We start from the raw sequence: 112,826 nt of genomic DNA on the forward strand, positions 1-112,826 counted from the left end.
CGCAGCGCCGGTCGACCGAGGTGCTGGCCGACGCGCTGGGGCTGGCGGGCGCGGAGCGGGCCGGCTTCCTCGCCGCGGCGCGGGAAGGCAGGCGGCGCGGCACCGAGCGCGCGCCCGCGCCCGCCGCGGGCACCGTGCTGGGCACGCTGCCGCCCGCCGTCGCGGACCTCGTGGGCCGCACGGCCGAGCTGGACCGGCTCCGGGAAGCCGCGGACGCCGCGGCGGACACGCCCGGCGGCGTCGTGGTCTCCGTGGTCGGCCAGCCGGGCGTGGGCAAGACGGCATTGGTCCAGTCCGCCGCCCACACGCTGCGCGAGAGGTTCCCGCACGGCTTCCTGTCGCTCGACCTGCGTGGTATGGACGACCAGCCGGTGAGCCCGCGCGCCGCGCTGGACACCCTGCTGCGGGCGCTCGGCGTGCCCCCGGCGCGGATCCCCGCCACCGTCGAGGGGCAGTCCGCGCTGTACCGCTCGCTGCTGGCCGGGCGCCGGCTGCTCGTCGTGCTCGACAACGCCGCCGACGAGGCGCAGGTGCGGCCCCTCCTGCCGGGCACCGCGGGCTGCCTGACCCTGATCACGTGCCGCCGCGCGCTCGCCGGGCTGGAGTCGGCGCGGTGGCTGCGGCTGAGCCCGCTCGGCCCCGCGGACGCCTCGGCGCTCGTCGCGTCGATCATCGGCCCCGACCGCGTGGCCGCCGAACCCGGCGCCGCCGCGGAGCTGGTCGAGCTGTGCGGGCACCTGCCGCTCGCGGTGCGCATCGCGGGCAACCGGCTGGCGAGCAGGCCCGACTGGTCGCTGGCGTACCTCGTGACGCAGCTGCGTGACGAGCACACGCGGCTCGCCGCGCTCGCGGCGGGCGACCTGCGGGTGCGCCCGGCGTTCGAGATCTCGCACCGGCGGCTCTCGCCCGCGGCGCGGCTCGTGTTCCGCCGCGCCGCGGTGGTGCCCGGTCCCGACTTCGGTGCCGAGCTCGCGGCGGTGGCCACCGGGTTGCCCGAGGCGGAGGTCCAGGCGCACCTCGACGAGCTCGTCGACGCCAACATCCTGCTCGCCGCGCGGGTCGCCGGCCGGTACGCCTACCACGACCTCATCCGCCTCTACGCGGGCGAGCGGCTCGCCGCGGAGGAGGACCAGGCCGCCGCGGAGCAGGCACGGGCGCGGGTGTGGGACCACCTGCTCACGACAGCGGTCGAGGCGGGCAGGCTGTTCCTGCCGAACGCGCTCGCCCAGGGCGAGCCGGAACCCGCCGGCCGGTTCACGAGCCGGGCCGGGGCGGGCGCGTGGCTCGACGCGGAGGCGGGCAACTGGCTGGCCGCCCAGCGCGCGGCCGCGCGTGCCGGGCAGCACCGGCCGGTGCTCGACCTCGCCAAGGCGCTGCACTGGTTCTCCGACGGCCGCATGCAGCAGCTGCCGTGGGACGAGGTCGCCGAGCTCGGGCTCGCCGCCGCCCGCGCGCTGGGCAGCCGCGCCGAGGAGGCGGCGATGCTCAACTCGCTGGGCTGGGCGCGCTACTACTGCCTCGGCGACAACGAGGCCGGCCGCGAAGTGCTCGAACAGGCGCTCGCGCTGTCCACCGCGATCGGGGACCGGGCGCAGCAGACGTGGGCGCTGGCCTACCTCGGCGCGGTGCTGATGCGCCTCGGCCGCTCGGAGGAGGGGCTCGACCGCATCCGCCGCGCGGTGGCGATGTCCGGGGAGCTGGGGTTCTGGCTCGGGCAGGGCACGATCCGCAACGCGCTGGGCCAGATCCTGTGTGCCGTCGGCAGGCCGGACGAGGGGCTCGCGGTGCACCGGGCGGTGCTCGCGGACGCCGAGTTCTCCCGCGAGCAGGCCAATCCCGAGACCTACCGGATGCTGCGGTCGTTCACGCTGCTGCTGGTCGGGCGGGCGCTGGAGGCGCTGGAGGACTGGCCGCTGGCGGCGGAGACGCATCAGCGGGCCCGCGCGTTGTTCGCCACGGTCGCGCTGCCGTTGCTGGAGGCCGATTCCGCGCTGCACGAGGGCATGGCGTGGCGCCGGGCGGGACGCCAGCCCGCCGCGCTGGCACCGCTGCGGTTCGCGCTGTCGGTGTTCACCGGCGTCCCGAACCGCTGGGAACGCGCGCAGGCGCTGGCCGAGCTCGCCGCCGTGCTGGAGCACCAGGGCGACACCACCGGCGCCGCCAAGCACCGGCGGGAGGCGGTGGCGCTGTGCGAGGACCTCGGCACGCCGCAGGCGCGGCAGCTCGCGGAGCGGCTGGCCGACCCGAAACCGCGGCCCGCCCGGCTGTCCGACCGGTTGCAGGCCGCCCGCAACCAGGCCTTCACCGGCCGCGCCGAAGAGCTGGCGTTCCTGCGCACGGCGCGGCAGGCGGACCCGCCGCCGTTCTCCGTGCTGTGGCTGCACGGGCCGGGTGGCGTCGGCAAGACCACGCTGCTGCAGCGGTTCGTCGACGACGCGGTCGCCGACGGCGAGTCCTGCGTGCTGCTCGACGCGCGGATGTTCGAGCCGACCCCGCAGGCCTTCGCCGACGCGCTGGGTTCGGCGGAGTGGCCGGCCGGGGTGCGGCTGCTCGTGCTCGACACCGCCGAGCTGCTGGCCCCGCTCGAACCGTGGCTGCGGGAGTCGTTCCTGCTGACCGCACCCGAGGGGAGCCTGCTCGTGGTGGCGGGCCGGGACGAGCCGGGCGCGGACTGGCGGGCCGACGGCGGCTGGTGGCAGCGGCTGCGCACGATGCCGGTGCGGGACCTGCCGCCCGCCGAGGCCGCCGAGCTGCTGCGGCGCCGCGGCATCCCCGAGCACGAGATCCCGGCGGTGCTGCGGTTCACCTCCGGCCACCCGCTCGCGCTGGCCCTCGCCGCCGACGTGGCCGCGCACCGCACAGGCGACGAGCGGACGTGGGACATCGAGGAGTCGCCCGACGTCGTCGCCGTGCTGCTGCGGCGCCTGATGCGCGAGGTGCCCTCGGACCGGCACCGCGAGGCGCTGGAGGTGCTCGCACTTGCCCGGGTCACGACGGGCGACTTCCTGCGGCACTGCCTGTCCGAGCCGCCCCGCGACGTCGAGGCGCTGTTCGAATGGCTGCGCGGGCTGTCGTTCGTCGAGACCACCGCCGAGGGCCTGGTACCCCATCCCACCGCGCGGCAGGCGCTGCTCGCCGGCCTGCGCGACCGGCCGCACTACGAGCAGGTGTTCCGCCGGGTGCACCGCCACGTGGCCGAGCGCGTGCTCAGCCGCGTTGGGGACGGGCAGCGCAACGCGCTGGACTACCTGTACCTGAACCGGTACGGCGCCCTGCGCGAGTACTTCCTGTTCGAGGCCGTCCCGGACACGCGCGCCGTGCCGGCGGCGCCCGCCGACCGGGACGCCGTGCTCAAGCTCATCGACCACAACGAGGGCCCGCAGGCGGCCCGGCTGGCCGAGGCGTGGTGGCGGGCGCAGCCGGACGCCTTCACCGTGTTCCGGCGCCGGGGCGGCGGGATCGACGGGCTGCTCGTGCAGCCGCGGCTGGTGCCGGACGCGCTGCCGGTGCCCGACGACCCGGTGGCGCGGGCGGCGCTGGCGTGGGCGGAGCGGACCGCGCCGCTGCGGCCGGGGCAGCACCTGCTGCTGGGCCGCTGGATCATGGGCCAGGAAAGCTACCGGGAGCTGCGCGGCAGCGGCATGCTGCCGACCGCGTGCACGCTCACGCTGCGCTGGACCACCACGCCCGGGACCGCGCTGAGCTACACCAGCGTCGCGGAGGGCGCGTTCTGGGCGCCGGTGTTCGAGTTCATCGGGCACCGGCGGCTGCCCGAGATCACCGACGCCGACGGCCGCCGCTGCACGCCGTTCGTGTTCGACTGGCGCAAGACCCCGCCGCGTGAGTGGTTCGCCACGATGGAGGACCGCCAGCTGGCGAGCCAGGTTCCTCCCGGTTGGTCCACTTCGGACGCCGATGACCGGAACGTCACCGGCTAGGGTCGGACCGTGGGTGTTTCGGTGCTGGACGTGGTGCGGGCGCGGGCGGCGGAGGGGAGTGTGCCGGGCGCGCGGCGGGACCCCTACCGGCTCGGCCTGGCGATCGAAGGGGGCGGCAGCCGCGGCACGTACTCCAGCGGGATGGCCGTCGAACTGGAGCGGCGCGGGCTGACCGCGGTGTTCGACGACGTGTACGGCTCCTCGATGGGGGCGATCACCGGCGCGTGGCTGTTGTCGGGCAAGGCCGAGCACGGTGCCTCGTTCTGGTGGCACCCCGACGTGCTGCCCAACGTGATCCGGCCGCGGGCCGCGTTGCGCCGCAAACCGGTGGTGGACCTGGAGTTCCTGATGAACGAGGTGTACCAGCGGTGGGCCGGGCTGGACTTCGACGGCGTGCTGGCGAACCCGGTGCGGCTGCACCCCATCGGCACGGACGCCGACACCGGCGCCGCCGTCGACCTCGCGCCGGACCTGCGGGACGCCGAGACGCTGAAGCTCGCCCTGCGGGGTTCGGCCGGGCTGCCGCTGCTCGCGGGCCCGCTGGTGCGGCTGGGCGGGCGACGGCTCCTCGACGGCGGGCTCACCGAGCCGATCCCGTTCCACTCCGCGCTCCGCGACGGCTGCACGCACGTGCTCGTCCTGCGCACCCGCCGCGCCGACGAGCGCCCGCAGCAGCCGCCGCGCGTGGAGAACCTCGCGGTCACCGCGTTCCTGCGCCGGACGGCCCCGGCCACCCTGCCCGCCTGGCGCGGGCGGCCGGAGCGCCGCCGCACCGACGACGAGCAGCTGACGGGATCCGAGGCGCTCACGCAGGTGCTGGTGCCACCCGGCGCGCCGGACGTGTCACGGCTCGCCGTGGACCCGGCGTTGTTGCGCCGCGCGTTCGACCTCGGCGCCTCGGCGATGGCGACGGCGTTCGAAGCGGGGCGGTAGTTCGCCTGGTGTTCAGGCGCTCGTGTGCCGGCGCCAGTAGGTTGTGCGCCGTGCACACTTCGCTCTGCCGCGCCGCCGCCGTGGTTTCCGCCCTCAGCCTCGCCGTGCTCGGCGCCGCGCCCGCCGAAGCCGCGCCGCCGCCCTTGCGGGTCGCCACCTACAACATCCACGCCGGGGCGGGGGAGGACGGCGTGTTCGACCTGGACCGCACGGCCGCCGCGCTGCGGGACCTGCACGCCGACGTGATCGGCCTGGAGGAGGTCGACGTGCACTGGGGCGAGCGCAGCGAGTTCGCCGACGAGGCGCACGCACTCGCCGCGAAGCTGCGCATGCGGGTGTTCTTCGCGCCGATCTACGACCTCGACCCCGCCGCGCCCGGGCAGCCGCGGCGCCGGTTCGGCGTCGCGATCCTGAGCCGGTTTCCCGTGCTGGCCACGGAAAACCACGAGATCACGCGGCTGTCGACCCAGGACCCCGACCCGGTGCCCGCGCCGGCACCCGGCTTCGCGGAAGCGGTCGTCGCCGTCCGCGGCACGTTCGTCCACTTCTACGCCACGCACCTGGACTACCGGCCCGATCCGGCGGTGCGGGCCCGGCAGGTCGCCGACATGCTCGCCGTGCTCGGCCAGGACCGCGGCCCGAAGATCCTCGTCGGGGACTTCAACGCCGACGCGGCCGCGCCCGAACTCGGTCCACTGTGGACGAACCTGCGGGACGCCGCGGCCGGGGCGGGGGCGACCTATCCGGCGGCGGACCCGGCCAGCCGCATCGACCTGGTGACCGTCTCACCGGACGTGCGCGTGCTCGGTGCGCGCACGGTGGCGACGCTCGCCTCCGACCACCGGCCGGTCGTCGCGGACGTCGTCGTGCGCTGACGCGTCAGCCCCGCAACCCCAGCCGCGCCAGTTCCCACCCGGCCAGGCGCGCCAGCACCTCGGGGTCGCGGTCCCGCCAGCCCGACGTGACGTCGCCCGCCGCCGCCAGCCGCGGCAGGCCCTGCCCGGTCAGCGCCCGCAGCGCCAGCAGGTCCCGTCCCTCGTCGCCGAGCGCGCGCAGCCGCACGCCCGCGGTGGCCCGGCGCGCGAAGCGCCAGCGCAACGGCAGCCACGTGACCAGCAGGAACAGCACCGGCACGGAGATCAGCGCCGCGGCGAGCCAGAACGCGAGCTGCCCCACCGCGTCGATCTGCCACTGCCCGGGGTCGGCCAGCTTGGTCCCCGCGGCCGAGCCGCTGTGCAGCGCCCCCGCCAGCGCCCCGCCGACGAGCGGCACGTCGTCGGCGTGGTCTGCGGCGGAGTCGAAGGTGCGGGCCAGGCTCGACCCCGCGTCGACCAGCCCCGTGCCCGGTGCCTGGAGCCGGAGCACCTCGTCGTGCACGGTCAGCCCCAGCCACACCGCGAGGACGGTGAGCAGGACGGCGACGAGGTCGCTGACGGCCTGGGTGGTCCGGCGGACGGGGAGTTCGGCGTAGAGCTTCATCGGCGGCACCTTCCGGCGGGCTGCGGGGACGCGGGGAACCTACCGCCGGGCGGCCGGGCACGGTGGTGCAGTATGGGAGCGGTGACCAGCGAACAGGAATGGGTCGCGGACCGGGCCCGGTTCGCGACGGACGACGGGGACTGGGCCGGCCCGCTCGCCGAGCAGTTCGCCGAGGTCGGGCGCCTGCTGCTGGCGGGGAGCACGGTCGCCGAGGTGCTGGAGCGGGTGGTGACCGCGGCGAAGGCCGTCGTGCCCGACGCGGACTTCGTGAGCGTGACGCTGCGGGCGCCGTCGGGGATCTACACGACCCCGGTGCGCACCGACGCGCTCGCCGACGAGCTGGACCAGTTGCAGTACACCCACCGCGAAGGCCCGTGCGTCGAGGCGACGCGCACCCCCGGTGCCGGCCTGGTCGGGGTCGACGACCTGACCCAGGGCTCCCCGTGGCCGCGCTGGGGGCCGGCCGCCGCCAGGGCCGGGGTGCACAGCGTGTTCTCCGTCGGGCTGTTCCCCGCCGCCCCGCCGAGGCTGGGCGCGCTCAACTTCTACTCGCGGCGCCCGTACGGGCTGGCCGGGCTCGACCGGCAGCTGGCGATCGTCCTGGGCGGGTACGCGGCCACCGCGCTCGCCGCCACCGAAGCGGTCACACCCGCGCAGCTGGAAGCCGCGCAGCTGCGCGAGGCCTTGCAGAGCAGGGACGTCATCGGCCAGGCGAAGGGCATCCTCATGCAGCGGCAGGGGATCGGCGCGGAGGAGGCGTTCGACATCCTGCGCCGCACTTCACAGGATCTGAACATCAAGCTCGTCCAGGTGGCGACGCTCCTGGTGAACCGGCGCGGAGAACTGTAGCGCCCTACCAGAAAATCCGCGTCCTGTCAGGTTTGTTGTCCGGTTGTCCGGCACTTTCGTACGAAAGTTCAGCGGCGTCGCCGTAACGCGCGGACGAACGGAAATTGACGCGGTACAACCGGTTCCCTTGGGGCGGCGGGGTTTATATCATCGGCCGGGCCGGGTGACGGACACCGGCGACGAACCTATGCGGGGGAGCGGGAAAATGGGACGTGCGGAACGCCGGGACGCCGAGCGGCGGAGCGGCAGAGCGCAGGCGCCCAGGGCGAAGGCCGGTGCGCTCGCCGCGGCCTCCCTCGCGCTCGTGCCGTTCCTCGGGGGCGGCGGCGTTCCACTCGCGATCCAGTCCACTGTGGACGCTCCCGTGCTCGACGCGGACGGTCAGGTGCCGCAGCAGCCCGCGCTGAGCCCGGAGGTCCTGGCCGCGGCCGGTGACCCCGCGATGCTCGCGCAGCAGCTGCCGTCGTTCGCCGACGTGCCGCTGAGCACCCTCGACGCGCCGGTCGTGGGCGCGCTGGGCATCCCGGAGTCGGCCCTGCGCGCCTACCAGCGCGCGGAGCAGGAGCTGGCCAGGCTCGCGCCGGACTGCCACGTGAGCTGGTCGCTGCTGGCCGCCATCGGCCGCGTGGAGTCCAACCACGCGAGGGGCGGCCGCGTCGACGGCCGGGGCACCACCGTCAACCCGATACTGGGCCCGATCCTCAACGGGGTCGGCTTCGCGGCCGTCCCGGACACCGACGGCGGCGTGTACGACGGGGACACCCGGTGGGACAGGGCCGTCGGGCCCATGCAGTTCATCCCGGGCACGTGGCGGAACTACGCCTCCGACGGCAACGGTGACGGGGTCGCCGACCCGGGCAACCTGTACGACGCCGCGCTCGCGGCCGGGAAGTACCTGTGCGCCGGAGGCGGCGACCTGCGTGACCCGCAGCAGCGGGCGCAGGCGGTGTTCCAGTACAACCACTCGGACTCCTACGTCCGCACGGTGCTGCTGTGGGCCGACGCGTACGCCCGCGGCGCCAGTTCCGTCCCGGACGGGCAGCTGCCCGCCGGGCCGGTCGCGGGCTCCGCCGCGCTGCCCGGTCCCGTCGTGGAGGCCCCGCCGGCACCGGTGACCCCGCAGGCCCCGCCGTCCGCACCGGTGACCACGCCGCCGCCGCCGAGCACCCCGCCGGCGACGACGTCCAGCACCACGAGCACCACGTCGTCCTCGTCCTCTTCGAGGACCACCACGACCACGAGCTCGTCGAGCAGCACCACCACGACGACGACCACGACCACCACGAGCAGCAGTGGCGGCTCGACCACGCCGCCGCCGACCTGCCCGCCGCCGTCGTCCACTTCGGACAGTGCGACGTCGACCACCAGCACCACGCCGACGAGCACGACGGCACCGTCCACAACGAACACCCCGCCGCCCTGCTGAGGTCAGGGCGCGCCGAGGCCCTTCCAGAGCCGCGAGAACCGCTCGTGCAGCCGGTGCCCGCGGTCGAGTTCCCGTTGGTAGAGCACACCGAAGGTGAACGCGCCCTCGTCGTCGGCCAGGTCGCGCAGCGCCTCGCGCGCGACCACGGAGTCGTGGTGCTCGCCGAGCACCTTGGTGAGCGCTTTCACCTCGCGCTGCCAACGCTGTAAGCGCTTTCCGGCGACCGGCACGACGACCTCGGCCGCGTAGCGCGCCCGCTTCGCCTTCTTCCGCACCTCGTGCAGCCCCGCGTCGAGCTCGGGCCCGGGGGCCAGTTCGGTGAGCCGGGCGACGTGGTCGGCGAGCCTGCCGTGTGCGCGCTTCAGCGCCTGCTCCAGCGCGGCGCGCGCGGGTGCGTTCGCGCGCTCGGTCAGCGGCGGCTCGGCCAGCAGGCGGTCGAGCGACTCGAACAGCGCGGCGTAGCGCCCGCTGCGGAGTGCGGTGCGCACCCGCTCCCGCGCCTCCGTCGTCCGCTGCTCGAACCGGGACCGCAGGCGCGCGGGCGCGTTCGCGACCACCGCGGCGCCGGGCAGGCGCGTGAGCTGCCCGGAAAGGTGTTCGTACAGCACTTCGGTGTCCCGCGCGGGGGAGAGCTCCCCGGCCGCCCACTTCAGCTCGGCGGAGAGTGCACGGGTGGCGTCGCGATCGAGCACCCGCCGGAACACGGTGAGCGCGGACCGCGTGCGGCGGATGGCCACCCGGAGCTGGTGCACGGCGTCCCCGGCGTCCCGCCGGACCCGCTGGTCGTGCTCGCGGATCGCCGCGACCTGCGCACGCAGGTAGGCGAGCACCACCTCTCCCGCCGTGGCGCGGCGACCCGGTGCCGGTGGCTTGTCGGGCAGGCGGGGCGCGATCACGCGCCGGAGCTTCGACGGCCAGTACGCCGGGCGGGCCCCGGCGGCGATCAACGCGTGCGCGAGGGTGCCCAGCAGCTCGGGCGGCGCACCTGGGGCCAGCTCGACCTCCAGTTCACGCCAGCCGTCGAGGTGCAGGACGTCCCCGGCCAGCTCACCCGCCACCTGGTCGTCGGCGAGGGTGGCGAGCACGGTGCCGTCGGCGTCGACGAGGTCGTGGCTGTGCCGCACGGTTTTGAGGCGCACCACCGCGGACAGCTCCCCGTCGCCCAGCTGCGGCCGCACGAGTTCGGCGAGCTGCGCGGGCACGGCGGTGCCCTCGTCCAGCGGGAGGTGCAGCTCCTCGCGGGCCCCGTCCGGCCGCGGCAGCTTGAGGTGCCAGCCCTCGTCCGTGCCGCCGGTCCGGCGCCGCAACGTGATGCGGGCGCGGGTGAGCCGCAGATCAGGGGTGTCGAAGTAGGTGGCTTCGAGGGTCGTCTCGACGGGGTCGCGCTGGTCCGCGACCGGCCCGGTCCCGGCCAGCCGGGGTACCGGCTGGTCCGGGTCGAGGTCGAACTTGCGCTCCCGTTCCACCACGCTCACCGGTGCCGTCATGGTCCCGGCTTCCCGGCGCGCACGGTGCGGAAACTCCTTACGCCCGTGATCCCTTGACGGTGTTGATGTACTCGTTCGACCCGCCGATGTAGGAGAAGACCAGCCCCACGGCGGCGGCGAGCACGCTGAGGTACCCGACGATGGTGCCGTGGCCCGCGGTCAGCGAGATCACCTGCAGCACCGTGAACACGGTCAGCGTGATGCGGGCCCAGTTGCGGCCGGCGCGGAGCTTGAACGCGAGCCACAGGTAGATCAGGGCGATCACGATCGCGATGACGACGAACGCGGTGACGGTGATCTGGGCGGTGGTGGAGATCTGGTCCTCCGTCAGCCGCGCCGTGTTGTTGCGCCGCAGCTGGTCGGCGACCTCGTCCTTGCTGCCGAGCAGCAGCAGCGCGGACACGAGGCTGATCACCGTGGAGAGGAGGAACGCCCAGAACGCGATGTTGATCGACGACGGCGGCTGGGGCCTGGCGGGCGGAGCGGTGCTCTCCCCACCGGAGGGATAGGCCTCGTAAGGGCCCGGTGACTCGGTCATGCCGGGAAACTTAGAGTACCGCCAGGGGGACCGCAGTCCCTTTCCGCCGCCGGCCGGAATCGTTATGTTCGGCCTGAGCTACCACGAGGAGCACCGATGGCCGACTGGCCCGATGACAACGATGACGACGTCTTCGAGCAACTCGACGGCGACGACACACTGGAAAGCGGACGCCCCGCCGACCCGCTCGACGAGGGCTACACCGTGGCCGAGCGGCCGTGGGCGGCGCGCGACTGGGGCACGACGCCGCGCGAGGAGGAGACCGGCGAGGGGCTGGACCGGCGGCTGGCCCGCGAACTGCCCGAGAACGCCGACTACGACGGCGACGATCTGGGCGACGCGGGGGACACCGACGGCGAACTGCTCGACGACGAGGTCGGCACCTCGCGGGCCGGGCGGCTGCTGGCGTCCGACGGCGGCGACACCGAGCTGTGGGCCACCGACGTGGGCGTCGACGGTGCCGGGGCCTCAGCGGAAGAAGCCGCCGTGCACCTGGTGGACGAACGCGAAACCTCCTGACCGCGCCCCGTCCACCGTGGACGGTGCGCGGCCGGTCCGCAGGACGGGATGGCCTCCGGGGGCGCCGCCGGGCATGATGTGGCGCATGGCCAGCGATCCGGTGTTCTCCGGCGAGTCCCAGCGGGACGACGACGGCGCGGACGGCGTGGTGACCCTCGAGCGGGAGGGCGACGCCGTCGTGCTGCGGGTCACCGGTGAGCTCGACCTCGCCACCGCCCCGAAGGTCCAGCAGAAGACCGACGCGGCGCTCCGCGAGCGGCCACCGGTGCTCGTGATCGACCTGACCGCGGTCACCTTCCTGGCCTCGGCCGGGATGGCGGTGCTGGTGGCCGCCCACCGGCAGGCGGCTCCCGGCACGGCGGTCCGCGTCGTCGCCGCCAGCCGCGTCACGTTGCGGCCGCTGCAGCTGACGAAGCTCACCGCAGAGCTGGCCGTGTTCCCGACCACGGAGCAGGCGCTGGCGGGCTGACCGCCGGCGCCGCGGCGAAAGGGGACGAGGCCCATCGACTCCGGAAGGCACCGGGCGTCCTCCGCGGCCCCGGAGCTGCGCGCCGTGTTGCCGGCGCTCGCGGAGAACGCGAGCGCGCTCCGCCGCGCCCTCGACGACTGGGCGCGGGCCGTGCGGCTGCCGCCGGAGCTGGTCGAGGCGGTGAGCCTCGCGGTGTACGAGGCGATGGCCAACGCCGTCGAGCACGCCTACCGCGGGCGCGAACCGGGGGCGCTGCGGGTGCACGCGGTGATCACCGGCCCGGCGGGGGACGCGGGGACCCTCGTGGTGCGGATCGAGGACGACGGCGAGTGGCTGCGGCCGGGCTCGGCGGACGGGCTGCGGGGCCGTGGCATCCCCTTGATGGAGGCGCTGGCGGGGGCAGTGGAAATCGCCACCACCCCGGACGGTACGACCGTGACCCTTTCCTGGCCCGTCGACGGTTTCGTGGGGTAGGGGGACGCGTTCCGGTACCGGTGGTGACCCCGCGTGGGGCAGGGCCACCGATTAGGCTGAGGGCGCCGGAGGAAGGAGTCGTCAGGTGGCCGACCACCTCGCGTCGTTGGGGCTGTCGGCCGCACTGCGGCTCGCCGCCGCGCTCCGGCGGCTCGACCCCGCCGCGCTCCGGCGGCTCGACCCTGCCGCCGCAAGGCCCGCGGCCGCCGTCGCGGCCACGCTGCGGGACGGTTTCGGCGACGGCGTGACCGGCGTGCGGGTGTTCGTGGGCGACCGGTGCGAAGGTTTCGCGGGCTCGGCGGAGGGACCTGTCGCCGATGAGTTCTCCGGTGCACTGCGCGACGGGCAGCGCTTCCGCGTCGAACTGCTGGCGCCGCGCCCGGCGCCCGGATCCGCGCGGGCGGAGTTCCCGCTGCTCGCCGAGGCCGTCCGCGGCGTGCTGGACGGGGACGACAACGCGACGCTCGGGGACGCCGCCGCGGCCCGCGTCGCCGAACTCGAGACGACGGTGCGCCGGCTGCGCAACGAGGCGGCGGTCGTGGACTCCCTGCACACGGTCGGCCGCAGGCTCACCGCCCAGCTGGAGGTGGACGCGCTGGTGCAGGACGCCACGGACGCGGCGACCACGGCCACCGGCGCCGCCTTCGGGGCGTTCTTCTACAACCTGATCGACGAGTACGGCGAGTCCTACACCCTGTACACGCTTTCCGGCGCGCCCCGCGAGGCCTTCGCGAACTTCCCGATGCCGCGCAACACCAAGGTGTTCGGCCCGACCTTCGACGGGGTCGGCACGGTCCGCAGCGACGACATCACCCGGGATCCGCGCTACGGCCACAACGAGCCCTACCACGGGATGCCGGAGGGGCACCTGCCCGTGCGCAGCTACCTCGCCGTGCCCGTGATCGCCCCGTCGACGGGGGAGGTGCTGGGCGGGTTGTTCTTCGGGCACGACCAGCCGGGCCGGTTCGACGAGCGCGGCGAGTACCTGGCGGAGGGCATCGCGGGCTACACCGCCATCGCGCTGGAGAACGCCCGGTTCTTCGCCAGGGAGCGCACCATGGCGAGCGAGCTGGCGCGCAGCATGCTGCCCGTGCTGCCGGAACCGGCGGGACTGCGGATCGTGTCGCGGTACCAGCCGGCCGCGACGGGCTCGAAGGTCGGCGGCGACTGGTTCGACGTGATCGAGCTCGGCGGGCACCGCACCGCGTTCGTCATCGGCGACGTCGTGGGCCGGGGCGTGACCGCCGCGGCGATCATGGGCCAGGTCCGCACGGCGATCCGGTCCTGCGCACTGCTCGACCTCACGCCCTCGGAGGTCCTGCGCACCGTGTCACAGCTGGTCGGGACCACGCCCGGCGCGTCGTTCGTGACGTGCTTCTACGCCGTGCTCGACCCGGGGGCGGGCACGCTCACCTTCGCCAACGCCGGGCACCTGCCCGCCGTGCTGCTGCACCCGGACGGGGCCGTCGAGCAGCTGGGCGAGGCGCTCGCGATGCCGCTGGGCGTCGGCGCGGACTTCCCGCAGCTGAAGTGCGCTTTCCCGCGGGACACGCGGCTGGTGCTCTACACCGACGGGCTCATCGAAAGCCACACGCGGGACCTCACCGAGGGGATCGAGGTCCTGCTGGGCAAGCTCGGCAACCTGGCCGTGAGCGCCGACGTCGAGGCGGCCTGCGACGAGGTGATCGAGAGCCTCACCGGCGGCCGCCACGACGACGACGTGGCGCTGCTGTACGTGCACTACGAATAGCGGCGCGCTCAGGGGGCGGCGGCGACCTTCTCCAGCCGGGCCTTGGCGTCGGCCAGTGGCTGCACGGGGGTGCCGTCGGCGGGCGGCTCGGTCGTCCCGGTTTCGGCCTCGGCCTTGGTTTCGGTCTTGGTTTCGGCAGGCTCGGCCTCCGGCTGCCGCGGCTTCGGCGCGGTCTCCTCCAGCCGGTCGGTCACGCGGTCGACGGTCTCGCCGATCTTGAGCAGCTGCGCCATCAGGTCCTTGCGGGTCTCGCGCAGGCGCGTGACCTCCTCCTCGGCCCGCTGGATCATCCGGCGGGACTCGTCGGCCGCGGCCTTGGCCGCCTGCTCGCGGAAGCGGCGGGCCTGGTCGGCCTCGTGCTCGACCGCGGCGCGGATCCTCGCGGCGTCGAGCTCGGCCTGCTCCCGCAGCTCCTCCGCCTCCGATTCGGCCAGCGCGATGATGCGCTCGACCCTGGCGCCGATGGTGCCGGAGCCCGCGTGCTCGATCGGCACGCCGGGGTCGGCGCCCAGCTCGGCCAGCCGCTGCTCGGCTTCCCGCAGCGCGGCCGCCTGGCGCTCGAAGCGGACCCGCACGGCCCGGACCCACTCGTCGACGTCCTGCCGCCGGTAGCCGCGGAAGGAGCCGGGGAACTCGGGCCGGAGGTCGAACTCGTCCGAAGCGGTGGTTTCAGCCATGCCCCGATCCTCAGCCGAGGACCGGCGCCCTGCAATCCGGTGCCGCCGGTTACCGCCCGTTCGATGGAAAACGCGCGTTCCGGTTTGCGGGACCCAGCGTCGCGGTGTCCACTGCGGACTCCTCGTGGTACCACAGCGCGGCGTCGACCAGCGCGTCGATCAGCCGCGGGTAGCTCAGCCCGGTCGCGTCCCACATCGCCGGGTACTGGGAGTGGCTGGTGAACCCGGGGAAGGTGTTGACCTCGTTGACGACGAGGCCGCCGTCCTCCCCGACGAAGAAGTCCACGCGCAGCAGGCCACGGCAGTCGAGCGCGCGGAAGGCCCGCAGCGCCTGCTCGCCCATCGCGGCCTCGATCGCCGGGTCGATCGACGCCGGCACGTCCAGCACCGTGGAGGCGTCCGCGTATTTGGCCTGGTAGTCGAAGAAGACCTCGCCGGTGAGGATCTCCAGCGGCGGGCTGACCCGCAGGCCGCCACCCGGCACCTCCAGCACGCCGATGTCGACCTCGCGGCCGGGGACCGCGGCCTCGACGAGCACCTTGCCGTCGCTGAGCCGGGCGGTCGCGAGCGCGGCGGGCAGCTCGTCCCAGGACGCGACCTTGGAGACACCGAGGCTGGAACCGGCGCGGGCGGGTTTGACGAACACGGGCAGGCCGAGCCGTTCGCGGTCGGCCTCGCTCAGCTCGTCGCCGGGCCGCAGCACCGCACCCGGCGCGACGGTGAGGCCCGCGCCGGTGAGCACCTTCTTGGTGAACTCCTTGTCCATGCCCAGCGCGCTCGCGAGCACCCCGTTGCCCAGGTAGGGCAGGCCGGCGAGGCTCAGCAGCGACTGGACGGTGCCGTCCTCGCCGTAGGGGCCGTGCAGAGCGGGGAAGACCAGGTCGGCGGCCGACATCGCGGTGAGCGCGGCGGCGATGCTCGCCGCGGGGGTGGCGGTGGTGTCCTCCGGGAACGTGGTGCGCAGCCAGTCGAGTGCGTCCTCCGAACCCCGGCCGGCGAGCGCGGGCTCGTCCTGCCCGACCGTCCAGCGGCCACTGGGCTGGATCTTGACCGGCAGCACGTCGTAACGCCCGCGGTCCAGGTTGACGAAGATGCTCGCGGCGGACTGGCACGAGATCTCGTGCTCGCCGCTGCGCCCGCCGAACAACACGGCGAGGGTGATCCGGTCAGCCACTGCGCAACTCCTCGGTCGATGTCGCCGGCACCGGCAGGCCGACGTGCCGGCGCGGCACCCGGGCGCCGATCCCGGTGAAGATCTCGTGGGGGATCGTGCCGGCCCACTCCGCCCACTCCGTCACGGTCGGCTCGCCCTGCCCGCCAGGCCCGAACACCAGGACCTCGTCGCCGGGACGCGGGCTGAACTCGCCGAAGTCGACGACGAACTGGTCCATCGCGATCCGCCCTGCGACGGGAAAGCGCCTTCCACGGCACCACACCTGGGCCCGTGGCCCGGCCGAGCGGGGCACGCCGTCGGCGAACCCGAGCGGGACGAGGCCGAGCGTACTGGGGCAGGACGTGCGGTAGTCGTGCTCGTAGGACACACCGCTCCCGGCGGGCACCTGTTTCACCAGCACGAGCCGCGCCCGCAGGGTCATGGCGGGACGCAGCCCGTAGGTGCGGTTGACGTCGGGCTCGATGCCGTACAGGCCGATACCGGGCCGGACGAGGTCGTAGTGCGTCTCCGGCGCGCCGAGCGCGGCGACCGAATTGGCCAGGTGCCGCACGCTGGGCCGCAGCCCGGCGCCGGTGGCGACGGCGAGCGCGTCCCGGAACCGCGCGACCTGGGCGGACAGCCCGGGCGCGGTCGAGTCCTCGCCGTGGATGAGGTGCGACCAGACGCCGCGGACGCGGACGCGGCCCTGCCGTTCGAGCTCGGCGGCCCGGCGGACGAGGGCGGGCCAGTCCTCGGCGACGGCGCCGTTGCGGTGCAGCCCGGTGTCCGCCTTGAGGTGCAGGGTCGGGACGAGGCCGTCGGCGAGCACGGCGTGGAGGTGCTCGAGCGAGGACACCGACAGGTCTACCTGGGCGGCGATGGCCTCACGCAGGCCCGCGTCGTGGGCGTGCAGCCAGCTCAGCAGCGGCGCGTCGACGCCGGCCGCGCGCAACTGGAGGGCTTCCTCGCAGGTGGCCACGCCCAGCCAGGTCGCTCCGGCGGTCAGCGCGGCACGGGCGGTGGCGAGCGCGCCGTGGCCGAACCCGTCGGCCTTGACGACCGCCATCACCTCGGCGTTCGTGGTGGCGGCGAAGACACGCGTGTTGTGCGCGATGGCGCCGAGGTCCACGGTGGCCTCGGTCATGACGTCGCCTCGCACTCGGGTGAGGGTGGCCCCGGGGCAGGGGAGCGGCAAGGAAAACCCGGCGATCTTGCCTGTCCGGGACACGTGGCGAAGCGAACGGGCACCCTTGCCGCCAGGTGCTGTCCCCCGCGCGGGCGAGCGCGGGAGTTGCCCGGCCCGCCGCGCTGGCGGCCGCCCTCCTGACTGCGCCCCGCGCGGGCGAGTGACGAGGTTGCCCGGCCCGCGCCGCCGTAGTTGATCACCAATGGGCGCCTGGATCGGGGGAGAGCGTGACCGCGAGTCGCTCCGCTCGTGAGCGCGGGCGGCGCGGTGGCCGCTCGCTGTTGGTCCGCATCGCGCTGCGCGGCCACCTGCGGAGGTGCTCGCCGCGCCGCCGCGGGTCACGCTGACGGTCACCCCGCCGCGCCACTCGCCGGTCGCATCGGGGGCCGCCCTCTCCGGGCGCGCGCCGGTCCGTACCTCGAGCACCCCGCGCCGTGAAGCACGAGGTCGTGCCTGCGGCCTTACGCTGGCGTCCATGACCCGCACGCGCGCGTACCGCAACGGGGTCCTCGAAGCCGAGGACTTCCCGCCGGAGGAGCTTTCGACGTACCTGCGGGACACGGGCGTGACCGTCTGGCTGGACCTGTGCGCGCCCGGCGAGGCCGACCTCGCGGTGGTGAGCGAGGAGCTGGGCCTGCACCGCCTGGCCGTGGAGGACGCGGTGTCCGAGCACCAGCGGTCCAAACTGGACCGTTACGACACGCACTCGTTCCTCACCGTGTGGGGCGTGCGGCTCGAGAACGGGGTGCTGGCGGCCGACGAGGTGGACGCGTTCATCACCGAGCGCGCGCTCGTGACGGTCCGCAAGTCCGAGGACTTCGACATCGAGGCCGTCGTGGCCCGCTGGGACTCGGCGGCGGAGCTCGCGAAGAGCGGGGTCGGGTTCCTCGTGCACGGCCTGCTCGACTACGTCGTCGACGGCTACTTCGAGGCCGTGCAGTCGCTCGACGACCAGATCGAGGGGCTGGAGGACTCGGTCTTCGCCGACAAGGTCGACCACCGGGACATGCAGCGCCGGTCGCTGCACCTGCGCAAGAGCCTGGTCAAGCTGCGGCGGGTGGTGCTGCCGATGCGGGAGGTGGTGAACTCCCTGATGCGGCGGGACGTCGGGCTCGCGGACGAGACGATGACCCCGTACTTCCAGGACGTCTACGACCACGTGCTCCGCGCGTCGGAGTGGACCGAGTCGCTGCGGGACCTCGTCACCACCATCCGCGAGACCCAGCTGGCGATCCAGGGCAACCGGCTCAACATCATCATGAAGAAGCTGACGGGCTGGGCCGCGATCATCGCCGTGCCGACCGCGATCACCGGCTTCTACGGGCAGAACGTGCCCTACCCCGGCTACGACCAGTGGTGGGGCTTCATCGTGTCCACGGCGGCGATCGTGGTGATCGCCGGTGCGTTGTACGTGCTGTTCAAACGCCGCGACTGGCTTTGAGCCCGCCACAGCCAGTGCACGTCGCGCCCGAACGACCAGGTCAGCAGCGCGAGCGCGGCCGCGACCACGGCCGTCCCGGCGAGCGTGGGCAGCACGCCGGAGCACACGACGACGAGCAGGATCCCCTGCAGCGCCGCGACGGTCTTGCGGGCGCGGCTCGGCGGCAGGGCCGCCCGCAGCCACGGCAGCACCCACGCGGCCGCGACGAAGCCGTAGCGCATCGCGCCGATCACCAGCACCCACGCGCCGTGCGTGAACGCGGCCTGCACGCTCAGCACGAGGATCAGGAACGCGTCGACCTCCATGTCGAACCGGGCGCCGAGCGCGGAGACCGTGTTGGTGCGCCGGGCGACCTGGCCGTCCACGGCGTCGAGCAGCAACGCGACCGAAGCGAGCGCGGTGAACACCGCCACCGGCTGCGCGCCGCCGAGGCGGTCGGCTACCAGCGCCGTCACCCCGCCGACGAGCACCGCGCGGGCGAGGGTGACCAGGTCGGCCGGCCCGAGCGCGGTGACGCGGGCGCGGCGCTGCGCGGACGTGAGCAGCGCCGGCAGGACGACCGCGAACGCGGCACCGGTGAGCCAGCCCGCCGGGCCCAGCCCGACGGCCGCGGCGAGCCCGGCGAGCAGCAGCAGCTGCGCCCCCGCCGCCGCGGTCTGCTCGGATGCCGCGACGGCCGTGCTGTACTGAGCCCGAGTGATCATCGTGCCCCTTCCTGGGAGGTCTTCCATGACACGAAGCGCACGGGCGTTCTGGTTCAACCCGCCGGGACGCGGGGAGATCCGGACCGCCCAGGTGGGCGAGCCGGGCCCCGGTGAGGTGCTGGTGCGCACGCGCTACACGGGCGTGAGCCGCGGGACCGAGTCGCTGGTGCTGCGGGGCGGGGTGCCGGAGAACCAGTACGAGGTGATGCGCGCGCCGTTCCAGGAGGGCGAGTTCCCCGGCCCGGTGAAGTACGGCTACCTCAACGTCGGCGTGGTCGAGGCGGGGGAGCCGGAGCTGCTGGGGCGCACGGTGTTCTGCCTGTACCCGCACCAGACGCACTACGTCGTCCCCGCCGCCTCGGTCACCGTCGTGCCCGACACCGTGCCGCCGGAACGCGCGATCCTCGCGGGCACGGTGGAGACGGCGGTGAACGCGTTGTGGGACGCCGCCCCGCTCGTCGGCGACCGCATCGCGGTGGTGGGCGCGGGCATGGTCGGGTCGAGCGTGGCCGGGATCCTGGCGCGGTTTCCCGGGGTGCGGCTGCAGCTCGTGGACCCCGATCCGGCGCGGGCGGAGATCGCCGAAGCCTTCGGCATCCCCTTTGTCCGGCCCGAGGACGCGGCGGGGGAGTGCGATCTCGTGGTGCACGCCAGCGCCACCGAGGCGGGGCTCGTCCGGTCGCTGGAGCTGCTCGCGCCGGAAGGGGAGGTGATCGAACTCAGCTGGTACGGCGACCGGCGGGTCAGCGTGCCGCTGGGGGAGTTCTTCCACTCGCGGCGGCTGGCGGTGCGGGCCAGCCAGGTCGGGGCGGTGTCCCCGGCGCGCCGGTCCCGGCGGAGGTTCGGCGACCGGCTGGCGCTCGCGCTCGACCTGCTCGCCGAGCCCGCCTTCGACGTGCTGATCACCGGGGAAAGCGGTTTCGACGAGCTGCCCTCGGTGCTGCCGCGGCTCGCCGACGGTGAGCTTCCCGCGCTGTGCCACCGGATTCGCTACGGTTCGTGAAATGTTCGCCATCACCGTCCGCGACCACGTCATGGTCGCCCACAGCTTCCGCGGCGAGGTCTTCGGCCCCGCGCAGCGCCTGCACGGCGCCACGTTCGTCGTGGACGCGACCTTCCGCCGCGCCGAACTGGACCAGGACAACATCGTCGTCGACATCGGACTCGCCACCACCGAGCTGAAGGCGGTGCTCGCCGACCTCAACTACCGCAACCTCGACGACGAACCGGACTTCCGCGGGATCAACACCTCCACCGAGTTCCTGGCGAAGGTGATCGCGGACCGGCTGGCCGAGCGGGTGCACGCCGGGGCGCTGGGGGAGGGCGCCCGCGGGCTGTCCGGGATCGCGGTGACACTGCACGAATCCCACGTGGCCTGGGCGAGTTACGAGCGGACGCTGTGACCGCCGTGCACGTCGTGCTGCCCGGTGACGTCGACGACGCGACGGTGCCCAGCGGCGGCAACCGGTACGACCGGCGCCTCTGCGAGGGCCTGCCCGGCGTGCACGAGACAGCGCTTCCCGGTTCGTGGCCGAGGCCCGCGTCCACCGCGGGCCTCGCCGCCACCCTCGCCGCGGTGCCCGACGGCGGGGTCGTGCTGCTGGATGGCATCGTCGCATGTGGACTGCCGGAAGTCGTGGTACCGCAAGCACAACGGCTCCGGCTCGCGGTGCTCGTGCACCTGCCGCTCGCCGAGGAGACCGGGCTGGAGCCCGGCGTCGCGGCGGACTTGGACAGGCGCGAGCGCGAGACGCTGCACGCGGTCGCGGCCGTGGTCGTGACGAGCCGGTGGACGGCGCGGCACCTCACGGAGAAACACGGCCTGTCGCCGGAAAAGGTTCACGTCGTCGAGCCGGGCGTGGACCCGGCGCCGCTCGCGCGGGGCACCGACGGCGTCTCACAGTTGCTGTGCGTCGCGTCGGTGACACCTCGCAAGGGACAGGACCTGCTGGTGGAGGCGCTGGCGAGCGTCGAAGGCAGCTGGCGGTGCGTGTTCGCCGGACCGTTCCGGCGCGATCCGGTGTACGTGGCGCGGGTGCGGGAGCTGATCGCGGCACACGGGCTCGGCGAACAGTGCGTCTTCGCCGGGCCCCTGACCGGGCAGGCGCTTGAGGATGCCTACGACGCGGCGGATCTCGTCGTGCTGCCTTCGCGCGCGGAAACCTACGGCATGGTCGTGACCGAAGCGCTCGCCCGGGGCGTGCCCGTGCTCGCGACCGACGTCGCGGGTATCGCGGAAACCCTGGCGGGAGCGGGAATCGTGGTACCGCCGGGTGACGCCGGGGCGCTCGCGGACGGCCTCCGAACGTGGTTCGGTGACGCGGGGAAGCGCCAGTCGCTTCGCGACGCCGCCCGCGTCCGCCGTGGCATGCTGGCGCCGTGGACCGAGACCTCGCGCCGCATGGCGGCGGTGCTGGCCCGGCTGTGACGCCGGGTTTCAGCCCGGACTGGCTGGCACTGCGGGAAAAGGCGGACGCGGCGGCGCGGGCGGCCGAACTCGTCGAACCCCTGCTGGCGGTGCTGCCGCCGGGCCCGCTGGTGATCCACGACCTCGGCTGCGGCACGGGGTCGATGGCACGCTGGCTCGCCCCGCTGCTGCCGCGCGCGCAGCGGTGGGTGCTGCACGACCGCGATCCCGTGCTGCTCGCGCACGCGGCGAAGAGCGTCCCGGTGCCGGTGGAAACGCGCGCCGGTGACCTCACCCGGCTCCGCGCGGCGGATCTGGCGGGCGCCTCTCTCGTCACCGCGTCGGCGCTGCTGGACCTGCTCACGGCCGACGAGGTGGAGGCGCTCGCGGACGCCTGCACGGGCGCGGGCTGCCCGGCGTTGCTGACGTTGTCGGTGGCCGGTGAGGTCGAGCTGAGCCCCGCCGAGCCGCTGGACCTGCGCTTCGCCGCCGCCTTCGACGACCACCAGCGGCGGACGGTGGACGGCAGGACGCTGCTCGGGCCCGACGCGGTGCGGGTCGCGACCGAGGCGTTCGTGCGCCGTGGCGCGGTCGTGCACAGCAGGCGCAGCCCGTGGCGGCTCGGCCCCGGTGAACTTTTCCGCGAGTGGCTCCGTGGATGGGTTGAAGCGGCGTGCGAACAGCAGCCCCAGCTGCGACCGTACGCCGCGGGATACCTGAGTCGCCGGCTCGGCAGCGAGGCCGTGGTCGGCCACGTCGACCTGCTCGCGATCGGTGGTGCGCCTTGTTCCCCAGACTCTGGCCCTGGCTCCGGCTGATACTGGCCGCCGGCATCCTCGGGGTGCTGGCCTGGCGGCTGGGCACGGCCGCCTTCCTCGACGGGATCAGGGCCGTCGACGGCACCGCCGTCCTCACCGCGCTGGGACTGGGCGTGCTGACGACGGTGTGCAGCGCGGCGCGGTGGTGCCTCGTCTCGCGCCGCCTCGGGCTGCCGTTGGGTTTGGGCACGGCCGTGTCGGACTACTACCGCGCCCTGCTGCTCAACGCGGTGCTGCCTGCCGGGGTGCTGGGCGACGTGCACCGTGCGGTGAGCCACGGCCAGGCGACCGGGCAGGTCGGGCGCGGGGTGCGGGCGGTGTTCCTGGAACGGTTCGCCGGGCAGGCGGTGCTCCTCGTCGCGGCCCTGGCGGTGCTCCCGGCGGTACCGGGCGGGCTCGTGTCGGTCCAGGCATTGGGGTTCGCGGGGGCCGCGGTCGCGGTGCTGGTCGCGGCACTGGTGTGCTGGGTCCGGTTCGGGCGCGGTACCTCCCGCGTCCGCAAGGCCGTGGCCGACACGCTGACCGACGCGCGGGCGGCGTTGCGCGGACCCGGAGTGGCGTTGCTGTCGGCGGTGACGCTCGCCGGCCACGTCACGATGTACCTCGTCGCTGCGCGGGCGGCGGGGGTAACCGCGCCCGTCGCCCAGCTCGTGCCGCTGGTCGTGCTGGCGCTCCTGGTGATGGCTGTTCCGGTGAACATCGGCGGGTATGGACCGCGGGAAGCGTTTTCCGCGGTCGCCTTCGGCGCGGCCGGTGTCGGCGCGGCGGCGGGGGTGACGACCGCCGTGGTCTACGGCGTGCTCACCCTCGTCGCCGCGTTGCCGGGCGTGGTCGTGTTGTTCACCCGCAGGTCAGGCGAACAGCGCCAGGTGGTCGCCGAAGGCGTCGGCGAGCGCCGCGAGCGCGTCCCGGCCCTTCTCCGCGGACGCCAGGGACGGGTAGCCGATCACCCCGGACCGCGTGTACGCCGCGACGCCGAGCGTCAGCAGGTGGCGGCGGTCGGGGGCCGGTGAGTCGGCCGTCTCGAAGCCGGGGCGGACGGCCTCGGGGAAGGCGTGCAGCAGGATCGACGTCTCCAGCTCCCCGGCGTGCATGTCGGTGTCCGCGGTGGTGCTCAGCCCGGCCGCGGCCCGCGCCGCCTCCCACTCCGGCAGCCCGGGGAACAGGCCGAGCCTGCCGCGGCTTTCCTGCACCACGTTCGCGAGCACGTAGTTGCCGCCGTGCCCGTTGACCAGCACCAGGTGCGGAACCCCGCTGTCCCGCAAGGAATCGGCGATGTCGGTGACCACCGCGTACAGCGTTTTCGCCGAGATGCTCACGGTCCCCGGCCAGGCCGCGTGCTCGTGGGAGCAGGAGATCGTGAGGGGCGGCAACAACCGCACGGGGTGTGCCGCGGCGATTTCCGCGGCCAGCGCGCACGCGATCAGCGTGTCCGTGGCCAACGGCAGGAAGTCGCCGTGCTGTTCGAAACTCCCCACCGGCAGCACGGCCACCCCGCTCGCCCGGTCGCGGAACTCCGCGCTCGTCGTGAACGGCAACAGGTCCATCAGTCGTGTATACCGGGAAAAGCTGCCCGGACACAGGGAACAGGGGGAAGCAATGCCCGACCCGATCATCGCCCGCGAGGACGTCGCGGAGTCCGAACTGGTGACGCGGCGCGGCCGGTTCTCCGCGGTCGCCTTCCGCCACGGCGGCCACGAGCACATGGCCCTCGTGCACGGCCGCGTGCGGTCCCGTGAGGACGTGCTCGTGCGTGTCCACTCCGAATGCCTCACCGGGGACATCTTCGGCGCGCTGCGGTGCGAGTGCGGCGGACGGGGCGTGGTGGGTGCTGGACCCGGTGGACGGCACCGCGAACTTCGCCCGAGGCATCCCGTTGTGCGGCGTCTCGCTGGGGCTCGTCGACGGACGGCGTGCGGTGCTCGCCGCGATCGACCTGCCGTACCTGGGCGAGACGTACTCCGCTGTGGAGGGCTCCGGCGCGTACGCGGGGGAGGAGCGGATCTCCGCGTCCCAGGCGGCCCAGCTCTCCGACGCGATGATCGCCGTCGGGGACTTCGCGGTCGGGGAAGGGGCCGAGGTCAAGAACCAGGCGCGCCTGCGGCTGCTGGAGCACCTCGGCCGCCGTGCCCAGCGGATCCGGATGCTGGGCACGGCGGCGGTCGACCTGGCGTGGGTGGCTTCGGGGCGGCTGGAGGCCGCGGTGATCCTGGCGAACCTGCCGTGGGACACGCTGGCCGGCGTGCTGCTGGTCCGCGAGGCGGGCGGGTTCGTCCTGGACGGCGACGGCACCGAGCACACGGTGGAGTCGAGCGCGACGATCGCCGTCTGCCCGGCTCTGCGCGAAGACCTGATGAAGTGTATAACGCCATATACCGCACGGGTTTGACGCGACTCATCGTGGCTGGGCACCCCGGCATCCGGCTTCCAGTTCAAAACTCGCGACGACGCAGACCGAAGCCTGCGGCCGGGACACGCGGTCGAACTTCCGGTGCGGGTTGGCCCGCAGTAGTGCGGCGGCGCCCGGCGGGTGGTCGATCCCGTCGCCTTCGGAGCTGATGGAGGTGCCGACGAACTCGGTGGCCACCACGGGCGAGGTGGGATCGTCGAAGTCGGCGTGCACGTCGGCGACGAAGTTGCCGTGGGCGTTGTGGAACAGCCAGTCCTTCTGCGGGGCACCGAGCATCGTGTGTGCCGGGCTGCGGTACTGGCGGGTGTCCAGGACGTGGAAGTCCACGAGGTCCCCGAGCACCAGCCTCCGGTGGATCCGGATGTCCGGCCCGGTGGGGCGCTGGGCGCGGCGCAACGGCAGGTGCTCGTAGTACGCCTGGAAGGCCGCCGCCCGGCGTGCACGGAACTCGCCGCGCGGTATGCCGGTGTCGGAGTGGTCGCCGGCCCAGTTGTTCTGCACCTCGTGGTCGTCGAACACCGCGATCCACGGGAGGGCCGCGTGGGCCGCCTGGAGGTTCGTGTCGGACTTGTACTGGGCGAAACGCACCCGGTAGTCGGCCAGTGTCCGCAGTTCGCGCGGGGGAGGTGCCCGCGCCCGATGCCGCCCTGCGAACCGCCTTCGTAGATGTAGTCGCCGAGGAACACCACCAGGTCCAGCTCCTCCTCGGCGAGGTGGGCGTGGGCGGTGTAGTTCTCCGAGGCGCGGATCGCGGCGATGACGTCCTCGCGCCAGCAGATGGCCCAGCGCGGGCAGTTGTTGCAGGGCCTGGCGTGCCGACAGCGGGCAGCCGCAGGTTGGCGACCCTGGCCTGCTCGGACGGCGCGGCGGACACGGGCGGCAGCCCGGTCGGGCCGCCCGGCCCCGGATCAGGGGGGATCAGGACGCGGGGAGGCGATAGACGTCGGTGCGCCACAGCTGCGCGGTCTCGTCCAGCTGCGTCCAGTCGTCAGCGCGGCGGAATCCCCGTTCGGCCAGCGCCGCGTCGACCTCGGCGGCGGTGGCAGCCGCAGGGACAACGAGGTCGCCACCGCGCGGCTGGCCCTCGACGACCACGGCCTCGCCGTGGCGGCGATTCCAGTGCGTGGCGAACCGGTCCGGTTCGACGACGGGCCCGGCCGGCATGTCGGCGATCGCGGTCAGCCACGATACGCCGAGTTCCTTCAGGCGGACGTCGTCGGGCTTGCCGTCCAGCTCCAGCACCTGGTTCTGGGTGAACAGCGGATCGCCGTCGGCGTCGCAGCCCACGGTGAACAGCCCGAGGTCGGCGACGTAGGTGCAGCTCGTGCCGATCCACTCGTAGGCAGGTTCCTCGTAGACGGTGAACCCGACCGCGGGGGCTTTCTCGATCAGCGCGTGCGCCAGGACGATGGCGCTGCCGCACGGGAAGCTGGCGGCGGTGTACCGCTCGGCCAGGTGCAGGGTCGTGTTGTCCGCGGCCTCGTCGTAGGCCAGGTCGTACTCGGCGAGGGTGTCGAGCACGGTGCGCACGCGGTGCGGCGGCACCGGAGGTCCAGTCGCCCATTTCGGATCCGCTGGGCGGCACACGACCGTTCAGCGCGGCCCGCGGCACACCGGCTGCCGAATCCCTGGGCTTCCTCGCCAGCTGGACCAGTGAGCAGACCGGCAGTCAGCGGCGCCCGTAACGCCCGGCCCGGCCCCCAGCGCGCCGTAGTAGCGGTGGCTCGCCGCGAGGCCGGCGAGCAGCAAGCAGGGTCCTCATCGGACCGACGCGCGGCCTGGCGTCCTACGGACACGCCCGCACCGGCAGCGTTCTGAACGCTCCTCCGGTGCGGGCCGGAAAAGGACTGGGCGGCTTCCAGCAGCCGGTGCTACGGTCGCGGCTCCCCGAGCCACGAAGGCCGATCCGGAGGTACTGCATGCTGCGAGGACTCCTGCCCGGTACGGCACCGCTGCGGAGTTCCCGGGATTTCCGGTTGCTGTGGTGCTCCGGGTTCGTCACCTCGTTCGGGACCGTGCTCACGTTGCTCGCCATCCCGGTGCAGATCAAGGAGATCACCGGCTCTCCGCTCGCGGTCGGCCTGCTGGGCACGGTCGAGCTCGTGCCGATGGTCGTCTTCGGGCTGTACGGCGGGGTGCTCGCCGACGCCCTCGACCGGCGGCTGATGGCGGTGGTCACCGAGCTGGTCCTCGGGGTGCTCTCGGCCGGGTTGCTGGTGAACGCGTTGCTGGACCGGCCCCTGCTCTGGCCGTTGTACGCGGCCGTCAGCGCAGCGGCCGTGGTGCAGGGGCTCCAGGGACCGGCGCTGACCGCGATGGTGCCGCGGCTGGTGCCCGCCGACCTGATGGCCGAGGCGATGGCGCTGAACTCACTGCGCGCCAACATCTCCGCGATCGGCGGCTCCGCTGTCGCCGGCGTGCTGATCTCCCTGCTCGGTCTGCCGACCGCGTACCTCGTCGACGTCGTCACGTTCGCGTGTTCGGTGCTGCTGATGCTCCGGGTGCGGCCGCAGCCGGTCACCGGTCACTCGTCGGCGCCGTCGCTGAGCCCGCTGGCCGCGGGAGTCCGGTACGCGCTGGCCCGGCCCGTGCTGGTGGGCAGTTACTTGGTGGATCTGGTGGCCACCGCGCTGGCCCTGCCGTTCGCGCTGTTCGCGTTCCTCGCCGCGGATCTCGGCGCGCCGTGGACGCTGGGCCTGATGTTCTCCGCGACCGCCGCCGGTGGTGTGCTCGCGGCCGCCACCAGCGGATGGGCGGCGCGGATCCGGCGGCACGGCGTGGCGACGCTGCTCGTCTCCGCCGCCTGGGGGGTGGCGGTGGCCGGTGCCGGGCTCAGCCCGTGGTGGCCGCTGACACTCGGCGCGCTCGCGCTCGGTGGTGCGGCCCACTTCGTCGCCGACCTCTTCCGCGGTGTGCTGTGGACCCACCTCGTCCCGGACCGCTTGCGCGGTCGCCTGGCGGGCATCGAACTGCTGGTCGGCTCCGCGGGCCCGCAGCTGGGCGACTTGCGGGCGGGCGTGTTCGGCGGTTTTCTCGGCATCCGGCGCGCGGTGTGGACCGGCGGGCTGGCGTGCGTCGCCGGAATCGGCATGGTCGCCGCGGGGGCCCGGGCGCTGGTGCGATACGAGTACGAACCGGCCGAATGCGAGGCCGGGCGGCTTTGTTCCCCGGTGCCGGATTGAGCCATTTCCGGCTCCCGGCGTCAGGTTGTCCCGCTCAACCGAGGCCGGTCGGGACCAGGCTCGCGGTGAGGGTGGGATCCCAGTAGTCCCGCCAGGTGATGCCCTTGCCGTCGCGGATCCGGACGACGTCGGCGTAGCGCACCTCGTAGGGCTGCTGGGTGGGTGTGACGGCGCCGTCCACCACGAACTCGGCGATGATCACCTTCCGGTCCGTGGTCTCCAGGATCGCCAGGTCGCGCACCTCGTGGAAGTCGGGGTAGTTGTGGATGTGGCTCCAGATTTCGTCGCGGCCTTCGAGGCGCTTCGGCCAGCCGTCGGGGGCGAACGGGTGCTCCATCACGGCATTCTCGGCGGACACGTCGAGGAAGGCCGTCATGTCCTTGCTGAGCAGGATGTCGAGTGCGCGACGGAAAGACGTCGGCGGGGCCGTCGGCCATGGTGCGGCCCCTTTCCTTGTGGCGAAACTACTCGGTTTCTCTGCCGATGAGCAGGGACTCGCAGAGCTCCGTGAGCCAGGTGAGGTCGGTGGTTCCCCGTAGCCGCGGATCGTCGCGCCACCGCCGGACGATCTCCGTCCACATCTGCTCGTGGCGCGCGGGGATGTGCCGTCGGCTCTCCGCGAGCAGCAACGGGTCGTGCCGGGCCGCCTCGGCGAGTGACTGCAAAAGCATGCCGTTCGCGTCGATCGCCGAGGCGGCGAGCCGCAGACCGGACAGGACGTCCTCGCGCAAGGAGCCGTGCGCCGGCACGCTCCATTCCCGGGAAACGTTCCGCCGGACCGCGGCGACGAACAATTCCTGCTTGCTCGACCAATGCCGGTAGAGGGTGGCCTTCGAAGCACCGGTCACGACGGCGACGGCACGTCCCAAACCCTAGTTGTGCCACCGACCCTCATCGTCCACAGGTTGCGCCGTGGCAGGCGGGGCGGCTCGGCCTTACCTCCGCCGCGCGGGGCAGACAGCGCTGAGGTCGGCGATGAACGTCGTGCTCGGCGCACCCAGGCCGGTGGCGTCGTCGTAGCCGGCCGTCGCCTGCAGCACGCCGTCCTCCCCTTCGGTGAACAGCATCGGGTCGGTCTGGGCCGGTGACTCGAAGCCGTACTCGATCGGCGGGTGGGCCGGATCAACCGGCAGGATGTCGCGGTACGCCCCGGTGGCCCGCGCGCGGTACAGCAGCGGGTTGACGAAACCCAGCGGGTGCCCGACCGCCTGGATCACGTCGGCCTCCATCCCGGCCAGCAGCGGAGACGAAAGGCTCGTGCCGCTGCCCTGGGCCGCCTCGTCGTACTGCCCCTCGACGAGCGCCCCGGTGTAGCCGATGAGCGTGGGAATACCGGCGTCCAGCGCAATGTCCGGTCCGGCGCGGCCGGGCCGCTGGCTGCCGTCCAGCGTGCTCAGCTCGGTCGGCACGACCGGTTTCTGGTAGTCCGGCTGCGGGTAGTAGGGGCTGACCCCGCCACCGGTGCCGCCATCGAAATCGCCCGGCGGAGCAGGCTGGTACCCGGTTCCGTCGGCGTTCGGCTGGGTGACGTGCCGCCCCCACGGGTAATCCCCGATCACCGAGCCGTCCGCGCCGAGGGCCAGGCTGGTCCCGCCGACGTCGGTGGACCAGGGGTCGTCGGCCGGGAAGGCCACGTAGACCGGTTTTCCGGAGAGCGTGTTACCGCTGTCGCCCGCGGAGAAGTCGAACCCGATACCCTCCAGGGCGCCCTGTTCCAGGATTTCGTCCCAGGGCAGCAGGTCGGCGGGCCCGTAGGTCTGCTCACCCCGTGCCCACGAGCCGGTGGCGACGTCCGCGAGCCGCTCGTCCACGACCTTGGTCACCGCGTCGAGGCCGTGGCGAAAATAGTCAGACCCGGCCCCGGAAAAGGTCGTGCAGTCCATGCCGACGTAGACCAGTTTCGCGTCCGGCGCCGCCAGGTGCACCGCCTCGATGTCGATGGCCGACTCGATCCATTGCCCGGCCAGGCCGCCAGGCGCGTTCGAGTGGGACGCGGCGGCGGCCGAATCGCTGGTGCAGTGGGATGACGACGGGGGGCTGACGTCGTCCTCGACGTACTGCCCTGGCGCGAAACCGGGCAGGTCGTGGTCGGCAAAGAACCGGTCGGCGTCCGCGGGCATGTCGGGATTGCGGTCGTCCAGGACGACGGCGACCGTGGCGCCCTTGCCGCTCTGCGGGCTGGTGTCCAGCCCGTAGGCATGCCGCATCTGCTGCGGGGTGTACCCGCAGATCGGGGTGGGTGCGGTGGTCTGGCCGAAGGCCTCGGGAATCGGCGTGGTGTGCTCGGCCCAGTAGTGCGAGCAGGGGATGTCCGTCGCGCTCGCGGTCCGGGTGGTGCGGGCCGCCGGGACGGTGGGGGAGTCGTTGGGCGAGCCGGTTGTCCTGGGCAGCGCCGTTTCGTCGAAGCCGGTGATGCTGAGGATGTCCGGCCCCAGTTCGGCCGGGACCGTGAGATCACCGGTCACGCCGACCTGCCGGAAGGTGGAGCTGCCGATGGGGGCCGGGCTGTCGTACTCGTCGACCCGGGTGGCGAAGGCCGTGTCGAAGGTGGCGGCCGTGGTGGTGATGCCGAGGTAGTGGTCGGTGGTCGCGGTGATCGTGATGCCCTGGCCGGTCAGCCAGTCGCGCACCGCGGCGACCTGGTCGGCCGTCGGGCCGAACGTCCGCTGGAACTGCGCCGGGGTCAGGAAATGGCCGTACTGCGGCGAATCCGGATCGGACACGCCCGTCGCGGCGGCCGCGACACCCGGCCGGTCGGCCAGGTACACCCGCAGGTTGAGCACCTGGGCCGGGTCGAGCGGTTTGCTGGTGCCGGACAGGTTCGTCGGATCGGGGCTGGGCAGCACGACCCTGGACGGGACCGAGGCCGCGCCGGCGGGCGGCGAAGGAGCCATCAGCGCCCCCGCGGCGACCAGCGTCAGCGCCGCCCCGCCCCAGCGTCGGGCCCGCCGCCGGGCCGCCGCGTACACATGCACAGACATGCTGCTCCGTTCCTGAGAAAGCTGGCGAGGACATCCCGTAAGACGCGGCGCGACACCGGCTTCGTTGAGGAGACTGGAACAGGTCTTCGACCCGCCGCCGCAGGGTGCCCGTTAGGGCAGGCTGGCCACAACGATCATCCGCCTGTGATCGGCCGTCAGCGGTCGTCCGTCCTCGCCGTGTCCGGTCACCGCGGCGAACCCCGCTGCGAGCAGCCAGTCGCGGAGCTCGGGGAACCCGAACAACCGCTTGACGAAGGACGTCCGGCGGGATCGCCCATCGCGAAGGACCGTTCGCTCAGCCTCGAACCGCCCGGTCAACGCGTCGAGGCGGTAGCGGTCGACGAGCATGTCACCGTCGTCTCGCGCTGCCACGACCCGCGAGGGCGTGTACGCAGCGAGAAACGACGTGAGGTTGTCCAAGTCCATCACCAGCCGGCCGCCCGGCCGCAGGGCGCCGACGATGGCCCGCAGGACGACGCGGTTGGTGGTGTCGTCGAAATAGCCGAACGCCGTGGACCAGTTGATCACCCGGTCGAACCGTGCCGTCCACGGAATCCGGCGCATGTCGCCGGCCACGTACTCGACGCTGACGCCGATGGCAGCCGCGTCGGCGCGGGCCCGCTCCAGGAAAACGGCCGAGGAGTCGAGACCGGTGACCCGGCAGCCGCGCGCGGCGAGACGATTGGCCAGATCCCCGTGCCCGCAGGCGAGGTCCAGCACGCTCAGGTTCGGTCGCAGATCCAGCAACCGCCACGCCAACTCCGCGACCGTCTCGCCCGACAACCCAGTGGCGGGAAGGGCCGGTCCTCGCCCGGGGAATCCGGTTCCGCCATCGGGAGCAGCGAAGAAATGCAAGTAGTCTTCGTCGTACATCGCCGCCGCGTCGAACAGGTCGCTCATGCCGCGGAGATTAGAGAGGATCACTAACCCGGGCAACACCATTACCGGCTGCGATGCCGATCGCGCCGCAGCCGGTGCGGTGGAGGTCCCCGGCGTGCGCGGGCACGGTTTCCAGCTTGCTCGGTTACGGCCGCAGCAGGACCTTGGTCCAGCCGTTCTCGCGGTGGTCGAACTTGTCGTAGCCTTCGGCGGCGTCGTCGAGGCGGAGTTCGTGGGAGACGAGGAACGACGGGTTCGCGCGGCCCGCGACGATCAGGTCGCGCAGCTGCCGGTTGTAGCGCTTGACCGGGTACTGCCCGGTGCCCATGTGCTGACCCTTGCTGAACAAAGTGCCGTACTGGAAGGGAATCCGGGCCCTGCTGGGCCTGTTCGGTCGCGGCCCCGGGGTCTTGGGGCAGGTACACGCCGACGACGCCGATCCCGCCCGTCGACCGCACCGACTCGACGAGCTTGTCCAGCACGAGTTCCGGATGCTCCTGTCCTGAGGGGTCGTGTGCCTGGTAGCCCACGGCTTCGACGCCGCAGTCGGCGCCCTTCCCGCCGGTCGCGTCGAGGATCTGCTGGGCCGGGTCGGCCTGGGAGAAGTCGACCGGCTGCGCGCCGATCTTCTCGGCGAGCGCGAGCCGTCCGGGTTCCTTATCCACCACGAAAACCTTGGCGGCGCCCCGGATGATCGCGCTGTGCGCGGCCATCAGCCCGACGGGCCCCGCGCCGAACACCACCACCGACTCGCCGGGACGCAACCCGGCGAGTTCGGCGCCGTGCCAGCCGGTGGGGAAGATGTCGGAGAGCATGGTGAAGTCGTTCTCGTGGTCGTTGCCAGGCGGCAGCCGGAGCAGGTTGAAGTCCGCGTGGGGCACGCGGAGGTATTCGGCCTGCCCGCCGTCGTAAGGGCCCATGTTGGCGTAGCCGTAGGCCGCGCCGTCCATGCCTTCGGTGGGGTTGGTGCGCAGGCAGAACGACGCCCAGCCAGCCTCGCAGTTGCGGCAGGACCCGCAGGCGATGTTGAACGGCACCGAGACGCGGCCACCGGCCTCGATGCGGCCGACGGCGCTGCCCGCCTCCGCCACGACGCCCATGTTCTCGTGGCCGAGGATCTTGCCTTCCTCCACCGAAGTGCGGCCTTCGTACATGTGCAGATCGGATCCGCAGATGTTGGTGGTGGTGATGTGCACGATCGCATCACCCGGCGACGAGCGGTCCAGGCGGCCTACCCGAGCCTGCGGCGGGTAAACGTCGCCGCGCGCTCAGGGCAGGACGAGCAACCCGGTCGGCATTGCGGCACCGGATGACCGGAATGGAAGCGGTGGAGACCGCCGGCACCAGCCTGAGCACGCGAAGGGGACTGGCACACGTCCGGCGTGAGTCGCGAGCAGGGCGACCAACACCGCGCGCGGTCGGACGAACCGGAGGCCACGCGGTTTCCGGCGCCGTGTGGCCCGACGCGGCGTACGGCGTCCCCGGGGTTTGCCCTGCCCGGTGGTGGACGGGGGAAGGCCGGCAGGGGCGAGCGCGAACAGCGGCCCGGTTGAGCTCACGGTGACGCGCCCGGCTGTGCAGCTCGAACCGGTCGACGCTGCGGTAGTACTCGGGCAGCGTCACGGCGACCAGGACCAGCGCGCCGTTGACCGTGCTCCACACCGCTCGCGCGCCGGCACGGGGTTCAGCCGTTACGGTTGCGCAGCGCGTCGCGCAGGCGGTCGATGAGCCCGGCGCCGGGGTCGAGGATCAGGTTGGCCGGGGGCTTGTCGGGTGCGGCAGGGTGCGGTCGGGTGGGGGCGATCTTCTTGGCCTTGACCACCTTCTCGCCGAGTTCGCGCAGTTCCTCGGCGCTGCAGGCCTGCTGCAGTTTGGGCAGGAGGTCTTCTTCTTCGTCCTTGATGTGGTGGCGGATGTCCTTCATCAGATCGCCGAGCAGCTGGTCGAAGCGGGGGTCGTCGGCGGGAACGTTCTCTAGCTGCTTCATCACCTGTTCTGCTTCCGCGTGTTCCTCGAGTTCGTGGTCGGCGAGCTCGTCGCCGTTGTCGAGGTAGCGGCGGGCCGCGGGGTACATGAGCTGTTCCTCGGCCACGGAGTGTCGCACCAGTTCGGTGATGACGTGGTCGGCGAGCCGCCGGCGGTGGTCAGGGGTGCCCTCGCCGGTTTCCAGCTCCTGGAAGATCTGCTCGACCTCGCGGTGGTCGGTGGTGATGACGGAGATCAGGTCGGTCTTGTCAGTGGCGGTCATCTCGACGCTCCGTTCGGGAAGGAATCGGACGGGCTCTGGCGTACCCTCTCCGTCGCGGATGAACCGCGTCAGCAGAGTGTGCCTGGTTCGGCTCGGCGCAGCTTCCCGAGCATTTCTTCGGCGTCGGCCAGCTGAGGCGCCCATTTCGGACGGGCCATGCCGGCCCCTCTCCACAATGGAGTGTCCGCGGGACCAGCGCGGCTTCGTTCTGTGGGCCGTACCGCGGTTCCGCGAGCACCTGTCGCACGATGCCGTGTGGCGTCAGTGCGATGTCCGCCGGTACGCGTGACCGGGTCCGTGCCGGCCCACCGTCAAGAAATGGAACACGTCACGGCGACGGCCCGCTCGTAGCGTCCGTTGCGACGCGGACGCACCCGCACCAGCAACGAGAACGGAATGAAGATGACACAGTCGGGTACTTCGTACGACGCAGTCGTGGTGGGCGCCGGATTCAGCGGCCTGTACGCGCTCCACAAGCTCCGCGACCACTTGGGGCTCTCGGTCCGGCTCTTCGAGAAGGGCACGAGCGTCGGCGGCACATGGCACTGGAACCGTTACCCGGGAGCGCTTTCGGACAGCGAGACCTACGTCTACGCCTACTCCTTCGACGACGACCTGCTGCAGCAGCAGGATCTGTCCACCCGGTATGCCACCCAGCCCCAGGTACTGCGCTATCTGGAGAGCGTCGTCGAGAGGAAGGACCTCGCGCGCGACATCCAGCTGGACACGACGGTCAACGCCGCCCGCTTCGACGAGACCGCGAACCAGTGGGTGATCTCGACGAGCACGGGGCAGACCGTCACCTCGCGCTACCTGGTGACGGGGCTGGGACCGCTGTCGGCCGCGAACGTCCCCGAGATCGACGGGATCGACACCTTCGACGGACAGGTCATCCATACCAGCAAGTGGCCCGAGACCCACGACTTCACCGGCAAACGCGTCGGAGTGGTCGGCACCGGCTCCACCGGTGTCCAGCTGATCACCGCCATCGCGAGTGAGGTGGGGGAGCTCACCGTCTTCCAGCGCACACCGCAGTACTGCGTGCCACTGCGGAACCGGCCGCTGGAGCCGCAGGAGATCGCCGACATCCGGAGCAACTACAAGGAGATCTGGAACTCGGTTTACAACTCGGGGCTGGGGTTCGGCTTCGTGGAGTCGGAGATCCCGGCGATGAGCGTGTCTCCTGAGCAGCGCCGCGCGATCTTCGAGGAAGCCTGGCAGAAGGGTGGCGGCTTCTACTTCATGTTCGGGACCTTCAGCGACATCGGCACCAACCCGGAGGCGAACGAGGAGGCCGCGGCCTTCATCCGCACCAAGATCGCCGAGATCGTCGACGACCCCGAAACAGCCCGGAAGCTCACCCCCACCGACTACTACGCGCGGCGCCCCGTCTGTGACTCCGGCTACTACGCGACCTTCAACCGCGACAACGTCTCGCTGGTCGACGTCCGGGAGACGCCGATCGTGAAGGTGACGCCGCGAGGAGTGGTTCTTTCCGACGGTGCCGAGATCGGCCTGGACGTGCTGATCTTCGCCACCGGTTTCGACGCCGTCGAAGGCAGCTACCGCTCCATCGACATCCGCGGCCGTGGTGGCGTGAAACTGGCCGACCACTGGTCGGAGGCGCCGAGGGGGTACCTGGGAATGACCGTGGCCGGGTTTCCCAACCTGTTCACGATCTTCGGGCCCAACAGCAGCTTCTGCAACAACCCGCCCATGATCTCCTCGCAGGTCGACTGGATCGGGCGGACCGTCGGCTTCCTGGAGCGCAGTGAGCACACGCTGATCGAGCCGACCGGCGCGGCCGAGGACCGGTGGATGCGGCAGTGCGAGGACATCGCGAACCAGACGCTCTTCCCCAAGGTCGAGTCGTGGATTTTCGGCCACAACGTCAAGGGCAAACCCACCACCGCCCGCTTCTACATGGGTGGCCTGTCGACGTACCGGGGAATCCTGGACGAGGTCACCGAGAACGGCTACGACGGCTTCGTGCTCAGCAGCTGATCGTCGACCATTGACACCGACTGCACGAATCCGGCAGCCAGGAGGCGAGTTTGAGCGGCCCCGATCCTGACCTCGACATCCGGACCATCGAGGCCTTCCCGATCTCCCTGCCACTGGTGGACGGCCCGAGGCTGGCGTTGGGGCGGGCCGTCAAGCGCGACGCCGTGATCGTGAAGGTCACAACGGCCGGCGGCCTCGTGGGGTACGGCGAAGCGCATCACGGACGGGCGGCGGGTGTGGTCGCGAGGATCGTCGATTCCGTTCTTCCGGACCTCGTGCTTCCCGCCTCGGCGCTGGACGTCGTCGGCATCTGGCGACGGGTGTACGACGGCCAGCTGCGCAGCCACGGTCTCGGCGCGGCGACGGTGCTGGCGATGAGCGGCCTCGACATGGCGTTGTGGGACATCAGGGGCAAAGCGGCCCGCTGGCCTCTCTACCGCATGCTCGGAGGCACACGGCGCGACCTCCCGGCTTATGCCGGGGGCGTCGCGCTGGGCTGGCAACCCGTGCCGCGACTGGTCGAGGAGGTCGCTGCCGCCACGGCACGGGGATACCGCGCGGTCAAGCTCCGCGTGGGTGAACGGCCCGACCTGGATGCGGCACGCGTCTCGGCCGTGCGAGCGGCCGACGAGCGGCTCACGATCATGGTTGACGCCAATACGGCCTACTCGCCGGGTGAGCTGGTCCGGGCATTGCCGTCCTTCGAGGAGACAGGCGTCGAGTGGATCGAGGAGCCGTTCGCGCCACAGGCCGTAGACAGCTACCGGCGGGCGGCCGGTCTCACCCGGATCCGGCTCGCCGCGGGCGAGAACCTGTACACACGTTACGAGTTCGCGCCGGTTCTCCGGTCTGGCTTCCTCGGGGAGGTCCAGCCCGACGTCGCGAAGACCGGTGGCGTCACCGAGTTCATGAGGATCGCCGCGCTGGCATCGGCGGCCGGAGTGCGGGTCAGCCCGCACAGCTCCGTGACCGGGCTCAGCCAGGCCGCGACCGTCCACGTGCTGTCCGCGATCGACAACCCCGGCTTCTACGAGTCGGACGTCACCCCCGAGCACGCCTTTCGTGAGCGGTTGACCTCGACGCCGCACGACACGAGCTCGCCCGGTACTGTCCGGGCGCTTGATGCCCCGGGGCTCGGGGTGCGCGTCGACGAGGACTTCATCGCCGCGCATCCCTTCGTCCCGGGGCCCAACTTCGTCCCGTGAACATCAGCTCCGCCGGAAACGACGTGGCGGACATCCGAGCTAGCCGACCTCCACGTGGGTCGTGGGCACCGAAATTCGGTACGCCCGGATCTTGGCGTACAGCGTGGGACGGGAAACGCCCAGTTCGCGCGCGGCGACGGTCTTGTTCCCGTTGGCGCGGGTGAGCACCCTGGTGATCACCTCCGCCTCGGCTCGCTCGATGAGCGAGAGATGACGATTGGTCCAGGTCTCCAGCCGCACGCTGTCGGGCAGGTGGGCCGGATTCACCACGGTGCCGTCCGAGCTCACGACCGCGGTGCGCACGGCTTGGCGCAACTCCGCGACGTTGCCGGGCCAGGTGTAGCGCTGGAGCACCTCCCGGGTCTCCGGCGCCAGCGGCACATCGCCGGCGAAGGTGTCGGCGAGCGGCTGGATCTCGTCCTGGCGGTTCCGGAGCGGCCCCAGGTCGATGACGGTGGCGCCGAGGGCGTCCACGATCGAGAGCAGCCACGCGGGCTGCTCCCCGCGCCCCACCGTGACGGTCGCGCCGAGCCGTGGGGGTTCGGCCGCCGCGGACAGGATGCTCGCGACCGCCCGGGCGGTGCGCTGGTCCAGGCTGTCCAGATGGGTGACGACCAAGGGCGTCGTGCGGTTCAGGGACCGGCGAAGCATACCCAGCCAGGCCTCCGGGCCGTCGGCCGCGATGTCGGAGGCGTCGAGGACCTCGGCCCCGGCTCCCAGGGCGTCGACGACCACGTGCTTCTTGCCCACCCCGGGTTCGCCACGCAGGACGACGGCACCACCGTCGCGCACCACGCGACCGACGGTCTCGCGGACCCGGGCGTGCGCCGAAGCCGTGGCGCCGTGCGGCGGCCCCGCGCTCACGGTGGGCACCGGCGTCTCGTGCTGGGGAGTGTCGAAGACCAGGAGCGCACCGAGGAGGCTCTTGCCGTCGAAGATGGCGCGGACGGTCGCGCTCCACCCCGGCGCCACCTCTATCGTGAGGTCAGGGCCGTCGACCGTGTCGAGAACGCGACCCCAGAGCACCTCGTGCCGGAAGTTCGGGACCGGGGCGAGATGGTTGCCGATGATCAACTCGCTGTTCAGGGCGACGACCGGGTGGGCGCTGCGCGCGCGAGCGTCGAGGAACGCATCGAGCAGCCGGCGCTCGCGCGCCCCGGCCGCATCCTTCAGCGCGGTCTGGACCTCGCGTGCCATCTTCTGCACCAGCGGCGCGACGGCCGATTCCTGGTAGTTCGGCGACCAGGTCAGGTTGATGGTGCCCAGGATCCGGTGCGTTATCGGGTCGACGACCGGGGTCGCCACGCAGTTGAACCGGTGGAACGCCTCCCGGTAGTGCTCCTCGGACCGGACCGCGGCCGTCCGGCCGACCTCCAGCGAGGTGCCGACCGCGTTGGTCCCGATGAGCTCCTCGTTGAACGAGTGCCCGACCAGCAGGCCGGCCAGGTCGAGCTGGTGGCGCAGGCGCGAATCGGGAGCCCAGCGCCACAGGACGTGGGCGGCCCCATTCGCCATGGCCAGGCAGGTCTCGGAGTCCGCCAGCAGCTCGGCCATCTCGGTCATGAGGGGGATGGCGACCCGGGCGAAGCGGCTCTCGATGTCGATCTCGATGCGCTCGAAGTCCTGCGCCAGCGGGCTGACGCCGCTGAGTCGCGAGCGCCGCCACGAGGTCAGGATCTCTTCGCGCAGGTCAGGAGGCTCATCGCCGTGCTGGAAGGCCTCCCATGCGAGTCGGCTGGACATGCTCACCTCTCTCATCGCCACGTGTGTCTCCCAGCATGGAGCCCAGTGGCAGGAGTCACATTGTAAGAAACTTGAACGGGGAACGGGGGGCATCCACCGGCGAGACTTCCGGACGCAGGGCCGCCGCCGATCGTGCCGGCGCGGCCAGGACCCGGAGTCAGGAAGAGGTGGACCCGAGCATGTCGACCAGGCCTCCCGCTCGGTTCGAAGACATCGCGTTCGCGGAGCTGCGGGTCGGAAAGCCGTACCGCACCAGCTACGAGCTCGGCCTCGATCTGGTGGCGGCTTTCCGGGCGGCCGCCGCACCTGGGCGCAACCAGATCCCGCACGTGGGCGAGCTCGTGCCGCCGGCGGTGTACTCCACCTTCCGGCCGATGTTCGAGGCACTGGGCGGACGGATGGAGCAGGGGACCATCCACACCCACCAGTCGGTCACCGTGGCCACCCCGCCGGCACGGGCCGGGGATGTGCTCGACGTCGAGGTGACCGTCGTCCGGGCCGAGGAGACCGCGGACCGCCGCCGCCTCGTCGAGGTGGCCACCGAGTACCGGCACGAGGGGCGCCGCGTGTGCAGCACCCGCAGCCGCTACCTGTGGGGGTTCTCGGCCGCGCGTGAGGACGAGCGATGACCACGGTCCTGCGTATGACGTTCGGCCAGGACGACGTGGACCGGTTCGGCCGGTTCAGCGGCGGTGACGGCCGAATCCACACCGACCCCGGCTACGCGCGTTCGACGCCGTTCGGCCGGACCCTGGTCCAGGGCATGCTGCTGGTCGCCCTCGTCGAGCGTGCGGTGGAGCTCGTGGAGTCCCCGGCGCGGGCTGACTCGCGGCTCGACGTCACCTTCGTCGCGCCCGTCGGGGTTGGCGACGAAGTCGCGATCACGCACACCCGCAAGGGCACGAGTGCGCGGTTCGAAGCGACCACCAGCGCCGGGACCGTACTGGTCGCCGTCCTGCACCCGACCGAGGAGACCCAGTGGCCCTGAGCGAGCTCGACCGCGGCCGCACCACGCCGCCCGCTTCGAACCTCGACGCCCTGTTCCGGCCGGCTTCGGTCGTGGTGGTCGGGGCGTCGAACGAGCGCACGAAGATCGGGGGCCGCCTGCTGAGCCACCTGCTGCGCTACGGGTACACGGGACGGCTGTACGTCGTCCACCCGTCCGACCCGGCAGTGCAGGGCGTCGCCGCGTACCGTTCGGTCGACGAGCTGCCCGCGGACAGCGCCCTGGACCTGGCGATCGTGGCAGTGCCCGCCGTGCGGGTGCCGGAGACGATCCGGTCGCTGGCCCACCGCGGTGTCCGCGTCGCCGTCATCGTCAGCTCCGGCTTCGGCGAGACGGGAGACGCGGGCCGCGCGCTCGAGGACGAGGTCCGCGACTGCGCGCGGCGCAGCGGCATGCGGGTCCTCGGGCCCAACTGTCAGGGTGTGGCGAACACGTCGGTGGGACTCGCGGCCTCTTTCTCCTCCGTGTTCGGGCGCACGGAGGAGGTGCCGGACGGGACCACAGCGGTCATCAGCCAGAGCGGGGCCATGGCCGCGGTGCTCACCGAGCTGTCCTCCGGGCACGTCGACGGTGTTCGCTACTGGGCGGCCACCGGCAACGAGCTCGACCTGACCGTGGCCGACCTCGTCGCTGAGGTCGCGACCGACCCCGGCGTCCGCGTGGTGCAGGTCTACCTGGAGAACATGCGCGCCGCCGATCGCCTGGTCCAGGCAGCACGGACCGCGCACGAGCGGGGAGCGGCTGTCCTCGTGCTGAAGGCGGGAGCGTCGGAGGAGGGCGCCCGGGCCGCCTCCTCCCACACCGGCGCCCTGGCCCAGGAGGACAAGGTGGTCGATGCGTTCCTGTCCCGCCATGGTCTGGTGCGTGCTCGGGACGCTCGCCAGATGAGCGAGCTGGCCCGCCTGTTCGCGGGGCGGAAGAAGCCGCGGGGCAACCGCGTCGGCATCGTCACCAACTCCGGCGGCCTCGGCGTGCTGCTGGCCGACGAGGCCGCGGTCAACGGGCTCGCGATGGCCGAATTCGGCCCGGACACCCGCACCAGGCTCACCGAGACCCTGCCACCCTTCGCGGCGACGGCCAACCCGATCGACGTGACCGCTCAATTGCTCAGCCGCCCGGAGCTGCTCGGCGCGGCGATCCGGGCGGTGGAGGCCGAGCCCGGCGTGGACGTGGTCGTCGTCGCTCTCGGCATCCTCGGCGACTACTACGATCTCGACCGGATCCTCGCCGACGTGGTCGAGCTGGACCGCCGGACCGAGAAGCTCGTCGTGGTGTGCTGGGTCGCCGGTGACGCCGCGATGCCCGGGCGGCTGGCCGGCGCCGGGATTCCGACGTACGACGACACCGCCGCGACCATGAGGGCGCTCGGCGCCTTCGTCGCCCATGCGCGGCACGTCGAGCGCGAGCGCCGCGCCGACCCGCAGACGTCCGTGCCGACCGCCCGGCTGACCGGCCCGCTGCCGCGCGCGGCGGGCGGCCCCCTGTCCGAGGCCGCGGGCAAGCGGTTGCTCCGCTCGTGGGGCCTGCCCGTCGTCGACGGCCGGCTGGCCGTGTCGGCCGACGAGGCCGCGGCGGCCGCTCGCGAGCTGGGTTTCCCGGTCGTGCTGAAGGTTTCCGCCGCCGGGCTCGCGCACAAGACAGAGCTGGGGCTGGTCGACGTCGGCATCGGCGACGAGGCCGAACTGCGGGCGGCGGCCGCGCGGATGCTGGCGGCCACCGAGGCGAACGTCCACGGAGACGGCCAGGTCGACGGGCTCCTGGTCGAGCCTTGCCTCGACGGCGGGCTCGAGATGAGCGTGGGGCTGCTGCGGGATCCGTCAGTCGGGAACGTGGTGGTCGTCGGTGCGGGCGGCACGGCGGCCGAGGTGCTCGCCGACGTGCAGCTGCTCATCCCGCCGCTCACCACTGAGCTGGTGCGCGAGGCCATCCATCGCCTCCGCGTAGCCCCTCTGCTCCACGGCTTCCGTGGCGCACCGGCGCGTGACGTCGACAGCCTCGTGCGGTTGGTGCTCGACCTGGCAACCACCCCGGCGGTCCTGGCCGGCCAGGTGGCGTCCCTCGACCTCAATCCCGTGCTCGTGATGCCGTCCGGTCAAGGGTCGGTCGCCGTCGACGTCGCGCTCACGCCCGGACATCCCACCTCTGACATCAAGGAAGGCAGATGACCACGCAAGCACCCAGCACACTCCAGCACTACCGGATGATCATCGGCGGCGAGCGGGTCGACAGCCGGGGCGGCGCCACGTTCGCCTCCCGGAACCCCTACACCGGACTCGACTGGGCGCAGGCGCCCGACGGAACGGCCGAGGACGTCGATCACGCCGTGCGCTGTGCCCGGGCGGCGATCGAGGGGCCCTGGGGACGGATGACCGCCACCCAGCGCGGCCGGATCATGCGCCGTGCCGCCGATCTCCTCGAGGAGAACGCGGACCGGCTCGCGGAGATTGAGACGCGCGACTCCGGCCGCGTCATCCGGGAAACCCGGAGCCTGGCCCGCTACATGCCGGAGTGGTTCCACTACTTCGCGGGCCTGGCCGACAAGATCGAAGGGGCCACGATCCCCAGCGACAAGCCGGGCTTCGCCCTCTACACCCGCCCCAAGCCGGTGGGGGTGGTGGGCGCGATCGTGCCGTGGAACTCGGCACTCCTGATGCTCGCGTTCAAGCTCGCGCCCGCACTGGCCGCCGGTTGCACGATAGTGGTCAAGCCGAGCGACTTCACGCCCGCCACCGCACTGGAAGTCGCGGACCTGCTCGAGCAGGCAGGACTGCCGGGCGGGGTGGTCAATGTGGTCACGGGTGTGGGACCGACCGTGGGCCAGGCGCTCGTCGCGCACCCAGGCGTGGACAAGGTCGCGTTCACCGGCTCGACCACCACGGGCATCGCGGTGGCACGAGCGGCCGCGGACAACCTGACGCGCGTCAGTCTCGAACTCGGGGGCAAGTCTCCACAGGTGATCTTCCCCGACGCCGACCTCGACGCCGCGGTCAACGGCGTGCTGGCCGGGATCTTCTCGGCCAGCGGGCAGAACTGCATGGCCGGCTCCCGCGTGATCGCTCACCACGAAATCCACGACGAGCTGGTGAAGCGCGTTGCCGAGCGCGCCGCGACGCTCGTGGTCGGTGATCCGATGGACCCGGAAACGGATATGGGCCCGCTGATCAACGACGCGCAACTCCGCAGGGTCCTCGACTTCTGCGACTCGGCACGCGCCGAGGGGGCCTCCATCCGCCACGGCGGGAACCGGCACCGCGACGGCGGACTGCTCGTCGAGCCGACGGTCATCGCCGACGCCGGCCGGGAGATGCGGGTGTTCCGCGAGGAGATCTTCGGGCCGGTCGTGACCGCGCTGACCTTCGAAACCGAGGCCGAGGCGATCGAACTGGCCAACGACACGCCGTACGGTCTGGCCGGCGCGGTGTGGACCAAGGACATCCAGCGTGCACACCGGGTGGCCGACGCCATCAACGCCGGCACGGTGTGGATCAACGCCTACCGGGCGATCGCCCCCGGTGCGCCGTTCGGAGGCATGAAGCACAGCGGCATCGGGCGGGAGAACGGCATCGAGGCGGTGCGTGACTTCCTGGAGACGAAGACGATCTGGATCGAGCTGACGGGGGAGAGCCGTGATCCCTTCGCACGCTGACCCCGGCCTGGCCGAGCTCCTCGATTCCCTGCCCGCGGACCGGGTGATCACGGACCCGGACCGGATGGCCGGTTACCGGTGGGACCGGGCCCGTGCCCCGGAGGTGGGCACGCCACTCGCGGTAGTTCGGGCCACCAGCACGGAGGACGTGCAGGCCGCGGTGAGGTTCGCGGCACGGCACGCGATCCCGGTCGTGCCGCGGGGTGCCGGTTCCGGCCTCTCCGGCGGCTCGTCGGCCGTCGACGGGTGTCTGGTCGTCTCGACCGAGCGCATGTGCGACATCGAGGTGGACCCGGTCACCCGGACGCTGGTCACCGGTCCCGGAGCGCTGAACGCACAGGTCAAGGCGGCTGCCGCCGCGCATGGTCTGTGGTACCCGCCCGACCCGTCGTCGTACGAGTTCTGCAGCATCGGAGGCAACGTCGCCACCAACGCCGGCGGGCTGTGCTGTGTGAAGTACGGGGTCACCACCGACTACGTGCTCGGCCTGACCGTCGTGCTTGCGGACGGCACGGCGGTGGAGCTGGGAGGCCCGCGGCTGAAGGATGTCGCGGGCCTCTCCCTCACGAAGCTCTTCGTCGGCAGCGAGGGCACCCTCGGGATCGTCACCCGGATCGTCCTGCGGCTGATCCCGGCGCAACGCATCCCGTCGACACTGGTGGCGACGTTCGCCGCCCTCGATGCGGCGGCCGAGGCGGTCTTGGCCATCACCCGGAGGATGCGGCCCTCGATGCTCGAATTCATGGACAAGGTGTCGATCAACGCCGTCGAGGACGTGACACGGATGGGGCTCGACCGCGGCGCCGAGGCCATGCTGGTCATCCAGACCGACGAGCCTGCCGGGCACGCCGCCGTCGAGATCGCGGACATGTCCCGGCTGTGTGAGGAACACGGCGCCACCGAGGTCTTCTCGACCGATGAGGCGGAGACCGGCGAGATGTTCGTGACGGCCCGCCGCATGGCGATCCCCGCCGTCGAGCAGAAGGGCTCCCTGCTGCTCGAGGACGTGGGCGTGCCGCTACCGCGGCTGGGTGCCCTGGTCCGGGGCATCGAGGAGATCTCACGCGCCCGGGACATCGTCGTCGCCGTGATCGCCCACGCCGGCGACGGGAACACCCACCCCCTCGTGGTCTTCGACCCCACCGACCCGGGGCAGACCGCACGTGCCCAGGCCGCTTACGGCGAGATCATGGACCTGGCCATCGCGCTCGACGGCACGATCACCGGTGAACACGGGGTGGGGCGCCTCAAGAAGCCCTGGCTCGGCTCCTATCTCGGCGACGACGCGCTGGCTCTGAACCACAGGGTGAAGCAGGCCTTGGATCCGCAGGGAATCCTCAACCCCGGAGCCGTTTTCTGACGACGCCGCAGCGGGTGGCTCGCGGCCATACGGCGAGCCACCCGCTTCCGTGCTTCAGGAGCCGGGGACCGCGGTCCACGACCCCGCGCGGCGTCACTTGATGAGGACTCCGGCGTCGATCGGGAGGGTGATGCCGGTGACGTAGCGAGCGGCATCACTGGCCAGGTAGACCACGGCCTCGGAGACGTCCGAAGCTTCGACCCACGGGATCGGCATGACGTGGAAGTCGTGGTACGGCGAGCTCGGGTCGAGCGCGTCCTCGCGCGTGGGGTGCTCGAGGTGGGCGAGGAAGATCTTCCGTATCACGTCGTTGTCGATCATGTCTGTGTCCACATTGGTCGGACAGACCACGTTGACGCGGATCCGCTCCTGGCCGAGCTCGACCGCCAGGGTCCTGGCGAGGCCGACCACGCCGTGCTTGGCCGAGGTGTAATGGCCGAGCTGCGGCACCGCCTTGAGCCCGGAGACCGAGCTGGTGACGATGATCGAGCCGCCCTCGCCCTGCTCCCGGACGATCGGCAGGGACGCCTTGAGGGTGTGCCACACACCGGTGAGGTTGATGTCGATCATCTGCTGCCACATGAGCGGCTCGATCTCCAGCGCCGGGGCGATGGTGCAGATACCGGCGTTGGCGACCACCACGTCGAGGCGGCCGAGCTCGGCCACTCCGGCCTGAACGGCTTGCTCGAGCCGGGCGAGGTCACGCACGTCGGCCTTGGTGGCGAAGATGCGCCGGCCGAGCGCCTCGACGGCCCGTACGGTCTCGTCCAGGTCCGCCTTGGTGGCCAGGGCGTAAGGCACCGACTCCACGTCCTCGCAGATGTCCACCGCGATGATGTCCGCGCCCTCGCGCGCCAGGTGCAGGGCGTGGCTCCGTCCCTGTCCGCGGGCGGCACCGGTCACGAAAGCCACCTTTCCGTCCAGTCTCCCCATCACGTCTCTCCCGTCTTTGGTCGATCGGATCGATCACGACGCTAGGTGTGCGGGTCGCTGACGGCACTGTTGCGATTTCTTACGTCTGAAGCTCTTTCGCCGCTGCGATTCTTCCGGTGTCCGCCGCCACGGCGCAACGAGGCACGTAGCAGAAGGGACCAGGAACGTGGGACGACTTGCTGGAAAGGTCGCACTGATCACCGGAGCCGCACGCGGCCAGGGACGCGCACACGCCGTCCGGCTCGCCGAGGAGGGCGCGACGATCATCGCGACCGACCTGTGCGAGCAGCTGGACAACGTCGGCTACCCGCTCGCGACTCCGGCCGACCTCGAGGAGACGGCTCGTTTGGTCGAGAAGCAGGACCAGGCCTGCCTCGCCGTCAAGGCCGACGCTCGCGACGCGCAGCAGATGGCCGCCGTCGTGGCCCAGGCCATCGCGGAGTTCGGGAAGATCGACATCCTGGCCGTCAACCACGGGATTCTCATCGCGGAGCCGTGGGACCAGTGGACGGAACACGACTGGAACACGGTCATCGACACGAACCTGAACGGCGTCTGGAACGCCACCCGGCCGGTGTTGCCGCACATGGTCGAACAGGGGTCCGGGTCGGTCATCTTCACCGCGTCGGTCTCCGGGCTGCTGGCCCAGGTCGGCATGCTGCCTTACAACGCCTCCAAACACGGAGTGGTCGGCCTGATGCGCTCGCTGGCCGCCACCATGGGGCCGCACAACGTGCGGGTGAACACCGTCTGTCCCGGCAACGTCGGATCGCCGATGCTGCTCAACGACATGATCGCCAAGATGTTTTCCGGCGGTGCAGCGGACGCCACGATCGACGACATCCGGTTCCCGGCGCAGGCCATGAACCTCCTCCCCGTGCCGTGGGTCGAACCGGTCGACGTCTCGAACGCGGTGCTGTTCCTCGCCTCGGACGAGGCCCGCTACATCACCGGCACCAATCTCACCGTCGACGCGGGCTTTTTCACCACCCCTCGTGGCGTCCCGGCGATCGCCGCCGAGCGTCTGGCCGCACTGGACTGACCGCCGGATCTCTTCCCGGTGCCCACAACCTCAGGGAATCACCATGAAATTCTCCTACCGGGTGGCAGCCGTCGGCGCGTCACTCCTGCTGGCCTCCGCGTGTGCCGCCACGGCCGGCTCGAACAAGAAGGACGGCGACTACGTCATCGGCGTGACCACCCTGTTCTCGTCGCCGATCATCAACGAGTACACCCGCGGCATGCAGGAGGCCGTGCAGGGGACCGGCGTCACCCTCAAGATCAACACCTCCGACAGCGACGTTTCCAAGGAAGCCTCGCTCATCGACACCTACATCACCCAGCACGTCGACGCCATCCTGGTCGACCCGATCTCCGCCAACGGCTCCGTCCCGGCGATCCGGCGGGCGGTGAACGCCGGCATAACGGTCCTGTGTTACGACACCTGCATCGAGGACAGTGCCCGGCAGCAACTGATCAAGGGCTACCTGACCTCCGACCAGGAGGGGCTGGGACGCACCGCCGGTGAGGCCGCGGCGAAATACATCACCGAGAAGCTCGGCGGTCATGCCAAGATCGGGATTCTCAGCTGCGACGCGAGCTACGCCATCTGTGGCCAGCGTCAGAAGGGTTTCGAGTCCGCGCTGGCGCCCGGCTCGTACGACATCGTGGCCAAACAGGAGGGTTACGTCGTCGACAAGGCCAAGCCACTGGCCTCCGACATGCTCACGGCACACCCCGAGCTCAACCTCATTTTCGGGCAGAACGAGGGCAGCGCGATCGGCGCCGCGCTGACCGTCAAGTCCGACCAGCGCGCCGGCGTGCACGTCTTCGGAATCGACATCACCACGGTCATCGCCGATTTGATGCTGCAGCCCGACCCGGCGCTGCTGTTCACCGCCGGACAGGACGCGGGCAAGCTCGGCGCCGACGCCGTCCGCGCCACCGTCGCCGTGCTGAACGGGACGCCGCCGGTCAAGGAGACCCAGCTCATCGCCGCGGTTCCCTATTCCGCCGACCACCCGGAGACCCTCCGTGCCTACATCGATGAGCGCAAGTAGCGCCCCGGGCACGCTCCCGGCCATCTCGGTCCGGGGGGCGAGCAAGGCCTACGGTTCACTCCAGGCGCTGCGTGATGTCGACCTCGAGGTGGCGCCCGGTGAGGTCCGGGCTCTCCTCGGGCTCAACGGGGCGGGCAAATCGACACTGGTGAAGATGCTCAGCGGTGTGGTCGTCCCGGATGCCGGGGTGATCCGCGTTGCCGGGGCCGAAACCGTTTTCCGTTCCCCGCACCACGCTATGGGCTGCGGGGTCGCCACCGTCCATCAGGAGCTGAGTCTGGTACCGGGGCTCAGCGTGGCCGACAACGTTTTCCTGGGACGGTGGCCGACGCGGCCCGGGTCCGTCGTCGACCGCCGCGCCCTGCAGGATGCGGCGAAGCAGGTGCTCGAACGCGTGCACTGCTCGGTGGCTCCGGCCACGCGGACCGGGAAGCTGTCCATCGGTCAGCAGCAGCTCGTGGAGATCGCGCGGGCCGTGGGGCGGGAGTCACGGGTCCTGATCCTCGACGAGCCGACCAGCTCCCTGTCTGCGCAGGAGGCGGACGACTTGATCGCGCTCGTGAAGCGGCTTGCGGCGACGGGCGTGGCGGTCATCTACATCTCGCACCGCATGGACGAGATCCACTGTGTCGCGGATTCGGCGACCGTGCTGCGGGACGGTCAGCTGGTCGGCACGGTGGCGATGGCGGAGACCACCTCGAGAGCGCTGTTCGGGATGATGACCGGACACCGGCAGCTCGAACCCGGCGAGGCGCCCGCTCGTCCGGTGGACTCGCCGGTGGTGCTGAAGGTGCGCGGCCTGCGCAGCGACGCACTCCGCGGAATCTCCTTCGACCTCCGCGAAGGGGAGCTGCTGGGCGTGGCCGGGGTACTCGGCTCCGGCCGCACTAGCCTGCTCGAGGCGCTGGCCGGCGCGCGGCCGAGCACGGGTGCGGTCACGGTGAACGGCGTCTCCGCCGAGCGCCGCACCGTGGGCCGGATGAGGCGCCACGGAGTCGGGCTCGCGCCGGAGAACCGCCGTACGCACGGACTGGCGATGTCCCTGCCGATCCGGAGCAACATCCTGATGGGATGTCTGCCCCTCGTGAGCCGGGCGGGCGTGGTCTCGTCGGGCTCCGGGGGGCGCCTGCTGCGGCAGACGATGGAGCGTCTCAGGGTGCACTGGCGGCTCAACGATCCGCCGTCGACCCTCAGCGGTGGCAACCAGCAGCGGGTGGTGCTCGGGCGCTGGCTCGCGAACGGGGCCACCGTGCTCCTCCTGGACGAGCCGACGCGTGGCGTCGACATCCGGGGCAAGCGCGAGATCTACGACCTGCTGCTGGAGCTGTCCGCTTCCGGCGTCAGCACCATCTTCGCCACGTCCGAGTTCGAGGAGCTGTACCGGCTCGCCACGCGTTCGCTGGTGCTCCGGCACGGAGAACTCGTCGGGGACGTCGACTTGCGCGACACCGGCGAGGAGCAGCTGATGATGCTCGCGATGGGCGAGGAAGGACTCTCACTACCGACGAGGACGGGGACCGACAATGAAGACTGACCTGGCCGAGCCCGCCGCCACCGAACTTGTGCGGCCTGCACGCCCGAGCTTGCTCGCGCGCATCAAGCATCTGGATCACATCGGGCTGCTGACGGCGACGGTCCTGCTCTTCGTGGTCCTGTCGCTCTGCGCGCCGTACTTCATGACGACCAAGAACCTGCTCAACGTGCTGCAGCAGTCCGCGTTCGTCGGTGTGATCGCGCTGGCGATGACCTTCGTGATCGTCGCCGGAGAGATCGACATCAGCGTGGGGTCGGCGATGGCGTTCGCCTCCTCCTTGTTCGGGGTTCTGGTCACCGACCACGGGTGGTCGCTGCCGCTGGCCGCACTCGCGGTGCTGCTCGTGGGTGCGGTCACCGGGCTGCTCGCGGGGCTGGTACGTGTCTGGTTCGACGTGCCGTCCTTCATCGTCACGCTGGCGCTCTTCAGCATTTTGCGCGGTCTCGCCCAGATGCTGACCGACGCCGTGCCCGTGCAGATCTCCAGCGCGGGGTTCAGCCAGTGGGGCAACGGCGACGTGTTCGGCGTACCGGTGCCGGCCGTCATCATGTTCCTGTTCCTCGCCGTGAGCTGGTTCGTGCTGACCCGCACGACCTTCGGCCGCTCGGTCTTCGCGGTCGGCGGGAACCCGGACGCGGCCCGGCTCTCCGGCATCAGCGTTGGCCGCATCCGCGCGCTGGTGTTCGGCCTCACCGGAGCGGCCGCGGGGCTGGCCGGCGTCCTGCAGTCCGCGCAACTGAGCTCAGGGGACTCCACCATCGGGGTGGGCGCTGAGTTCACGGCGATCTCCGCGGTCATCATCGGCGGTGCGAGCCTGTTCGGTGGCCGGGGTTCGGTGGTCGGAACCTTCCTGGGGGTCATTTTTCTCGGACTCCTCAACAACGGGATGGTGCTGCTGGACCTCAGTTCGTATGCGCAGGGTGTGGCCCGCGGTGTCATCGTCCTGCTGGCTGTCGTCATCAGCACCCGGCGGGAGGGCGTGCGCCTGCGCACTCTGCTCGGGTTCGTGTTCCGGCGCGCCCGATCCTGAAGCACCGGCGGTCGGCTTCGGAGCGCGACGTGCGCATCCGCGCTGAGCAGCCCGCTCGGCGTGCTGCTCAGCGCGGATCGGCGAAATCCTCCGGCTCGATGGCGGACGTGCGCGTTTCGGGTTTTCCGGTTCGCAGGATCAGGCCGCAGGCCACGGCACCGGCGGCGAAGATCGCGCACGAACACCAGAACGCCACGGCATAACCGTGGATCGCGGCGTCCGCCTGGACGATCCGGCTGGTGCCGTCCTTGCCGGCGAGGTACCGGGTCAGCGCGGCGGCGGCGATTGAGTTGAGCAGTGCGATGCCGACCGAGCCGCCGATCTGCTGGGCGACGTTGACGGTGGCCGAGGCGACGCCGGCGTCCTGGGACTGGACGCCGGTGGTGCCGGCGTTCATCGCGGGGGCGATGGTGGCGCCGACACCGAGGCCGAAGAGCATCAGTGGGCCGAGGATGTTTCCGGTGTAGGAGCCGGCCGGGCCGATGCGGGTGAGCCAGGCCATCGCGCCTGCCGCGATGAGCATGCCGGCCGCCACCGGGAACCTCGCGCCGAAGCGGGGGTAGAGCTGCGTGGTGCACGCTCCTCCGGCGATCACGAGGGTGGCGACCATCGGCAGGAACGCGACGCCGGTCATGGCCGGTGAGTAGCGCAGGCTCTGCTGCATGTAGTAGTTCAGGAACAGGAACTCGCCGAACAGGCCGATGCCGCCGATGAAGATGGCGAGGTGCAAGCCGCCGCGGGTGCGGTCGAGAACGACGCAGCGGCAGCAGCGGGTGCACGGCGCGGGTCTGCCACCAGGCGAACACCGCGAGCAGGGCCACGCCTCTGGCAAGGAAACCCCAGGTGCCCGGAGCGGACCAGGGGTGTGATTCCGCGCCGGCGAACCCGTAGACGACACCGAACAGGCCCACGCAGCCGATGAGCGTGCCGGGGACGTCCAGTCGCGGCCCCCGGCTGGTCTTGGCCTGGCGAGGGAGAGAACAGCGGCACCGATGACGGCCATGAGGCTGATGGCGACGTTGACGTAGAGCGTGAACCGCCAGTTGAGGAATTCGGTGAGTATGCCGCCGAGGAGCATGCCGACCGCGGCACCCGGGCCGGAGACACCGCCGAACCTCGACGTGCACCGCGTGTGCGTCCTCCGGTGTGGCGAGCACGGTGCCGCTCCGCTCGACGCGGGAAAACCGCTCGTCGGCCGCGACCTGCCACTCCACGGGTACCGGTGCGCCAGGCATGCCGCCGAGCCCGGCGAGCGCGGTCGCACCGAGTGCGGCCGCGCTCGCCGGGCAGCACGCGGCGGTTCGGTCTCATACCCCGGACACGGGCGGGACGGCGACGCGGCTCAGTCGCCGAGCGCCTTGCGCACGCGCGGCAGGACTTCGGTGCCGAGCAGTTCGATCGCCGTCATGACCTTCTCGTGCGGTACGCCGGACCAGTCCATCTGCATCGCGTACCGGTCGGCGCCGGTCAGCTTGCCCACGCTGATGATGCGGTCGGCGACCTCCTCGGGCGTGCCGACGAACAGGGCCTGCGCGTTGTGGGTGTAGGCGTCGTACTCGGCACGGGTGGGGATCGGCCAGCCGCGGGCCTTCGCCCCGTACTTCATGGTTTCCAGCCAGTACGGGTAGAAGGTGTCCTTGGCCTCCTGCGCAGTCCTCGCGATGAAGCCGATCGCACCCATCGTGACGTGCAGGTCCTCCTTCGCGTGCCCCACTGACTCGCCCGCGCGGCGGTAGAGGTCGACCAGCGGGGCGAAGCGCTCGGGGCGCCCGCCGATCACCGCGTAGACCACGGGCAGGCCGAGCAGGCCGGCGCGGGCGGAGGACTCCGGGTTGCCGCCGGTGCCGATGGAGATGCGCAGGTGGTCGCGGTACGGGCGCGGGTAGATCTGGGCGTTTTCCAGCGGCGGGCGGAACCGGCCGGACCACGTGAGCGGGCGCTCGCGGTCGATGCGCAGCAGCAGGGCAAGCTTCTCGTCGAACAGGTCGTCGTACTCGGCCAGGTCGGCGCCGAACAGCGGGAAGGACTCGGTGAAGGAGCCGCGCCCGGCGAGCAGTTCGGCGCGGCCGCGGCTGAGCTGGTCGAGCGTGGTGAACTGCTGGTACAGCCGGACCGGGTCTTCGGTGGAGAGCACGGTGACGGCGCTGCTGAGGGTGATCTGCCGGGTCACGCTCGCGGCGGCCGCGAGGACGGTGCCGGGGTTGGAGATCGCGTAGTCCTCCAGGTGGTGCTCGCCCAGCCCGTAGAACGACAGGCCCAGTTCGTCGGCGAGCTTGATGCGCTCGAGCGTCTGCGCGAGCTTGTCCGCCACGGAGTCCTGCTCGCCGGTGAGGGGGTCGCGGTGGCGGTCGCCGAAGCTGTAGATGCCGAGTTCCATGGTCCCTGCCTTTGGTTGACGTGTCATCGACACTAACAGGACGAGCCGCGCTTTTAGTCCGCGCGGGAGTGGACCGGACCAGTGCCGAATGCGACTTTCGGACCCTTCCCTCCCGCCGGGTTGTGGAATATGTTGTGACGCGCAACATTGCTCGATCGAGCGGCTCCACCCACCCCGACGGGCCGGCGCACTTCTGGCGCGGCCCGACCCGGTCCTGCACGCACCCTGCAACGGAGGAGGATTCGTGTGAGAACGCTTTCCCGCAGACGCAGTTCCCGCTTCGCGGGGGCGGTGCTCGCGGCCGCCGCGCTGACCGCGACCGCGGTACCCGCCGCGAGCGCGGCGCCGGTCACCGCCGAGCGCACCCCGGCCTACCTCAACGCCCGGCTCCCGGTCGCCCAGCGGGTCGCGGACCTGCTCGGCCGGATGACGCTGGCGGAGAAGGTCGGCCAGATGACCCAGGCCGAGCGCGGCGCCATCGACTCCAGCCAGCAGCAGATCACGGACCTCGCCCTCGGGTCCGTGCTCTCCGGCGGCGGTTCGACGCCCGCGGACAACACCCCGGCCGGCTGGGCGGACATGGTCGACGGCTACCAGTCGCGAGCGCTGGCCACGCGGCTGCACATCCCGCTGCTGTACGGCGTGGACTCGGTGCACGGCCACAACAACCTGGTCGGTGCCACGATCTTCCCGCACAACATCGGTCTCGGCGCCACGCGTGATCCGCGGCTGGTGCGCGAGGTCGAGCACATCACCGCCACCGAGACCAGGGCGACGGGCCCGCAGTGGGCGTTCGCGCCGTGCGTGTGCGTCGCGCGGGACGACCGGTGGGGCCGCACCTACGAGTCGTTCGGCGAGGACCCGAGGCTGGTCCAGCAGATGACGACGGCGATCGACGGGTTCCAGGGCACCAGCCCGAAGGACCTCGCGAAGCCGGACCACGTGCTGGCGACCGCGAAGCACTTCGCCGGTGACGGCGACACCACCTACGGCACGTCGACGAGCGGTACGTACACGACCGACCAGGGTGTGACGATCACCGACTGGCAGCACTTCGCGCAGGTCGACCTCGCGCCCTACGTCACGGCGGTCCAGCAGCACGACGTCGGCAGCATCATGCCGTCGTTCTCCAGCGTGCAGTGGACCGACCGGCCGGGCAGCACGCCGGTGAAGATGACGGCGAACAAGGAGCTGCTCACCGACGTCCTGAAGCGCAAGATCGGCTTCGACGGCTTCCTGATCAGCGACTGGGAAGCCATCCACCAGCTGCCGGGCGACTACGCCACGCAGGTCCGCACCGCGGTCAACGCGGGCGTGGACATGTTCATGGAGCCCTACAGCGCGCCGCAGTTCGTGTCGACGCTGACCGCCGAGGTGCAGGCGGGCCGGGTGCCGGTGTCCCGCATCGACGACGCCGTGAGCCGGATCCTCAAGGCGAAGTTCGAGCTGGGCCTGTTCGAGCACCCCTACACCGACCGCTCGAACGCCGGTACGATCGGTTCGCCGCAGCACCGGGCCGTGGCGCGGCAGGCGGTCGCCGAGTCGCAGGTGCTGCTGAAGAACTCGGGTGGCGCGCTGCCGCTCAAGCCGTCGCAGAAGATCTACGTGGCCGGCGTGAACGCCGACGACCTCGGCAACCAGGCCGGTGGCTGGACGGTGACGTGGCAGGGGCAGTCCGGGAACACGAGCTTCCCGGGCACCACGATCCTGCAGGGCATCCAGCAGGTGGCGCGGAACGTCACCTACAGCGCGGACGCGTCGGCGCCGACCGCCGGTGCGGACGTGGGTGTCGTCGTGATCGGTGAGACCCCTTACGCGGAGGGCGTCGGCGACGTGGGCAACGGCCACACGCTGAACATCTCGGCCGCCGATCGGGCGAACATCGACAAGGTGTGCGGCGCGATCAAGACGTGCGTCGTGCTCGACGTCGCGGGCCGGCCGCAGATCGTGACCGACGAGCTGGGCAAGATGGACGCCTTCGTGATGTCCTGGCTGCCCGGCAGCGAGGGCGCGGGCGTGGCCGACGTGCTGTTCGGCAAGAAGCCGTTCACCGGGAAGCTCTCGGTGAGCTGGCCGCGCAGCGAGGCGCAGGAGCCGATCAACATCGGTGACCGGAACTACGACCCGCTGTTCCCCTACGGCTACGGGCTCACCACCCGCCGGTAGCCCCGCCGGACCCGGTGCCCGCCTCGTTCCCGCGGCGCGGTGGGCACCGGGTCATCCCCCTTCGGCTTGACGCCGGGCGCGAGCCCGGCGTTTTCCTTCGTGCATGGCCTGGACGCGGGCGATGGGGATGGCCCTGCCCTCCTCGACGAGGTCCTCCGGCAGCGGCTGGGGCTCGGGCATCAGCTCGGCCCACGGGTCGGCGTCGCCGAGGCGTTCCAGCGCGGTGCGGATCGTGAAGTCGCCCGGGGTCCCGGAGTCCAGCTCCGCCCAGTCGAGGGGGAAGGACACCGGCAGCCCCGGGCGCACGCGGGGGCTGTACACCGAGACCACGGTCGCGCCGCCGGCGCGGGTGGAGTCGAGGAACACCTTGCCGTGCCGGTCCTCCCTGATGAACGCGGTGGTCGCGAGCGCGGGGTCGAGCCGCTCGGCCCGCGCGCCCAGCGCCCGGCCGGCCGCGGCGGCCTGCTCGGCGTCCACGCCCGGGGCCAGCGGGACGAAGACGTGCACCCCCTTGGCGCCGCTGGTCTTCACCGCTCCGGCGAGCCCGCTGTCGGCGAGGGCCTGGCGCACGAGGTGCGCCGCCTGGACCGCGAGTGCGAACGAGTCGTCCTGCTCGGGCGGGTCGAGGTCGAGCACGAGGTGGGTGGGGTGCTGCGGCTCGTCCGCGGCGGCGAGGCCGGGGTGGTACTCGATGGCGCGCTGGTTGGCGAACCACAGCAGGGTGCGCCGGTCGTCGCAGAGCGCGTAGGTGACCTGGCGGCGGGAGCTCTCGGCCCACAGGGTCGTGCGCGGTACCCAGTCCGGCGTGTACTTCGGCAGGTTCTTCTGCATGAACGCGTCCTGCCCGCGCAGCACGCGGATGACCGACAGGGGGCGGCCGCGCAGGGCGGGCAGCATCCGGTCCGCGACGGCGTCGAGGTAGTCGACGAGGTCGCGTTTGACGGCTCCCGCGCCGTCGAACAACGGCTGCTCCAGGTGGGTCAGCGCGACGCCGTCGCGTTCGTCGTTCCCGCTCATCCGGACAGCCAACCAGGCGCGGCCCCGGTCGGCAACTGTCTATTGTGGACTCGACCGTCTGGTACACTGAGGACGACGGCGGGAACGAGAGGGGTGGCATGCGGGGTACCGGGGAGCGGATTTCCCGGCACCGGTCCGTGTTCCTGCTGCTCGCCGTCGCCACCTTGCTGCTGTCGCTCGCGACGCCGACCTGGCCCGGTGCCGCTCCCCGGCACACCGACCGCGTCGCCGTGCTCGCGCAGCAGCCGTTGCCGCACTGCGCGGTCGCGTCCGTGCCCGTCGTGCTGCCGCCCGGCTGCCCCGAACCGCCGCCGTTGCGCCCCGCGCTGGACGCGCCGAGGGTCGCGTCGTGGGTGACCCGGCCCGGCGTGCCGTCTCACGTCTCCGCACGGGATCCCCCGGTCTCCTAGGCACCGAATCCCGTCCACGCCACCACTCCCGACCGGGGTGGTGTGCTTCCGCCTGCCTTTCGGAGACCCCTCATGACGACCGGACACGCCCTGCTCGCCGTCGGCGGTGCCTTCCTGGCCGCCGGCCTGCTCGCCCGAGCCGGCCGCCGCATCGGCCTTCCCACCATCGCCCTGTTCATGCTCGCCGGATTCCTGTTCGGCCCCAACACCCCTGGACTGTCGCTTGTGGATGATCCGGCCGAGCTCGGTGTGCTGGCCGGGCTCGGGCTGGTGTTCCTGCTGTTCTCGCTCGGGCTGGAGTTCTCGCTCGGCGACCTGGTCGCCGGCGGGCGCAGGCTCGCCGCCGCGGGCGCGATCTACCTCGTGCTCAACATCGGCGGCGGGCTCGCCTTCGGGTTCGCGCTGGGCTGGGGGAGCAGGGAGGCGCTCGTGCTCGCCGGGGCCGTGGGCATCTCGTCCTCGGCGATCGTGACGAAGCTGCTGCTGGAGACCGGGCGGATGCGCCACCCGGAATCACGGCTGGTGCTGGGCATCGTCGTGCTGGAGGACGTCTTCCTCGCGCTGTACCTGGCGATGTTGCAGCCGGTGCTGGGAGCCGCCGACGGCCTGGGCGCGGCGCTGGCCGAGTTCGGCAAGGCGTTCGGGTTCCTGGTGGTGCTCGCGGCGCTCGCGCGGTGGGGCGGGCGCGCGGTGTCGCGTCTGCTCGGTTCGGCCGACGACGAACTGCTCACCGTGTGTTTCGTCGGGATGGCGGTGCTCGGGGCCGCGGTGGCCGAGGAGCTGGGGGTGTCGGACGCCATCGGCGCGTTCATGGTGGGTGTGCTGCTGGGCGGCTCCTCGGCCGCGCCGCGCATCCACCGGCTGGTCCAGCCGCTGCGGGACGCGTTCGGCGCGTTGTTCTTCTTCATCTTCGGCCTGAGCATCGACCCGCGTGCGGTGGGCCCGGTCGTGGTGCCGGTGCTCGTGGCGGTGGTGCTGACGGTCGTGCTGAACCTCGCCGCCGGCGCGGCCGCGGCGAAGCTGCACTCCTACGACCGGCAGGCCGCGGTGAACGTGGGTCTGACGGTGCTCACGCGGGGTGAGCTGTCGCTCGTGCTGGCGGCGCTGGCCGGTGCCGCGGGGCTGGATCCGCGGATCTCTCCCTTCGTCGCGGGGTACGTGCTGCTGCTCGCGGTCGTCGGGCCGCTGGCGGTGCTGCGCTCGGACCGCCTCACGCGCCTCCTGCCCGCCCGGCTGTTCCGCGTGGAGGCGGGCAGGCCGGGCGGGTGAGGCGTCAGGACTGCGGGACCATGAGCGGCTCGTTGCGCAGGTACAGCACCGGTCCCACGCAGTGCCACTGGCCGGGCAGCCAGCGGCCGGCGAGCTGCCCGGCCATGCCGGCGGCCTCGCAGAAGTAGCTGCTGCCGAAGTCCTGCACCTTGGTCCAGTCGCCGTCGTCGGACGTCACGGCCGACGCCGGGAGCGGGGCCAGCACCAGTGCGGTGCCGGCCGCGGCGGCGGTGGCGAGGCGGCGGACGGTCCTACGGTTCATGTCTCCTCCACGGGGTTTCCAACGGGTCCCACCACCAGGCGATGGCGGGGATGGGCAACGGGTCCTGCCGGGTGTCGGAGGGCGTGCCGGCCCAGCCCGGCCCGGCGGACACCGGCTGGGCGCCGTAGCCGCGGTAGCGCGGCACGCGCAGCGCCCAGTCGGTGTTGCCGCGGATCGCGTGCCCGAGGCAGTCCAGGTACGCGCGGAGCGCGGGGCTCGCGTCCGGTCCGGACGCGACCCGCTCCCGCACGGTCAGGAACCGCGCCATGACGCGGTCCCTGAGGCGGTAGGCCTCGGCGAGGGCCTCCTCGGGGGAAAGTCCCTCGGCGGCACGCAACACGGTGATCAGGTTCTGGTCGGTGTGGTCCTCGGTGGTCTCCTTCCGGTGGGAGTGCAGGTCGTTGTCCCACGACGCGATGAGGTTGGCCATTTCGGTCAGTGCGCGCACGGCCGGGGAGTCCAGCTCCGCGGCCGGTACCTCGGCCCCCATCGCGATCTCCAGCAGGGCGAGGGTGGGCGGGCCACCCGAGCTGCCCAGCCGCATCGCGGTGTAGTCGTCCAGGGTGGGCACGCGGCCCGCGGCCCGGTTCGCCACCTGCCAGGCGACGCCGAACAGCCAGGCGCGGTGGGCGTCGGCGAACCGGCGGGCCTGCACCGGGGTGCCGCAGGCGGCGATGGCGCGGCCGATGTCCTGCAACGCCAGGACGAACGGGTCGCCGGAGGACGGGTCGTGCCACGGGTTCTCCAGCGCCCGCTGCAGCGGGCCGACCATGGCCAGGAACCGGGCAGGGTCCGCGCTCAGCTCGCCGGCGTCGCACCGCACGTCGTCGAACGCGAATCCCCAGTAGACCCAGTGCACCGCGGCCTGGAGCCCGTCCCGGCACCCGTGCGGGGCGAACCGGGCGTAGAACTCGGCGCTGTTCGTGCCGAGCACGCGGGCGCGCCCGCGTGCGTCCCCGTAGAACCGGAACCGGTCGAGCCAGGTGACCGCCGTGCGCTCGATCTCGTCGACGTCCGGGTGGATCGCCGGCTCGATGGGGCAGTAGAACGGGCGCAGCTCGAGCGTGGTCATGGGCGGCTCCTGGCAGGACGTGCGGGCACGACGGCGGAAAAAGCCGTGCGCGAAAAGGGATTTCGGATTTTCCGGCGAGCGCCGGTGAGATCACTATGACCGCCCCCGCCGCCCGGCAGCAACAGCAGTCACGCGAACGAGTAGCGGATTGCCTTGGTGCGCAAGGGGTTTACGCAGCGGTGCGGGTTTCGCCCATCCGGTCGGTGCGGGCGGCCCGGACGAGTGGTGGGGATCGCCCCCTGGTTTTGCCCGTGGTGCCGGTGTTATCTAGCGCGACGGGCGCCGGCACGCCCGGAACCGTCGTTTCGCGAGGAGGCACCATGTCAGCTCGGCTCGTCGACGTGTCACCGGCCCCCGAGCCACGGGCACCGGTGGAAGGGGACTTCGGCTGGTTGCGGCGCCGCGTCGACGCGGTGCTCGACGAGTTCCTGGAGGCGCAGGCGCGGCACCCGGTGGACGCGTGCCTGCCGCCGCTCGTCGACGTCGTGCGGGAGTTCGTGCGCGGCGGGAAACGGCTGCGGCCGCTGTTCTGCTACTGCGGCTGGCTGGCCGCGGGGGGTGCGCCGGAGGGCGGCCCGGTGGTGAAGGTGGGAGCGGCGCTGGAGCTGTTCCACACGTTCGCGCTCATCCACGACGACCTGATGGACTCCTCGCGGCTGCGGCGCGGCCGCCCGACCGTGCACCGGGTGCTCGCGGACCGGTACTCCGGCAAGGACTCCGAAGCGGCGGCCCGGTTCGGGCTCAACGCGGCCATCCTGGTCGGCGACCTGTGCCACGCCTGGTCGGACGAGCTGCTGTGCGCGGCGGGCGAGCGGTGGCGCCGGCGCGCGGAGCCGGTGCTGCACGCGATGCGCACGCAGGTGATGGCGGGCCAGTACCTCGACCTGGCGGGGGAGCGGACGGACGACGCGCTCGACCGCAGCTGGCGCGCGCTGCGGCACAAGACCGCCGGGTACACGGTGGAGCGTCCGCTGCAGGTCGGGGTGATGCTCGCCGACGGCGGCCCGGAGGTGCTGCGGCTGTGCACCGCCTACGGCAGGCCGCTCGGTGAGGCGTTCCAGTTGCGTGACGACCTGCTCGGGGTGTTCGGCTCGCCCGAGGTGACCGGCAAACCGGTGCTCGACGACCTGCGCGAGGGCAAGCCGACCGTGCTGATGAACCTGACGTGGCAGCGGGCGGGTGCCCGGCAGCGGGCGGTGATCAAGGAGCTGCACGGGAACCGGGAGCTCGACGACGCCGGTGCCGAGCGGCTGCGGGAGATCATCCGCCGGACGGGGGCGGACTCCGCCGTCACCGAGCTGATCGAGCTGAAGACCGCGCAGGCGCTCGCCGCGCTCGACGCCGCACCCGTCCCGGCGCGGGCGCGCACCGCCGCCACCCAGCTCGCCGACGCCGTCGCGCGGCGCACCCGATGACCGCCGAGGAAGGAGACCGAGTGTCCACGAAGGACCCAGTTCTGCACGCGATCGACCTGCACAAGTCCTACGGGCACCGCAGTGTGCTGTCCGGGGTGGAGTTCGAGCTGCGCCCCGGTGAGCTGCTGGGGATCATCGGCGAGAACGGTGCGGGCAAGAGCACCCTGCTGCAGATCCTCGCCGGCGTGCTGCGGGCCGACCGCGGCGAGGTCCTGCACCGGGGCAGCCTCGGCTACTGCCCCCAGCGCATCGTCGTGAACGACGAGCTGACCGTGGGCCAGCACCTGCGGTACTTCCAGAGCGCGTACCACATCGCGAGCCTGGCGCGCGCCGAGCAGCTGCTGGAACGGCTCGGGCTGGCGCCCTACCGCACGATCCGCGCCGGTTCGCTCAGCGGCGGCACCCGGCAGAAGCTCAACCTCACGCTCGCGCTGATGCACGACCCGGACGTGGTGCTGATGGACGAGCCGTACCAGGGTTTCGACTGGGAGAACTACCTGACGTTCTGGCAGCTGGCCACGGAGCTGCGCGACACCGGGCGGTCGGTGCTGGTGATCTCCCACATCGCGCACGACACCGAACGGTTCGACCGGCTGTTCCACCTGGAGTCGGGCCGGGTCGTGGCGGCCGAGCGGGTGGCGTCATGACCACGGTGCAGACACTGGTCACCGGCGCGCGACGGTGGCGGGCGGACGTGCTGGGCGGCACCACGTGGCAGGCGGCGCTGCTGCGGGCCGTCGGGTTCGAGACGGCGCAGCACCTGCGCAACCGGCTGGCGCTGACGCTCGTGGTGTTTTTCATCCCGGTGTGGCTGGCGATCGTGCGCACGATCATCCCCGCGCGGCCGGTCGCCTACCTGTCGCGCATCACCGACGCGCCGATCACGGTCGACGCGGGGCGGCTGGCGCTGATCTCGGCCGTGCTCAACGCGACCACGCTGATCATCGGGTTCATGTTGTTCGCGACGGTGCGGCGGGCGCGCGAGTTCGACCAGCGGCTGGTGCTGGCGGGGTACCCGCGCCCGTGCCTGCTGCTGGCGAAGCTGATCGGGCTGGGGCTGGTCGCGCTGACGGTGGGCGGCTACGCCACGATCGTGCTGTCGCTGTACACCGACGTGCGCCAGCCGGGGCTGCTGTTCCTGAGCCTGGTCGCGGGCGGGCTCGTCTACGGCGGGCTGGGGATCGCGCTCGGGGTCGCGGTGAGCACCGAGCTCGCCGGGATGTTCGTGATCATCATGGTCAGCCTCGTCGACGTGATGGTGCAGAACCCGGTGATCAACCCCGGCCGCAACCAGACGGTGCTGCAGTTCCTGCCGACCTACGGGCCGATGCAGAGCGCGGTGGCGGCGACGTTCACCGACACGGGGTCGTTCGGGTACCTGATGCTGGGACCGTTGTGGCTGCTGGTGTTCGCGTTGTTCGGACTGTCGGCGTTCTACCTCCGGACGAAGGACCACACGCGCAGCGAGGCCGATGCCCCCACGGCCGCGGTGACGGTGCGCCTGCTGCCGGACGGCACCTTCGAGATCGAGTCGCGCCGGGGTCCCGTCGTCGTTCAGGAGGTCGAGCGGCGCTGAGCCGCGCTATCGTGAACCATGCGCTTCCGGTGGCGCAGTTCCCCCGCGCACCGCGGTGGCCAGGGCGATGTGGCCCTCGATCCGGCCGCCGCGCGGTCACTGCGGCCGGTGACGCTCCTGGAACTGGTCCGGCGAGCGATCGCGTTGCAGGCGGAGGCGCACGAGGTGATCGTCGCGTGCGGGCGCCCGGGGGAGACCCCGTGGGCGGTGGCGCGGCGCGGCCGCCGGGTCGCGGGTGAGTACGCGCGGCTGCAGGGCTGGGCGCAGGACCTGTGCGAGGACGAGGCACCGGGGTCGCTGCCCCGGCGGGTGGCGGAGCTGCTCACCTACCACACCGAGATGCTCGACCTGAGCCTCAAACTGGCGTTCCCCCGGTACCGCTCGGAGCGGCTCGAGGCGCGGCGCCGGGCGCTGACGGGGCTGGGCGAGCCCGCGCGGGTGCTGCGCGAAACCGAGGTGGAGCTGCGGTTGTGGGCCGGGGACCCGGGGTCGTCGTGATGTCCTAGACTGGGCGCGGCGGTGGGGCCCGCCGCATCCCGCACGGGGGAAACCGCGAGACGTTCGCCAACGGTCCCTGCCAGTGACTCGACGCTGCTGGTGGAGGCAGACCGCATGCACGACCCCGTGGACCCCGACGTGTCGCTCGCCGTGCCGCAGCAGCGGCGGGAACTGCGTGACCGGCCCGGCACCGTACTCGGCGTGATCGCCCTCGGTGGCGCGAGCGGGGCGCTCGCGCGGTACACCGTCGGCGCGCTGCTGCCGCACCAGGCCGGGCAGTGGGCGTGGTCCACGCTGCTGATCAACGTGAGCGGCTGCCTCGCGATCGGGGTGCTGATGGCGCTCATCGAGCACGTCTGGCCGCGACAGCGGCTGCTCCGCCCGTTCCTCGGCGTCGGTGTGCTGGGCGGCTACACGACGTTCTCCACGGCGACGCTCGACGTCGTGCAGCTGGTCGACGCCCACCGGCCGGCGCCGGCGTTGCTCTACCTCGGCGGCACCGCGCTCGCCGCGCTGGCAGCGGTCGCGCTCGGTTCGCTGGCGACCACCGCGTTGCTCACCCGGCCCGCTGCTGAGGGAGAGCTGTCGTGACGGTGCTGCTCGTCGCGCTCGGCGCCGCGGTCGGTGCGCCGGCGCGGTACCTGCTCGACCGCGCGGTGCAGGCGCGGCACGGCTCCCGGTTCCCCTGGGGCACGCTGACCGTCAACGTGCTCGGCTGTTTCCTGCTGGGACTGCTGACGGCGCTGCCCGCCCCGTCGCTGCTCGCGTCCTTGCTGGGCACGGGTTTCTGCGGCGCGCTGACGACGTATTCGACGTTCAGCTACGAGACGTGGAAACTGGTGCGCTCCGGTTCCTGGCTGCCCGCGGTCTCCAACATGGTGGTGTCGCTGGTCGCCGGGCTCGGCGCGGCATACGTGGGCATCGTGTTCGCTGGCGCCTGGTTATTCCGTTGACGGCCTGCCGGACCATTCCTTTGTGGACGGCCGGCCGAGCGGTCGCCGATCCGTCACATCTTGTCGAGAACCGGTCACAAAACCCGGGCAGCACCGGCACCCCGGCGGCCGATCGTCGGAGGCATGACCGAACCGACCACACCGCGTGCCGCCGGGTACCGGGAACCGGTCCTGCGCGTGGCCACGTTCGTCCTGGCCGTGTTGTTGCTCCCGGTCGCGGCGCTGCGAGCACCCCGCCGGGCACGGCACGTGGCCTGCCAATGGGCGCTGGGCCTGCGGTTCCCCGGGGAGACCTTGGCGGGGCTGTCCCCGGAAACCCGGGCGGCGTTCACCCGCGCCCGTACGGTGGCGTTCTGGCGGGACGGCCAGCTGATCGGCCTCACCTCGGGACATCGCGACACCGGCGAGCAGTTGCGGCTGTACGCGGCCGAAGTCCGGCGCACCGGGTCCGACGAGGCGGCGCGGCGGCGCGTCCTGCCGCCGGAGGAATCCGCCCACGTGCGCGGGACGGCGCTGGACGTCCGCCCGCGCGAAGGCGCGCGGTGGCTGGAACACCACGGCGCGCGGTACGGCCTCCACCGGACCTACGACAACGAGTGGTGGCATTTCGAGTACTTCCCCGCGGACGCCGGCCCCCCGCCGCGCCGCGCGCACCCCGGAACGGTGGCATCGCCCCGTCCGGCCCGCGCGGCGCGATAGGTTACCGGAGGAGGGGAGGTGCCGGTGTCCCGGTTGCTGTTGGTCGAGGACGACGCCGTGCTGGCGGAGGTGCTGTCCCGCGCGCTGCGCGACCTCGGCCACGCGGTCACCGTCGCGGGCAGCGGTGAACAGGCGCTGGAATCGTTGTACGAGCACGGAAACCCCGTCGATCTCGTCCTGCTGGACGTGATGCTGCCCGGTGTCGACGGCTTCGAGGTGTGCCGGAGGATCCGCGCCCGCGACACCACGCCGGTGATCCTGCTGACCGCGCGCGGCGACCCGATCGACGTCGTCGCCGGGCTGGAGGGCGGCGCCGACGACTACGTGGTGAAACCGGTCCAGCCGCGGGTGCTGGACGCCAGGGTGAAGACCGTCCTGCGCCGCGCCACGCCCGCGGCGCCGCCCGATGCGGCGCCGCCGGTGCTCACCCTCGGTGAGCTCGCCGTCGACCGGGCCGCTTGGCTGGTGACGCGCGGCGGCGAGGAGGTCCACCTCACGCCGACGGAGCTGCGCCTGCTGTTCGAGTTCGTCGACCACCTCGGCCAGGCGCTCAGCAGGCGCACCCTGCTGCAGCGGGTGTGGGACTACGGCTACAGCGGGGACGCGAGGCTCGTGGATGCGGCCGTGGCCAGGCTGCGGGCGAAGATCGAGCCGGACCCGGCCAACCCCTCGTTGCTGCGCACCGTGCGGGGAGTCGGCTACCGGCTGGTCAAGCCGTGAAGCGTCGCCTCGGGCTGGGCGCGCGGATCGCGATCACCGTGGTGCTGACCACCGTGGGGGCGTCCGCCGCGCTCGCCGTCGCGGTCTACACCACCCAGTCCGCCTCGGCGAGGGACCGCTTCGTCACCTCGGCGACCCTCGGGTTCCGGTCGGACGTGCAGCAGGCCGTGGAGCACCGCGCGCCCTGCCGGGCCGCGGTCCCCGACTGCACGGTGGACGCCGCCGCGGAGTACATGGGCGGGCGGCTCGGGCTGACCTGGGCGCTGGTCGACCTGCGGCAGGAGGCGCCCGGTCCGCGGGAGCGCGGGTTCGTCCCCGTCCAGGGGAACACCGGCTGGCGGGACGGTCAGCTCCCGGTCGACCGGGTCGAGCAGGCACGGGCCGCGGGCGGCGAGCCGGTGACCTACGACTACACCGGGCCCGACGGCTCGTTCTTCGTGGTGACCGGGCTGATCGCCCCGGGCATCGTGCTGGCGGAGTTCTACAACACCGCCGGGCTCGACCGCGAGATCGGCAACCTGCGCACCCAGCTCGCCGTGCTGACCGTGGTGGTCGCCCTGACCGCGGCCGCCATCGCGTTGCTGGCGGTCCGGCAGATCCAGCGGCCGGTCCGGGCCGCGGCGGTGGCGGCGCGGCGGCTCGGGGCGGGCGCGCTCGACACCCGGTTGCCGGTCCACGGGCGGGACGAGCTCGCCGAACTCGCCGGGTCCTTCAACCTCATGGCGCAGCGGCTGGGGGAGTCCATCGACGAACTGCGCCGCAAGGACGCCCAGCAACGCCGGTTCGTCGCCGACGTGGCCCACGACCTGCGCACCCCGCTCGCTTCGCTGGCCGTGCTCACCGACAGCCTCGACAGCCCGGACCACCCGGACCGGGCCCGCTCGGTCGAGCTGCTCGGCACCCAGGTCCGCCGCCTCGGCGCCCTCGTCGAGGACCTACTGGAGATCTCCCGCATCGACGCGGGCGTGGCGGAGTTCCGGCCCGAGCCGATCGACCTCGCGGAACTGGTGCGCGACGCGATCGGCATGGTCTCGACGGGGGAGGAGGTCGCGCTCACCGCGACCGGGGACACCACCGTCGAGGGTGACGCGCGGCGCGTGCACACGATCGTGCGCAACCTGCTCAGCAACGCCGAGCACCACGGGGCACCGCCGGTCGGCGTGACCATCGACGGCACCGACCCGCACCTGGTGACGGTGACGGTCGTGGACCACGGGCCGGGCGTGCCGGCCCACCTCGCGCCCGTGGTGTTCGACCGGTTCGTGCGCGGGGACCGCGCCCGGTCCTACACCGCGGGCAGCGGGCTGGGCCTGTCGATCGCCCAGGAGAACGCGATCATGCACGGCGGCCGGATCACGGTGCGCGACGTCGAAGGGGCGGGCGCCGCGTTCACCCTCACCCTGCCGCGTGCGTCGACGCCCGCACGACGAGTTCCGGGGTGAACACCACCTGCTGGTGCTCGTGGTGCGGATCGGCCGTCTCCTGCAGCAGGAGTTCCGCCGCCGTGCGGCCCAGCTGCCGCCGCGGCTGGCGGACCGACGTGAGCGGGACCGCGGCGGCCGCCGCGAAGTCGATGTCGTCGTAACCCACGATCGCGAGATCGTCGGGCACCCGCAGGTGCAGGCTCACGCACGTCTGCAGCAGGCCCAGTGCCAGCAGGTCGTTCACGCAGAACGCCGCCGTCGGGCGCGCCGGCGCCGGCAGGCCGGCCAGGCGCGCGCCGGCGTTGCGGCCGTCGGCGACCGTGAGGCCCGCCGTGGTCAGGTCCACCAGGTGGTCCGGGCCCAGCCCGGCCTCCGCCAACGCCCGCAGCGCGCCCTCGCGCCGGTCCCGCACCTGGCCCGACGTCGCGGGGCTGCCGATGAACGCGATCCGCTCGTGCCCCCGCTCGACGAGGTGCTGGACCGCGATCATCCCGCCGTGCACGTCGTCCACTGCGACCGAGCAGTGCGTGGCCGCCGTGCGCGTGCGGTCCACGATCACCACCGGTGTGCCGCGCAGGGCGATTTCGTCCAGGACGGCCGCGTCGGGGTCGACTGGCGTGATCAGCACGCCCTGCACCCGCTGCTGCTCCAGCCTGCTCAGGTAGGCGCTTTCCCGTTCCGCGCGGTTGTCGCTGTTGCACAGGAACAGCGACAGGTCACCCTCGTCCGCCGCGTCCTCCACGCCCGCGGCGACGTCGGTGAAGAACGGGTTGCTGCCGTCGAGCATCACGTAACCCAGCACGCGGCTGCGCCCGGCGCGCAGCTGGCGCGCCGACTCGTTGCGCACGAACCGCAGCTCCGCCATCGCCGCCTCCACCTTCGCCCGCGTCCGCGGGCTGACGCGGTCCGGCCGGTTGAGCACGTTGGACACCGTGCCCAGTGAAACGCCGGCCAGCGCGGCCACGTCCTTGATCCCCGCGACGCGGGGTTCGGCCGGACCGGCCTCGTGGGCATCGTGCACCGCCATGGGGAAGCCTCCGTTGAAACGTAACAGCGAGGTGAATCCTGGTCGCACAACGCGACCGGGAGCGAGAAAACCCCTTCTGATCAGCGGTGGAACGAGTTCATTGACACTGTGATCGGATGCATAGTAGCGTCACCGCGCCAGGTTTGTGAAACCTTTCATTCCGGAGGTCGCGATGGAGCGCCCACACCCGGGCCGCGTGCCCCTGCTGGAGGTCCGCGGCGTCACGAAGTCCTTCGGCGCGGTCGCGGCCGTCGCCGGGGTCTCTTTCCCGCTGTACGCGGGGGAAGCGCACGCGCTGGTGGGGGAGAACGGCGCGGGCAAGTCGACCATCGTGAAGATGCTCGCCGGGGTGCACCGCCCGGACACGGGCACGCTGCTGGTGGACGGGCAGCCCGTCGAGTTCTCCTCGCCCGCGGACGCGAAGGCCGCCGGGATCGCGGTGATCTACCAGGAACCCACGCTGTTCCCCGACCTTTCGGTTGCGGAGAACATCGTGATGGGCCGCCACCCCCGCGGCAGGCTGGGGATGATCGACCGCGCGGCGATCCGCGCCGAGGCCGAAGCGTTGTTCACGCGCCTGGGCGTCCGGATCGACCCGTCGCGGCCCGCCCGCGGACTGTCCATCGCGGACCAGCAGATCGTGGAGATCGCGAAAGCGCTTTCCGCCGACGCGCGCGTGCTCGTCATGGACGAGCCGACCGCGGCGCTGAGCCTCGTCGAGGTCGAGCGGCTGTTCTCCGTCGCGCGGGCGCTGCGCGAAGAGGGTGCGGCGATCATGTTCATCTCGCACCGCTTCGAGGAGATCACGCAGCTGTGCCAGCGCGTCACGATCATGCGTGACGGCAGGCACGTCTCCACCGACCCGGTCGAGGACCTGACCGTCGACGAGATGCTCAAGCGGATGGTCGGCCGTGAGCTGGACGCGTTGTTCCCCAAGCAGGACGTCGAACCCGGCGAGGTCGTGCTGGAGGTCGAAGGCCTGACCAGGGAAGGCGTCTTCCGTGACATCTCCTTCTCCGTGCGCGCCGGTGAGATCGTCGCCTTCGCCGGGCTGGTGGGGTCCGGCCGCTCGGAGGTCGTGCAGGCGGTGTTCGGGGTGGACGAACGCGACGCCGGAACCGTGAAGGTGGCCGGGAAGAAGCTGAAACCCCACGCGCCCCGCGCCGCGATGGCCGCGGGCATGGCGCTCGTGCCGGAGGACCGCCGCCAGCAGGGGCTGGTGATGGACCTGTCGATCGAACGCAACGTCACGCTGCCGCGCTCCCGCGCACTGTCCACTTTGGGCTTCCTCTTTGGACCCGGCGAGCGTCGTGAGGCGTTGCACTGGACGAAACGGTTGCAGACCAAGTACGGCCGCCTCGGCGACCCGGTGGGCACCCTCTCGGGCGGCAACCAGCAGAAGGTCGTGCTCGCGAAGTGGCTCGCGATGGCGCCGAAGGTGCTGATCGTGGACGAGCCCACCCGCGGGATCGACGTCGGCACGAAGGCGGAGGTGCACCGGCTGATGTCGGCGCTGGCCGCCGAGGGCGTCGCGGTCGTGATGGTGTCCTCGGAACTGCCGGAGGTGCTGGGCATGGCCGACCGGGTGCTGGTGATGCGCGAGGGCCACCTGGTGGCCGAGATCCCACGCGCCGAGGCGACCGAGGACTCGGTGATGTTCGCGGCGATGGGGCAAGGAGCCGCGGCGTGAACGCGATGAAGGTGGCGGCGCCCGCGCCGCGGGAGGCGACCGCACCGGGAGGGCGTTCGGTGGTGGGCACGGTGTTCAAGGCGCGCGAGTCGGGCATCGTGCTCGCGCTGGTGGTGCTCGTCGCGTTCACCGCGACGCAGAACTCGCGGTTCCTGTCCGGGCAGAGCATCCGCGACATCCTCCTGGGCACCGCGATCCTCGCGGTGCTCGCGGTCGGGCAGGCGATCGTGATGATCACCCGCAACATCGACCTGTCCGTCGGGTCGGTGCTGGGGCTGTCGGCGTTCGCCGTCGGTGCCCTGCTGCGGGACAACCCGGGCCTGCCGGTGGTCGTCGCGCTGCTCGCCGGGCTCGGCCTCGGCGCCGTCTGCGGGCTGCTCAACGGGGTGCTCGTGCGGTTCGGCCAGGTGCCCGCGCTCGTGGTCACCCTCGGCACGCTCTACGCCTACCGCGGGATCATCTACTTCTGGGCGGGCGGCCAGCAGATCAACGCCGACAAGCTGCCCGGCTCGTTCCTGTCCTTCGGGCACGACTCGTTCCTCGGCGTCCCGTGGCTGGTGCTGATCGCGGTGGTCGTGCTCGTCGTGGCCGGGATCGTGCTGCGCAACCACCGGGCCGGCCGCGAGCTGTACGCGATGGGGTCCAGCCCGCAGGCCGCCGAGCTGGCGGGCATCAAGGTCGGGCGCAACACGATCGTGGCGTTCCTCGTCAGCGGCGCGCTGGCCGGGGTCGCGGGCGTGTTGTTCGCCGCCCGGTTCGGCACGATCGACGCCGCCGCGGGCAACGGGTACGAACTCAACGTCGTCGCGGCCGCGGTCGTCGGCGGGGTGGCGGTGTTCGGCGGCAGCGGCACGGTGTGGGGTGCCGGGCTCGGCGCGCTCCTGCTCACCGTGATCGGCAGCGCGCTGGCGGTGCTCGACATCAACCAGTTCTGGCAGCAGGCCATCGTCGGCGCGCTGATCCTGCTGGCCATCGGCGCGGACCGGCTCGTGGCCGTCCGGGTGCAAAAGACACTGTCAGGGCGCTTGGAGACGCAGAAGAGGGATTCCCATGTCTGACAAGGCAACACGCCCGACGTGGCTGTCGCGGCTGGCGAGCTGGGATGCCGCCGTCATCGTGGTGACGATCGTGGTCCTGGTGATCGCCTCCGGCGCGGTCGAGAACTTCGGCACCAGCCGCAACTTCACGTTCCTGCTGCTGGACCTGCTGCCGATCGCGCTCGTGGCGCTGCCCATGACGTTCGTGGTCGTCACCGGGGAGATCGACCTGTCCGTGGCCTCCACGCTCGGGCTCACGTCCGCGGTGATGGGTGAGGCGTGGAACCGGGGGATGACGATCGAGTCGATCATCCCGCTGTGCATCGTGCTGGGGGCGGTGCTCGGCGCGTTGAACGGGTTCTTCGTCACGGTGCTGAAACTGCCGTCGCTGGCGGTCACGATCGGCACGCTGGCGCTCTACCGCGGGCTGGCGTTCGTGGTGCTGGGCGACAGCGCGGTGGCCGACTTCCCGCGCGACTACACGTCGTGGGTCACGGGCACGATCGGTGGCGGGCCGATCCCGAACGTCCTGATCCCGCTCGTGGTGCTGGCGGTGGTCTTCGGCGTGGTGCTGCACGCGACGCCGATCGGGCGCGCGGTGTTCGCCGCCGGGGCGAACGAGCAGGCGGCCCGCTTCGCCGGGATCCGCGTGGGGCGCCTGAAGTTCTGGCTCTACGTCGTGTCGGGCGCGGTCGCCGGGCTGGCCGGGGTGCTGTGGACCCTCCGGTACTCCAGCGCCCGCGCGGACAACGGTTTCGGCCTGGAACTCGCCGTCGTCGCCGCGGTGCTGCTGGGCGGCGTGTCCATCTTCGGCGGCAAGGGCACGCTGCCGGGCGTGCTCGCCGGCGTGGTCCTGCTGGCGACATTGCAGAACGCGCTGCGCCTGCAGGACGTGTCGAACGAGGCGCTCAACATCGTCACCGGCGTGCTGCTGATCATCTCGGTGCTCCTGCCCAACCTCGTCACCAGAACCCGGGCTTCGCTGCGGCGCCGGGTTACAGCCTAGAAAGGCAGACCATGACCAGACGACTCCTCGCCGGTGCGGTGTCAGCGGCCCTGGTGTTGACGCTCGCCGCGTGCGGTGGGACCACCAAGAACGACAGTGCGAACTCCGGTGGCGGGAACCAGTCCACCGCGCAGGCCGACCCCAACGCCGCCACCAAGACCGGCGTGAAGATGGCCTTCCTGCCCAAGCAGCTCAACAACCCGTACTCGGACATCGAGGTCGGCGGCGGCAAGGCCGCGCTCGACGAGCTCAAGGGCGAGTACAAGCTGGTCGGCCCCAACGACGCCAGCGCGTCCTCGCAGGTCAGCTACATCAACACGCTCATCCAGCAGCAACAGGACGTCATCGGCATCGCCGCGAACGACCCCAACGCGGTGTGCCCGTCGCTCAACCAGGCCCGCAACGCCGGGATCAAGGTCGTCGCGTTCGACTCGGACGCGGCCAAGGACTGCCGCGACGTGTTCATCAACCAGGCCACCACGCAGGGCATCGGCGAGCAGCTGGTGAAGATGGCCAGCGAGCTCGCGGGCGGTTCGGGTGAGATCGCGATCCTGTCGGCGACCCCGAACGCCACCAACCAGAACGCGTGGATCGAGGTCGTCAAGCAGGAGCTGGCCAAGCCGCAGTACGCGGGCCTGAAGCTCGACAAGATCGCCTACGGCAACGACGACGACCAGAAGTCGTTCCAGGAGGCGCAGGGGCTGCTGCAGTCGTTCCCGAACCTCAAGGTGATCGTGTCGCCGACCACCGTCGGCATCGCGGCGGCGGCCCGCTACATCTCCTCGTCCAGCTACAAGGGCAAGGTCGCGGTGACCGGGCTCGGCACGCCGAACCAGATGCGCCAGTACGTCAAGGACGGCACGGTGCAGCAGTTCGCGCTGTGGAACCCCGCCGATATCGGCTACCTGGCCGCCTACGCGGGCGTCGCGCTCGCGTCGGGGCAGATCACCGGCGCCGAGGGGCAGAAGTTCAAGGCGGGCAAGCTCGGTGAGTACACGATCGGCGCCAGTGGCGAGATCGTGCTCGGCCCGCCCACCGTGTTCACCGCCCAGAACATCGACCAGTACAACTTCTGAGCACTTCCGGCCGGGCCGCGCGTCCCGCGGCCCGGCCGGGTTCCACGGAGGACGTGATCGTGGCCCGATACTGCTTCTGCCTGCAGGTGAAACCCGAGCGGATGGCCGAGTACGCGCAGCGGCACCGCGCGGTGTGGCCGGAGATGCGGCAGGCGCTGACCGACACCGGCTGGCGCAACTACTCCCTCTTCCTCCGCGACGACGGCCTCCTCATCGGCTACGTCGAAGCCGACGACCCCGAAGCCGCCCAGGCCGCGATGGCCCGCACGGAGGTCAACGCCCGCTGGCAGGCGGAGATGGCCGGGTTCTTCACCGGCCTCGACGGCCGCGGCCCCGACGAGGGTTTCCAGCTGCTCACCGAGGTCTTCCACCTAGAAGGAAAGTGATCCACGTGTCCGACCTGACTGCTGTGAAGTCCGCGCTGCGGGCCCAGCGGATCGAAACCCCTTCCTGGGGTTACGCGAATTCCGGCACCCGCTTCAAGGTGTTCCCGCAGCCGGGGGTGCCGCGCACGCCCGAGGAGAAGATCGCCGACGCGGCGACCGTGCACCGGTTCACCGGCGTCGCCCCGAGCGTGGCGTTGCACATCCCGTGGGACCGCGTCGAGGACTACGGCGCGCTCGCCCGCTACGCGCAGGACCTCGGCGTCGAGATCGGCGCGATCAACACCAACGTCTTCCAGGACGAGGACTACAAGCTCGGCTCGGTCACCAACCCGGACCCCGGCGTCCGCCGCAAAGCCACCGACCACCTGCTCGAGGCGATCTCCATCATGGACGCCACGGGCTCCCGCGACCTGAAGCTGTGGTTCTCCGACGGCATCAACTACCCCGGCCAGGACGACCTGCGTGACCGGCAGGACAGGCTGTCCGCCGCGCTGCACGAGACCTACGAGCGGCTCGGCGACGGCCAGCGGATGCTGCTCGAGTACAAGCTGTTCGAGCCCGCCTTCTACGCCACCGACATCCCGGACTGGGGCACCTCCTACGCGCACTGCCTGGAGCTCGGTCCGAAAGCGACCGTGTGCATCGACACCGGGCACCACGCGCCGGGCACGAACATCGAGTTCATCGTCGCCTTCCTGCTGCGGGCCGGGAAGCTCGGCGCGTTCGACTTCAACTCCCGCTTCTACGCCGACGACGACCTGATGGCCGGCGCCGCCGACCCGTTCCAGCTGTTCCGCATCATGTACGAGATCGTCCGCGGGGACGCGCTCGACCCGTCCTACGGCATCAGCTTCATGCTCGACCAGTGCCACAACATCGAGCGCAAGATCCCCGCGATCATCCGCTCGGTGATGAACGTCCAGGAGGCCACCGCCAAGGCACTGCTGGTCGACCGCGACGCGCTGCGCACCGCCCAGCGTGCGGGGAACGTCCTGGAGGCCAACGCGATCCTGATGGACGCCTACAACACCGACGTGCGGCCGCTCCTCGCCGAACTGCGAGAGGAGGCGGGCCTGGATCCCGACCCGGTCGCCGCCTACCACCGCAGCGGGTACCAGCAGCAGATCGAGGCCGAGCGGGCCGACGGCCGGCAGGCCGGATGGGGAGCCTGAGAACCATGACCGTGCCGGAAGAACTCATCGCCCGCAGCAACGCGCTGGGCGCCGACCCCCGCAACACCAACTACGCCGGCGGCAACACCTCCGCCAAGGGCAGCGAGACCGACCCCGTCACCGGACAGCCCACGGAACTGTTGTGGGTCAAGGGATCGGGCGGTGACCTCGGCACGCTGACCGAGGCCGGGCTCGCCGTGCTGAGGCTGGACCGGCTGCGCGCGCTCGTGGACGTCTACCCCGGTGTCGAGCGCGAGGACGAGATGGTCGCCGCGTTCGACTACTGCCTGCACGGCCGCGGCGGTGCCGCGCCCTCGATCGACACCGCCATGCACGGCCTCGTCGACGCCACGCACGTCGACCACCTGCACCCGGACTCGGGCATCGCGCTCGCCACCGCCGCCGACGGTCCCGCGCTGACCAAGGAGTGCTTCGGCGACCGCGTGGTGTGGGTCGACTGGCGCCGCCCCGGGTTCCAGCTCGGCCTCGACCTCGCCGCCGTGAAGAAGGCCAACCCACAGGCCATCGGCGTGATCCTCGGCGGGCACGGCATCACCGCGTGGGGCGCCACGTCCGAGGAGTGCCGGCGGAACTCCCTGGACATCATCCGCACCGCCGAGAAGTTCCTCGCCGAACGCGGCGGGGCCGAGCCGTTCGGCGCCGTCGTGCCCGGGTTCGAGCCGCTGCCGGAGCAGGAGCGCAGGGAACGCGCCGCCGCGCTCGCCCCGGTGATCCGCGGGCTCGCCTCGACCGACCAGCGCCAGGTCGGCCACTACACCGACACCGACGTGGTGCTGGACTTCCTGTCCCGCGAGAAGCTCCAGCCGCTCGCGGCGCTGGGCACGTCCTGCCCGGACCACTTCCTGCGCACCAAGGTCCGCCCCCTCGTGCTCGACCTGCCCGGCAGCGCGCCGCTGGAGGACGTGCTCGCGCGGCTGAAGGAACTGCACGCCGCCTACCGCGAGGACTACCGCGCCTACTACGAGCGGCACGCCACCCCGGACAGCCCCGCCATGCGCGGTGCCGACCCGGCGATCGTGCTCGTGCCCGGCGTGGGCATGTTCTCCTTCGGCAAGGACAAGCAGACCGCGCGCGTGGCGGGCGAGTTCTACGTCAACGCCATCAACGTGATGCGCGGCGCCGAAGCCGTCTCCACCTACGCGCCGATCCCGGAGAGCGAGAAGTTCCGGATCGAGTACTGGGCACTGGAGGAGGCCAAACTCCAGCGGATGCCCAAGCCGAAACCGCTCGCGGGCCGCATCGCGCTCGTCACGGGCGCGGGCTCGGGCATCGGGAAGGCCATCGCCGAACGCCTCGCCGCCGAGGGCGCCTGTGTCGCGATCGCCGACCTCAACGCCGACGCCGCCGAACAGGTCGCCCGCGGCATCGGCGGCACCGACAAGGCGGTCGCGGTGACGGCCAACGTCACCGATGCCGACGCCGTGCAGGCCGCGATCGACGCGACCGCGCTCGCGTTCGGCGGGGTGGACCTGGTGGTCAACAACGCCGGGCTGTCGATCTCCAAGCCACTGCTGGAAACCACCGAAAAGGACTGGGACGTCCAGCACGACGTGATGGCCAAGGGCTCCTTCCTGGTCTCGCGCGCGGCGGCGAGGGCGATGATCGCGCAGGGCATGGGCGGCGACATCGTCTACATCTCCTCGAAGAACTCCGTGTTCGCCGGCCCCAACAACGTCGCGTACGGGGCGGCGAAGGCCGACCAGGCGCACCAGGTGCGGTTGCTCGCCGCCGAACTGGGCGAGCACGGCATCCGCGTCAACGGCGTCAACCCCGACGGCGTGGTGCGGGGCTCCGGCATCTTCGCCGGGGGCTGGGGCGCGCAGCGCGCCGCGGTGTACGGCGTGCCGGAGGAGGACCTGGGTAAGTTCTACGCCCAGCGCACCATCCTCAAGCGCGAGGTGCTGCCCGAGCACGTCGCCGCCGCGGTGTTCGCGCTCACCGCGGGGGACCTGACCCACACCACCGGCCTGCACGTGCCCGTCGACGCGGGCGTGGCCGCCGCTTTCCTGCGCTGAGGGGGAAACCATGTCCTTGGAGCGCATCACCCCACGCCGCACCCGCGTCGGGCTCGTCTCCGGCGGGCTCGGCGCGTACTGGCCGCAGTTCCCGGAGCTGCTGCCGCAACTCCAGGCGTCGGCGCGGCGGGTGGCCGAGCGCCTGTCCGGTTTGGACTGCGAGGTGGTCGACGCCGGGTTCGTCTCCGACGCGCAGGAAGGCGCGGCCGCGGCGGAAACGCTGCGCGTGGCCGACTGCGACCTGATCATCGGGTTCCTGACGACGTACCTCACGTCCAGCATGCTGGCCCCGGTCGCCCAGCGCAGCGGCGCCCCGGTGCTGCTGATCAACCTCCAGCCCACGGAGGCCATGGAGCACGCCACCTTCGACACCGGCGCCTGGCTGGCCTACTGCGGCGCGTGCCCGCTGCCGGAGATGGCCAACGCCTTCCGCCGCCTCGGGGTGGAGTTCCGCTCGGTTTCCGGCCACCTGGAGGACGAGCGGGCCTGGACGCGGATCGAGCGGTGGATCAAGGCCGCCGGCGTGCGGGCGGCGTTCCGGCACGGCCGCCACGGCCTGCTCGGCCACCTGTACCCGGGCATGCTCGACGTCGCGACTGACCCGACGCTGGTGCCGGCCCAGCTCGGCGGGCACGTGGAGATCCTGGAGGTCGACGACCTGCGGGTCCGCGTCGAGAAGGTCACCGACGACGAGACCCGGGCGAGGATGGACCTCGCCCGCGAGGTGTTCACCGTGCACTCCTCCGTCACCGAGGAGGATTTCGCCTGGGGCGCCAGGGTTTCCGTCGCGCTCGACCGCCTGGTCGAGGACTTCGCGCTGGACTCGCTGGCCTACTACCACCGCGGGCTCGACGGGGAGACCCACGAACGCGTCGGCGCCGGGTTCATCCTCGGCGCGTCGCTGCTCACCGCGCGCGGCATCCCCGCCGTCGGCGAGTACGAGCTGCGCACCTCGCTCGCGATGCTGCTGATGGACCGGCTCGGCGCGGGCGGGTCCTTCACCGAGCTGCAGGCGCTGAACTTCCGCGACCGGGTCGTGGAAATGGGGCACGACGGGCCCGCGCACCTGGCGATCAGCGCGCGCAAACCGCTGTTGCGCGGGCTCGGCGTGTACCACGGCAAACGGGGCTGGGGCGTGTCGGTCGAGTTCGACGTCCAGCACGGCCCGGTCACCCTGTGCGGGCTCGGGCAGCACCGCGACGGCAGGTTCGTGCTCGTGGCCGCGGAGGGCGAGGTCGTGCCGGGGCCGCTGCTGGAAATCGGCAACACCACCTCGCGCGTGGACTTCGGCTGCGACCCGGGGGAGTGGACCGACGCGTGGTCGGCCAGCGGGGTGGACCACCACTGGGCGCTCGGGACCGGCCACCGGGTCGCGGAACTGACCGCCGTCGCGGATCTGCTGGGCCTCGAACTGGTCGTGGTACGGCCATGATGCGCCTCGCGGCGGTCGACCTCGGTGCGTCCAGCGGGCGGGTGATGGCCGGGACCGTGGGGCCGGGGCGCCTCGAACTCGACGAGGTGCACCGGTTTCCCAACGGCGGGCCCGTCCGCGTCGCGCGGGGTGCGGGCTCCACGTTGCACTGGGACATCCTCGGGATCTACCGCGAAACGCTGGCGGGTCTGCAGGCGGCCGGAGACGTTGCGGGGGTGGGCATCGACTCGTGGGCGGTGGACTACGGGCTGCTTGACGCGTCCGGCGCCCTGCTCGGCAACCCTGTGCACTACCGAGACTCCCGCACCGACGGCATCGCCGAACAGGTCGGGAAGGCCATCCCGCCGCGGGAGCTGTTCGACGTCACCGGGTTGCAGCAGCTGCCGTTCAACACGCTTTACCAGCTGATCGCCGAGGGCGACCGGCTCGCGGCCGCGGAGACGATGCTGCTGATCCCGGACCTGTTGAGCCACTGGCTCACCGGTGCCGTCGGCGCCGAACGCACCAACGCCTCGACCACGCAGCTCTACGACGTGCGTGCCCAGAATTGGGCGACCGGCATCGCCGCACGCGCGGGGATCCCGCCCCGGTTGTTCCCGCCGCTGCGCGACCCGGGCTCGGTGGTGGGCAGCCTGCGCCGTGAGGTCGCCGAGGAGCTGGTGTTGCCGCAGCTGCCGGTCATCGCGGTCGGCTCGCACGACACCGCCTCGGCGGTCGTGGCCGTGCCCGCCGAGCCCGGCACGCAGTTCGCCTACATCTCCTCCGGCACCTGGTCGCTGGTCGGGATGGAGCTGACGCGTCCCGAGCTGAGCGAGGCCGCACGCGCCGCCAACTTCACCAACGAAGGCGGCGTCGACGGCACGTTCCGCTTCCTGCGCAACGTGATGGGCCTGTGGGTGCTCACCGAGACCCTGCGCACGTGGGCCGCCCGGGGCGAGCGGGTGGAGCTGGCACGGGTGCTCGCCGAAGCCGCCGACGCGCCACCGCTGGCGGCCGTCGTCGACCTCGACGCGCCCGCGTTCCTCGCCCCCGGTGACATGCCCGCCCGGATCGCCGCCGCGTGCCGGGAAACCGGTCAGCGGCCACCGGAGACCCGCGGCGAGATCGTCCGGTGCATTGTGGACAGTCTGGCGCTGGCGTACCGGCGCACTGTGCGCCAGGCCGCGGAGCTGACCGGCCGCGCCGTCGACGTCGTGCACCTGGTGGGTGGCGGCGTGCGCAACGAACTGCTGTGCCAGCTGACCGCCGACGCCTGCGGCGTGCCCGTGCTCGCCGGGCCGGTGGAGGCCGCCGCGCTCGGCAACGTCCTCGTCCAGGCCCGTACCCTCGGCGAGGACCTGCCGGACCTGGCGGCGATGCGGGCGCTCATCCGCCGGACCCAGCCGCTGCGCCGCTACGACCCCACGGGCGGCGACTGGGCGGCCGCGCAGGCGAGACTGGAGCGGAGGAGCGTGCCGTGACGATCACCCTCAAACGGCGGGAACTGGACCTGCGCGCCGAAGACCTGACGCTCAACGCCATCGTGCGACGCCTGGAGCTGTCCGGTCGCAGGGTGCGCCGCCGCCCGCGGGCCCTCTGCGACCGCCTCGGTTTCGCGGCACCCGTCCAGGCAGTGGAGACCGCCAGGCGAGACCTGCAGTAGGCGGTCCGTTCCGGGCACCATGGCAAGCCCCTCCTCCTGCAACGAGCACGTCAGAACCGCCGCCGAGGCGGCCCGCTGACGGCTCAGCCGAACGTCGCCCCGGCGAGGATCGCGTCGATGCGCGCGTCGAGGTCGGGGGAGGCGGCGTACTCGGTCACCAGGATCTTGCTCGTCGGCAGCCACCACATCCGGACCTGGTTGTTCTGCGTCGCGTCCGCGCACGTGACCTGCCAGCGCGCGTACTCGGCCTTCTTCGGGCCGATCGGGGCGAGACCGGACTCGACCACGGTGCTGCCGGTGGCCTCCGGGCCCGACCCGGGCGGAGCGGACGGGGTGATGCACTGCGGCACGTCCGTGCCCGTGTACCAGCCGTAGGGCCGGTTCACGCTGGGGGCGTTGAAGGGCGCGTTCGGGTCGTTCGCCGCCGCGCGCAGGTCCAGCATCCGCGCCGCGCACTGCGCCGACCCGTCCGAGACGCACCCGTCTAGCGCACCGCCCGAGGAGGCGCCGGTGTAGCCCATGCCCTGCGGCAACGTCACGGTCATCGTCGCCACCGTCACCGTGCCCCCCGGCGCCGACGAGGCCGATGACGACGACGGTGCCGCGGACCGCGACGGCGAAGGCGCCGCCGAGGACGAGCTCGTCCCCGCCGCGAAAGGCTGTCCCTTCACCGCCTCCGTGCACCCCGCGACCGCCAGCGCCACGATCCCGGTCAGCAGTACGCCCCACACCGATCTGCTCCGCACCACCGCATGCCCTTTCCCTCACCGGCCGGCACCCACTCCGACGCGGCCGCCGCGCCGGAGGTTCGCGACAGCATGGCATGCCGCGCACGTTGCACGGCGGAGCGCCGGGGTTGCCCACTATGCTGTGCTGACCGCGCCGGCCGCCGAGGCCGGCACCCGACACAGCGAGGACGAGCAGGCACCGATGGTGGCTCGGGATGCTGCGCTCACCCGCGCACCTTCTCCGGAACGGCTGGGGCCCACCCGGGTCCTGCTGATCGAGGACGACGACGGTGACGCCCTGCTCGTGGAGGAGCTGCTCATCGACGTCGGCGCGGCCGTCGAGCTGCAGCGCGTCCGGTCGCTGGCCGAGGCCCGCCCGTACCTGGCCGGTGTCGCGTGCGTGCTGCTCGACCTGGGCCTGCCCGACACCCACGAGCTCGAAGGCGTCCGCTGGCTGCAGGCGCACCGCCCCGACGTCGCCGTGGTGGTGCTGACGGGGCTGGCCGACGAGTACCTCGGCGAGCACGCCGTGCGCGCCGGCGCCCAGGACTACCTGGTCAAGGGCCAGGTCGACGGGCAGCTGCTGGACCGGGTCATCCGCTACGCGATCGAACGCGTGCGCTCCGAGGAGGTCCAGCGCGAGCTGCGGGAAGCCCGCATCTACGCCGAGGAGAACACGCGCCTGGAGCGCGGCATGCTGCCCTCGCCGCTGGTGTCGGACCCGGAGCTGACCGTCGCGAGCCGGTACTCGCCCGGCGGGCAGCGGTTGCTGCTGGGCGGCGACTTCTACGACGTCGTGCAGGCCGCCGACGGCTGGGTGCACGCCGTGGTCGGCGACGTCTGCGGGCACGGCCCCGACGAAGCCGCGCTGGGGGTGTCGATGCGCGTGGCGTGGCGCACGATGGTGCTCGCCGCGCGCCCCACCGTCGAGGTGCTCACCACCCTCGACCAGGTCTTCGCCCACGAACGGCACAAGAAGGCGCTGTTCACGACGCTCACCATGCTGTCGATCGACCCGAGCCGCCGGTTCGTCCGCGTGTACCTCGCGGGCCACCCGCCGCCGCTGGTCATCACACCCGGCGGGGTGCGGCAGCCGGAGGCGCCGCTGCGCCCGCCGGTGGGCATCGGCGACGGCTCGGTGTGGCCGAGCGCCGACCTGCCGCTGGACCGCCGCTGGTCGATCCTGATGTACACCGACGGCCTCATCGAGGGCCGCATCGGCGCGGGCAGCAGGCGGCTGGACGTGGACGGGCTGCTCGGGCTCGTGGAATCCGTGCTGCCCGCGGGTTATCCGGCGCGGGGCGCCGAGGAAGGACTGCTGGACGACGTGATCGAGCGGGTGCGCGCGCTCAACGGCGGCGATCTGGACGACGACCTGGCGGTGCTCGCGCTGGGCGGAGGCGCTCGGTGACGGTCGAAGCACCTCCCGCCCCCGTCGAGCGGGAACCGCGCCGCCACGCGCACCGCTGGCCGCTGCGCCGCATCACCAGCGTCGGCGTCGCGATCGTCGCAGCGTTCTCGGTGATCTCGATCGTGGTCGGCGTCATCGCGCTGACCAGCCTGTCCACCGCCCGCAGCCGCGTCATCGACCGGATCGACCCCGCGCTGCAGCAGTCCCTGCGCCTGGAGGCCGCGCTGGTCGACCAGGAGACCGGTGTGCGGGGCTACGGGCTGGCCACCCAGCAGGACTTCCTGCAGCCCTACACCAACGGGCTGGCCGCGCAACGGGACGCCGTGGACCGGCTCACCGGACTGCTGGGCTCCGACCTGCCCGACGCGGCCGCGGGGCTGCGCGAGGTCGTGACCCTCGCGGACGCGTGGCGCACGGAGTACGCGGAGCCGACGATCCAGCTGGTCCGGACCACCGGGCAGCCCGCCGTGGGCACGGACGTCGACCGCGGCAAGAACGCCTTCGACGCCGTGCGCACCGCGGTGACGGCGCTGCAGGACGAGCTGAACACCGCGCGCCAGCTGGGCGCCGCCACGCTGAACCGCACGTGGGTCGTGCTCTACGTGGCCTGCATCGCGATCGCCGTGGTGTTCGTGCTGATCGTGTTCGTGCTGGCGTTCGGGCTGCGCGCCGCCGCCATCACGCCGCTGACCCGGCTGGCGCGGGAGGTCCGCGTCGTCGCCGACGGGGACTTCGCGCACGAGGTCGCGCAGAGCGGTCCGCGCGAGGTGCGGGAGCTGGGCGACGACGTGAACCGGATGCGTGAGCGCATCCTCCAGGAGCTCTCGGCGCTGCGGTCCGCGCACGCCGTGCTCGACGCCCGCACGCAGGACCTGGAGCGGTCCAACGCCGAGCTGGAGCAGTTCGCCTACGTGGCCTCGCACGACCTGCAGGAGCCGCTGCGGAAGGTCGCGAGTTTCTGCCAGCTGCTGCAGCGCCGCTACTCCGGTCAGCTCGACGAGCGGGCCGACCAGTACATCGCTTTCGCCGTGGACGGCGCGAAACGCATGCAGGTGCTCATCAACGACTTGCTCGCGTTCAGCCGCGTCGGGCGCATCGTCCGCGAGGCCGTGCCCGTGTCGTGCGAGAAGGTGGTCGAGCAGGCGAAGACGAACCTGGCCACCGCGATCGAACAGTCCGGCGCGACGATCGAGGTGGGCGAGCTGCCCACCGTGCGCGCCGAGGTACCCCTGCTCACCGCGGTGTTCCAGAACCTGCTGGGCAACGCGCTGAAGTTCCACGGCGACAACCAGCCCCACGTCACCGTCACGGCGGAACGCGACGGTGATTTCTGGCGGTTTTGCGTGCAGGACAACGGGATCGGCATCGACCCGGAGTACGCGGAGCGGATCTTCGTGATCTTCCAGCGCCTGCACGCGAAGGCGGACTACCCCGGCACCGGCATCGGGCTCGCGATGTGCCGGAAGATCGTCGAACACCACGGCGGCACCATCTGGCTCGACACCACGGTCCAGACCGGTGCCCGGTTCTGTTTCACCCTGCCCGTGCTCCAGGAGGAGAAGGAAACCGATGACCATCCCGGAACCGCTTGACGTCGTCGACGTCCTGCTCGTCGAGGACGACGACGGTGACGTCCTGATGACGCAGGAGGCGTTCGAGCACCACAAGATCCGCAACAAGCTGCACGTCGTCAAGGACGGCGAGCAGGCGCTGCAGTTCCTGCACCGCGAGGGCGAGTACGCCGACGCGCCGCGCCCGGGCCTGATCCTGCTCGACCTGAACCTGCCGCGCCGCGACGGGCGCGAGGTGCTGGCGGAGCTGAAGAACGACCCGGAGCTGCGCGTGATCCCGGTCGTGGTGCTCACGACGTCCGAGGCGGAGGAGGACATCCTGCGCAGCTACAGCCTCCACGCCAACGCCTACGTCAGCAAACCCGTCGACTTCGAACGGTTCATCGAAGTGATCCGCCAGATCGACGACTTCTTCGTCACCGTGGTGAAACTGCCGCAGTGACATGTGGGGCGGGCCTGGCGACCCAGGCCCGCCCCACCGTCCTAACCGGCCAGTGCCGGGATCACGTCACGCACGAACAGGTCGATGCTGGAGCGGTCGTAGGCCGCGTCGGCGAAGTACGTGATCGCATACGTCATCCCGAGGCCACGCAGCTCGGTGAGCCGCTCGGCGATCTGCTCCGGCGTGCCGACCAGCGGGCCGGTCTCGAAGGCCCGGTACGTCGACTCCAGCACGTCCGCGGGCAGGTGCGGCTGGAAGTGCGAGCGGAGCCACGCCAGCCGGTCCCGCACGTCCTTCTCGGTCTCGCCGATCACCACGTTGTAGTTGGCCGAGCGCACGATCGCGTCGAAGTCGGTGCCGACGTCCTTGCAGTGCGCGGCCAGCACCTCCGACTTGTGGGCGAAGTCCTCGGGACCGCCGGCGAAGTTGGTGTAGTTCGCGTACTGCGCGGCGATCCGGAGCGTCTTCTTCTCGCCGCCACCGGCGATCCACAGTGGAATGCCGCCCTCCTGCAGCGGCAGCGGGCGGGAGATCGCACCGTCGACGTGGTAGTGGCGGCCGTCGAGCGTGGCCTTGCCCTCGGTCCACAGCTGCCGCATGATCTGCACGCCCTCGTCGAGCATGCCCAGCCGCTCCCCGGCGGGCGGGAACCCGTACCCGTAGGCGCGCCACTCGTGCTCGTACCAGCCGGCGCCGATGCCCATCTCCACGCGGCCGCCGGACACGACGTCCGTGGTGGCCGCGAACTTCGCGAGGTAGGCGGGATTGCGGTAGGCCATGCAGGTGCACATCTGGCCCAGCCGCACCCGGCTGGTCGCCGCGGCGAACGCCGCCATCAGCGCCCACGCCTCGTGCGTGGCCTCCTCGGTGGCCACCGGCGTGGTGTGGAAGTGGTCGTAGACCCAGATCGACTCGAAGGGTCCCTCCTCGGCGATCCTGGCGATGCCGATCATGGTGTTCCACTGCTCGGCGGGGTCGATACCGGCCAGATCCAGGCGCCAGCCCTGGGGCACGAACAATCCGAATCGCATGGCCGAAATCCTAGTCACCGCCGCACCGGCAACGCGACCGGTCGCCACGTCCCCGGATCCGGCGCCCGCTCCACCGGGCCGGCGAGCGCGAGATCGGGAAAACGGCCCAGCAGGGCCGAAATCGCCACCTCGGTCTGCACGCGGGCGAACGACGCGCCGAGGCAGAAGTGCGGCCCGTGGGCGAAACTCAGGTGCTGGGCACCCGGCTCCCGGGTGATGTCGAACCGGTCGGGGTCGGGGAAGACGCGCGGATCCCGGTTGGCGGCGGCGATGACGACCGTGACGGGTTCGCCCTCCGGGATCCGGACCCCGCCGATCTCCGCGTCCTCGGTACCGAACCGGGGCACGGTCAGCGGCTGCGGGCCGCACCACCGCAACGCCTCCTCGACGGCCCTCGGGGCGAGCGCCGGATCGGCCCGCACCGCGGCGAGCTGCTCGGGGTGGGTGAGCAGGGCTTCGACCGCGTTGGCGACGAGGTTCGCCGGGGTCTGTCCGGCGAGGACCAGGTGCCAGACGAGCGTGACCGTGTCCACTTCGGACAGATCTGTGCGCAGCAGGTCGGTGACCAGGTCGTCGCCCGGCGCCACCCGTGCGCGCGCCACGGTGCCCTTCGCGTCCTCGATGGCCGAGGGCAGCGCCTCGGCGAACGCCGGCCCCGCGCCGGTGGCGATCGTCGCGGCGTAGGAGTGCCACCGTGGCCGGTCCGCGCCGGGGACCCCCACGAGCTCGCAGATCACCTCGACCGGCAGCGGCCGCGCGAAGTGCTCCAGCAGGTCGACCGGGCCGTCCGGGAGCGCGTCGAGCAGCCGGTCCACGATGCGCGCCACGCGCGCCCGGAAGTCCTCGGCACGGCGAGGCGTGAAGGCGGGGGCGACGGTGCGGCGCAGGCGGAGGTGCTCGTCGCCGCCGACCTCCTGCATCGTGCGCAGGTAGGGCCGGCAGTGCTCGGGCACGTCCGGCCGCAGGTAGCTGGCCGAGCTGGGGCCGAAGCGGGGATCGGCGAGCAGTTCGCGAGCCTCCGCGTGCCGCAGCACGGCCCACATCGAGCCGAAGCCCGGTGCGAGCAAGCGCGCGACGGGGCTCTTCTCGCGCAGGGCGCCGTAGGTGGCGAAGGGATCGTGCAGCACGGCGGGGTCGGACAGGTCGAGTTCGGGCACCATGTGGCCTCCAGGGGAAAATTCAGATGATGTCATCATCTGGATGGTGAAGGTAGCTTGAAGGCCGTCGTGAGGCAATGACGGGGGTGGCATGGCTCGGCTCACCAGGGCCCAGGCGCAGGAGCGCAACCGGGCGAAGGTGCTGGCCGCCGCGCGCGCGGAGTTCGCCGAACGCGGCTTCCGGGACGCGAAGGTGGACGCGATCGCCGAGCGGGCCGAGCTGACCAGGGGCGCGGTCTACTCGAACTTCCCCGGCAAACGCGCGCTGTACTTCGCCGTGCTGGCCGATCTCGCCGAGAACGCTTCCCGTCCGCCCGGGGCGCGGCCCGGCGCGACCGCGAAGGACTCCGTGGCCTCCTTCGCTCGGGCGTGGGTCTCCCGGCTCGACGAACCGCCGCTCGGCCGGGACCTGCTGCCGGAGGTGATGGCGGACGAGCGGCTGCGCGCGGCGTTCACCCAGCTCATGCGGCTCGACGCGGTGCTGCTGTCCCTCGCGTGGGAGGCGCTGGAACCGCCGCCGAGCCCGCCGGGTGCGCCCCCGGTCCGGCTCGTCCGCGCGGCCGGCGCCGTGCTCACCACCCTGCAGGGCGCGACCCAGCTCGCCGCCGCGGCACCGGGGTTCGCCGAGCCGTTCGACGTGATCAGCGCGTGCGAACGGCTGACCACGTTGGAGCTCAACGACTTCTGGGCCCCTCCGCCGCTGCGTGAACCGTCCCGTGCGGACGAACCGTGGCCCGCCGCCGAACGCGTCGACGCCGTGACGGGTGAGCCGGTGCGGGTCGACGGCGTGATCGCGGTGCTGGGGCCGCACCGCCTGGCCGCGGTCGAGGAGGCGGTGCGGGCCGGGGCGGAGGTCACCGCGGTCCTGGTCGCCGACGAGCCCGCCGAGTTCCTGCCGCTCGCCCGCTGGGCGGTCGCGGAGACGGCGCACTGCCTGCGGCAGGCCTTCCCGCGTACCGCCTGGCCCCGGCTGCGGGTGGTGTTCGACGACGACGGACGGCTGGCCGCGGCGGCCGGTGTCATGCCGGGCGACGACACGGAAACCGCTTTCCTGGCCGTGGGCGGCCGGATCGTGGCACGCGCCGACGGCGCTTCCGCCTGCGACGCCGTGGCCACCGAGGCGTCCGGTTTGTTACGTTCCGGGCATGGACGAGCGGCGCGTGACCTCCGCGGCTGAGCTGTTCGACGCCATCGGCGCCGGGTACGAGGACGCGTTCGGCCGCCCGCCCATCCTGACGCGCGCCGTGCGCGAGCTGCTGGCGGTCCTGCCGCCCGGGGCCCGGGTGCTCGACATCGGCAGCGGCACCGGCCGTCCGGTCGCGGCGGAGCTGGCCGCCGCGGGCTGCCGGGTCACCGGGCTGGACGTCTCGCCCGTGATGGTTGAACTCGCCACCCGGAACGTGCCGGACGCGCGGTTCGAACTGGCCGATGTGCGCACCTGGACCTCACCGCCGGCGTCCTGGGACGCGGTGTGCGCGTACTTCCCGTTCCTGCAGATGCCGCGCGCCGACACCGAAGCGGTCCTCGCCCGTGTCGCGGAGTGGCTCGTGCCGGGCGGCTACCTGTCGTTGATCACGGTGCCGATGGACGCCGAGGACGTGCCGGTCGAGTTCCTCGGTCACCAGGTGCGGCTCACCAGCTTCGCCGCGCCGGACCTGGAAGCCAGGGTCGCCGCCGCCGGGCTCACGGTGCTGTCCACCCACTCGGAGGTCTTCGCGCCGGACCAGCCGGGCGCGAGCCCCGAGGAACACCTGCTGCTCACCGCGCGGCGCTGACCTCGTCCGCCGCCTCCAGCAGCGCGGTCGTGCGGTAGGGGATGAGGTCGCGCATCAGCAGCGCGCTGCTCGTGCGCCGGATCCCGCGGCAGGAGAGGATCCGCTGGCCCACCCGGTACAGGTCGTCGGGATCGCGGGCGACGACCTGCAGCACGATGTCGCCGTCCCCGGTGGTCGCCGCGCAGTGCAGGATCTCCGGGATCCGCCGCAGCGCGGCCACCGCCTCGTCGAGCCGCGCCTGCTCGACCTCCGCGGTGACGAGCGCCTTCACCGCGTACCCCAGCGACGACGGCCGCACCCGGTCGCTGTGCGGGCGCAGCACGCCGGCGTCCTGCAGCCGCGCCAGCCGGGTCTGCACCGTCTTGCGCGCCAGGCCCAGCCGCTGCGCGAGCAGCAGCACCGGCACGCGCGGGTCGTCGTCGAGCGCGCGCAGGATCCGGCGGTCCGTCGCGTCGAGAGTGCTCACGTTGACTCCTGTCTGCGCGCCAAGAACTCTTCCAGTGCGCAATCTGACTACTCCACCGACATCACATTGTTCACGGTGACCCGGCAGTGCCTGAATCGGGGCATGAGCACCGAACCCACTGTGTCCGTCGCGGCCTACCTCGCCGCGCGGCTGCGCCAGCTCGGGGTCGAGCACCTGTTCGGCCTGCCGGGCGACTTCAACCTGGCCCTCCTCGACGCGCTGCTCGACGGCACCGGCCTGACGTGGGTCGGCAGCACCAACGAGCTCAACGCCGCCTACGCCGCCGACGGCTACGCCCGCGTGCGCGGCTTCGGCGCCCTCGTCACCACCTACGGCGTGGGCGAACTGTCCGCCATCAACGGCGTCGCGGGGTCCTTCGCCGAGTCCGTGCCCCTCGTGCAGATCACCGGCGCCCCGGCCACGACCGCCGCCCGCGCCGGGTCGCTGACGCACCACACCCTCGCCGACGGCGACTTCGGCCACTTCGCCCGCGCCTACGCCGAGGTCACCGCCGCCGCAGAGGTCCTCACCGAACAGCACGCCGCCGACCAGATCGACCGCGTCCTCGCCGCCGCCCTGCGAGAGTCCCAACCCGGCTACCTGAGCGTGCCCGTGGACGTCGCGACCGCCCGCGTGTCGGCCGCCCGGCTGGAAATCCCGTTGCGGCGCCCCGAAAGCGACTCGCAGGCGCTGGCCGCGTTCACCGCCGCACTCGGCGAGCACCTGCGTGGCGCGCAGCTCACCTTGCTGGCCGGGCACCTCGCGCGCCGCCGCGACCTCGGGCAGGTGCTGCGCCGCATCGCCGACTCCGGACTCGCCAGGGTCGCGGCCCTGCTCGGCGCCAAGGGCCTGCTCGACGAGCGGCACCCCGCCTCGCTCGGGGTCTACATCGGCGGCTTCACCGCCGACGACGACGTGCGCCAGGCCGTGGAACAGGCCGAATCGCTCGTCGTCGTGGGCGCGGTGTTCAGCGACCTGGTCACCGGCATGTTCACGCACGACCTCGACCTGACCCGCGCCGTCGTGCTGGACCTGCACCAGGCGAGGGTGGGGCTCGCGGAGTTCCCCGGCGTGGAACTGGCCGACGCCGTGGCCGCGCTGGCCGACCTCGTCGACCGGGCGGGCCGCGCCCCGTTGCCCGCCCCCGCGGCGTCACCCGTGCCGAGCACCGCCGAGCCGGGCCCGCTGACGCAGGCCGGGCTGTGGGCGGCGCTGCAGGACTGGCTGCCGCCGCACACCGCGCTGCTCGCCGACGCCGGAACCGCCTACTACGGTGCCGCGGGGCTCGCCCTGCCGGAGGGCACCGAACTGATCGGCCAGCCCATCTGGTCATCCATCGGGTACACGCTGCCCGCGCTGCTCGGGGTGCAGCTGGCCGAGCCGGCCCGCCGCCCGGTGCTGCTGATCGGCGACGGCGCGGCACAGCTGACCGTGCAGGAGTTCGCGACGCTCGCCCGGCGGCACCCCGCCCCGGTGGTCCTCGTGCTGAACAACGCCGGCTACACGGTCGAACGCGCGATCCGCAGCCCGGACGCGGTGTACCAGGACATCACGCCGTGGGCGTGGCCGGAGCTGCTGCGGGCGCTCGGCGGCGAGGGCGTGCGCACCGCCACGGTGCGCACCGGCGAGCAGCTGCGGACCGCGCTCGCGGACAGCGCGCCGGACCGCGTCACCGTCATCGAGGCCGTGCTGGACCGGGACGACGTGCCGCCGCTGCTGGGCGCCATCGCCCGCGGGCTGTCCGCCACCCGGTCCTGACTCGCGCGAAGGGGCAGGACCGGCGGCACTCCCGGACCGAACCGCCCCACGGGGCCGTTCGCACCCGTCTGCCGCGGCGATCCGGCGCTTATGCTGCGCGCATGCCCGATGCAGCCACTGCCCGCGACGAGGTCTTCGTGGGACGGGTCGCCGAGCTCGCCGCGTTCCGGCAGGCGCTCGCCGGCGGCCCGGCCGCTCCCGTGCTGCTGCACCTGCACGGCCCCGGCGGCATCGGCAAGTCCGCGCTGCTGCGCCGGTTCACCGCCGAGGCGCTGGCCGCGGGCCGCCACGTCGTGAGCGTGGACGGGCACGACGTCGGCGGCCGCCCGGAGGCGATCGAGGCCGCGGCGCGCGACGCGTTCGGGGACGACCGCGTGCTGCTGGTGATCGACGGTTTCGAGCAGTGCCGCGGCCTCGAATGCTGGCTGCGCACCCGGTTCCTGCCCCGGCTGCCCGAACACGCGGTGATCGTCATCGCCGGGCGCCTGCCGCTGGCACCGGAGTGGCGGCGCGATCCGGGCTGGGCGCCGGTGCTGCGGACGATCGCGCTCGGCGAGCTGCCGCCCCGCGACGCGGGCGCGCTGCTCACCGCGCGGGGAGTGCCGTCGGAGCTGCACGCGAGCGTGCTCGCCGACGCCGGCGGGCTGCCGCTCGCGCTGTCGCTCGCCGCCGAACTGGCGCTGCGCGAGCACGGCTGGCAGCACACCGAAGACGTCGCGAGCGCACTGCTGGAGGCCCTCGCGGGCGAGGTCCCCTCCGCCGCGCACCGGCACGCGCTGCGGTTGTTCGCCCACGCCAGGACCACGACCCCGGAACTGCTGCGGGCCGCCCTGCCCTGGGAGGAGACCGCCGCGCTGTACGCGTGGCTGGCCGCACTGCCGTTCGTCGAGTCCTGCCAGGCCGGCCTCTACCCGCACGACCTGGTGCGCCAGGCGCTCGACGAGGGCGTGCGCGGCGGCGGCGAGCGGGAGTACCGCTCGATGCACCGGCGGATCCTGCAGCACCTGGTGGAACGCGCCCGCACCGCGGGAGAACCGCTCGCCGTCGAGGACGCCACCCAGTACATCTACCGCGTGGGTGACGTGAAGCGGCGGTACTTCACCTTCGACGGCGACGGCCAGCTCGTCCAGGACAGCTACCGGCCCGAGGACCGCGCCGAACTGCTGGCGATGGCGCGGCAGGCCGAGGGCGCGGAGACCGCGCGCATGGTGGCGTTCTGGCTGGACCACCAGCCGCAGAACTTCGCGGTGTACCGCAGCCGCGGGACCGCGCGGCCGGTCGCCTTCATGGCGCGGCTCGGGTTCGCCACCGTCGAGGAGGCCGAGCTGGCCGCCGACCCGATGGTCGCCGCGGCGTGGGAGCGCTGCCGGGCGACGGGCGGGCTGGCCGCGGGGGAGCACTTCAGCATCGTGCGGTTCCTGGTCGACCCGGCCGCGCCCCGGCGGCCGTCCCCGGCGATGGACCTGATGCTGCAGGACTGCCTGGCCGCGTCGCTGCGGGACGCCGGCATGGTGGTGGCCTTCTCGGTGTGGTCGGACCCGGACTTCTGGCAGCCGCTGCTGGGCTACGCCGACTACCACCCGGTGCCGGGCGGCGATCGCCGCATCGACGGACGCCGCCACGCCTTGTTCGCCCACGACTGGCGCGAGGTGCCGCTGCCCCAGTGGCTGGACACCCTGCCCGCAGCCCTGTAACCCCTCGTCGTCACAGGGGCTCTCGCAGTACCTGTACAGCCAGGCTCTCCCAGAAGATCAGGACTCCTGTGAACCTGGGTGGGTCGGCTTTCAGCTACACAGAGGGAAGAGCAATGACCCCACGGGCGAACACCCGGTTCACCGCCCACGCAGACCTTTTCGATCTGAGTGGGAAACACGCACTTGTCACTGGCGGCACCAGGGGCATCGGAATGATGATCGCGCGCGGCCTCCTGCAGGCCGGCGCCCGCGTCGTCATCAGCTCGCGCAAGGCGGACGCGTGTGCGGAGGCGCAGCAGCTGCTGTCCGAATTCGGCGACGTGCGAGCGGTTCCCGCCGACCTGTCCAGGTACGACGAGTGCCGGCGCCTCGCTGATCTCGTCCAGGCCGACTCGGCACGCCTGGACATCCTCGTCAACAACGCGGGCGCGATGTGGCGCGAGCCCCTGGAGACGTTCCCGGCCGAGGCCTGGGACGCGGTGCTCGACCTCAACCTCAAGTCGCCGTTCTGGCTGGTGCAGGCGCTGCTCCCCGCACTGCGCAAGGCGGGCACCGCCGACGATCCCGCGCGGGTCATCAACGTCGGCAGCATCGCCGGCATCCACGTCGCCGAGTCGCCGAACTACTCGTACGCCAGCAGCAAAGCGGGGCTCCACCAGCTCACCAGGGTGCTCGCCAGGGAACTGGGCCCACAGCACGTCACGGTGAACGCGGTGGCCCCAGGGCCGTTCCCGTCGCAGATGATGGCGGCCACGCTCGAAGCGGTCGGCGACACGATCGCGGCGAAGGCCCCTCTGCGCCGCCTCGGCCGCGACGACGACATGGCGGGTGTCGCCGTGTTCCTCGCCAGCCGGGCCGCGTCCTACCTCACGGGCACCATCGTCCCGGTCGACGGCGGCATCGCCACGACCGCATCGGGGACGTAGGGGTACCAGCAGAACCTCCCTTCGCCTGTGGGCAGGGCCTACGGTGACGGGGTGGCCGTGATCGATCTGCGCACCGAGATCAAGGAGTTCCTGCGCTCGCGCCGCGCGCGGATCACGCCCGAGCGGGCCGGGCTGCCCGCCTACGGCGGCCACCGCCGGGTCACCGGCCTGCGCCGCGAAGAGGTCGCCCTCCTGGCAGGGGTGTCGGTCGACTACTACGTGCGGTTGGAGCGCGGCAACCTCACCGGCGCCTCCGACGGGGTGCTCGACGCGGTGGCCGCGGCCTTGCAACTCGACGAGGCCGAGCGCGATCACCTGTTCCACCTCGCACGGCAGTCGAGGGCGCCCGGCGGTGCACGGCGTCCCGCCGCGACGGTGCGGCCGGCGCTTCAGCAGGTGCTCGACGCCATCACCGATGCGCCGGCGTGGCTGTGCAACGGCCGCTACGACGTGCTGGCCACGAACCAGCTGGCCCGTGCGTTGTATGCACCCATGCTGGCCGGCACGCGGCGGCCGGCGAACACCGCGCGGTTCGTGTACCTGCATCCCGAGGCGGCCGAAGCGTTCTTCGTCGACTACGACCGGATCGTCCGCGATGTGGCCGCGAAGCTGCGCATGGAAGCCGGCCGCACTCCGCACGACGGGGAACTGATCGCCCTGGTCGGCGAACTGTCCACCCGCAGCGAACTCTTCCGGCAGCGGTGGGCATCCCAGGACGTCCGGCTGCACCGCTCCGGGCGTAAGCGGCTGCATCATCCGGTGGTGGGCCGCCTCGACCTGGACGTGGAGTCGATGGAGCTGCCCGCCGAACCAGGCCTGCTCCTGAACGTCTACACCGCGCCCGCCGGCACGGCGACCGCCGACGGCCTGGCCCTGTTGGCGTCGTGGGCGGCCGACCGGGATCGGCTCGCGACGGACATCGACCCGCGGACCTCGACCCCGGAATAGATCCGGGGGAGGGGTGGTTGTACGAGGCGGTCGGTGCGGTCCGTGTCCCCCCGGGCCTCACCACTTCGCCGTCGCGGAACACCAGTCCGGCTGGAGCCGCGTTCGTGCCCTTCGCCGAGAGGCGACCGCCGCGCCGACCCCCAAAACCAGCGCCGGCAGCGCCGAATCCCGATCGGCTGCGCCGGGGCTTCCCCGTCTCCGCGACACTGGAGGCGTGATCACCCTGCGACGCCTCGCGCCGGACGACTGGGCCGTGTTCCGCGACCTGCGCCTGGCGTCCCTGCGTGACGCGCCCGAAGCCTTCGAGACCCCTCTCGCGGACTGGCTGCACGCCGACGAGCGGCGCTGGCGGCGGCGCCTCACGGACGTGCCGTTCACGATGTGCGCCGAATGGGAGGGCCGCCCGGCGGGCGTGGTGTGCGGCACCGCGCCGGACGAGGCGGGTGAGGTCGAGCTGATCTCGCTGTGGGTGGCGCCCGCCGTCCGCGGCCACGGCGTCGGCAACGCCCTCGTGCGGGCCGTGCTGCGCTGGGCGGCCGATCAGGGTGCCCGGCAGCTCCGGCTCGAAGTGCGCGAAACGAACACGCACGCGGTGGCCCTCTACCGCCGCCAGGGTTTCCGGCCCGAGGGCCGATACCTGGTCCGGCCGGTCTAGACCTGCCAGGCCAGCGCGTCGACCACGTCGGTGAGCTGCCGGCGGCGTGCGAAGGCGGCACGCTGCCGGTCGGCGCCGCTGCCCGTCTGCCGCAGGCGGTCCAGCACCTCCCGCACGAAGTCCTCGTCCCCGGCCTGCCGCAGGTGCGGCCGGACCTGCTCGACGAGCCGGTCCACCAGGTGCCACGCCGGCACGAGGTCCCCGTCCTCCGGGTCCACGGCCTTGCCGGACAGCCCGTCGCGGGCACCCCGCCACAGCATGGCGCGCAGCAGTTCCGGCGGCGGCCCCGCCTTGCCGTCGGGCGCGTCCCCCTCGTCCATCGCCCGCGCCGCCAGCCCGCGCACGAGCACCGCCAGCAGGCCGGCCTCCTCGACCGTCGCCGCCACGTCGGAGATGCGGACCTCCAGCGTCGGCTGGTGCTCGGACAGCCGGATGTCCCAGTACACCATCCCGCGGTCGAGCAACGCGCCCGTGCGCAGCATGGCGTCGACGAGCGACTCGTAGTGGTCCTCGGACTCGAAGTGCGGCGGCGGCCCCGACGACGGCCAGCGCCCCCACATCACGTGCCGCCAGCTGGCGTAGCCGGTGTCGTCGCCGTCGTGGAACGGCGAGTTGGCGGTCAGCGCGAGCAGCACGGGCAGCCACGGCCGGATCCGGTTGCTCACCGCGAGACCGGTCGCCCGGTCGGGGATCGCGACGTGCACGTGGCACGCGCAGGTGAGCGCGGAGCGGGCGACGGCGCCGAACTCGCCCGCCATCCGCTGGTACCGGGGGCTCGGGGTGAAGGCGAGGGTGCGGTCCTCGGCCAGCGGCGGCACCCCGGAGGGCAGCAGCCGCAGCTCGCGCGTGGCGGCCTCGGCCGCCAGGCCGTTCCGCAGCTCCCGCAACCCGTGCGTGACCTCCTCGACCGTGGTCTGGACCTCCGTGGCGGACTCCACCTGGCACGTGCGCAGCTCGTGCTCGACCTGTCCGGGCGGGTCGGACACCTCGTCGGTGACGGCGGGGCCGTCGGACGCCAGGTGGGCCTCGCGGTCCACCAGCAGGAACTCTTCTTCGACACCGAGGGTGAGGGTGTGGTCGCTCGTGGGCGCAGGCGGGGCCAATCGGGAGTGGTCGGGAAAGGGCGGTCGCCGGGCTGCTGCTCAACACGGGACCGCGGTCATCGTATCGGCCACCCGGGTGACCCGCAGGGCTTGAACGGTCCGCCCCGCCGTGTCCGTCACATGACGCAGCGTGTTTTCCGGCACCCGGCCCAATGATCACCTCACCAGGTGGGGGGAGCGGGCGAATGTCCGGACCGCACCCCTCATCGGCACGGGCAGTGACGGGCACGGCCGACCGCGCTCCGCCGGTGGTCATCCGATGGTGTGAGCGGCGGGAAACCGCTTTCTACTCAGGCGCGTCGTGGCCGCGGCAGCGGGTTCCGGCGGCCCTTGGCGGCTCCGCGACCGGCGGGTAGCTTCGCCGTCGCTCGCTCGCATCCGTTGGTGCAGCACACCGTGTCGGGGGACCGGTTCCGCGTCGTGAGCGTCCTTCTCCCTTTGCCGAAAGGATGATCCATGCGGGTTTCCGCGCTGCGTTCCGCCGGGGTGGCCGGCCTCGCCGCCACGGCGCTCCTCGCCGCCGCCACGCCGGCCGGCGCCGCGACCACCGGGCCCGGCGACGGATCGGCGTACGGCGCGTCCGCCACCGTCTCCCTGCTGCCCGGTGTGCTGGGCGCCCCCGGCCTCACCGTCGACACCGGGCGTCTGGCGTCCTCCAGCACCGGGGGCCCCACCAGCGCCTCGGTCGTCGACGCCCCGCTGAAGGGCCTCGTCACCGCGAAGGCGATCACCAGCTCCGCGAAGCACGACAGCACCAGCGGTGAGGTGGCCGCCACCGCTTCGATCGTCGACGCCGCCCTGCCGGTGCTCGCGCCGCTCGCGGGCCGCACCCCGACCGCACGCGTGATCAGCGCCCGGTGCACCGGCACGGCGGACGGCGTCACCGGCAGCTCCGAGCTCGCCGGCCTCGACCTCGGCCGCCTCGGCAGCCTTCCCGTCGGTACCGGCCCCAATCGCGAACTCGGCGTGCCCGGGGTGGTGCGGGTGATCGTCAACGAGCAGGTCCGGCACGCCGACGGCAGCCTGACGGTGAACGCGCTGCACATCAAGCTGCTCGGCGGGGCCGTCACCGGCGCGCTGGGCAACGGTGACGTGGTGCTCGCGTCCGCCACCTGTGGGAAGGCCACCACCCCGCGCGGCGAGACCAGCACGCCCACCCCGGCGCCGACCCAGGCGCCGCCCGCCGGTGCCGCGAGCGGTGGCGGTCAGGTCCGCGTCATCCCGGTCGGCGCCCCGCAGACCGGCGACGGCAGCCTCGCGACGGACCGATGAGCGGCACACCCCTCCGCCGCTGGGCGGCCCTGCTGCTCGCACTGGCCGCCGCGCTGCTGCTCGGCGGCTGCGGGGCCGGCCCGGCGAGCACGGCGCCGCAGCCCGCGCCCACCGCCCCGGTCACCGCCGACCCCGGGCCCGTGCTGCCCACGTGGGTCGAGCTGCCCAGCATCGGCGCCCGCTCCAGCCTCGTGCAGCTCGGCCTCAACCCCGACCGCACCGTCGAGGTGCCGCCGGTCGACCAGCCGCTGCAGGCCGGCTGGTACCGGTACAGCCCGCCACCGGGCCAGACCGGCCCCGCCGTGATCCTCGGGCACATCGACGGCAACCACCAGAAAGGCATCTTCTGGCGGCTGCACGAGGTCAAGACCGGCGACCAGGTCAAGGTGGGCCGCGCCGACGGGAGCACGCTCGCGTTCACGGTGACCAAAGTGGACCAGGTCGCCAAGAGCTCGTTCCCGACCGAGGCGGTCTACGGCGACACCGCGGAGCCCGAACTGCGGCTCATCACGTGCGGTGGCGCGTACGACGCGGCCAACCACAACTACCTGGACAACGTGATCGTCTACGCGAGGCTGGCGGCCTGATCCTCCGTGGTGGCGACGGTCAGCAGCCGGGTCCCCGTCATGTCCAGCCGGATGCCCCGGCTGTCCGAGGCGAAGCGCAGCACGACCTCGGTGCAGCTGGGGCAGCGGACCACGAGCGCGGGCGCGTCCGGGTAGAGGTCGTGCGCGGCGAGCGGGCCGCTGGACCCGCACGAGGCGCACGTGACGGTCGCCGCGGCGAGGTCGACGGCGAACAACTCGCTCAGCGGACCGGCGATCGCGTTGCCGTCCAGTGGTGCGGTCACGGTCGTCCTCCTGTCAGTCACCGGCGTAGCGCTGCTGCTGCCACGGGTCGCCGTGGTTGTGGTAGCCGAAGGTCTCCCAGAACCCGGGCCGGTCGGTGCGGGACAGCTCGATGCCGCGCACCCACTTCGCCGACTTCCAGAAGTAGAGGTGCGGCACGAGCAGCCGCGCCGGCCCGCCGTGCTCGGGCGCGAGCGGTTTACCCGCGTAACCGTCGACCACCCACGCCTTGCCGCCCAGCACGTCGGCCAGCGGCAGGTTGGTGGTGTACCCGCCGTCGCAGAACGCCACGACGTACTCGGCTTCGGCCGGCACGTCGCCGAGCAGCAGGTCGAGGCTGACGCCGGACCACGTGGTGTCGAACTTCGACCAGCTGGTCACGCAGTGGATGTCGACGGTGGTCGTCTCGTGGGGCAGCCGCTGGAACTCCGTCCAGCTCCACCGCCTCGGCTCGGCGATCTCGCCGCGGACGGTGAAGTCCCACGCGTCGAGGTGCCGCCGCGGCACGGGACCCGCCGACAGCACGGGGAACCCGTCGCCGACGTCGTACTGCCCGGGCGGGAGCCGTCCGGGCGGGCCGCCACGGCGACGGCCGGAGAAACCGTGGGTCACGAGAGCCATGCGCGCATCATGCCGCCGCCGCAGGTCGGGGACAACTACGCGCGAACCGTTCCGCGTCCCCGGCACAGCCGCTGGCCCGGCCCCGTCGCGGGCAGGCCGAGCACCTCCAGCGCGGCCCACATCGTCGCCTGGTTCGCGGTGACCACCGGTTTGCCCAGCTCGCGCTCCAGCGGTGCGATCAGGTCGTAGGTGGGCAAAGCGGTGCAGCTGACGAACACGGCGTCGGCGTCGGCCCGGTTCCCGGTGAGGACCAGGTCGGCGACCTGGGTGTAGGAGGCGGTCAGCGCCTCGTCCACCGGCACGCCCAGCGCGGTGGTGTCCGCGACCTCGAACCCGGCCTCGGCCAGGTAGCGGGCCAGCCGTTCGCCCACGGGTTCCTCGTACGGGTGCACCACGGCGAGACGGCGCGCGCCCACGGCCCGCAGTGCGCGCACGGCGGCGCCGCTGGTGGTCAGCGCGTGCGGGGCACCGGCCGCCAGCATCGCCCGGCGCAGCTCGCCTTCCGCCCGCGCACCCCCGGCGAAACTGCACGACGCGCACGCATACGCCACGACCCGGGCGCCGATCTCGCACACCTCCCGCGTGGGCCGTGCCACGACGGACGGATCACCCAGCGCGGACACGGCGCCGAGGTTGTCCGCACCCGTGACGCGCTCGGTGCGGGCGATGAACACCGACACCGTGTCCGGCACCCACCGCCACAGCTCGCGGTCACGGGAGAAGTCGTACGGTGCCACGACACCGAGACCCAGCTGGGGTTCGGGACCGGGCGTTTCCACGCGCATCGCAGGGACACTAGTTCAAACCCCGCCACGGCCGGTTCAGCCCATCGGGTCCGCTCCGATTGCGGGCCGGGCGCCGACACCGCACCGTCGAAGGGTGAAGAGCAAGCTGGTTCCCCTCCTCGCCGCGGCCGGCCTGCTGGCCGCGTGCAGCACCGGGCAGAGCGCCTCGAAGGACGAGCAGCCGTGGTCGTCCCTGGCGCCGCTGCGCGCGACGTCGAGCGCACCCGCGCCGCCCGATCCCGCCGCGGTGGGTGCCAACGAGCTGGGACTGGTGCCGGTGCTGATGTACCACCGGATCGTCGAGCAGCCCAAGTCCGTCTACGACCGCAGTCCCGCCGACTTCCGCGCCGAACTGGAACGCCTGGCACGGGAGAACTACGTGCCGGTCACCGCCGCGGAGTTCACCGCGGGCACGATCGACGTGCCCGCCGGCAAGCACCCCGTCGTGCTCACCTTCGACGACGGCGATCCGAGCCAGTTCGCACTGGGCGCGGACGGAAACCCCGCACCGCAGACGGCCGTGGGCATCCTGCTCGACGTCGCCCGCGCCCACCCCGGGTTCCGCCCGGTGGCGACCCTGTACGTCAACCAGACCCCGTTCGGCGATCCCGGCGGCCACCGGACGCTGCCGTGGCTGCTGGCGCACGGGTTCGACATCGGCAACCACACGCTGACCCACGCCAACCTGCGGCAGGAGTCCGCGGACGCGGCCACCGAGGAGATCGCCGGGAACGACAAGGAAATCCGCGCCGCCGCGCCCGGTGCGAACCCCACGACGATCGCGCTGCCGTTCGGCATCCACCCGCGGCAGCAGGACCTGGCGCTCAAGGGACCCGGCTACGACTACCGCGGCGCGTTCCTCGTCGGTGCCAACCCGTCCCGCTCGCCGTACTCGGCGAAGTTCGACCCGCTGCAGATCCCGCGCATCCGCTCGCAGGCCGCCACCGGGAAGGAGGCGGAATACGGCTCCACGGTCTGGCTCGACAAGCTGGCGGCCGACCCCGGCTCGCGCTACACCTCCGACGGCGACCCCGGGCGCATCTCCTATCCCCGCGGGGACAGCGAAAAAGTGGCCCCGGCGTACGTGAACCGGGTGAACCCCTATTGACATGAGCCCGAGGAGGGAGAGAGTACAAAAGACCCCGTAGGCGGGGACGCCGTGCTCTTCCACGCCGCCGTCGACGAGCGCGATGGTTTCGAGGAATCCCTCAGCTTGGAGCTTTCCGATGACGAAGACCCTGTCGGAACCGGACTACCTGGCCTCGGCGCTGGCGGCCGCGAACCTGGTGTCCTTCGCGGACCCGGCGCACCCGTGCCGCCTGCTGCCCGGGCCCGGCCGCATCGACGTGGAACTCGAGGACGGTGACCGCGAGGCGCTCGCCGCCTGTGGCGGGAGCGTGCTGAACGTGCAGCTGGCCCTGCGGGCCGCGGGGCACGCGGCGACCGTGGACCTGCTGCCCGACCGGACCCGGCCAGAACTGCTGGCGACCGTGTCGATCCGCGCCCGCTGCCTGCCGAGCCCCCAGGAACGGGCGCTGGCGCGGGCCATCCCCGCCGTGTCGGCGCCGCCCCGCGGGGACGGCGCGGGCCCGGTACCCGCCGCGGTGCGGCAGACGCTCGTGCGCGCCGCCGAACGCGAGGAGGCCGACCTCCTGCTGCTCGAACCGCCCGGTGAGGTCACCGCGCTGCGGGGTGTGCTGAGCGACGCGGGCTGGCTGCCCGGTGCCGCCGCCGGCCCGGCCGGCCTGGTGGCGGTGCTCAGTTCCTACACCGACAGCCTGCGCGGGCAGGTGCAGGCGGGCCGCGCGCTGCAGCGCGTGCTGCTGACCGGGTGCGTCCAGGGCGCGCGCACGGCCGTGTTGCTGCGGCCGGACGAGGTGCAGAAGGCACGGCCGGAGCTGCGGACCTTCCTCGGCCACCAGCTCAACCCGCAGGCGGTGCTGGCGTTCGACTACGCGCCGGCACTGCCGCCGCGGCAGCGCCGCGCCACCCACCGCTGAGTCCCCTTCCTCCGACGATGCCCCGGCCCTCGCGGCCGGGGCATCGTCGTGTCCGGGCCCGGAAAACCGCGAAACCGTTTCCTTAAAAAGGGTTCGCGTCCGCTCGGAATGTGATTCTCTTTCGTAGTCGATCAGCCACAGTGGACACTCGTCGGCGACATTTCACCCGGTAGGAAGGGTGGCGCTGGACTCATCCGGGTACCAGAGCCTGCGCGTGCGAAATCACGCACCTACATTCGGTGCGTCGGCTCCGGCGCTCAGTGAAAAGATTTTCGAGAATGGAGACAACAGTTGTCCAGGTGGCCACGGACCGTTTCGCTCGCCTGCTCGGCGATCCTGCTCGCGGCCGGCCTGGTGGTGGGCACCGTGCCGGCGCTGGCCTACCCGCCCCGCATCAAGGTGTTCGTCGCCAACACCGGCTCCCGCAACGTCACGGTCTACGACACCCGCACCACGCAGCTGCTGGCCGACGTCCCCGTGCAGGCCGCGCCCGTCGGGGTGGCCGTGTCGCCCAACGGCGACCGGGTCTACGTCGCGAACGAACTGTCGAACACGCTTTCCGTGGTCGACGCCAACACCCACCGCGTGCTCGCGACGGTGCCGGTCGGCTCGCACCCCTTCGGCGTCGCCGCGAGCCCGTCCCGGGTCTACGTGGCCAATTTCAGCGACAGCACCGTGACCGTGATCGACGCGGCCAGCAACGCCCCGATCGCGACCGTGCCCGTCGGCCGGTTCCCGCACACCCCCGCGCTCAGCCCCGACGGCCGCAGCCTGCTCGTCACCGCCAACGGCGCCGACTCGGTCACCGTGCTCAACACCGGCACCGACCGCGTCACCGGCACCATCCCGGTCGGCCGGTTCCCGGCGGGGATCGCCATCACGCCGCGAGGCCGCGCGTACGTCGCGAACACCGGCAGCGACACGGTCTCGATCATCAACGTCCTCACCGGCCTGGTGACCGCGACCGTGCCGGTCGGGGACGCACCGATCGGCGTCGCCAGCACCGGCGGCGGCACCGTGTACGTCACCAACAGCGGCTCCGACACCGTCTCCCAGCTGCCGTCCGGTGCCACCAGCGTCGCCTCGACCATCCCCGTCGGTGACAAGCCCGAGGGCATCGCGGCCGCACCGGACAACAGCTACGTGTACGTGACCAACACGGGATCGGACGCGATGTCCGTCCTCGACGTGCGGTCCACGTCGGTCACCGCGACCGTGCCGGTCGGCAGCCAGCCGGAGGGTGTCGCCGTGTCGCCGGGTTAGTCACGATCCAGCACGCAGAGTGTTGGGGAGATATTGCGCGGATAGACGCGCATGTGGTTACTTTTCCGCCTCGGGGAATGTACGGAGAGGCGGAAACCAGGTGCGGTCGTCCATGTTCACGCGCTTCCGGGCCGGCGCGGCGGTGCTCGCGGCGGTACTCGTGGCGGGCCCGTTCGCGCCCGCGGCGCAGGCGCAGCAGAGCGGCAAGGTGCTGCGGGTGGCGCTGGTGCAGGAGATCGACCACCTGAACCCGTTCCTCGCCTCGTTCGCCTCCAGCACCATGATCGGCCGGATGACGTGGGAGTTCCTCACGCTGCCCTCGGCCGAGGACAACACGCCCAGCCCCGGACTGGCCACGTCGTGGACCACCTCCGACGACAAGCTGACCTGGACCTACCAGATCCGCCAGGGCCTCAAGTGGTCCGACGGGCAGCCGGTGACCGCGAAGGACGCGGCCTTCACCTTCAACCGGATCATGACCGACGAGAAGGCGCAGGAGGCCAACGGCACCTACGTCGAGAACTTCGCCAGCGTGACCGCGCCGGACGACCACACGCTGGTCATCCGCACGAAGGCGCCGCAGGCCAGCATGACGGCCATCGACGTGCCGATCGTGCCGGAGCACGTGTGGGCGGGCATCGGCGACATGAACGACGCCAAGACCGACTCGGTGCCGGTCGTGGGCGTCGGGGACGGCCCGTTCCTGATCACCGAGTACCGGCCGAACGAGCTGGTGCGGCTGAAGGCCAACCCGGATTACTGGCGGGGCAAGGCGAAGTACGACGAGCTGCAGTTCATCAGCTACAAGAACGCCGACGCGGCGGTCAACGCGCTGCGCAACGACGAGGTCGACCTGGTCAACCGGCTCACCGCGACCCAGTTCGACCAGCTCAAGCACGAGTCCGGCATCGCGGTCAACCAGGCCACCGGCCGCCGCTACCGCGAACTGCTGATCAACCCCGGCGCGCAGAACGCCGCGCACCAGCCCATCGGTGACGGCAACGCGGCGCTCAAGGACGTGCGGGTGCGCAAGGCGATCGCGCAGGCCATCGACCCGCAGACCCTCATCGACAAGGTGCTGGGCGGCTACGGCCAGCTCGGCGGCGGCCTCGTGCCGGCCGCTTTCCCGCTCTACCACTGGGAACCCGCGCCGAACCAGCGTTACAAGTTCGACCAGGCCGCCGCGGCGGCCGCGCTCGACGCGGCCGGGTACCGGACCGGCCCCGGCGGCACGCGCGTCGGCCCCGATGGCAAGCCGCTGGAGCTGCGGCTGCTGGGCCGCGCCAGCGAGGACTTCGCGCAGCGCGGGTCCGACTACATCGTGAGCTGGCTGGGCGGGATCGGCATCAAGGTCACCAAGCAGCTGGTGTCGGACAACGAGGTGCAGGACCGCACCGACAACGGCGACTACGACCTCGCGTTCTCCGGCTGGGGCACCAGCCCCGACCCGGACTACGTGCTCAGCAAGCAGACGTGTGCCGCGCTGCCCGCGACCTCGGGCAGCAGCAGTAGCGCCTCGCTGTTCTGCGACGCCGAGTTCGACTCGCTCTACCAGCGGGAGAGCACCGAACTGGACCAGACCAAACGCGCCGACCTGGTCAAGCAGGCGCAGGCCCGCTACTACGACCAGGTGCCCAGCCTCGTCCTCGACTACGACAACCCGCTCGAGGCCTACCGCGCCGACCGGTTCACCAGCTTCCCGAAGCAGCCCGCGAACACCGGCAACATCATGGAGCAGAGCGGCTACTGGAGCTTCTACGGTGCCGTGCCCGCCGAGGGCGGCGGCGGGGGCGGCGGCCTGCCCGCCGGGGCGTGGATCGGGATCGGCGCCGCGGTCGTGGTCGTCGTGGTGATCGGTGGTGTGACGGCCTCGCGCCGGCGCAAGTCCGCCGACGACCAGGAGTAGCGCCGTGACCGAAGTACTGGCCGGCCCCGAGCTGACCGATCCCGGCGAGCGGCGGGGCGGCACCGGGACCGCCCGGTTCCTGCTGGGCAAGGCCGGCGCGGCCGTCGCGAGCCTCGTGCTGGTGGCGGCACTGGGGTTCCTGCTGTTCCGGATGATCCCCGGCGACCCGGTGTCCACGCTGACGAAGGACCGCCCGACCAGCCCGGAGCAGCTCGCGCAGCTGCGGGCCCGGCTCGGCGTGGACAAGCCGCTGTACCAGCAGTTCGGCGACTACGTGTGGGGGCTGCTGCACGGCGACCTCGGCACCTCGTTCGGCTACAACCGCCCGGTCGCCGACCTCATCGCGGAACGGTTCCTGCCCACGCTGCTGCTCGTCGGCACCGCCACGGTGCTGGCGGTGGCGCTGGGCATGTGGCTGGGCGTGCGTGCCGCGTGGCGGCGGGGCAGCGCCTTCGACCGCGCACACACCGGGGTCGCGCTGACGTTGTGGTCGGTGCCGCAGTTCTGGCTCGGCCTGCTGCTGCTCATCGCCACGCGCGGGCTGTTCCCCAGCGGGGGCATGCGCTCACCCGACGCCGGGCCCGGCTTCTTCGCCCAGACCGGCACGATCGCCTACCACCTGGTGCTGCCGTGCGTCACGCTGCTGCTCGTCCAGTACGCGCAGTACATGCTCGTCATGCGCTCGTCGCTGCTCGGCGAGATGGACGCCGAGTACCTCACCACCGCCCGCGCGAAGGGACTGCGGGACGACCTGGTGCGCCGCCGTCACGCGGTGCCCAACGCCATGCTGCCGATGGTGACGCTGGTGTTCCTCCAGTTCGGGATGGTGGTGTCGGGCACCGTGACCGTGGAGACCGTGTTCTCGTGGCCCGGCCTCGGGCTGCTGACGTTCGAGGCGCTGCGGGTGCCGGATCTCCCGCTGCTGCAAGGAGTCTTCCTGGTGCTGGCCGGATCGGTCATCGTGATGAACCTGCTCGCCGAGGTGCTCTACCGGGTGCTCGACCCGCGGGTGCGTGCCCGGTGACCGCGGCGATCGTGTGGCAGCGGCGGCGTTCGGCCGCCGCGCGCGTGTGGCGCGAGTTCGCCGCGAACCGCGGTGGGCTGGCCGGCCTGGCCGTGCTGGTGGCCATCGTCGTGCTCGCGCTGCTCGCGCCCGTGCTCACCGACCCCGCGCAGCTGGACGTCACCAACGCGCCGGGCCGCCCGCTGCAGGCCCCGAGCACGGAGTTCCCGCTGGGCACCGACATCGACGGCCGTTCGGTGCTCGTGCTGACCCTGTGGGGCGCACGGGTGTCGCTGCTCGTCGGGTTCGCCGCGACGCTGCTGTCGGTGCTCATCGGCACGGTGGTGGGGATCGCGGCCGGGCACTTCGGCCGGTGGGTGGCCGCGGTGCTGCTGCGGTTCACCGACTTCTTCCTCGTGCTGCCCTCGCTGGTGCTGGCGATCGCGCTGTCCACGGTGCTGCCGCAGGGCATCGCGACGATCATCCTCGCCGTCGGCGTCACGTCGTGGCCCACGACCGCGCGGCTCGTGCGGGCGCAGACGCTGACCATCGAAAGCCGCCCCTATATCGAGCGCGCCAGGGCACTGGGCGGCGGGCACCTGCACGTCATCGGCAAGCACGTCGTGCCCGGCGTCCTGCCACTGGTGCTGGCCAACACCACGCTGGTGGTCGGCAACTCGATCATCGCGGAGTCCACGCTGTCCTTCCTCGGCCTCGGGGACCCGACCGCGGTGTCGTGGGGCTCGATGCTGCAGCGGGCGCTGTCCTCGGGCGCGGTCACCGGCGGCGCCTGGTGGTACCTGCTGCCGCCGGGGCTCGCCATCGTGGTGATCGTGCTGTGCTTCACCCTCGTCGGCCGCGCGCTGGAGACCGTCGTGAACCCGCGCCTGAAGGGACGCCGCTCGTGAGTCCCTTGCTGGAGCTGAAGAACCTGGGCATCACCTACCGCACCGCGGGCGGGGAGGTCGAGGCGGTGCGGGACGTGAACCTGCGCCTGGAACCCGGCGACACGCTGGGCGTGGCGGGGGAGTCGGGCTCGGGCAAGTCCACCGTCGCGATGGGCGTGCTGCGGCTGCTGCCGAAGTCCGCGCGCGTGTCGGGGGAGATCCTGCTCGACGGCGAGGACGTCACGGCGATGCGCTGGGGCAGGCTGCGCGCGGTGCGCTGGTCCGAGGCCTCGATCGTGTTCCAGGGCGCGATGCACGCGCTCAACCCCGTGCGCAGCATCGGCACCCAGATCGCCGAGCCGATCCGCCTGCACGCGGAGAAACCGCCGGGCGACGCCGAAGTCAAGGCCCGCGTCGCGGAACTGCTGGAGCAGGTCGACCTGCCCGCGTCGCGCGCGGGGGCTTATCCCCACGAGCTGTCCGGTGGGCAGAAGCAGCGCGTCATGATCGCGATGGCGCTCGCCTGCCGCCCCCGGCTGATCATCGCCGACGAGCCGACCACCGCGCTGGACGTCATCGTGCAGGCGCAGGTGCTCCAGCTGCTCAGCAAGCTGGTCGCCGAGCAGCGGCTGGGGCTGATCATGATCAGCCACGACCTGTCCGTGCTCGCCGCCACGTGCGCCCGCATCGCCGTGATGTACCGCGGCGAACTGGTCGAGGAGGGCCCCGGCAAGGAACTGATGGCCACGCCCCGGCACGAGCACACCCGCGCACTCGCCGCGGCGTTCCCGACCGTCGGCGATCCCGCCTCACGCTTCGCACCCGCGACGAGCAGCCCGCTGCCGCCCGAACCGGAGACCAGGCCCGAGCAGGACGTGCTGCTCGAGGCACGGGACCTGCGGGTGTCGTACGGGGACATCGCCGCGGTGGCGGGGGTGGACCTCCAGGTGCGGGCGGGCGAGATCGTCGCGCTCGTGGGGCAGTCGGGCTCCGGCAAGACCACCCTCGCCCGGACACTGCTGGGGCTGCAGAAGCCGACCGCGGGTCAGGTGCTGTACCGGGGCTCCCCGCTGACCGAACGCGGGCTCAAGGCGTACCGGCGGCAGGTCCAGTTGGTCCTGCAGGACCCGGCGAGCGCGCTCAACCCCGGGCACACGGTGTACGAGGCCGTCGCGGAGGGACCACGCATCCACGGGCTGCCCGGCGACGAACGACAACGCGTCGTCGAGGCCCTGGAGGCCGCGGAACTGCGCCCGGCCGAGCAGTTCCTGTCCCGCCTGCCGCACGAGCTGTCCGGCGGGCAGCGGCAACGGGTCGTGATCGCCGGGGCGCTCGCACTCGAACCCAGCGTGCTGGTCGCCGACGAACCCGTCGCGTCCCTCGACGCCTCCGTGCGCGGGGAGATCCTGGGGCTGTTGCTGCGGCTGCGCCGGGAACTGGGCCTCGCGGGCCTGGTGATCACCCACGACCTCGGACTGGCGTGGAACATCGCCGACCGGGTCGCGGTGATGTACCGCGGGCGGCTGGTGGAGGTGGGCACCGTCGAGGAGGTTCTGCTGGCGCCCCAGCACGACTACACGCGGTCACTGCTCGCGGCGCTGCCGGGAGGCGTGCAATCCGCCGCCGCCGCGAATCCGCCCGCGCGCGGTGTGTAGTCTCCTCAGACGAAATGGCGACCACTACTGATCCCGCGGCGCAGGTCCCGGCACTGGACTCCGACGCCGGGGCGCCGCAGGCGCACCCGGGGACGGCGCGTGCGCGGGTGCCCTCCCGGTTCCCGTACCGCACCATCTCGATGGGCACGATCGGCAGCGTCCTGCTGCTGCTCGGCGCGCTCGGCGCGGGCGGTGTGCTCATCCGCGACCCGGTGATCGGCACGGGCCCGCTGTCGTGGGTCCGCTACGGACACGGCCGGATGCTCGCCAACGCGGTGCTCTACGCCGGGTTCGGGCTCGTGGTGTGGGCGTGGGTGCGGCTGGGCCGCTACATGCTCGCCGGGCGGATCGGCAGCCGCCCCATCGTGATCGCGGCCGCGTGCTGGATGGCGCCGCTGATCATCTCGCCGCCGCTGTTCACCCGGGACGTGTTCTCCTACCTCGGCCAGGGCGCGCAGCTGCTGCACGGGCTCGACCCGTACGCGCACGGCCCCGCGGAGCTGGAGACGCTGCCCAACGTCGTGCAGAACGTGCACCCGGTGTGGCAGACCACTCCGGCGCCCTACGGCCCGCTGTTCCTGCTCGTCGCCAAGGGGGTCGTCGCCCTCACCGGGGACAACGTCATCGCCGGTGTGATCGTGACGCGGCTGGTGCTGCTGCTGGGCCTCGGCGCGATGCTGTGGGCGCTGCCCCGGCTCGTGCGCCACCTCGGCGGCAAGCTGCCGATCACGATGTGGCTCGCCGTGGCCAGCCCGATGACGGTGATCCACCTCGTCGGCGGCCCGCACAACGACCTGCTGATGCTCGGCTTCCTCACCATCGGCGTGCTCGCCGCGCTGGAACGCAAGCACGCGCTGGCGATCGCGCTCGTCACGCTGGGCATGCTCATCAAGCCCACGGCGGCGGTCGCGCTGCCGTTCCTGGTGTGGGTGTGGGCCAACCACCTGTCCGGTGAGAGCCGCGTGCGCAACTTCCTCAAGGCCGGTGCCGCGTCGGTCGGGATCTTCGCCGTCGTGTTCGTGCTGGGCACCTGGGTGTCGCTCGGCTCGTTCAACCTCGGCTGGGTGACCGGCCTGCAGGCGCCGACGCTGGTGACGAACTGGGTGAACTTCCCGACCGGCCTCGGCCAGATCGCCTACACCCTGGTGCACCTGGTGATCAACGTGCCCGAGTCGCCGTTCGTCACCGTGGCCCGTGCGCTGGCGATGCTCACGCTCGCCGTGTTCGCGGTGCGGCAGTGGTGGCGCTCGCGGTTCGGCGGCAACGAGGCGATCTTCCGGATGGCCATGACGCTGCTGGCCACCGCGATCCTCGCCCCGCCGACCCTGCCCTGGTACCTCACGTGGGGCTTCGTGGTCGCCGCCGCGTTCCCGTGGCGCCGCAGGCACCTCGCGGTCGTCGTCGGGGTCGCGGTGTTCCTGGTGATGGCGTACTACCCGACGGGCGAGCAGGCGCTGTACGACTGGTGGTTCGTCGTGGTGACGATCGCGCTGGGCGTGTACGCGGCCGCGTCGCTGCTGCGCCCGGACCCGCTGGGCCTGATCGGGGCGTGGCGCCGCCCCGCGGCCGGGTCGGTGGCCGAGGGCGGCGGGGTCTCAGCCTGACGCCCAGCTCCGCCACGCGCTGACCGTCGTCCGCACCACCGGCCCTTCCGGTGGGTGGTCGCGGTACTGCGGGTACTTCGCGCGCAGGGCGGCGACGGCCGCCGGGTCGGCGTCGAGGACGCGGGCGTGGCCATCGGCGCGGACCCACCACAGGCGCGTCCAGTCCTCGTCGTAGCCGTCGGCGAGGAAGCTCACCGCGGGGTTGGCGGCGATGTTGCGCAGCCGCTTGAGATCGGTGCTGCGCTTGGGTTTGTGGTCCACCGCGAACACGATCTCGCCCGCGTCCAGCGCGAAGGTGACCGGCACCAGGTGCGGCACCCCGGCCGCGTCGGCGGTGGCGAGCCGCGCGACGCGGGCGGCGGCGAACCGGGTTTCAGCGTCCATCGACGGTCAGGGTGCCCGCTTCGAGGGTGGCCGGAACACCCAGTGGCACGGTCGCCGCGCCGGGCAGGTGCCCGAACGCGGCACCGCTCAGGATCGGCACGCCCAGCGGCGCCAGCCGGTCGAGCAGCACCTCCTCCGGGTTCCCGCAGTCGGTCCACGAGCCCAGCACGATGCCGGTGACCGCGTCGAACCAGCCGGCGCGCAGCAACTGCGTGAGCATCCGGTCGATCCGGTACGGCGCCTCGGACACGTCCTCCAGCAACGCGATCGCCCCGGCCGGCCGCCGGTGCTCCGGCGTCCCGACGCCCGCGGCGAGCAGGCTCAGGTTCCCGCCCGTCGTGACGCCCCGGGCCGTGCCCGGCACGACCGCCGTTCCCCGCACGACCACCGGGCGCGAGGGCTCGGACAACGCTGCGCGCAGCCCCGCGGCGGCGGGTGCGTCCCAGAACGTTCCCGCGGGCATGGGGGAGAACAGGGTCGGCAGCCCGAGGTGGGTGGCGATCGCGTCGTGCAGGGCGGTGACGTCGCTGCTGCCGGCGAAGAGCTTCGGCCCGGCGGCGCGCAGCGCGTCCCAGTCGAGCAGGTCCAGCATGCGCTGCGTGCCGTAGCCGCCGCGGGCGGCGATCACGACGGACACGGTGGGTTCCAGCCAGGCCGCCTGGAAGTCCGCGGCGCGTTGTTCGTCGGTGTCGGCGAGGTAGCGCAGCGACGGGTGCCGGTTCCCCGCGGTGGCGAAGCGTTTCACCGTCAGCCCCCACGACTCCAGTTCGGCCGTCGCCGCGTCCAGCAGCTCCGGCGCGACCGGCCCGGCCGGGGTGACGAGCGCGACCGTGCTCACCGCTGGAGCTCCAGCCGCGGCACGCCCGGGGTGTCGAACCCGAACACCTGCCCGTAGAACGACAGCTCCGCCTCCAGCGCGGTGATCATGGTCTCGGCCCTGCGGAAGCCGTGCTGCTCACCCTCGAACGTCAGGTACGCGTGCGGGATCCCGGTGCCGCGCAACGCCTTGACGAACCGGTCGGCCTGGTCGGGCGGGCAGATCTGGTCGTCGAGGCCCTGCAGGAACAACACCGGGCCGGTGAGCGCGGCGGCGTGGGTGAGCGGGGAGCGCTCGGCGTAGCGCTGCCGCGCGGTGTCCAACGGCCCGATGAGGCCGTCGAGGTACCGGGACTCGAAGTCGTGCGTCTCGCCGCCGTCGCCGGTCCAGCCCGCCAGGTCGAGGATGGGGTACTTGATCGTGCCCGCCGCGAAGGTGCGTTCGGTGGTCATCGCGGCCGCCGACGTGAACCCGCCCGCGCTGCCGCCCCGGATCGCCAGCCGTGCCGGGTCGGCGACGCCCTCGGCGACCAGCGCCCGCGCCACGGTCACGCAGTCGCGGACGTCGACGACGCCCCACTGCTCGCGCAGCCGCTCGCGGTAGGCGCGGCCGTAACCGGTCGAGCCGCCGTAGTTCACCGCGACGACCCCGATGCCGCGGCTGGTGAAGTAGGCGAAGTCCAGGTCCAGCACCGGGTAGTTGCGGCCGGTCGGCCCGCCGTGCACGTGGACCAGGAACGGCGGCAGCTCCCCGTCCGGCGCGGTGAAGTCGGCGTTGGCGGGCGGGTAGACGTACGCCGGGATCCGCTCGCCGTCCGGACCGGTGAAGACCCGCTCCACCGGCACCGGCAGGTACGCCGCGGGCGGCGGCTCGGCCGAGGACACGACCGGCGTCGCCGTGCCCGTGCCGAGATCGACGCGCACGACCGCGCTTTCCCGGTCCGCCCCTGCCGCGATCCCCGCGACCCCGCCGTCGAACGCGGCGAGCGCGGGCGCCCACTCGGTCAGCTCCGGCACCACCGGCGTGACGGTGCGCGCGTGCTCGTCGAGCACCGCGAGACGGCCCGAGCTGAGCACGGCGTGCCGCCCGCCGCCCAACGGCGTGAACCAGCGCGAGCCGACCTTCCACAGTGCACCGCCGAGCTCCTGCTCGACCGGCGCCAGCTTGGTCAGCGCACCGTCGAGCCCGACGCGGTGCAGGTTCCACCAGCCGTCCGGATCGGCCAGCGCGAGCAGCGTCTCCGGCGACTCCCACTCCAGCTGGCACACCGAGACGCCGGCGCCCCCGGCGAGCACGCGGTGCGGCCCGAACGCGCCGCCCGGACGCACCTCCGCGACGCACAGTTCCGTTTCGTCCCACGGCATCGCGGGGTGGTTCCAGCCGAGCCACGCCGCGTGCCGGCCGTCCGGGGACAGCTGGGGCGCGGTGAGGAACCGGTGCGAGGCGGCGAGCGAGCGCAGTTCGCTTCCCGCGAACGCGACGAGGTCGCGTTCGACGTCGGTGCGCCGCGGCCCGGTGCTCGTCTCGCGGACGGCCCACACCTCGCCGTCGCGACCACGCCGCAGATCGCCGTAGCGGACGCCTTGGGGCACAGGCGGTTCCGGCGAAACGGGCGTCACGTCCCCGGTGTCCAGATCACGCACGTACACCCGCTGGTCGTCCCAGTGCGTGAAGTACAGGGAACGGCCGATCGCCACCCACGGGCGCCCGCCGTATTCGTGCAGCCTGTTGCGGGCGTTCCACGGCGCGGGCAGCACCTCGGTGCCGTCCGCGCGCACGACCGCCAGCCTGCCGCCCTCCGCCGGCCTGGCCTCGGCCCACCACAGCTCGCCGTCCACGGCGTCGAGCCACTGCGCGCCGCCACCCGCGGCGGCGACGTCGGCGGCGCTGATCGGTGAGGTCCAGGTTCCGTACGGTGAGGTTCGGGGCACCGCTGCACTTTAGTCGGCGCCGGACGTGACCGGCTCCACTGCGCTTCGGCAGGGGCGGCGGATGCCGATCATGCAACGGTGGCCTAGGGTCGGAGGTGCCATGGCTCGTGTAATCCACGTCTTCCGCCAGCCCGACCGGTTCGTCGCAGGAACCGTCGGGGAACCTGGCGACCGCACTTTCTACCTGCAGGCGTCCGAGGACGTCCGCACCATCAGCGTGACCATCGAGAAGCAGCAGGTCGCGGTGCTCGCCGAGCGCCTCGGCTCGCTGCTGGAAGAGGTCGCCAGCCGCTTCGGCGCCGACGTGCCCGAGACCGTCCCCGAGGACCTCGTCGACGTCGAACCGCTCAGCGTGCCCGTCGAGGAGGAGTTCCGCGTCGGCACGATGGGGCTGGGCTGGGACGCCGAGAGCAAGGCCGTCGTCGTCGAGCTGCTCGCCATCACCGAGGGCGAGGTCGACGAGACGGTGGTGCTCGACGACACCGAGGAGGGCCCGGACGCGGTGCGGGTGTTCCTCACGCCCGCCGCCGCCCGCGCCTTCGCCGAACGCGCCGACCGCGTGGTCAACGCCGGGCGCAAGCCGTGCCCGCTGTGCGGGGAGCCGCTCGACCCGGCGGGCCACATCTGCCCGCGGCAGAACGGCTACCGCCGCGAGACCGACCTGGCCGAGGAATAGCGCGTGGCCGAGTCCCTCAGCCCGGCCGATCCGGCCGTCAGGCTCCTGTTGTCCCACGGGCGGCTCGAGGTGGAGGGCCGGCTGGTGGACGCCTCGAACGTCACGCTGTTCTGCTCGGTGGAGCTGGACGGCATGACCGCCAACGCGGTGTACAAGCCGGTGTCGGGTGAACGCCCGCTGTGGGACTTCCCCGACGGCACGCTCGCCGGGCGCGAGGTCGCCACGTTCCTGCTCTCGGACGCCTCGGGGCTGGGCCTGATCCCGCCGACCGTGCTGCGGGACGGGCCGTTCGGCTCCGGCATGGTGCAGCTGTGGATCGAGACCGGTGACGACGAGCTGATCGACGTGCGTGCCCCGGAGGACGTGCCGCCCGGCTGGCGGACCGTGCTGCACGCCCACGACCGGCTCGGCGACCCGGCGGTCCTCGCGCACGCCGACCACCCCGGTGTCCGCGACCTCGCGGTGCTCGACATCGTCGCCAACAACACCGACCGCAAGGGCGGGCACGTGCTCGCGGGCGCCGACGGCCGGGTCTACGGCGTGGACCACGGCATCTGCCTGCACGCCGAGCCGAAGCTGCGGACCGTGCTGTGGGGCTGGATCGGGGAGCGCCTGCCCGAGGACGCGGTGGAGAAGCTGCGCGCGCTGCCGGAGAAGATCTACGGCCCGCTGGGCGAG

The 112,826-nt window shown here is 72.3% G+C and carries 104 protein-coding genes and 5 pseudogenes (1 of these 109 running past the window's edge); 73 read left to right on the forward strand and 36 right to left on the reverse strand.

The window, feature by feature from the left end; translation table 11 throughout:
* The 3 genes from ABFX51_RS21255 to ABFX51_RS21265 all read left to right on the forward strand — a co-directional run.
* The coding region (locus ABFX51_RS21255) for an AAA family ATPase (protein WP_346054702.1) at positions 1–3,938 on the forward strand (3,938 nt) is incomplete at its 5' end.
* A 9-nt stretch (positions 3,939–3,947) separates the two neighbouring features.
* The gene (locus tag ABFX51_RS21260) at positions 3,948–4,871 is read left to right on the forward strand and encodes a patatin-like phospholipase family protein (protein WP_346054703.1); all 924 of its coding nucleotides are present in this window, start codon (positions 3,948–3,950) and stop codon (positions 4,869–4,871) included.
* 50 nt (positions 4,872–4,921) lie between these two features.
* Positions 4,922–5,746, forward strand: a complete 825-nt coding sequence (locus tag ABFX51_RS21265) for an endonuclease/exonuclease/phosphatase family protein (RefSeq protein WP_346054704.1) — start codon at positions 4,922–4,924, stop codon at positions 5,744–5,746.
* 4 nt (positions 5,747–5,750) lie between these two features.
* Here ABFX51_RS21265 and ABFX51_RS21270 read toward each other — a convergent pair whose 3' ends face one another.
* A complete protein-coding gene (locus tag ABFX51_RS21270; protein ID WP_346054705.1) occupies positions 5,751–6,350 on the reverse strand; it encodes a hypothetical protein in 600 nt (199 codons plus the stop codon).
* Between the two features lie 72 nt (positions 6,351–6,422).
* Here ABFX51_RS21270 and ABFX51_RS21275 point away from each other — a divergent pair, with 72 nt between their 5' ends.
* Positions 6,423–7,199 (forward strand): ANTAR domain-containing protein, encoded by a 777-nt coding sequence (locus ABFX51_RS21275; protein WP_346054706.1) that lies wholly within the window; start codon positions 6,423–6,425, stop codon positions 7,197–7,199.
* A 205-nt stretch (positions 7,200–7,404) separates the two neighbouring features.
* Positions 7,405–8,625, forward strand: coding sequence for a lytic transglycosylase domain-containing protein (locus tag ABFX51_RS21280; protein ID WP_346054707.1), 1,221 nt, complete (start codon positions 7,405–7,407; stop codon positions 8,623–8,625).
* A gap of 2 nt (positions 8,626–8,627) precedes the next feature.
* On the opposite strand, the gene ABFX51_RS21285 is transcribed toward ABFX51_RS21280, so the two are convergent.
* Together ABFX51_RS21285 and ABFX51_RS21290 are read right to left on the reverse strand one after the other, a co-directional pair.
* Positions 8,628–10,112 carry a CYTH and CHAD domain-containing protein gene (locus ABFX51_RS21285; protein WP_346054708.1) on the reverse strand — a complete coding sequence of 495 codons (1,485 nt, stop codon included), beginning with the start codon at positions 10,110–10,112 and terminating at the stop codon, positions 8,628–8,630.
* Positions 10,113–10,149: 37 nt separating this feature from the next.
* Entirely contained in the window at positions 10,150–10,650 is a 501-nt protein-coding gene (locus ABFX51_RS21290) for a hypothetical protein (RefSeq protein WP_346054709.1), read from the reverse strand.
* A gap of 96 nt (positions 10,651–10,746) precedes the next feature.
* Between ABFX51_RS21290 and ABFX51_RS21295 the strand changes: the two genes are divergently transcribed.
* The 4 genes from ABFX51_RS21295 (at position 10,747) to ABFX51_RS21310 (ending at position 13,862) form a co-directional block, all read left to right on the forward strand.
* A complete protein-coding gene (locus ABFX51_RS21295) occupies positions 10,747–11,169 on the forward strand; it encodes a DUF5709 domain-containing protein (protein WP_346054710.1) in 423 nt (140 codons plus the stop codon).
* 85 nt (positions 11,170–11,254) lie between these two features.
* Positions 11,255–11,638, forward strand: coding sequence for an STAS domain-containing protein (locus tag ABFX51_RS21300; RefSeq protein WP_091504310.1), 384 nt, complete (start codon positions 11,255–11,257; stop codon positions 11,636–11,638).
* 84 nt (positions 11,639–11,722) lie between these two features.
* The gene (locus tag ABFX51_RS21305) at positions 11,723–12,112 is read left to right on the forward strand and encodes an ATP-binding protein (RefSeq protein WP_346054711.1); all 390 of its coding nucleotides are present in this window, start codon (positions 11,723–11,725) and stop codon (positions 12,110–12,112) included.
* 85 nt (positions 12,113–12,197) lie between these two features.
* Entirely contained in the window at positions 12,198–13,862 is a 1,665-nt protein-coding gene (locus ABFX51_RS21310; RefSeq protein WP_346054712.1) for a PP2C family protein-serine/threonine phosphatase, read from the forward strand.
* A gap of 8 nt (positions 13,863–13,870) precedes the next feature.
* Here the strand turns inward: ABFX51_RS21310 and ABFX51_RS21315 are convergent, their stop codons facing one another.
* The 3 genes from ABFX51_RS21315 to alr are packed head-to-tail and all read right to left on the reverse strand — an operon-like array spanning position 13,871 to position 16,851.
* A complete protein-coding gene (locus tag ABFX51_RS21315) occupies positions 13,871–14,539 on the reverse strand; it encodes a hypothetical protein (RefSeq protein ID WP_346054713.1) in 669 nt (222 codons plus the stop codon).
* A 49-nt stretch (positions 14,540–14,588) separates the two neighbouring features.
* The gene (locus ABFX51_RS21320; RefSeq protein WP_346054714.1) at positions 14,589–15,713 is read right to left on the reverse strand and encodes a D-alanine--D-alanine ligase family protein; all 1,125 of its coding nucleotides are present in this window, start codon (positions 15,711–15,713) and stop codon (positions 14,589–14,591) included.
* Positions 15,706–16,851, reverse strand: coding sequence for an alanine racemase (alr, locus tag ABFX51_RS21325; RefSeq protein ID WP_346054715.1), 1,146 nt, complete (start codon positions 16,849–16,851; stop codon positions 15,706–15,708). Before alr ends, ABFX51_RS21320 begins: the two co-directional genes overlap by 8 nt.
* A gap of 502 nt (positions 16,852–17,353) precedes the next feature.
* On the opposite strand from alr, the gene ABFX51_RS21330 reads away from it, so the two are divergent.
* Positions 17,354–18,319 carry a magnesium transporter CorA family protein gene (locus ABFX51_RS21330; protein WP_346054716.1) on the forward strand — a complete coding sequence of 322 codons (966 nt, stop codon included), beginning with the start codon at positions 17,354–17,356 and terminating at the stop codon, positions 18,317–18,319.
* Here ABFX51_RS21330 and ABFX51_RS21335 read toward each other — a convergent pair.
* Complete coding sequence (locus ABFX51_RS21335) at positions 18,223–19,023, reverse strand: CDP-alcohol phosphatidyltransferase family protein (protein WP_346054717.1); 801 nt, start codon at positions 19,021–19,023, stop codon at positions 18,223–18,225. The two genes, ABFX51_RS21330 and ABFX51_RS21335, sit on opposite strands and share 97 nt — an antisense overlap.
* 25 nt (positions 19,024–19,048) lie before the next feature.
* Between ABFX51_RS21335 and ABFX51_RS21340 the strand changes: the two genes are divergently transcribed.
* From ABFX51_RS21340 to ABFX51_RS21360, 5 genes and pseudogenes are all read left to right on the forward strand, one after another.
* Positions 19,049–20,026 (forward strand): zinc-dependent alcohol dehydrogenase, encoded by a 978-nt coding sequence (locus ABFX51_RS21340; RefSeq protein ID WP_346054718.1) that lies wholly within the window; start codon positions 19,049–19,051, stop codon positions 20,024–20,026.
* 1 nt (position 20,027) lies between these two features.
* Positions 20,028–20,426, forward strand: coding sequence for a 6-pyruvoyl trahydropterin synthase family protein (locus tag ABFX51_RS21345; protein WP_091503982.1), 399 nt, complete (start codon positions 20,028–20,030; stop codon positions 20,424–20,426).
* On the forward strand, positions 20,423–21,451 hold the full coding sequence (locus tag ABFX51_RS21350) for a glycosyltransferase family 4 protein (protein WP_346054719.1): 1,029 nt from the start codon (positions 20,423–20,425) through the stop codon (positions 21,449–21,451). Before ABFX51_RS21345 ends, ABFX51_RS21350 begins: the two co-directional genes overlap by 4 nt.
* A complete protein-coding gene (locus ABFX51_RS21355; RefSeq protein ID WP_346054720.1) occupies positions 21,448–22,248 on the forward strand; it encodes a methyltransferase domain-containing protein in 801 nt (266 codons plus the stop codon). Before ABFX51_RS21350 ends, ABFX51_RS21355 begins: the two co-directional genes overlap by 4 nt.
* A 23-nt stretch (positions 22,249–22,271) precedes the next feature.
* A pseudogene (locus ABFX51_RS21360) lies at positions 22,272–23,012 on the forward strand (lysylphosphatidylglycerol synthase domain-containing protein); the annotation flags it as partial.
* A gap of 87 nt (positions 23,013–23,099) precedes the next feature.
* Here the strand turns inward: ABFX51_RS21360 and ABFX51_RS21365 are convergent.
* On the reverse strand, positions 23,100–23,795 hold the full coding sequence (locus tag ABFX51_RS21365) for a creatininase family protein (RefSeq protein WP_346054721.1): 696 nt from the start codon (positions 23,793–23,795) through the stop codon (positions 23,100–23,102).
* Positions 23,796–23,847: 52 nt separating this feature from the next.
* On the opposite strand from ABFX51_RS21365, the pseudogene ABFX51_RS21370 reads away from it, so the two are divergent.
* Positions 23,848–24,000 (forward strand): annotated as a pseudogene (locus ABFX51_RS21370) (GTP cyclohydrolase II); the annotation flags it as partial.
* Between the two features lies 1 nt (position 24,001).
* The gene (locus ABFX51_RS21375) at positions 24,002–24,637 is read left to right on the forward strand and encodes an inositol monophosphatase family protein (RefSeq protein ID WP_346054722.1); all 636 of its coding nucleotides are present in this window, start codon (positions 24,002–24,004) and stop codon (positions 24,635–24,637) included.
* Positions 24,638–24,643: 6 nt separating this feature from the next.
* On the opposite strand, the gene ABFX51_RS21380 is transcribed toward ABFX51_RS21375, so the two are convergent.
* Both ABFX51_RS21380 and ABFX51_RS21385 read right to left on the reverse strand, forming a co-directional pair.
* The gene (locus tag ABFX51_RS21380) at positions 24,644–25,246 is read right to left on the reverse strand and encodes an alkaline phosphatase D family protein (RefSeq protein ID WP_245782845.1); all 603 of its coding nucleotides are present in this window, start codon (positions 25,244–25,246) and stop codon (positions 24,644–24,646) included.
* A 330-nt stretch (positions 25,247–25,576) separates the two neighbouring features.
* The gene (locus tag ABFX51_RS21385; RefSeq protein ID WP_091503988.1) at positions 25,577–26,203 is read right to left on the reverse strand and encodes a hypothetical protein; all 627 of its coding nucleotides are present in this window, start codon (positions 26,201–26,203) and stop codon (positions 25,577–25,579) included.
* Between the two features lie 374 nt (positions 26,204–26,577).
* Between ABFX51_RS21385 and ABFX51_RS21390 the strand changes: the two genes are divergently transcribed.
* Complete coding sequence (locus ABFX51_RS21390) at positions 26,578–27,840, forward strand: MFS transporter (RefSeq protein ID WP_346054723.1); 1,263 nt, start codon at positions 26,578–26,580, stop codon at positions 27,838–27,840.
* A 34-nt stretch (positions 27,841–27,874) separates the two neighbouring features.
* On the opposite strand, the gene ABFX51_RS21395 is transcribed toward ABFX51_RS21390, so the two are convergent.
* From ABFX51_RS21395 to ABFX51_RS21420, 6 genes and pseudogenes are all read right to left on the reverse strand, one after another.
* Positions 27,875–28,216, reverse strand: a complete 342-nt coding sequence (locus ABFX51_RS21395) for a nuclear transport factor 2 family protein (RefSeq protein WP_091503989.1) — start codon at positions 28,214–28,216, stop codon at positions 27,875–27,877.
* 88 nt (positions 28,217–28,304) lie between these two features.
* Entirely contained in the window at positions 28,305–28,709 is a 405-nt protein-coding gene (locus ABFX51_RS21400) for a TetR family transcriptional regulator (protein WP_091503990.1), read from the reverse strand.
* 66 nt (positions 28,710–28,775) lie between these two features.
* Positions 28,776–30,821, reverse strand: coding sequence for a S53 family peptidase (locus ABFX51_RS21405; RefSeq protein ID WP_091503991.1), 2,046 nt, complete (start codon positions 30,819–30,821; stop codon positions 28,776–28,778).
* Between the two features lie 111 nt (positions 30,822–30,932).
* On the reverse strand, positions 30,933–31,721 hold the full coding sequence (locus ABFX51_RS21410) for an SAM-dependent methyltransferase (RefSeq protein WP_091504313.1): 789 nt from the start codon (positions 31,719–31,721) through the stop codon (positions 30,933–30,935).
* 124 nt (positions 31,722–31,845) lie between these two features.
* A pseudogene (locus ABFX51_RS21415) lies at positions 31,846–32,926 on the reverse strand (glutathione-independent formaldehyde dehydrogenase).
* A 458-nt stretch (positions 32,927–33,384) separates the two neighbouring features.
* Positions 33,385–33,948, reverse strand: coding sequence for a hemerythrin domain-containing protein (locus ABFX51_RS21420; protein WP_091503992.1), 564 nt, complete (start codon positions 33,946–33,948; stop codon positions 33,385–33,387).
* 396 nt (positions 33,949–34,344) lie between these two features.
* Between ABFX51_RS21420 and ABFX51_RS21425 the strand changes: the two genes are divergently transcribed.
* Together ABFX51_RS21425 and ABFX51_RS21430 are read left to right on the forward strand one after the other, a co-directional pair.
* A complete protein-coding gene (locus ABFX51_RS21425) occupies positions 34,345–35,952 on the forward strand; it encodes a flavin-containing monooxygenase (RefSeq protein WP_091503993.1) in 1,608 nt (535 codons plus the stop codon).
* Between the two features lie 50 nt (positions 35,953–36,002).
* Complete coding sequence (locus tag ABFX51_RS21430; RefSeq protein WP_218153375.1) at positions 36,003–37,157, forward strand: mandelate racemase/muconate lactonizing enzyme family protein; 1,155 nt, start codon at positions 36,003–36,005, stop codon at positions 37,155–37,157.
* A 39-nt stretch (positions 37,158–37,196) separates the two neighbouring features.
* Here the strand turns inward: ABFX51_RS21430 and ABFX51_RS21435 are convergent, their stop codons facing one another.
* Positions 37,197–38,900, reverse strand: coding sequence for a sigma-54-dependent Fis family transcriptional regulator (locus tag ABFX51_RS21435; protein WP_091503995.1), 1,704 nt, complete (start codon positions 38,898–38,900; stop codon positions 37,197–37,199).
* 179 nt (positions 38,901–39,079) lie between these two features.
* Between ABFX51_RS21435 and ABFX51_RS21440 the strand changes: the two genes are divergently transcribed.
* The 5 genes from ABFX51_RS21440 to ABFX51_RS21460 are packed head-to-tail and all read left to right on the forward strand — an operon-like array spanning position 39,080 to position 44,912.
* On the forward strand, positions 39,080–39,529 hold the full coding sequence (locus ABFX51_RS21440; RefSeq protein ID WP_143249777.1) for a hypothetical protein: 450 nt from the start codon (positions 39,080–39,082) through the stop codon (positions 39,527–39,529).
* Positions 39,526–39,888: a MaoC family dehydratase gene (locus tag ABFX51_RS21445; protein WP_091503997.1), complete on the forward strand. Its 363-nt coding sequence runs from the start codon at positions 39,526–39,528 to the stop codon at positions 39,886–39,888. Before ABFX51_RS21440 ends, ABFX51_RS21445 begins: the two co-directional genes overlap by 4 nt.
* Positions 39,879–42,071 carry an acetate--CoA ligase family protein gene (locus tag ABFX51_RS21450; protein WP_091503998.1) on the forward strand — a complete coding sequence of 731 codons (2,193 nt, stop codon included), beginning with the start codon at positions 39,879–39,881 and terminating at the stop codon, positions 42,069–42,071. Before ABFX51_RS21445 ends, ABFX51_RS21450 begins: the two co-directional genes overlap by 10 nt.
* The gene (locus ABFX51_RS21455) at positions 42,068–43,552 is read left to right on the forward strand and encodes an aldehyde dehydrogenase (protein ID WP_091503999.1); all 1,485 of its coding nucleotides are present in this window, start codon (positions 42,068–42,070) and stop codon (positions 43,550–43,552) included. Before ABFX51_RS21450 ends, ABFX51_RS21455 begins: the two co-directional genes overlap by 4 nt.
* Positions 43,533–44,912: an FAD-binding oxidoreductase gene (locus tag ABFX51_RS21460; RefSeq protein ID WP_245782846.1), complete on the forward strand. Its 1,380-nt coding sequence runs from the start codon at positions 43,533–43,535 to the stop codon at positions 44,910–44,912. Before ABFX51_RS21455 ends, ABFX51_RS21460 begins: the two co-directional genes overlap by 20 nt.
* A 93-nt stretch (positions 44,913–45,005) precedes the next feature.
* On the opposite strand, the gene ABFX51_RS21465 is transcribed toward ABFX51_RS21460, so the two are convergent.
* Positions 45,006–45,845, reverse strand: coding sequence for a mycofactocin-coupled SDR family oxidoreductase (locus ABFX51_RS21465; RefSeq protein ID WP_091504000.1), 840 nt, complete (start codon positions 45,843–45,845; stop codon positions 45,006–45,008).
* Positions 45,846–46,011: 166 nt separating this feature from the next.
* Between ABFX51_RS21465 and ABFX51_RS21470 the strand changes: the two genes are divergently transcribed.
* Genes ABFX51_RS21470 through ABFX51_RS21485 form a run of 4 tightly spaced genes read left to right on the forward strand, consistent with a single transcriptional unit; the run spans position 46,012 to position 50,469 of the window.
* On the forward strand, positions 46,012–46,887 hold the full coding sequence (locus tag ABFX51_RS21470) for a mycofactocin-coupled SDR family oxidoreductase (RefSeq protein WP_091504001.1): 876 nt from the start codon (positions 46,012–46,014) through the stop codon (positions 46,885–46,887).
* 43 nt (positions 46,888–46,930) lie between these two features.
* On the forward strand, positions 46,931–47,905 hold the full coding sequence (locus ABFX51_RS21475; RefSeq protein ID WP_091504002.1) for a substrate-binding domain-containing protein: 975 nt from the start codon (positions 46,931–46,933) through the stop codon (positions 47,903–47,905).
* Complete coding sequence (locus ABFX51_RS21480; RefSeq protein ID WP_091504003.1) at positions 47,892–49,439, forward strand: sugar ABC transporter ATP-binding protein; 1,548 nt, start codon at positions 47,892–47,894, stop codon at positions 49,437–49,439. Before ABFX51_RS21475 ends, ABFX51_RS21480 begins: the two co-directional genes overlap by 14 nt.
* Positions 49,429–50,469 carry an ABC transporter permease gene (locus ABFX51_RS21485; protein WP_091504004.1) on the forward strand — a complete coding sequence of 347 codons (1,041 nt, stop codon included), beginning with the start codon at positions 49,429–49,431 and terminating at the stop codon, positions 50,467–50,469. The genes ABFX51_RS21480 and ABFX51_RS21485 overlap by 11 nt, the downstream gene beginning before the upstream one ends.
* A 67-nt stretch (positions 50,470–50,536) precedes the next feature.
* On the opposite strand, the pseudogene ABFX51_RS21490 reads toward ABFX51_RS21485, so the two are convergent.
* The 3 genes and pseudogenes from ABFX51_RS21490 to ABFX51_RS21500 form a co-directional block, all read right to left on the reverse strand.
* A pseudogene (locus ABFX51_RS21490) lies at positions 50,537–51,550 on the reverse strand (MFS transporter); the annotation flags it as partial.
* Positions 51,551–51,575: 25 nt separating this feature from the next.
* Positions 51,576–51,704, reverse strand: a pseudogene (locus ABFX51_RS21495) (PhoD-like phosphatase N-terminal domain-containing protein); the annotation flags it as partial.
* A 107-nt stretch (positions 51,705–51,811) separates the two neighbouring features.
* The gene (locus ABFX51_RS21500) at positions 51,812–52,846 is read right to left on the reverse strand and encodes an LLM class flavin-dependent oxidoreductase (protein ID WP_091504006.1); all 1,035 of its coding nucleotides are present in this window, start codon (positions 52,844–52,846) and stop codon (positions 51,812–51,814) included.
* Between the two features lie 246 nt (positions 52,847–53,092).
* Here ABFX51_RS21500 and ABFX51_RS21505 point away from each other — a divergent pair, with 246 nt between their 5' ends.
* Positions 53,093–55,012 carry a glycoside hydrolase family 3 protein gene (locus ABFX51_RS21505; protein WP_346054724.1) on the forward strand — a complete coding sequence of 640 codons (1,920 nt, stop codon included), beginning with the start codon at positions 53,093–53,095 and terminating at the stop codon, positions 55,010–55,012.
* 51 nt (positions 55,013–55,063) lie between these two features.
* Here ABFX51_RS21505 and ABFX51_RS21510 read toward each other — a convergent pair whose 3' ends face one another.
* Complete coding sequence (locus ABFX51_RS21510) at positions 55,064–56,029, reverse strand: DNA polymerase domain-containing protein (protein ID WP_346054725.1); 966 nt, start codon at positions 56,027–56,029, stop codon at positions 55,064–55,066.
* A 98-nt stretch (positions 56,030–56,127) separates the two neighbouring features.
* Here ABFX51_RS21510 and ABFX51_RS21515 point away from each other — a divergent pair, with 98 nt between their 5' ends.
* A complete protein-coding gene (locus tag ABFX51_RS21515; protein WP_091504008.1) occupies positions 56,128–56,439 on the forward strand; it encodes a hypothetical protein in 312 nt (103 codons plus the stop codon).
* A gap of 72 nt (positions 56,440–56,511) precedes the next feature.
* On the forward strand, positions 56,512–57,708 hold the full coding sequence (locus ABFX51_RS21520; RefSeq protein WP_091504009.1) for a cation:proton antiporter: 1,197 nt from the start codon (positions 56,512–56,514) through the stop codon (positions 57,706–57,708).
* A gap of 4 nt (positions 57,709–57,712) precedes the next feature.
* Here the strand turns inward: ABFX51_RS21520 and ABFX51_RS21525 are convergent, their stop codons facing one another.
* Positions 57,713–57,970, reverse strand: a complete 258-nt coding sequence (locus tag ABFX51_RS21525) for a hypothetical protein (protein ID WP_091504010.1) — start codon at positions 57,968–57,970, stop codon at positions 57,713–57,715.
* Positions 57,960–59,042, reverse strand: a complete 1,083-nt coding sequence (locus ABFX51_RS21530; protein WP_091504011.1) for a terpene synthase family protein — start codon at positions 59,040–59,042, stop codon at positions 57,960–57,962. Before ABFX51_RS21530 ends, ABFX51_RS21525 begins: the two co-directional genes overlap by 11 nt.
* Positions 59,043–59,362: 320 nt before the next feature.
* Between ABFX51_RS21530 and ABFX51_RS21535 the strand changes: the two genes are divergently transcribed.
* The 9 genes from ABFX51_RS21535 (at position 59,363) to ABFX51_RS21575 (ending at position 66,345) form a co-directional block, all read left to right on the forward strand.
* The gene (locus ABFX51_RS21535; protein WP_091504012.1) at positions 59,363–60,457 is read left to right on the forward strand and encodes a polyprenyl synthetase family protein; all 1,095 of its coding nucleotides are present in this window, start codon (positions 59,363–59,365) and stop codon (positions 60,455–60,457) included.
* 20 nt (positions 60,458–60,477) lie between these two features.
* Positions 60,478–61,104 carry an ABC transporter ATP-binding protein gene (locus ABFX51_RS21540; RefSeq protein ID WP_218153377.1) on the forward strand — a complete coding sequence of 209 codons (627 nt, stop codon included), beginning with the start codon at positions 60,478–60,480 and terminating at the stop codon, positions 61,102–61,104.
* The gene (locus tag ABFX51_RS21545) at positions 61,101–62,033 is read left to right on the forward strand and encodes an ABC transporter permease (protein ID WP_091504014.1); all 933 of its coding nucleotides are present in this window, start codon (positions 61,101–61,103) and stop codon (positions 62,031–62,033) included. Before ABFX51_RS21540 ends, ABFX51_RS21545 begins: the two co-directional genes overlap by 4 nt.
* 18 nt (positions 62,034–62,051) lie before the next feature.
* Positions 62,052–62,531 (forward strand): hypothetical protein, encoded by a 480-nt coding sequence (locus tag ABFX51_RS21550; protein WP_091504015.1) that lies wholly within the window; start codon positions 62,052–62,054, stop codon positions 62,529–62,531.
* A gap of 114 nt (positions 62,532–62,645) precedes the next feature.
* Positions 62,646–63,122 carry a fluoride efflux transporter CrcB gene (gene crcB / locus ABFX51_RS21555; RefSeq protein ID WP_091504016.1) on the forward strand — a complete coding sequence of 159 codons (477 nt, stop codon included), beginning with the start codon at positions 62,646–62,648 and terminating at the stop codon, positions 63,120–63,122.
* Positions 63,119–63,484, forward strand: coding sequence for a fluoride efflux transporter CrcB (gene crcB / locus ABFX51_RS21560; protein WP_091504017.1), 366 nt, complete (start codon positions 63,119–63,121; stop codon positions 63,482–63,484). Before crcB (ABFX51_RS21555) ends, crcB (ABFX51_RS21560) begins: the two co-directional genes overlap by 4 nt.
* A gap of 123 nt (positions 63,485–63,607) precedes the next feature.
* Positions 63,608–64,183 carry a M15 family metallopeptidase gene (locus ABFX51_RS21565; protein ID WP_346054726.1) on the forward strand — a complete coding sequence of 192 codons (576 nt, stop codon included), beginning with the start codon at positions 63,608–63,610 and terminating at the stop codon, positions 64,181–64,183.
* A gap of 24 nt (positions 64,184–64,207) precedes the next feature.
* The gene (locus tag ABFX51_RS21570; protein ID WP_091504316.1) at positions 64,208–64,903 is read left to right on the forward strand and encodes a response regulator transcription factor; all 696 of its coding nucleotides are present in this window, start codon (positions 64,208–64,210) and stop codon (positions 64,901–64,903) included.
* Positions 64,900–66,345, forward strand: a complete 1,446-nt coding sequence (locus ABFX51_RS21575) for a sensor histidine kinase (protein WP_346054727.1) — start codon at positions 64,900–64,902, stop codon at positions 66,343–66,345. Before ABFX51_RS21570 ends, ABFX51_RS21575 begins: the two co-directional genes overlap by 4 nt.
* On the opposite strand, the gene ABFX51_RS21580 is transcribed toward ABFX51_RS21575, so the two are convergent.
* Positions 66,299–67,354, reverse strand: coding sequence for a LacI family DNA-binding transcriptional regulator (locus ABFX51_RS21580; RefSeq protein WP_346054728.1), 1,056 nt, complete (start codon positions 67,352–67,354; stop codon positions 66,299–66,301). The genes ABFX51_RS21575 and ABFX51_RS21580 overlap by 47 nt on opposite strands.
* A 172-nt stretch (positions 67,355–67,526) precedes the next feature.
* On the opposite strand from ABFX51_RS21580, the gene ABFX51_RS21585 reads away from it, so the two are divergent.
* Genes ABFX51_RS21585 through ABFX51_RS21630 form a run of 10 tightly spaced genes read left to right on the forward strand, consistent with a single transcriptional unit; the run spans position 67,527 to position 78,831 of the window.
* On the forward strand, positions 67,527–69,044 hold the full coding sequence (locus tag ABFX51_RS21585; protein WP_346054730.1) for a sugar ABC transporter ATP-binding protein: 1,518 nt from the start codon (positions 67,527–67,529) through the stop codon (positions 69,042–69,044).
* Positions 69,045–69,049: 5 nt separating this feature from the next.
* Positions 69,050–70,102: an ABC transporter permease gene (locus ABFX51_RS21590; protein WP_346054780.1), complete on the forward strand. Its 1,053-nt coding sequence runs from the start codon at positions 69,050–69,052 to the stop codon at positions 70,100–70,102.
* Entirely contained in the window at positions 70,095–71,087 is a 993-nt protein-coding gene (locus tag ABFX51_RS21595) for an ABC transporter permease (RefSeq protein ID WP_346054731.1), read from the forward strand. The genes ABFX51_RS21590 and ABFX51_RS21595 overlap by 8 nt, the downstream gene beginning before the upstream one ends.
* A gap of 11 nt (positions 71,088–71,098) precedes the next feature.
* Positions 71,099–72,163 carry a rhamnose ABC transporter substrate-binding protein gene (gene rhaS / locus ABFX51_RS21600; RefSeq protein WP_346054732.1) on the forward strand — a complete coding sequence of 355 codons (1,065 nt, stop codon included), beginning with the start codon at positions 71,099–71,101 and terminating at the stop codon, positions 72,161–72,163.
* Positions 72,164–72,222: 59 nt separating this feature from the next.
* On the forward strand, positions 72,223–72,549 hold the full coding sequence (locus tag ABFX51_RS21605) for an L-rhamnose mutarotase (protein WP_346054781.1): 327 nt from the start codon (positions 72,223–72,225) through the stop codon (positions 72,547–72,549).
* Entirely contained in the window at positions 72,546–73,721 is a 1,176-nt protein-coding gene (gene rhaI, locus ABFX51_RS21610) for an L-rhamnose isomerase (RefSeq protein WP_346054733.1), read from the forward strand. The genes ABFX51_RS21605 and rhaI overlap by 4 nt, the downstream gene beginning before the upstream one ends.
* A 5-nt stretch (positions 73,722–73,726) precedes the next feature.
* Positions 73,727–75,757: a bifunctional aldolase/short-chain dehydrogenase gene (locus tag ABFX51_RS21615; protein ID WP_346054734.1), complete on the forward strand. Its 2,031-nt coding sequence runs from the start codon at positions 73,727–73,729 to the stop codon at positions 75,755–75,757.
* A gap of 10 nt (positions 75,758–75,767) precedes the next feature.
* Positions 75,768–77,189, forward strand: coding sequence for an L-fucose/L-arabinose isomerase family protein (locus tag ABFX51_RS21620; protein ID WP_346054735.1), 1,422 nt, complete (start codon positions 75,768–75,770; stop codon positions 77,187–77,189).
* Entirely contained in the window at positions 77,189–78,649 is a 1,461-nt protein-coding gene (locus tag ABFX51_RS21625) for a rhamnulokinase (protein ID WP_346054782.1), read from the forward strand. The genes ABFX51_RS21620 and ABFX51_RS21625 overlap by 1 nt, the downstream gene beginning before the upstream one ends.
* Positions 78,646–78,831, forward strand: a complete 186-nt coding sequence (locus tag ABFX51_RS21630) for a hypothetical protein (protein ID WP_091504027.1) — start codon at positions 78,646–78,648, stop codon at positions 78,829–78,831. The genes ABFX51_RS21625 and ABFX51_RS21630 overlap by 4 nt, the downstream gene beginning before the upstream one ends.
* Before the next feature lie 83 nt (positions 78,832–78,914).
* Here the strand turns inward: ABFX51_RS21630 and ABFX51_RS21635 are convergent, their stop codons facing one another.
* Positions 78,915–79,580 carry a hypothetical protein gene (locus ABFX51_RS21635; protein WP_346054737.1) on the reverse strand — a complete coding sequence of 222 codons (666 nt, stop codon included), beginning with the start codon at positions 79,578–79,580 and terminating at the stop codon, positions 78,915–78,917.
* 181 nt (positions 79,581–79,761) lie between these two features.
* Here ABFX51_RS21635 and ABFX51_RS21640 point away from each other — a divergent pair, with 181 nt between their 5' ends.
* Genes ABFX51_RS21640 through ABFX51_RS21650 form a run of 3 tightly spaced genes read left to right on the forward strand, consistent with a single transcriptional unit; the run spans position 79,762 to position 82,983 of the window.
* Positions 79,762–80,970: a PP2C family protein-serine/threonine phosphatase gene (locus tag ABFX51_RS21640; RefSeq protein ID WP_346054738.1), complete on the forward strand. Its 1,209-nt coding sequence runs from the start codon at positions 79,762–79,764 to the stop codon at positions 80,968–80,970.
* Positions 80,967–82,562 carry a sensor histidine kinase gene (locus tag ABFX51_RS21645; RefSeq protein ID WP_346054739.1) on the forward strand — a complete coding sequence of 532 codons (1,596 nt, stop codon included), beginning with the start codon at positions 80,967–80,969 and terminating at the stop codon, positions 82,560–82,562. The genes ABFX51_RS21640 and ABFX51_RS21645 overlap by 4 nt, the downstream gene beginning before the upstream one ends.
* A complete protein-coding gene (locus tag ABFX51_RS21650; RefSeq protein ID WP_245782848.1) occupies positions 82,540–82,983 on the forward strand; it encodes a response regulator in 444 nt (147 codons plus the stop codon). The genes ABFX51_RS21645 and ABFX51_RS21650 overlap by 23 nt, the downstream gene beginning before the upstream one ends.
* A 41-nt stretch (positions 82,984–83,024) precedes the next feature.
* Here the strand turns inward: ABFX51_RS21650 and ABFX51_RS21655 are convergent, their stop codons facing one another.
* Together ABFX51_RS21655 and ABFX51_RS21660 are read right to left on the reverse strand one after the other, a co-directional pair.
* The gene (locus ABFX51_RS21655; RefSeq protein ID WP_346054740.1) at positions 83,025–84,014 is read right to left on the reverse strand and encodes an LLM class F420-dependent oxidoreductase; all 990 of its coding nucleotides are present in this window, start codon (positions 84,012–84,014) and stop codon (positions 83,025–83,027) included.
* 14 nt (positions 84,015–84,028) lie between these two features.
* The gene (locus ABFX51_RS21660; protein ID WP_346054741.1) at positions 84,029–85,174 is read right to left on the reverse strand and encodes a cytochrome P450 family protein; all 1,146 of its coding nucleotides are present in this window, start codon (positions 85,172–85,174) and stop codon (positions 84,029–84,031) included.
* An 88-nt stretch (positions 85,175–85,262) separates the two neighbouring features.
* On the opposite strand from ABFX51_RS21660, the gene ABFX51_RS21665 reads away from it, so the two are divergent.
* Positions 85,263–86,348 (forward strand): TetR family transcriptional regulator, encoded by a 1,086-nt coding sequence (locus tag ABFX51_RS21665; protein WP_091504031.1) that lies wholly within the window; start codon positions 85,263–85,265, stop codon positions 86,346–86,348.
* Positions 86,317–86,946 (forward strand): class I SAM-dependent methyltransferase, encoded by a 630-nt coding sequence (locus tag ABFX51_RS21670; RefSeq protein ID WP_091504032.1) that lies wholly within the window; start codon positions 86,317–86,319, stop codon positions 86,944–86,946. The genes ABFX51_RS21665 and ABFX51_RS21670 overlap by 32 nt, the downstream gene beginning before the upstream one ends.
* Here ABFX51_RS21670 and ABFX51_RS21675 read toward each other — a convergent pair.
* Positions 86,930–87,412: an Lrp/AsnC family transcriptional regulator gene (locus ABFX51_RS21675; RefSeq protein WP_091504033.1), complete on the reverse strand. Its 483-nt coding sequence runs from the start codon at positions 87,410–87,412 to the stop codon at positions 86,930–86,932. The genes ABFX51_RS21670 and ABFX51_RS21675 overlap by 17 nt on opposite strands.
* A 102-nt stretch (positions 87,413–87,514) precedes the next feature.
* Between ABFX51_RS21675 and ABFX51_RS21680 the strand changes: the two genes are divergently transcribed.
* The 5 genes from ABFX51_RS21680 (at position 87,515) to ABFX51_RS21700 (ending at position 93,393) form a co-directional block, all read left to right on the forward strand.
* The gene (locus tag ABFX51_RS21680; RefSeq protein WP_346054742.1) at positions 87,515–89,170 is read left to right on the forward strand and encodes an alpha-keto acid decarboxylase family protein; all 1,656 of its coding nucleotides are present in this window, start codon (positions 87,515–87,517) and stop codon (positions 89,168–89,170) included.
* Positions 89,171–89,271: 101 nt separating this feature from the next.
* The gene (locus ABFX51_RS21685) at positions 89,272–90,864 is read left to right on the forward strand and encodes an ATP-binding protein (RefSeq protein ID WP_346054743.1); all 1,593 of its coding nucleotides are present in this window, start codon (positions 89,272–89,274) and stop codon (positions 90,862–90,864) included.
* A 113-nt stretch (positions 90,865–90,977) separates the two neighbouring features.
* The gene (locus ABFX51_RS21690; protein WP_346054744.1) at positions 90,978–91,790 is read left to right on the forward strand and encodes an SDR family oxidoreductase; all 813 of its coding nucleotides are present in this window, start codon (positions 90,978–90,980) and stop codon (positions 91,788–91,790) included.
* Between the two features lie 51 nt (positions 91,791–91,841).
* Positions 91,842–92,738, forward strand: a complete 897-nt coding sequence (locus ABFX51_RS21695) for a helix-turn-helix transcriptional regulator (RefSeq protein ID WP_091504323.1) — start codon at positions 91,842–91,844, stop codon at positions 92,736–92,738.
* A gap of 214 nt (positions 92,739–92,952) precedes the next feature.
* The gene (locus ABFX51_RS21700) at positions 92,953–93,393 is read left to right on the forward strand and encodes a GNAT family N-acetyltransferase (protein ID WP_346054745.1); all 441 of its coding nucleotides are present in this window, start codon (positions 92,953–92,955) and stop codon (positions 93,391–93,393) included.
* Here ABFX51_RS21700 and ABFX51_RS21705 read toward each other — a convergent pair.
* Positions 93,390–94,496: a carboxylate-amine ligase gene (locus tag ABFX51_RS21705; RefSeq protein ID WP_346054746.1), complete on the reverse strand. Its 1,107-nt coding sequence runs from the start codon at positions 94,494–94,496 to the stop codon at positions 93,390–93,392. The genes ABFX51_RS21700 and ABFX51_RS21705 overlap by 4 nt on opposite strands.
* A gap of 456 nt (positions 94,497–94,952) precedes the next feature.
* Between ABFX51_RS21705 and ABFX51_RS21710 the strand changes: the two genes are divergently transcribed.
* A complete protein-coding gene (locus ABFX51_RS21710; RefSeq protein WP_346054747.1) occupies positions 94,953–95,768 on the forward strand; it encodes a choice-of-anchor P family protein in 816 nt (271 codons plus the stop codon).
* Positions 95,765–96,355 carry a class F sortase gene (locus ABFX51_RS21715; RefSeq protein ID WP_346054748.1) on the forward strand — a complete coding sequence of 197 codons (591 nt, stop codon included), beginning with the start codon at positions 95,765–95,767 and terminating at the stop codon, positions 96,353–96,355. The genes ABFX51_RS21710 and ABFX51_RS21715 overlap by 4 nt, the downstream gene beginning before the upstream one ends.
* Here the strand turns inward: ABFX51_RS21715 and ABFX51_RS21720 are convergent.
* Genes ABFX51_RS21720 through ABFX51_RS21730 form a run of 3 tightly spaced genes read right to left on the reverse strand, consistent with a single transcriptional unit; the run spans position 96,334 to position 98,022 of the window.
* Positions 96,334–96,618 carry a DUF6510 family protein gene (locus ABFX51_RS21720; RefSeq protein WP_346054749.1) on the reverse strand — a complete coding sequence of 95 codons (285 nt, stop codon included), beginning with the start codon at positions 96,616–96,618 and terminating at the stop codon, positions 96,334–96,336. The two genes, ABFX51_RS21715 and ABFX51_RS21720, sit on opposite strands and share 22 nt — an antisense overlap.
* A gap of 13 nt (positions 96,619–96,631) precedes the next feature.
* Entirely contained in the window at positions 96,632–97,237 is a 606-nt protein-coding gene (locus ABFX51_RS21725; RefSeq protein WP_346054750.1) for a molybdopterin-dependent oxidoreductase, read from the reverse strand.
* A 35-nt stretch (positions 97,238–97,272) separates the two neighbouring features.
* Entirely contained in the window at positions 97,273–98,022 is a 750-nt protein-coding gene (locus tag ABFX51_RS21730; RefSeq protein WP_346054751.1) for a maleate cis-trans isomerase family protein, read from the reverse strand.
* 94 nt (positions 98,023–98,116) lie between these two features.
* Between ABFX51_RS21730 and ABFX51_RS21735 the strand changes: the two genes are divergently transcribed.
* The 8 genes from ABFX51_RS21735 to mptB all read left to right on the forward strand — a co-directional run bounded on the left by ABFX51_RS21735 (position 98,117) and on the right by mptB (position 108,340).
* Entirely contained in the window at positions 98,117–99,130 is a 1,014-nt protein-coding gene (locus tag ABFX51_RS21735) for a polysaccharide deacetylase family protein (protein ID WP_346054752.1), read from the forward strand.
* A gap of 118 nt (positions 99,131–99,248) precedes the next feature.
* The gene (locus ABFX51_RS21740) at positions 99,249–100,022 is read left to right on the forward strand and encodes a hypothetical protein (protein ID WP_346054753.1); all 774 of its coding nucleotides are present in this window, start codon (positions 99,249–99,251) and stop codon (positions 100,020–100,022) included.
* 291 nt (positions 100,023–100,313) lie between these two features.
* Complete coding sequence (locus ABFX51_RS21745; RefSeq protein ID WP_346054754.1) at positions 100,314–101,285, forward strand: beta-propeller fold lactonase family protein; 972 nt, start codon at positions 100,314–100,316, stop codon at positions 101,283–101,285.
* Positions 101,286–101,397: 112 nt separating this feature from the next.
* Entirely contained in the window at positions 101,398–103,191 is a 1,794-nt protein-coding gene (locus ABFX51_RS21750; protein WP_346054755.1) for an ABC transporter substrate-binding protein, read from the forward strand.
* A gap of 4 nt (positions 103,192–103,195) precedes the next feature.
* Positions 103,196–104,215, forward strand: coding sequence for an ABC transporter permease (locus ABFX51_RS21755; protein ID WP_428832491.1), 1,020 nt, complete (start codon positions 103,196–103,198; stop codon positions 104,213–104,215).
* Positions 104,212–105,102, forward strand: a complete 891-nt coding sequence (locus ABFX51_RS21760; protein WP_346054756.1) for an ABC transporter permease — start codon at positions 104,212–104,214, stop codon at positions 105,100–105,102. Before ABFX51_RS21755 ends, ABFX51_RS21760 begins: the two co-directional genes overlap by 4 nt.
* On the forward strand, positions 105,099–106,736 hold the full coding sequence (nikE, locus tag ABFX51_RS21765) for a nickel ABC transporter ATP-binding protein NikE (RefSeq protein ID WP_346054757.1): 1,638 nt from the start codon (positions 105,099–105,101) through the stop codon (positions 106,734–106,736). The genes ABFX51_RS21760 and nikE overlap by 4 nt, the downstream gene beginning before the upstream one ends.
* 14 nt (positions 106,737–106,750) lie before the next feature.
* Entirely contained in the window at positions 106,751–108,340 is a 1,590-nt protein-coding gene (mptB, locus tag ABFX51_RS21770; protein WP_091504048.1) for a polyprenol phosphomannose-dependent alpha 1,6 mannosyltransferase MptB, read from the forward strand.
* On the opposite strand, the gene ABFX51_RS21775 is transcribed toward mptB, so the two are convergent.
* The 3 genes from ABFX51_RS21775 to ABFX51_RS21785 are packed head-to-tail and all read right to left on the reverse strand — an operon-like array spanning position 108,332 to position 111,472.
* Positions 108,332–108,724 (reverse strand): TIGR03668 family PPOX class F420-dependent oxidoreductase, encoded by a 393-nt coding sequence (locus ABFX51_RS21775; protein WP_091504049.1) that lies wholly within the window; start codon positions 108,722–108,724, stop codon positions 108,332–108,334. The two genes, mptB and ABFX51_RS21775, sit on opposite strands and share 9 nt — an antisense overlap.
* Positions 108,714–109,562 carry a S66 peptidase family protein gene (locus tag ABFX51_RS21780; protein WP_091504050.1) on the reverse strand — a complete coding sequence of 283 codons (849 nt, stop codon included), beginning with the start codon at positions 109,560–109,562 and terminating at the stop codon, positions 108,714–108,716. Before ABFX51_RS21780 ends, ABFX51_RS21775 begins: the two co-directional genes overlap by 11 nt.
* Entirely contained in the window at positions 109,559–111,472 is a 1,914-nt protein-coding gene (locus ABFX51_RS21785) for a S9 family peptidase (protein ID WP_091504051.1), read from the reverse strand. Before ABFX51_RS21785 ends, ABFX51_RS21780 begins: the two co-directional genes overlap by 4 nt.
* Before the next feature lie 100 nt (positions 111,473–111,572).
* On the opposite strand from ABFX51_RS21785, the gene ABFX51_RS21790 reads away from it, so the two are divergent.
* Positions 111,573–112,148 carry a DUF3090 domain-containing protein gene (locus ABFX51_RS21790; RefSeq protein ID WP_091504052.1) on the forward strand — a complete coding sequence of 192 codons (576 nt, stop codon included), beginning with the start codon at positions 111,573–111,575 and terminating at the stop codon, positions 112,146–112,148.
* Between the two features lie 3 nt (positions 112,149–112,151).
* Positions 112,152–112,826: the 5' portion of an SCO1664 family protein gene (locus ABFX51_RS21795; protein WP_245782850.1), read on the forward strand. 129 nt of this gene lie beyond the right edge of the window; the window shows 675 of its 804 coding nt (coding positions 1–675); the start codon lies at positions 112,152–112,154; its stop codon lies beyond the right edge, outside the window.

It is taken from the genome of Amycolatopsis dongchuanensis (assembly GCF_039542405.1).
Lineage (GTDB): Bacteria > Actinomycetota > Actinomycetes > Mycobacteriales > Pseudonocardiaceae > Amycolatopsis_E > Amycolatopsis_E sacchari.

What these genes read in the sequence shown, in the direction of transcription:
- ABFX51_RS21390 (WP_346054723.1), top strand. Translation starts at nt 26,578, where the DNA reads ATGCTGCGAGGACTCCTGCCCGGTACGGCACCGCTGCGGAGTTCCCGG.
- ABFX51_RS21340 (WP_346054718.1), top strand. Translation starts at nt 19,049, where the DNA reads ATGACACGAAGCGCACGGGCGTTCTGGTTCAACCCGCCGGGACGCGGG.
- ABFX51_RS21585 (WP_346054730.1), top strand. Translation starts at nt 67,527, where the DNA reads ATGGAGCGCCCACACCCGGGCCGCGTGCCCCTGCTGGAGGTCCGCGGC.
- ABFX51_RS21500 (WP_091504006.1), bottom strand. Translation starts at nt 52,846, where the DNA reads ATGGAACTCGGCATCTACAGCTTCGGCGACCGCCACCGCGACCCCCTC.
- ABFX51_RS21525 (WP_091504010.1), bottom strand. Translation starts at nt 57,970, where the DNA reads ATGAACCGTAGGACCGTCCGCCGCCTCGCCACCGCCGCCGCGGCCGGC.
- ABFX51_RS21475 (WP_091504002.1), top strand. Translation starts at nt 46,931, where the DNA reads ATGAAATTCTCCTACCGGGTGGCAGCCGTCGGCGCGTCACTCCTGCTG.
- ABFX51_RS21620 (WP_346054735.1), top strand. Translation starts at nt 75,768, where the DNA reads ATGTCCTTGGAGCGCATCACCCCACGCCGCACCCGCGTCGGGCTCGTC.
- ABFX51_RS21295 (WP_346054710.1), top strand. Translation starts at nt 10,747, where the DNA reads ATGGCCGACTGGCCCGATGACAACGATGACGACGTCTTCGAGCAACTC.
- ABFX51_RS21680 (WP_346054742.1), top strand. Translation starts at nt 87,515, where the DNA reads ATGAGCACCGAACCCACTGTGTCCGTCGCGGCCTACCTCGCCGCGCGG.
- ABFX51_RS21550 (WP_091504015.1), top strand. Translation starts at nt 62,052, where the DNA reads ATGCGCTTCCGGTGGCGCAGTTCCCCCGCGCACCGCGGTGGCCAGGGC.
- ABFX51_RS21405 (WP_091503991.1), bottom strand. Translation starts at nt 30,821, where the DNA reads ATGTCTGTGCATGTGTACGCGGCGGCCCGGCGGCGGGCCCGACGCTGG.
- ABFX51_RS21650 (WP_245782848.1), top strand. Translation starts at nt 82,540, where the DNA reads ATGACCATCCCGGAACCGCTTGACGTCGTCGACGTCCTGCTCGTCGAG.
- mptB (WP_091504048.1), top strand. Translation starts at nt 106,751, where the DNA reads ATGGCGACCACTACTGATCCCGCGGCGCAGGTCCCGGCACTGGACTCC.
- ABFX51_RS21440 (WP_143249777.1), top strand. Translation starts at nt 39,080, where the DNA reads ATGTCGACCAGGCCTCCCGCTCGGTTCGAAGACATCGCGTTCGCGGAG.
- ABFX51_RS21595 (WP_346054731.1), top strand. Translation starts at nt 70,095, where the DNA reads ATGTCTGACAAGGCAACACGCCCGACGTGGCTGTCGCGGCTGGCGAGC.
- ABFX51_RS21270 (WP_346054705.1), bottom strand. Translation starts at nt 6,350, where the DNA reads ATGAAGCTCTACGCCGAACTCCCCGTCCGCCGGACCACCCAGGCCGTC.
- ABFX51_RS21510 (WP_346054725.1), bottom strand. Translation starts at nt 56,029, where the DNA reads ATGAGCGGGAACGACGAACGCGACGGCGTCGCGCTGACCCACCTGGAG.
- ABFX51_RS21685 (WP_346054743.1), top strand. Translation starts at nt 89,272, where the DNA reads ATGCCCGATGCAGCCACTGCCCGCGACGAGGTCTTCGTGGGACGGGTC.
- rhaS (WP_346054732.1), top strand. Translation starts at nt 71,099, where the DNA reads ATGACCAGACGACTCCTCGCCGGTGCGGTGTCAGCGGCCCTGGTGTTG.
- ABFX51_RS21625 (WP_346054782.1), top strand. Translation starts at nt 77,189, where the DNA reads ATGCGCCTCGCGGCGGTCGACCTCGGTGCGTCCAGCGGGCGGGTGATG.
- ABFX51_RS21590 (WP_346054780.1), top strand. Translation starts at nt 69,050, where the DNA reads ATGAAGGTGGCGGCGCCCGCGCCGCGGGAGGCGACCGCACCGGGAGGG.
- ABFX51_RS21280 (WP_346054707.1), top strand. Translation starts at nt 7,405, where the DNA reads ATGGGACGTGCGGAACGCCGGGACGCCGAGCGGCGGAGCGGCAGAGCG.
- ABFX51_RS21520 (WP_091504009.1), top strand. Translation starts at nt 56,512, where the DNA reads ATGACGACCGGACACGCCCTGCTCGCCGTCGGCGGTGCCTTCCTGGCC.
- ABFX51_RS21660 (WP_346054741.1), bottom strand. Translation starts at nt 85,174, where the DNA reads ATGGTGCCCGAACTCGACCTGTCCGACCCCGCCGTGCTGCACGATCCC.
- ABFX51_RS21655 (WP_346054740.1), bottom strand. Translation starts at nt 84,014, where the DNA reads ATGCGATTCGGATTGTTCGTGCCCCAGGGCTGGCGCCTGGATCTGGCC.
- ABFX51_RS21395 (WP_091503989.1), bottom strand. Translation starts at nt 28,216, where the DNA reads ATGACGGCCTTCCTCGACGTGTCCGCCGAGAATGCCGTGATGGAGCAC.
- ABFX51_RS21330 (WP_346054716.1), top strand. Translation starts at nt 17,354, where the DNA reads ATGACCCGCACGCGCGCGTACCGCAACGGGGTCCTCGAAGCCGAGGAC.
- ABFX51_RS21750 (WP_346054755.1), top strand. Translation starts at nt 101,398, where the DNA reads ATGTTCACGCGCTTCCGGGCCGGCGCGGCGGTGCTCGCGGCGGTACTC.
- ABFX51_RS21670 (WP_091504032.1), top strand. Translation starts at nt 86,317, where the DNA reads ATGGACGAGCGGCGCGTGACCTCCGCGGCTGAGCTGTTCGACGCCATC.
- ABFX51_RS21725 (WP_346054750.1), bottom strand. Translation starts at nt 97,237, where the DNA reads ATGGCTCTCGTGACCCACGGTTTCTCCGGCCGTCGCCGTGGCGGCCCG.
- ABFX51_RS21445 (WP_091503997.1), top strand. Translation starts at nt 39,526, where the DNA reads ATGACCACGGTCCTGCGTATGACGTTCGGCCAGGACGACGTGGACCGG.
- ABFX51_RS21420 (WP_091503992.1), bottom strand. Translation starts at nt 33,948, where the DNA reads ATGACCGCCACTGACAAGACCGACCTGATCTCCGTCATCACCACCGAC.
- ABFX51_RS21775 (WP_091504049.1), bottom strand. Translation starts at nt 108,724, where the DNA reads ATGGACGCTGAAACCCGGTTCGCCGCCGCCCGCGTCGCGCGGCTCGCC.
- ABFX51_RS21515 (WP_091504008.1), top strand. Translation starts at nt 56,128, where the DNA reads ATGCGGGGTACCGGGGAGCGGATTTCCCGGCACCGGTCCGTGTTCCTG.
- ABFX51_RS21465 (WP_091504000.1), bottom strand. Translation starts at nt 45,845, where the DNA reads ATGGGGAGACTGGACGGAAAGGTGGCTTTCGTGACCGGTGCCGCCCGC.
- ABFX51_RS21790 (WP_091504052.1), top strand. Translation starts at nt 111,573, where the DNA reads ATGGCTCGTGTAATCCACGTCTTCCGCCAGCCCGACCGGTTCGTCGCA.
- ABFX51_RS21535 (WP_091504012.1), top strand. Translation starts at nt 59,363, where the DNA reads ATGTCAGCTCGGCTCGTCGACGTGTCACCGGCCCCCGAGCCACGGGCA.
- ABFX51_RS21410 (WP_091504313.1), bottom strand. Translation starts at nt 31,721, where the DNA reads ATGAGCGACCTGTTCGACGCGGCGGCGATGTACGACGAAGACTACTTG.
- ABFX51_RS21580 (WP_346054728.1), bottom strand. Translation starts at nt 67,354, where the DNA reads ATGGCGGTGCACGATGCCCACGAGGCCGGTCCGGCCGAACCCCGCGTC.
- ABFX51_RS21425 (WP_091503993.1), top strand. Translation starts at nt 34,345, where the DNA reads ATGAAGATGACACAGTCGGGTACTTCGTACGACGCAGTCGTGGTGGGC.
- ABFX51_RS21545 (WP_091504014.1), top strand. Translation starts at nt 61,101, where the DNA reads ATGACCACGGTGCAGACACTGGTCACCGGCGCGCGACGGTGGCGGGCG.
- ABFX51_RS21290 (WP_346054709.1), bottom strand. Translation starts at nt 10,650, where the DNA reads ATGACCGAGTCACCGGGCCCTTACGAGGCCTATCCCTCCGGTGGGGAG.
- ABFX51_RS21275 (WP_346054706.1), top strand. Translation starts at nt 6,423, where the DNA reads ATGGGAGCGGTGACCAGCGAACAGGAATGGGTCGCGGACCGGGCCCGG.
- ABFX51_RS21710 (WP_346054747.1), top strand. Translation starts at nt 94,953, where the DNA reads ATGCGGGTTTCCGCGCTGCGTTCCGCCGGGGTGGCCGGCCTCGCCGCC.
- ABFX51_RS21345 (WP_091503982.1), top strand. Translation starts at nt 20,028, where the DNA reads ATGTTCGCCATCACCGTCCGCGACCACGTCATGGTCGCCCACAGCTTC.
- ABFX51_RS21690 (WP_346054744.1), top strand. Translation starts at nt 90,978, where the DNA reads ATGACCCCACGGGCGAACACCCGGTTCACCGCCCACGCAGACCTTTTC.
- ABFX51_RS21365 (WP_346054721.1), bottom strand. Translation starts at nt 23,795, where the DNA reads ATGGACCTGTTGCCGTTCACGACGAGCGCGGAGTTCCGCGACCGGGCG.
- ABFX51_RS21740 (WP_346054753.1), top strand. Translation starts at nt 99,249, where the DNA reads ATGACGAAGACCCTGTCGGAACCGGACTACCTGGCCTCGGCGCTGGCG.
- ABFX51_RS21285 (WP_346054708.1), bottom strand. Translation starts at nt 10,112, where the DNA reads ATGACGGCACCGGTGAGCGTGGTGGAACGGGAGCGCAAGTTCGACCTC.
- ABFX51_RS21565 (WP_346054726.1), top strand. Translation starts at nt 63,608, where the DNA reads ATGACCGAACCGACCACACCGCGTGCCGCCGGGTACCGGGAACCGGTC.
- ABFX51_RS21335 (WP_346054717.1), bottom strand. Translation starts at nt 19,023, where the DNA reads ATGATCACTCGGGCTCAGTACAGCACGGCCGTCGCGGCATCCGAGCAG.
- ABFX51_RS21730 (WP_346054751.1), bottom strand. Translation starts at nt 98,022, where the DNA reads ATGCGCGTGGAAACGCCCGGTCCCGAACCCCAGCTGGGTCTCGGTGTC.
- ABFX51_RS21300 (WP_091504310.1), top strand. Translation starts at nt 11,255, where the DNA reads ATGGCCAGCGATCCGGTGTTCTCCGGCGAGTCCCAGCGGGACGACGAC.
- ABFX51_RS21640 (WP_346054738.1), top strand. Translation starts at nt 79,762, where the DNA reads ATGGTGGCTCGGGATGCTGCGCTCACCCGCGCACCTTCTCCGGAACGG.
- ABFX51_RS21615 (WP_346054734.1), top strand. Translation starts at nt 73,727, where the DNA reads ATGACCGTGCCGGAAGAACTCATCGCCCGCAGCAACGCGCTGGGCGCC.
- ABFX51_RS21530 (WP_091504011.1), bottom strand. Translation starts at nt 59,042, where the DNA reads ATGACCACGCTCGAGCTGCGCCCGTTCTACTGCCCCATCGAGCCGGCG.
- ABFX51_RS21315 (WP_346054713.1), bottom strand. Translation starts at nt 14,539, where the DNA reads ATGGCTGAAACCACCGCTTCGGACGAGTTCGACCTCCGGCCCGAGTTC.
- crcB (WP_091504016.1), top strand. Translation starts at nt 62,646, where the DNA reads ATGCACGACCCCGTGGACCCCGACGTGTCGCTCGCCGTGCCGCAGCAG.
- ABFX51_RS21435 (WP_091503995.1), bottom strand. Translation starts at nt 38,900, where the DNA reads ATGTCCAGCCGACTCGCATGGGAGGCCTTCCAGCACGGCGATGAGCCT.
- ABFX51_RS21480 (WP_091504003.1), top strand. Translation starts at nt 47,892, where the DNA reads ATGAGCGCAAGTAGCGCCCCGGGCACGCTCCCGGCCATCTCGGTCCGG.
- ABFX51_RS21455 (WP_091503999.1), top strand. Translation starts at nt 42,068, where the DNA reads ATGACCACGCAAGCACCCAGCACACTCCAGCACTACCGGATGATCATC.
- ABFX51_RS21665 (WP_091504031.1), top strand. Translation starts at nt 85,263, where the DNA reads ATGGCTCGGCTCACCAGGGCCCAGGCGCAGGAGCGCAACCGGGCGAAG.
- ABFX51_RS21715 (WP_346054748.1), top strand. Translation starts at nt 95,765, where the DNA reads ATGAGCGGCACACCCCTCCGCCGCTGGGCGGCCCTGCTGCTCGCACTG.
- ABFX51_RS21485 (WP_091504004.1), top strand. Translation starts at nt 49,429, where the DNA reads ATGAAGACTGACCTGGCCGAGCCCGCCGCCACCGAACTTGTGCGGCCT.